This window comes from Microbacterium sp. Y-01 (assembly GCF_003856715.1).
Classification (GTDB): domain Bacteria; phylum Actinomycetota; class Actinomycetes; order Actinomycetales; family Microbacteriaceae; genus Microbacterium; species Microbacterium algeriense.
The window spans coordinates 2,832,422-2,942,426 of sequence record NZ_CP024170.1 but is presented as its reverse complement, the minus strand read 5'-3'; the positions used below and the strand labels follow the sequence as shown (position 1 = coordinate 2,942,426).

Below are 110,005 nucleotides of genomic sequence, written 5' to 3'. Positions count from 1 at the left end.
GATGCGGTCTGTGCGGTGGGCCCCGTGGGGCTCGAACCCACGACCCGCGGATTAAAAGTCCGATGCTCTGCCAACTGAGCTAGAGGCCCCTCCGGCAAGTCTAGTGCGCACGACGAGGGGCCGTCGGCGACAGCGTCGCGGACGGCCCCTCTTCCTTCCCGAGTCCCTCCTCCTGGCCCCGGGAAGGGCGCCGGCCGGGTGTCCTCCCACCCGACCGTGCCGGCTCAGGAGGCCGGCGGCATCAGCACCGAGTCGATGAGGTACACGGTGGCGTTCGCGGTCTGGACTCCGCCGCAGATCACCTTGGCGTCGTTGACCATCCAGTCGTCGCCGCTGCCGGTGACCTCGAGGTCGGCGCCCTGAACCGTGGTGTGCATACCGGCGATGTCAGCGGGCTCGATCTGGCCGGGGACCACGTGGTAGGTGAGGATCGAGCTGAGCGTCGCGCTGTCGGTCTTGAGCGCCTCGATGGTGGCGGGGTCGATCTTCGCGAAGGCGTCGTCCACGGGGGCGAACACGGTGAACTCGTCGCCGTTGAGCGTGTCGACGAGGTTCACGTCGGGGTTGAGCTGTCCGCTCACGGCCGAGACCAGGGTGGTGAGCATCGGGTTGTTCGATGCGGCGACGGCCACGGGGTCCTGGGACATGCCCTGGATCGATCCGGCGCCGTCCGGGACCTCTTCGGCGTAGGCCGCGCAGCCGGGGCCGACGAGGTTGGCCGCCGGGTCCATCTCCATGGGCGTCGACTCCGACGTCTCGGGGGCCTTCGGCTCTGACGACTCCTCCGTGGTGCTGCCGCTGCCCATGGAACAGGCGGAGAGCAGGAACGCGCTCGCAAGGCCCAGGGTGACTGCTGCGGTGACCTTCTTCTTGGTGCTGAACATGTCGAGCTCCTTCAGACTGCGCCACGGCCTCTCCGTGGCGTCGAGGGCTGTTCGGAACGCCTCCGGGATCGGATGGGACGAATTCGAGAAAAAGTTCTCGAGGCCGCCGATCCAATCCGAAACGCCCGGCGGAGCGAACAGGTCCCGACAGAAGTGGGGATCTCATGGACCTGATCATCATCGGCCTGCTCGGCGGGCTCATCACCGGCATCTCGCCGTGCATCCTGCCCGTGCTGCCCGTGATCTTCCTCACGGGAGGAGCACAGTCGGCGAGGTACGAGGACGAGATGGTGCCGGCGAAGCGGAGCAGGCCGTATCTCGTGATCGCGGGACTGGTGCTGAGCTTCACGCTCGTCACGCTCGGCGGCTCGCTGCTGCTGGGCCTGCTGAACCTGCCGCAGGACATCATCCGCTGGGTGGGCATCGCGGTGCTCGTCATCATCGGCGTCGGCCTCATCGTGCCCCGGTTCCAGCACATCCTCGAGCGTCCGTTCCAACGGTTCGGTCAGCGCGAGGTCAAGAACCGGGGGAGCGGCTTCGGCGTCGGCCTCGCCCTGGGTGCGGTGTTCGTCCCGTGCGCCGGTCCTGTCCTCGCGGCGATAATCGTCGCCGGATCCACGGGGCAGATCGGCATCGGCACGGTGCTGCTGACCGTCTCCTTCGCGATCGGCGTCGCGGTGCCGCTTCTGGTCTTCGCGCTCGCGGGGCGCAGCGTCGTCGAGCGGATCCGCTCCTTCCGGTCCAAGGAGCGGGGGCTGCGCATCGCGGCCGGCGTCGCGATGATCGCGCTCGCGGTCGGCCTCGTCTTCAACGTGCCGCAGATGCTGCAGCGGCTGCTCCCGGACTACACGGCGCCCCTGCAGGAGCAGATCGCCGATTCCGAGCAGGTGCAGGACGCCCTCGACCTCGGTGGACTGGTCAACGAGGAGAACAAGGATCTCGACAAGTGCACCAACGGTGCGGAGGAGCTCGAATCGTGCGGCACCGCCCCCTCGATCAAGGGCATCCAGGATTGGCTGAACACCCCCGACGGCCAGGCCCTTGACCTGAAGGATCTGCGCGGTCAGGTCGTGCTGATCGACTTCTGGGCCTATTCGTGCATCAACTGCCAGCGGTCGATCCCGCACGTCGTCGCCTGGGATGAGGCGTACCGCGACGCGGGCCTGCAGGTGATCGGCATCCACTCGCCGGAGTACGCGTTCGAGAAGAATCCCGGCAACGTGGCGGCGGGGACCCGCGACTTCGGGATCGAGTATCCGGTCGCGCTCGACAACAACCTGTCGACCTGGACCAACTACCGCAATCGGTACTGGCCCGCCCATTACCTGATCGACGCCGAGGGGACCGTGCGTCACATCTCCTTCGGCGAGGGCAACTATGCCGCGACCGAGGCCATGATCCGGGAACTGCTGCAGGACGCGGACCCGTCGGTCACGCTTCCCGCGGCGACGGATGTGCAGGATGACACCCTCGATGCGGGCTCGACGACGAGGGAGACCTTCCTCGGCTCGTCCAAGGACGTGAACTACGGCGGAGGCGGGGAGTACCGCCAGGGCACGAACGCGTACAGCTTCCCGAAGGATCAGCCGGCGGACAGCTTCGCGCTGGACGGGGACTGGCGGATCGAGACGCAGTTCGCGACCCCCGAGGGCGGCGACGGGCAGATCAGGCTCGACTATCACGCCGCCGAGGTGCGCATCGTGGTCGCGGGCTCCGGCGACATCGTGGTCAGACGGGACGACGGGACCGAGGACACCATCGCGATCGACGGGACGCCACGCTCGTACGAGCTGGTCAAGAAGGACGCCGTCGCCGAGGGCACGCTCACGCTCGATGTGCCCGCCGGCATCGAGGTCTATTCCTTCACGTTCGGGTGATGTCTGCACGTGATCGGGGAGGAGATGCGGCATGCTGGTGGAGATGGTCATCGATGGGTTCGACGTTCCGGAGGACGGAGCGACACAGGATGCTGTCGCCGACCTCCTCGTCCGCGTCGCCTCCGGTGATCAGGCTGCCTTCGCGGCCCTCTACGACACCCTCTCCTCCCGTGTGTTCGGCCTCATCCTCCGGGTGCTGGTCAATCGCTCCCAGAGCGAGGAGGTGCTCCAGGAGGTCTTCCTGGAGATCTGGCAATCCGCTTCGCGCTTCGCTCCGAACAGAGGACAGGGACGGGCGTGGATCATGACGATCGCTCACCGCCGGGCCGTCGATCGGGTGCGAGCATCGCAGTCGAGCGCCGACCGGGACGTGCGAGCGGGCTTCAAGGACCTCGGCGTCGCGCATGACAGCGTCGCGGAGCAGGTCGAGCTGGAGATCGAGGGAGGCAAGGTCGTGGAAGCACTTTCCGGGCTTCCCGAGCCCCAGCGCGAAGCTCTCGTCCTCGCCTACTACGGCGGTTACAGTCAGAACGAGATCGCGGCCCTCGTGGGGGCGCCGCTGGGGACGATCAAGACACGGATGCGAGACGGGCTGACCCGGCTGCGCACGGCGATGGGGGTGACGGCATGAACGAGAAGGACTTCGCGGAGCTCGCGGCAGGTGCCGCGCTGCACTCGCTCTCCGCAGACGACGAGCAGCGGTATCGCGAAGCGCTCGCCGCGCACCCCGAGTGGCGCGCCCGGGTCGAGGACGATGCCGCCACCGCCGCGCTGCTCGCCGACCCGGTCGAGCCGGTCGCGCCGCCCGCTGGCATCCGCGCCGCGCTGCTCGCGCAGATCGCCGCCACGCCTCAATCCGGGGCCGTGGATGCCGGTGCGACGCCGGCCGCCATCGGGGCCTCCCCGGCGGAGGCCACCGTGGCGGGCGGTTCCGAAGGGGACGCCTCCCCGCAGCGCACACCGCGCCGCTGGAGCCGGACCGTCTTCGCGCTGGCGGCGTGCCTCGCCGTCCTCGTCGGTGTCGGGATCGGTGCCGTCGCCCTGAACCAGCAGCTGAATCCTCCGGCGAGCGTGGTCGCCCTGCAGGAGATCGAGTCGGCTCCGGACGCGGAACAGGCGACCGTCGCTCTCGACGACGGCGGCACGGCGACCGCCCACTGGTCGGCATCCACGGGGAAGGCCGTGCTGGTCGCGGACGGGCTGCCGTCGCCGCAGGAGGGCAAGACCTACGAGCTGTGGTTCGTGCGCGGCGACGCCCCCGTCTCGGCGGGCGTGTTCGACGTGGACGGCGGAGACGCCACAGCGCTCCTCGCGGGGGAGATGCAGGCCGGAGACGCGATCGCGGTGACGGTCGAGCAGGACGGCGGGTCGCCGACCGGTCAGCCCACCTCCGACCCGGTCGTCGTCATCCCCACGGCCTGACACCGCTGATCGCGCGTACCCTGGAGGGATGCCCGAGCAGCACCACCGGCCCGTCCGTCGCCCGACGAGTTCCTTCGACAACATCGTCGGCGCCCACGATCCCGCCGAGGAGACGCGCATCGCGCACGCCACGGCATCGGCCCTGCTGACCCGCGTCCGCGCGGACGAGAGCGGGGCGAGCGCAGAGCGGCTGGTCGCCTTCACCGCCGAGCACGGGATCGACGAGATCGCGGAGCTGTGGTCGAAGGCTCCCTCGCGCACGCTGCCGGGATCCCTGTGGCGCCTGTACGTGCTGCAGCTCGCCATCCACGCCGATCCGCACACCGCGGCGCTGCTCTACGACCGCGGACGCCTCGAGCTGTCCTCCGCGGACGCCGTCATCGCGGGAGCCCCGGTGCCTGCCAGCCCCGACGAGCTCGTCGCGCTCATCGACACGATCCTGCGGGGGGCGTTCCGCGGCGACTTCGCGGTCGCCCTGGACCGCGCCGCCGCGTTCTGCCGGGTGCAGGCCTCGGGAGCGACCCACACCGCGGACGACTACGAGCCGACCGAGCCGTCGCGGGCCAGCGAGCTGACGACCAGGGCGCTCCGACTGAGCAGCTACGGTCAGGATCTCGCCGCGGCCGCTGTGCTGTCGCGCATGGAGGCGCTGTCCTGAGCGGCGAGAAGGTGACGGGCGACGTACCTTGAGCCTCGTTGGCGTGCCGTCCCTGGCCCCGTACGTCGTACCTCGTATCGAGCCCGCGTGGACCGCTCACGTGATTGGCTCGTCGTCGTCGTCGTCGCGGCGCCGAGGATGCCCGGGGGTATGAGAAGACCGGGCCGCAAGAACGCCTCTCGGCGGAAGGCCGCTCGCAGCGGCGAAAAATGGAGCCCGGGGTTATGCGGCCCGGCCACTCCATTGTAACGCGATGATGCCGAGGGTATTCCCGGCCCTCTAGGCTCGGATCATGACCCGGCGCTTTGCCCTGATGCTCGATCCCGTCGCCGCCGATGAGCAGCGATCCGACTACGCGGACACCTTCACGCAGGTCGATGCCGCCGCCCCCGCGCTCAGCGTCGGCGAGCTGAGCACACAGCGCGGAGACGGCGTGTTCGAGTCGATCGGCGTGGTGGACGGACACGCGCAGGAGGTGGTCCCGCACCTGGAGCGGCTCGCGCACTCCGCCCGGCTGTGCGACCTCCCGGTGCCGAACCTCGCCCAATGGCGTCAGGCGATCGACCAGGCGGCCGCTCAGCTCGACGCGGGCGAGTCGGTCATCAAGCTCATCCTCAGCCGCGGAGTCGAGCACGGACCCGCTCCGACGGCCTGGGTGACCGCTGCACCGGCATCCGACTTCTCGCGGGTGCGCAGCGAGGGTGTGCGCGTCGTCACGCTCGACCGCGGATACGACCTCGGCGCGGCGGAACGGGCGCCGTGGCTGCTGCTCGGCGCGAAGACCCTGTCGTACGCGGTGAACATGGCCGCCCTGCGCGAGGCGCACCGGCGCGGAGCCGATGACGCGATCTTCCTGTCCAGCGACGGCTTCGTGCTGGAGGCGCCGACGGCGTCGCTCATCCTTCGGTTCGGCGACCGCTTCGTCACGCCGGCCCCGAACGGCGGCATCCTGCACGGCACGACGCAGCTCAGCGTCTACGAGCACCTCTCCGACCAGGGGTTCGAGGTCGGCTACGACCGCATCCCGGCCACGGATCTCCCGCAGGCGGATGCCGCGTGGCTGGTCTCGAGCGTCCGCCTCGCCGCCCCCATCACGGCGGTCGACGGCGTCTCCCTTCCGGTCGACACGGCCCTCACCGCCGCCCTGAACCGCTACCTCCTCTCTCCCCGCGACTGACCCCCGCCCTCGCCCCCGCTCCCGCCCCTACCCTCGCCCCGGCACAACTTCGGAGATCCACGACGACACGCCGTGGACCAAGGCGCAACCTCGGCGGGTCGGCTCGGCGCTCCGAAGTTGTGCGGGTGAGCGGGGCTTCGTCCGAGGGCACAGGAGAGGCGGTCAGCGACGGCTTCGAAGGGAGCCGACGATCGCTCGCTCCACGAGGTCCCAGTCGTAGACGACCATGGCGTAGTCGAAGCGCAAGGTGCTGTAGCCCCAGGCGGCAGCATTCGCGTCACGCACCAGATCCTTGTGCCGATGCGAGGGCGAGTCGTGACCTTCTCTTCCGTCTGTTTCGACGATGAGCCAGCCGTCGATGAGGAGGTCGACGCGTCCGGTGCCGGTGATCCACATCTGTGTGCGTACGTCCCAGCCAAACGGGCGGAGCCGCAGTCGCAGGAGAGACTCGAGTCCGCTGTCCGACGTGTCGCGCGAGAACTCGACCAGGTCCCTGCCTCTGCTGTTCAGAACCATTCGCAGCCATCGGAGGCCGCGTGCATCGATCAGCTTCAGCCGGCGCGCGGACTCGAGGGCGACGAAGAACCGCTCGGTGCCGCGGCAACGGAAGATCTGCAGGAGGATCCGTGGCACGGACGGTAAGCCGAATGCGGATTCCGACGGCGCATCGTCCCAGTGCACGACGCACGTGCAGGGTTCGTCGCCATGACGGTACTGATGACGGTCTCCGTGCATCCACACATGCAGCTGCGGCACGTCGAGAACCCAGATTCCGAGGTGCTCGGCCGCCGACTCGCATCCGAGCACGCCGCCGTGTGCCGCGGCGGCGACGACATCCGCGCACGCAGACGTGCTGGCGTAGACCCCGCGGCGGACGCGTGCGAGACCACCCTCGCGGACCAAGCGCTCGATCTCTCCTCGGCGCAGGCGTCTGCGCAGTGCGCCGTATCGCCACACCTGTTCACCGTCTGCAGAGCACATCGTTCGAGCATGCCCCGCCGGCACTCCCGGTGAGCTCCGCGGCTTCACGGCTGGTGGACGGTGCCTCCGGATACTAGGTCGGTGCAGAAAAGGTCACACCGAGCACAGCTTCGGAGATCGGAAGCGACACACCGGTCGACTTCGGCTACACCCCGGCGTTTCGGCGCGGATCTCCGAAGCTGTGCGCGGGCAGGCGCGGGTCTCCGAAGTTGTGCGCGGGCAGGCGCGGGTCTCCGAAGTTGTGCGGGGGCAGGCGCAGGTCTCCGAAGTTGTGCGCGGGCAGGCGCCGGTTCAGCCGAAGCGGCCGGAGACGTAGTCCTCGGTGGCCTGCACGGAGGGGGTGGTGAAGATGCTCGTGGTGTCGTCGTACTCGATGAGCTTGCCGGGCTTGCCGGTGCCGGCGATGTTGAAGAACGCCGTCTTGTCGGAGACTCGGGACGCCTGCTGCATGTTGTGCGTCACGATCACGATCGTGAACTCGTTCTTGAGCTCGCCGATCAGCTCCTCGATCGCGTAGGTCGAGATCGGGTCGAGCGCGGAGCAGGGCTCGTCCATCAACAGCACCTGCGGCGACACGGCGATCGCGCGCGCGATGCACAGACGCTGCTGCTGGCCACCGGAGAGGCCCGAGCCGGGCTTGTCGAGGCGGTCCTTGACCTCGTTCCACAGGTTCGCGCCGGTGAGCGACTTCTCGACGAGGGCGTCCTGATCGCTCTTCGACATCCGGCTGTTGTTGAGCTTCACACCCGCGAGGACGTTCTCCTTGATCGACATCGTGGGGAACGGGTTCGGCCGCTGGAACACCATGCCGACCTGACGGCGCACGAGCACCGGGTCGACGCCGGCGCCGTAGAGGTCTTTGCCGTCGAGCAGCACTTCGCCCTCGACGCGGGCGCCGGGGATGACCTCGTGCATGCGGTTGAGCGTGCGCAGGAACGTGGACTTGCCGCAACCGGAGGGGCCGATGAAGGCGGTAACGCTCCGCGGCTGGATGTCGAGGGAGACGCCCTCCACGGCGAGGAAGTCGCTGTAGTAGACGTTCAGGTCGTTGACTTCGATGCTCTTGGACACTGCAGATTCCTTGCTTGTCGGGTCGAGGGCTCAGCGGCCGGTCTTGGGGGCGAAGATCTTCGCGACGAGCCGCGCGATCAGGTTGAGCAGCATGACGATGATGATGAGCGTCAGCGCGGCCGCCCAGGCGCGTTCCACGTAGGCCTCGGCCGGGATCCCCTGGTACGCGTACTGCGAGTAGGTGAACACCGGGAGGGTCTGCATGCGCCCGCTGAAGAGGTTGTAGTTCATGGCGTCGGTGAATCCGGCGGTGAGCAGCAGGGGTGCTGTCTCGCCGATCACGCGGGAGATGGCGAGCATGACGCCCGTGGTGATGCCGGCGATAGAGGTGGGCAGGACCACCTTGACGATCGTGAGCCACTTGGGCACGCCGAGCGCGTAGGACGCCTCGCGCAGCTCATTCGGCACGAGCCGCAGCATCTCCTCGGTCGAGCGAACGACCACCGGGATCATGAGGACGGCCAGGGCCACCGAGCCGGCGATGCCCATGCGGACGCCCGGCCCGAAGATCAGGGCGAACACGGCGTAGGCGAACAGGCCGGCGACGATCGAGGGGATGCCGGTCATCACGTCGACGAGGAACGTGATGGTGCGGGCCATGCGTCCGCCCTGCCCGTATTCGACGAGGTAGACGGCGGTCATGAGTCCGATCGGGATCGAGATGACCGCAGCGGCGAGCGTGACCAGCAGCGTGCCGATGATGGCGTGGAGCGCACCGCCGCCCTCACCGAGCACACCGCGCATGGACGAGGAGAAGAACAGCCCGTCGAAGCGGGCGAGGCCGTTGGCGACCACCGTCACGGCGACCGACACCAGCGGCACCATCGCGATCGCGAACGCCGAGGTGACGATGCCCGTGATGAGACGGTCGAGCGCCTTGCGGGCGCCCTCGATGATGCGCGACATCACGTAGATGAGCACCAGGTAGATGACGGCGCCCAGCACGACGGACCCGGCGATGTTGAGGTCCGACCCGCTGGCGAGCGCCTCGAGCGCGAACGGCGTGAACCCGATGAGGAGGGAGAGGGCGAGCAGACCCCAGGGAGCCCAGCGGGGGAGGTGCCCGGAGTTGAGGGAGACGGGCGGGGCGGCGGCGCTCACCGTGCGCGTGGATTCCGGCGCAGTAACGGTCATGTCAGTTCGCTCCCGAGAATTCCTTGCGGCGGTTCACGAACCAGCGGGCGAGAGCGTTCACCGCGAACGTCACGACGAACAGGATCAGACCGGTCGCGATGAGGATGTTGATGTTGACCTGGTAGGCCTCGGGGAACGTCAGTGCGATGTTCGCCGCGATCGTGGAGGGGTTGGTGGAGGTGAGCAGCTCGAAGGTGACGGCCTTGCTCACCGAGAGGACCATGGCGACGGCCATGGTCTCGCCGAGCGCACGGCCGAGGCCCAGCATGGAAGCGGAGACGATGCCCGAGCGGCCGAAGGGGAGGACGGCCATCCGCACCATCTCCCAGCGGGTCGCCCCGAGGGCGAGAGCCGCCTCTTCGTGGAGGCGCGGCGTCTGCAGGAAGATCTCCCGGCAGATGGCCGTGATGATCGGGACGACCATCACGGCGAGCACCATGGCGGCGGTGAGGATCGTGCGTCCGGTGGGCGAGACCACGCCGTCAAAGAACGGGATCCACGAGGCGTTCTGGTTCAGCCAGGCGTAGATCGGCTGGACCGCCGGAGCGAGCACGAGGATGCCCCAGAGGCCGAACACGACCGAGGGGACGGCGGCCAGGAGGTCGACGATGTACCCGAGGCCCTGAGCCAGGCGACGCGGCGCGTAGTGCGTGATGAACAGGGCGACGCCGAGCGACAGCGGGACTGCGAGCAGCAGGGCGAGGAAGGCCGCCCAGACCGTGCCGAACAGGAGCGGGCCGACGTAGTCCCAGAAGTTCGTCTTGAGCAGGGAGGCGTCCTCGGCGGTCGCGGTGAACGCCGGGATCGACTGCACGATGAGGAAGATCGCGACCGCGGCCAGCGTGATCATGATCATCGAGCCTGCGGCGACCGCGGTGCCGGAGAACCAGAGATCGCCGGCACGCTTCTTCGCGACGATGCGCGTGGGCGCCGGCGAGGTCGTGGCTGTCATGGGAGCTGCTTCCTGCTCAGTGGAGATCGGGTGTCTGACGGGAGCAGACGGTCTCCGGGATGCCGTGGGGCATCCCGGAGACCGTCATCGACTCACTTGATGAGGTCGATCGCAGCCTGAGCCTGCTCGCGCAGGTCGTCCGAGATCGGGGCGCTGCCGGCGTTGGTCGCGGCGGCGTCCTGGCCCTCGGCGCTGATCGCGGTGGTGAAGAACGCCTTCGTCAGCGCGGCGATGTTCTCGTCCTCGTACTCGGCGCAGCCGATGAGGTAGCTGACGAGGAGCACCGGGTAGGCGCCGTCGGCCGTCGTGGTGCGGTCGATCGCGAAGGCGAGGTCGCCGTCGGTGCGGCCCTCTTCGATCGTGGACGCGTCGAGAGCGGCGGCGGCGCCTTCAGCGGAGTGCGGCACGAAGTTGTCGCCGACCTTGACGTTCACGGCCGAGAAGTCGGCAGCCTGCGAGGAGTCGATGTAGCCGATGAGGCCCTGTCCGCCCTTGACGGCGTTCGCGACACCCGAGGTCTTCTCCGCGGACTCGCCGCCGAGGTCTGCCGGCCACTCCTCGACGCTGCCCGCCGTCCAGACGTCACCCGCGGTCTGCGACAGGTAGTCGGTGAAGTTGCCGGTGGTGCCGGACTTGTCCGAGCGGTGCACCGGCGTGATGGCGAGGTCCGGCAGCGTGGCGTCGGGGTTGTCCTTGGCGATGGCCGGGTCGTTCCACTTGGCGATCTTGCCGGCGAAGATCGACGCGATGGTCTCGGCGTCGAGGTTCAGCTCGTCCACGCCGTCGAGCGAGAAGACGATGGCGATCGGGGAGACGTACGCGGGGACCTCGATCAGGTCCGAGCCGTCGACGCAGGCGCCGAAGCCGCCGGCCGAGATCTCGTCGGTCTTGAATGCACGGTCGGAACCGGCGAAGTTGACAGCGCCCTGCTGGAAGGACTCGCGGCCACCGCCGGAACCCTGCGGGTCGTACTCGACCTGGGCGTCGGGGTTGGTCTTCTGGAACTCCGCGGTCCACGCCTGGATGGCGACCTGCTGCGAGGAGGCGCCGGCGCCGACGAGCGAGCCGCTCACCGCGGCGGTGTCGGAGGTAGGAGCATCCGTGGAGCCGCTGCCGGCTTCGTTCGCGGCACAGCCGGCGAGGGCGAGAGCGGCGACGGCGCCGATGGCGCCGATTCGTGCGATTCGGGAGATCTTCACTGTGGATCCTTCGATCTTGGAGGGGTGGGGCCCGGTGCAGGGCACACAGTGACGCTAGGGGCGACGGTTAACGAGACTCTCCCGCGCAGGTGAACGGCAGGTGAACGACGGGCGACTCTCTGGGGAGCACCCGCGAGATTCCGCGCCCATCGCTGAGCCGCTCTGGGGCGCTGAGCCGCTCTGGGGCGCTGCGCCGCTCTGGGTCGCTGAGCCCCTCTGGGTCGCTGAGCCTGTCGAAGCGTCAGACCTTCGGGACGTGCGTCTCGATCGCGATGATCCCCGAGCCGGGGTTCGTGGCGGACAGGTGCACGACCGAGAACGCGGCCGGCTCCAGGTCGGCGGCGCTGCCCAGGTAGGAGCCGTGGATCGTGCCCGTCGCCAGCGCGATCTCGGAGAGCAGGCCGGGGAGCACGGGGCCGTGGCTGCACAGCACGGCGGGTTTTCCGGAGCGGATGCGCCGTCCGACGACGGAGCGGAGATCGGACTCGCCGTCCTCCCATGCGTCCTGGCTGATCTTGCCGGTCTCCACGGGCTTGCGCCGGAGAGCCTTGGCCAGCGGAGCGACCGTCTCGACGCAGCGCACGGCGTCGCTGGTCACGATGCGGCGCACGCCGAACGCGCGCAGCGGCCCGACGATCGACTTCGCCTGCTTCCTTCCGCGATCGGTGAGCGGGCGGGACGCGTCCGAGCGGTCCCATTCCGAGCGGGGGGTGGCCTTGGCGTGACGCAGTGCGATCACCGGGAAGGTCCGCAGCACGCCGTCGTCGACGAGGTTCGCGAAGAAGTCGAGGATCTCCAGGTCGACGGGATAGCTCAGCCGCGCCCGCGCCTTCTTCAGACTCACCCATTCGAGGGCGGCGATCTCTCGGTTCGGCACGAAGGTCGACTCGCGGATCGCGGCCTCCGTCGCCTCGGCCGCCCAGTAGTGCACGACCTTCTGCTTCTGCGAGGCGAGGTGATAGCGGCTCACCCCGACCGAGACGCCGAGCGACACTCGGATGCCGGTCTCCTCGTGCACCTCGCGCACGGCCGTCTCGGCGAGCATCTCGCCGGGGTCGACCTTGCCCTTGGGGAGAGTGATGTCGCGGTACTTCGTGCGGTGGATCAGCAGGATCCGCAGTTTGCCGTCGACCAGCCGCCAGACGACGGCCCCGGCGGCGTACACGGCCTTGTCCGTCCACTTCGCTTTCGTCACGGAGTCGGCGGGGAGCTGCAGCTGCCGCGTGTTCATCGAACCGCCCGCGCGCGGCGACGCCGCTGGATCAACCCCATGGTCTTGTCCTGCAGGTCGATCAGCGGCTTGCCGTCGGCATCGACGGCGTGGCGCGTCCAGACGCCTGCGGGGCCGAGGTGCCACGACGAGGTGCCGTCGTCCATCGCCAGGTCGAAGAACGTGCTGAGCTCCTTCAGATGCGCGGGGTCGGTGACGCGGACCAGGGCTTCGACGCGACGGTCGAGGTTGCGGTGCATCATGTCGGCGCTGCCGATGTACACCTGGGGATCTCCGCCGTTCTCGAAGGCGAAGATGCGCGAGTGCTCGAGGTAGCGCCCGAGGATGCTGCGCACCGTGATGTTCTCGCTGATGCCGTCGAGGTCGGTGCGGAGGCTGCAGATGCCGCGCACCCAGACGTCGACCTTCACTCCGGCGGCGCTGGCGCGGTACAGGGCGTCGATGATCTCCTCGTCCACCATCGAGTTCACCTTGATGCGGATGTGCGCGGGGATCCCGGCCTCCGCGTTCTTCCGCTCCGCGTCGATCTGACGGATGAGTCCCTTGCGGAGGTGCAGCGGGGCGACGAGGAGGCGCTTGAACTTCTTCTCGATCGCGTAGCCGCTGAGTTCGTTGAAGAGGCGCGTCAGATCCTTGCCGACCTGCGCGTCCGCGGTGAACAGGCCGAAGTCCTCGTAGATGCGGCTGGTCTTCGGGTTGTAGTTTCCGGTGCCGACGTGGGAGTAGTGACGGAGCATGCCGTCCTCCTCGCGGATCACGAGCGCGAGCTTGCAGTGGGTCTTCAGCCCGACCAGGCCGTAGACCACGTGCACGCCGGCCTTCTCCAGCTTGCGGGCCCAGACGATGTTGTTCGCCTCGTCGAACCGGGCCTTCACCTCGACCAGCGCCAGGACCTGCTTGCCGGCCTCTGCCGCGTCGATCAGCGCCTGCACGACCGGGCTGTCGCCCGAGGTGCGGTACAGGGTCTGCTTGATCGCGAGCACGTGCGGGTCGCGGGCGGCCTGCTCGAGGAACGCCTGCACGCTCGTGGTGAACGACTCGTACGGGTGATGCACGAGCACGTCGGACTTGCGGATCGCCTTGAAGATGTCGGCGCGGTTGCTCGATCCCGCCGGCTGGAACGCGACAGCGGTCGTCGGCAGATGGGGCGGGTACCGCAGGTCCGGCCGGTCGATGCGCGACAGATCGAAAAGGCCGCGGAGGTCGAGCGGCCCGGGGAGGCGGTAGACCTCCAGGTCGGTGATGTCGAGCTCGCGGACCAGGAGGTCCATGGTGACATCGTCCATGTCGTCGGTGATCTCGAGGCGGATCGGCGGACCGAACCGCCGACGCAGCAGCTCGGCCTCGAGCGCCTGGATGAGGTTCTCGCTCTCGTCCTCCTCGATCTCCACGTCTTCGTTGCGGGTGAGGCGGAACGCGTGGTGGTCGAGCACCTCCATGCCGGGGAACAGGTCGCCGAGGTGGTTGGCGATCAGCTCCTCCAGGCGCAGGAAGCGCTTGATCTCGCCGGTGGACGGCACCTCGACGAAGCGCGGCAGCATGGGCGGCACCTTGAGGCGTGCGAACTCCTGGCGACCGGTGCGGGCGTTGCGGATGCGGATCGCGAGGTTCAGCGACAGTCCGGAGATGTAGGGGAAGGGGTGTGCCGGGTCGACGGCCAGCGGCATCAGCACGGGGAAGACCTGGGCGCCGAAGTACTCGGACAGCGCGGCGCGCTCGTCGTCGGTGAGCTCCGACCAGTCGGTGATCTCGATGCCGGACTCGGCCAGCGCGGGACGCACGAGCGTGGTCCAGGCGTCCGCGTGGCGCAGCTGCAGGGCGTGGGCCTCGCGCGAGATGTCGGCGAGCGCGTCGACGGGGGAGCGGCCGATGTTGGTCGGCACGGCGAGCCCCGTCATGATGCGGCGCTTGAGTCCGGCGACGCGCACCATGAAGAACTCGTCGAGGTTGCTCGCGAAGATCGCCAAGAAGTTCGCCCGTTCGAGTTCCGGCAGCGACGGGTCCTCGGCGAGCTCCAGCACGCGCTGGTTGAACGCCAGCCAGCTCAGCTCCCGATCCAGGTAGCGATGGTCCGGGAGCAGGGAGTCGTGCGACTCGATGGCGTCGAAGTCGTCGTCTTCGGCGTCACCGAGACCGGCGTCGGCGAGTGCGGGATCGATCATGGGGTACATCTAAGCACCGTGAGGTGACGCCCGTGTGAACGGAGACGCTCGTCAGCCGGCTTCGACGAGGTTCTCGTCCTCGTTGACGTTGAACCGGTAGCCGACGTTGCGGACCGTGCCGATGATCTGCTCCTGGTCGCCGAGCTTCGCCCTGAGCCGCCGCACATGCACGTCGACGGTGCGGGTACCGCCGAAGTAGTCGTAGCCCCACACCTCGCTGAGCAGCTGTTCCCGCGTGAACACGCGCGCCGGGTGGGTGGCGAGGAAGTGCAGCAGCTGGAACTCCTTGTAGGTGAGGTCCAGAGGCCGCCCGCGCAGCTTTGCCGAGTACGACTGCTCGTCGATCGTGACGCCCGATGCCTGCACCCTCGCGGGCTCGGCCGCGTCGTCGCGACGGGCCAGGGCGAGCCGGAGCCTGGCGTCGATCTCCGCGGGGCCGGCGGTCACGAGCAGCACGTCGTCGATGCCCCAGTCTCCGGAGAGCGCGCTCATGCCGCCCTCGGTGACCACGAGCAGCAGCGGTGCGTCCTGACCGGTCGTGCGGAGCAGCCGGCACAGCGACTTCGCCGCGACCAGGTCGTGGCGGCCGTCGACGATCACGACGTCGTAGTCGGGGGCGTGGATGAGCTGCGCCGGCTCCGCCGGAATCTGACGCGACCGATGGCTCAGCAACTCGAGCGACGGCAGCACCTGCTCCGAGAGCGGAGCGTTGGTCAGAACCAGGACCTGGGCCACGCGCACTCCTCACCGACGTGGATCGACGTCGTGCCGCCATGTTACCGGGAGCGGATGCGCAACAATGGTGACATGACGGATCCAGCACTCGCACCGCGCAACGCGTTCGTCGGTGTGCTCGTCGTGTGGGCGACGGCCTTCGTCGCGACGGTCGCGATCGGCATCTTCGTTCCCGAGGAGTGGCGCGTGCCCTGGCTGCTTGTCGGCTTCGGCGGGGTGGTCCTGCTGTCGTTCGCGGTGCAGCTCTGGTACGGCCGGACACAGGGGTTCATCTTCCGGGTCGCGGGGAGCGTGACCGGCGCCCTGCTGCTGATGGGGATCATCTCGATCGGTTTCGGTCTGGCGGCGCTGATCCCGTCCTGACGGCGAGGCGGCGCGGTAAGGTGGAGCACATGGACCTCATGGCGCTCGAAATCTTCTTCATCGGCCTGCTGGGCCTCGCGAGCCTGGCTATCGTCTTCGTCTCGGCCGTGGTGCTGCGCAACCTCTTCCGCGGCCAGCGCTGATCCGATCGTGATCGAGCTGCCCACCGACCTCCCCGCCGATCTCGCCCCCTTCGCGTGGCTGATCGGCGTGTGGGAGGGCACCGGCGTCATCGACTACCCCGTGGGCGATGAGCGTCTCCAGGGAGAGTTCACGCACCGGGTCAGCTTCAGCCACGACGGCGGCCCCTTCCTGAACTACTCGGGGACGGCGACGTTCCTCGACGAGAACGGGGCTCCGGCTGTCGCGCTGCTCGCCGAGACCGGCTTCTGGCGTCTCGCGCGCCCGGCGACCGCGGCCGATGCCGGCCCGGCGCTGCTGCCTCCGACGGCTCCGCCGGTCACGCGCACGGTCGACGACGTCGAGGCGCTGCGAGCACCGAGCGGCGGATTCCCGATCGAGGTGTCGCTGGCTCACGCCGACGGCGCGCTCGAGCTGTACATCGGCGAGATCAACGGGCCGCGCATCGACATCGGCTCGGATGCCGTCGTGCGCAGCGCCGGCGCCAAAGTGCACACCGCCTCCTCGCGCATGTACGGGCTCGTCGAAGGGCACCTGCTGTGGGCGTGGGACATCGCCGCCCTCGGCACTCCGCTGCGCTCGCACGCGTCGGCGCGCCTGGCGAAGGTCTGACGTGTCCGGTTTCGCGGCGATCGCGGGCGCCGTCGCCGACGGCGAGCTGGTCGCGCACTTCGGGGATGCGTTCCGCGAGCAGCGCCGCCTCGCCGAAGGCTCGGCGCTGGCGCCGCTCGGTGACCGGACCGTGATCGAGGTCGCAGGGCCGGAGCGGCTGACGTGGCTCGATTCGATCACTTCCCAGGCCGTGGGGCATCTCGCTCCCGGCGCGAGCACCGAGCTCCTCGTGCTCGACCCCCAGGGCCGCGTCGAGCATGCGGCGGGGGTCCTCGACGACGGCTCCTCCACCTGGCTCATCGCCGATGCGGGGGATGCCGAAGCGCTCGCGAGCTGGCTCACGCGCATGAAGTTCCGCACGCAGGCCACGGTCGAGGTCCGTGCCGATCTCGTGCCGGTCGGCTTCGTCGACGGCGGAGGGGCGGCGGCTTCGGCATCGGCCGCCGCGTTCGCTCCGCACGGGATGCCGCTGGTCTGGGCCGATCCCTGGCAGCAGGTCAGCGCGGGCGGGCATCAGTACGCGGAGATCGCCGCTCATCCCGCAGCGGACTTCGCGTGGCGGGTCGCGATCCTCACGGAGGAGGCCGCCTCCGGTCTCGCCGCCTCGCTCGATCGCGAGGCGCTCGCCGGGCTCCTGGCTGCGGAGGCGCTGCGCGTCGCCGCCTGGCGTCCGCGCTGGGCGACGGAGGTCGACGAGCGCTCGCTGCCGCACGAGTCCGACTGGATCCGCAGCGCCGTCCACCTGAACAAGGGGTGCTACCGCGGACAGGAGACGGTCGCCAAGGTGCACAACCTCGGGCATCCGCCTCGCCGTCTCGCCGCGCTGCACCTCGACGGCAGCGACGCCGTCCTCCCCGATCCCGGAGCCGCCGTCTTCGCCGGCGACGACGAGGTCGGTCACCTGACCTCGGTCGCACGTCACCACGAGGACGGGCCGATCGCGCTGGCGATCCTGTCGCGACGTGCTCCGGTCGGCGACCTGGTGGTGCGGGCGGACGGCATCGACATCGCCGCCTCCCAGCAGGTGATCGTGCCCGCCGATGCGGGCGCGACGGCGGACGTCCCTCGGCTCACGCGCCTCTCGCGGCGCCCGTCCGCCCCCGATCCCCGCGATTCCGGCGTCGGCGCCTGACCTCAGGAGGGGAGCGGAGCCACCGCCGCCCAGGGCAGCGTGAGCTCGCCCAGGCGCCAGCGCGCCCGACCGCCCGTCACCGGCCACCCCTGATCGCGCAGGGCGCCCACCGCGGCGAGGAAGCGCTGCGTGGCGCCGAAGGTCGACAGCGGCGAGGCGCGGTCCCACTCGCGGTCGAGATCGACGAGCAGGGCGTGGATCCGCTCGCCCGGGACATTGCGGTGGATGAGCGCCTTCGGGAGACGCTCCGCGACGATGCTGGGCCGCTCCAGCTCGGCCAGGCGGAGGGAGATCGTGAACCGCTGCGGCTGCGCCCGGGCGTCGATGTCGATCCAGCTCGCGACGCGCCCGATCTCGTCGCACGTCCCCTCGAACAGGAGCCCGTCCGCCGCGAGGCGCGCCGTCATCCGGGCCCAGGCGTCAGGCACGTCCTGCTCGTCGTACTGCCGCAGCACGTTCATCGCGCGGATCACGGCAGCCCTCCGACCGTCCGGAAGCGGCACCTCGAACCCGCCGCGGGCGAACGACACAGGCAGGTCCGCCGCGAAGGGGGTGCGTCCCGCACGCACCTCCGCGAGCTGCGCCTCGGCCGTGGCGACCCGCGTCGGATCGATCTCGAGTCCGAGCACCTCGACGTCGTGACGCACCCGCACCAGACGGGCCGCCAGTTCGAAGGCGGTCACTCCGCTCGCGCCGTAGCCCAGGTCGACGACCAGGGGATCGGAGGCCCGGCGCAGGGCATCGCTCGCGGCGATGCACCGGTCGTTGCGGCGCAGCCGGTTCGTCCCCGTGGTGCCGCGGGTCGGCCGACCGAGGGGAGATGACGCCATGTCTCCATCCTCCCAGCATCCGCCGCGGTCTCCGCGGCCGGGTGGATAAACTGGCGGCATGACTGCGACGCGCACCCTCATCCTGCTCCGCCATGGCCGGAGCGAATGGAACGAACTGAACCTGTTCACCGGCTGGGTGGACGTCCGCCTCAACGCACAGGGCGAGAAGGAGGCCCGCCGCGGCGGCGAACTGCTCGCGGAGTCCGGCATCCTCCCCGATGTGCTGCACACCTCGCTGCTGAGCCGCGCCATCCAGACGGCGAACATCGCGCTCGACGCGGCCGACCGTCTGTGGATCCCCGTGACCCGGTCATGGCGCCTGAACGAGCGGCACTACGGAGCGCTGCAGGGCAAGGACAAGGCGCAGACGCTCGAGGAGTTCGGCCCCGAGCAGTTCCAGCTGTGGCGCCGCTCCTTCGACGTGCCGCCGCCCGTGCTGGACGACGACAGCGAGTTCAGCCAGGTGCACGACGTCCGCTACGCGCACATCGACGGCGAGGTTCCCCGCACCGAGTCGCTCAAGCTCGTCATCGACCGCCTGCTGCCGTACTGGGAGAGCGCGATCGTCCCCGACCTGGAGGCCGGCAAGACGGTTCTGGTCACGGCGCACGGCAACTCGCTGCGCGGTCTCGTGAAGCACCTCGAGGGCATCAGCGACGCCGACATCGCCGAACTCAACATCCCCACGGGCATCCCGCTGGTCTACGAGCTGGACGAGAACAACGTCCCCACCGGCCCCGGTCGCTACCTCGACCCCGAGGCCGCCGCTGCCGGTGCCGCGGCCGTCGCGGCGCAGGGCAAGAAGTAGCGCCCACACCCCGCTTTCACGCCGAAACCCCCTGCTGCAGACATCTGCAGCAGGGGGTTTCGACGTGAAAGCGGGGTCTCGCGACGAAGGTGTCAGGCGTGACCGAAGTGCGGGTGCTCCAGCCCCTGCTGCTCGACGGCGAGGGGGATGTCCTCCTCCTCGACCGCCCAGTCGCCCGTCGCCAGGTAGACGACCTTCTTCGCGACGGCGACGGCGTGGTCCGCGAAGCGCTCGTGGTAACGGCTGGCGAGCGTGGCGTCGACGGTCGCCGTGGCCTCGCCCTTCCAGTTGTCGCTGAGCACCTTCTCGAAGACGGTGGCGTGCAGCTCGTCGACGTCGTCGTCCGCATTGCGGATCGCATCGGCGAAGCGCAGGTCCTGCGTGCGCAGCAGCTCGGACAGTGTGCGGGCCACCTCGACGTCGAGCTCGCCCATCTTCACGAACGTGCCCTTGAGGCCCTTCGGGATGGCGCGCTCGGGGAAGCGGAGGCGGGCGAGCTGGGCGATGTGCTCCGACATGTCGCCCATGCGCTCGAGGGAGGCGCTCACGCGCAGCGCCGTGACGACGATGCGAAGGTCGCGGGCGACCGGCTGCTGGCGCGCGAGGATCTCGATGGCCTGCTCGTCGAGGGCGACGGCGAGTTCGTCGATCTTCGCGTCGTCGGCGATGACCTCTTCGGCGAGGGCCACGTCGCTGGTCGCGAAGGCGCGCGTGGCCTTGTCGATCGACACCGCGACGAGGTCGGCGATCTCGACGAGGCGGGACTGCAGGTCCTCGAGGGACTGGTGGAAGACTTCGCGCATGTTGGGGCGCAACCTTTCATTCGGATCTCGGCTGTGACGTCAGCGCGAGACGGCGGGTCGTCCGCACGAGAGCAGGTCTGTGCTCCCGCACAAGCCCGAAGCGATTGTCTGCTCCGAAGGTTAACGAACGGTGCCCAGCACGTGAATAGTACTTCTCGCGATGCCGCCGGGGCGCGGAAACCCGCCGGACGGACGGTGAACGCACTCTACGCTTAGGACATGACCTTGCCGCAGCTCGCGCTGTCTTCGCTCGCCATCGGGCTGGTGATCGGCGTCGGCGTCTCCCTGCTCGTGGTGTGGGCGTACCGGGCCAGGGCGCGCGTGCAGGAGGAGACGTCGCTGGCGATTCCGGCCGGCATCACCGATGTCCTGCGCAGCATGGACGACGCCGCGGCCGTCGTCGACACCTCAGGGCTGGTCCTGGCCACATCGCAGGCGGCGACCCGCTTCGGCATCGAGGTCGGCTCCACGATGGACAACCCCGAGCTGCGCCAGCTCGTCCGCGGCGTCCGGGAAGCCGGAGGCTCCGTGACGGAGTCGATGAGGATCACCCGCGGCGGTCTCAGCCTGGACCCGCGCCTGGTGTCGGCCAGGGCGAGCGTGATCGGCAGCCGCCTCGTCCTGCTGATCATCCGCGATGTCACCGAGCAGGAGCGGCTGGACCAGATGCGGCGGGACTTCGTCGCGAACACGAGCCACGAGCTGAAGACGCCGGTGGGTGCGGTGAGCCTGCTCGCCGAGGCGATCGAGTCCGCGGCGGACGATCCGGCGCAGGTGCGCATCTTCGCGGCGCGCATCTCCGCGGAGGCCGGCCGGCTCGGGCAGCTCACCGGCCGGATCATGAGCCTCTCCCGGCTCCAGGCCGAGGACGGCCTGACCACGGTCGGCCCGGTCGCGATCGACGAGGTGATCGCCTCCTCGATCGAGGCGCACGTCGTGCAGGCCGACTCCGCGGGCGTCGAGCTCGCCAGAGGCGGAGACCGCGGCGTCTGGGTGCGCGGTGACGCGCAGATCCTCATCGAGGCGGTGGGGAACCTGATCGCCAATGCGATCGTCTACTCGCCCCGTGGCTCGCGCGTCGGCGTCGGCGTCCGCGCCGAGGACGGCGTGGTCGAGATCGCGGTGTCGGATCAGGGCATCGGGATCGCCGAGGCGGATCGCGAGCGCATCTTCGAGCGCTTCTACCGCGCTGATGAGGCCCGCTCCCGGCGTACCGGCGGCACGGGACTCGGACTCTCGATCGTGAAGCACGCCACGCAGCGCCACGGGGGAGAGGTGCGGCTGTGGTCGCGTCCGGGGCGCGGCTCGACCTTCACGATCCGCCTCCCGCGGATAGACGCCCCGGACAGCCGTGACACCGGCAAGAAGAGCAAGAAGAAGCGCGCGCGCAAGGCCGAGAAGGCCGTCCCGTCCGCCCGCGCTCGAAACGGAGAGAGAGCATGACCCGTATCCTTCTCGTCGAAGACGAGCCCGACCTCGCCGACCCGCTGGCGTACCTGCTGCGTCGCGAGGGCTACGAGGTGGAGATCGCCGAGGACGGCCCTGGCGCGCTCGCGGCCTTCCGCGAGCGCGGCGCGGACATCGTGCTCCTCGACCTGATGCTCCCGGGGATGCCCGGCACCGAGGTGTGCCGTCAGATCCGCTCGACCTCCGCCGTGCCGATCATCATGCTCACGGCCAAGGACTCCGAGGTGGACATCGTCGTCGGTCTCGAGCTCGGCGCGGACGACTACATCACCAAGCCGTACTCCTCGCGCGAGCTGCTCGCCCGGATGCGGGCGGTGCTGCGCCGTGTCGTGCAGGCCGACAGCGAGCTCGACGAGCGGGTCCTGGAAGGCGGGCGCGTCTCGCTGGACATCGACCGGCACACCGTCTCGGTCGCGGGCACGCAGATCAACATGCCGCTCAAGGAGTTCGAGCTGCTGGAGGTGCTGATGCGCAACTCCGGCCGGGTCCTCACCCGCGGCCAGCTGATCGATCGCGTGTGGGGCAGCGACTACTTCGGCGACACCAAGACGCTCGACGTGCACATCAAGCGGATCCGCTCCCGGATCGAGGAGAACCCGAGCGAGCCGGTGATGCTGGTCACCGTCCGCGGCCTGGGGTATCGCTTCGAGGGCTGACGCCCGGACGTGGAAGAGGCCGGCACCCCGCGCGGGGTGCCGGCCTCTTCTCGTGGCTGCGGAAGCTCAGTTGGACGGCGCCGGTGCGGCGGTGTCCGTCGGCGTCGGCGTCGGCGACGGCTCCGGTGTGGACGCGGCCTCGGCCGGCACGAGGTCGGCGTAGTACGGGAGGGAGCCGTCGAGCACGGGCACCGCGGCCTTCACGCCCGTGGAGTCGCCGGACTGGAAGTGCATCTCGACGGTCGCGCCGGGCTTGGTGTCGAGGTCGATGATGCGCAGCGGCTCCTCATCGGCGCCGAGGCTGATCGTGTCGCCGGCGGGCACCGTGATCGTGAAGGGCTCGCTGCCCTTCAGGGCGATCGTCAGCGTCGCGCTGTCCTGCGTGGGGTTGACGATCGCGGCGATGAAGTTGCCGACCGCGCCGTCCTCCGTCGCGATGACGAGCGCGTTGCGGACGTCGATCGGACCGTCGGCGTCGGAGATGTTCACTCCGTCGGACGCGGCGTACTCGGTCTTCGTCGCCTGCGGCGTGATGAAGGTGCACCCGGTCGCGCCGAGCAGAACGATGGCGCTGAGGGCTGCAGACGCAACAAGGCGCGATTTCACGGGTCCTCCTGAGGTCCGGCGGGATATCCGCATCCATTCTATGGGTAAGTCGGAAGGGCCCCGGGGTCCAGGGAGCGCGAACCTTAGCGCATGTCGCCTGTGGTATCCTTGAGGTTGCCGAAAGGACACGTTTTTATGCTTTTTGAGGTTGGCGAGACCGTCGTCTATCCCCACCATGGCGCTGCGACCATCATCGAGGTCAAGGAGCGCATCATCAAGGGTGAGGCGAAGAAATATCTGAAGCTCAACGTCACCCAGGGTGATCTCATCATCGAGGTCCCCGCGGAGAACGTCGACCTGGTCGGCGTTCGCGACGTCATCGGCAAAGAGGGCCTCGACCATGTGTTCGAGGTGCTGCGGGCGCCCTTCACCGAGGAGCCCACGAACTGGTCGCGCCGGTACAAGGCGAACCTCGAGAAGCTCGCCTCCGGCGATGTGATCAAGGTGAGCGAGGTCGTCCGCGACCTGTGGCGCCGGGACCAGGACCGCGGACTCTCCGCCGGTGAGAAGCGGATGCTGGCGAAGGCTCGTCAGATCCTGATCTCCGAGCTCGCGCTCGCGGAGAAGACCGACGAGGACAAGGCGGGCGCACTGCTCGACGAGGTCCTCGCTTCCTGAGCTGATTCGACGAAAGGCGGGTGCTTCGGCATCCGCCTTTCGTCGTGTGCGCCGGTAACGTGATGCTGTGACCATCCTCCCCGTCCCGCAGACCGCGATCATCGTCGTCGCCGCCGGCTCCGGCACGCGTCTCGGCGCCGGTGCCCCGAAGGCGTTCGTCGGGCTCGACGCCCATTCCGTGCTGCGGCACGCGCTCGACGGCGTCTTCGCGGCGGCACCGGCGCAGGTCGTCGTGGTCGCCCCGCCCGGTTTCGAGGGCGATGCGGAGACCGAGCTGCGCGAGGCGGCCGGAGACCGGCGCGAACTCGGCCGTGTCGTCACGGGAGGAGCGACACGGCAGCAGTCGGTGGCGGCGGGGCTCGCGGCGCTCTGGGGCGACGTCGAGACCGTCCTGGTGCACGATGCCGCTCGCGCCCTCACCCCGCCGACGCAGATCGACGCCGTCGCCGCCGCGGTGACCCCGGAAGTGGGCGTCATCCCCGCGCTCCCGGTCGTCGACACCCTCAAGAAGGTGGCGGAGCAGACCGTGGTGGCGGCCGTCGACCGCTCGGAGCTCGCCGCGGCGCAGACGCCGCAGGGATTCCCGCGACCGCTGCTCGAAGCCGCGTACGCCGAGGCCCTCGCGTCCGGGAGCGAGTACACCGACGACGCCGCCCTGTTCGCGGCCTCCGGCCACCCGGTGCGTCGGATCCCCGGCTCGGAGCGCGCCTTCAAGATCACGACGCCGGACGACCTCGAGCGCGCCAGGCACCTGCTCGCGCCGGAGCGGCCGCGCCTCGGGGTACCGCGCGTCGGCATCGGCACCGATGTCCACGCGTTCGGGGGCGAGGGCGACCTCTGGCTCGCGGGCCTGGAGTGGCCGGGGGAGCAGCCGCTGTCCGGGCACTCCGACGGAGACGCCGTCGCACACGCCATCGTGGATGCACTCCTCGGGGCCGCGGGGCTCGGCGACATCGGGGAGCACTTCGGCACGGCCCACCCCGAGTACGCGGGCGCGCATGCCGAGGTCTTCCTGGCGCGCACGCGTGAACTCCTCGCCGCAGCGGGGTTCGCGATCGGCAACGTCTCGGTCCAGTTCCAGGGCAACCGGCCGAAGTTCAGCCCCCGGCGGGCGGAGGCGCAGTCCCGCCTCGCAGAGATCCTCGGGGCGCCGGTCTCCATCACTGCCACGACCACCGACGGCCTCGGCTTCCCCGGTCGGTCGGAGGGCATCGCCGTCACCGCGGTCGCGATCGTCTTCCCGGCCTGACGCGATAGCGTGAAGACGACCCGAGCGGGGCGCGTGCAGGCGCGGTCCGCAGGACGGAAGGAGCCGGAGTGAAGATCCTCATCATCGGTGCGAGCGGGCACGTCGGCCGCGCGGCCGCGTCGGCGCTCGACGGGCACGAGATCGTCGCCGCCTCGCGGAGCGGGCAGCCGTCGGTGGACGTGACCGACCCCCGCTCCATCGAGCGCCTGTTCGACCAGGTCGGCGAGGTCGATGCCGTGATCGCCGCCGTCGGGAGCGTGCCGTTCGCCCCGCTCTCCGAGCTCGGCCGCGACGACTACGAGGCCGCGCTGCGGGGCAAGGTGCTCTCGCAGCTCGACATCGTCCGCATCGGAACGCCCTTCGTCCGTGACGGGGGCTCCTTCACGCTCACCTCCGGCGTCCTCGCGCGCGAGCCGATCGCCACCGGGGCGGCGGCGTCCCTCGCCAACGGCGCTCTCGAAGCATTCGTGCTCGGCGCGGCACCGGAGCTGCCCCGCGGCATCCGCATCAACGCCGTCAGCCCCTCGGTGCTCGAGGACGCACCCTCGTATCACTCGTCCTTCCTCGGCTTCGTGCCGGTCTCGTCGTACCGGGTCGGGATGGCGTACGCCAAGAGCGTCCTCGGGGTGCAGACCGGCGAGGTCCTGCCCGTCGACTGACGCGGATCGCGCCGACATGACGCCGCGCGGCGCGCCCAGACTCGCGGAGACCGCGCCCGGTAGTCTTGAGCGGTGACCCTCCGCCTCTACGACACCCGCGCACAGCAGCTGCGCGACTTCGTGCCTCTCGACCCCGAGAACATCACGATGTACGTGTGCGGACCCACGGTGCAGTCCGGACCCCACATCGGGCACGTCCGGGCGGCCCTGAGCTTCGATCTGCTGCGGCGCTGGCTGGAACTGCGCCACGGTCGGGTCACCTTCGTGCGCAACGTGACCGACATCGACGACAAGGTGCTCGCCAACGCGACGGACACCGAGCCCTGGTGGGCGCTCGCCTACCGGATGGAGCAGGAGTTCACCGCGGCGTACAGTGCTGTCGGCATCCTCGCCCCGACGTACGAGCCGCGCGCCACCGCATCCGTCCCGCAGATGCAGGAGCTCATCGCGCAGTTGATCGAGCGCGGTCACGCGTACCCTGCGCCGGACGGCTCCGGCGACGTGTACTTCGACGTGCGCTCCTGGCCCGACTACGGATCGCTCACACACCAGTCCATCGACGCGATGGAGGCGGCGGCGGACGCCGACCCGCGCGGCAAGCGCAACCCGCAGGACTTCGCCCTCTGGAAGGGCGCCAAGCCCGAGGAGCCGGCGGATGCCACATGGGCCTCGCCGTGGGGGCCCGGTCGCCCCGGATGGCACATCGAGTGCTCCGCGATGTCGAAGCGCTATCTCGGCGCGGAGTTCGACATCCACGGCGGCGGCCTCGACCTGCGTTTCCCGCACCACGAGAACGAGCTCGCGCAGTCGACGGCGGCGGGCGACGGCTTCGCCCGGTACTGGGTGCACAACGGGCTCGTGACCGTCGACGGGCAGAAGATGTCCAAGTCGCTCGGCAACTTCACCCTCGCCGCCGACGTGCTCGAGGCCCACGACCCGCTGGTGGTGAGGTACGCGCTCGCCGCCGCCCACTACCGTTCCAGTCTCGACCTGAGCGAGTCGTCCTTCACGGAGGCCGAAGCCGCACTCGGACGCATCGACACGTTCCGACAGCGTGCCCACCGCACGATCAGCGGAGGCATCGGCTGGTTCGCCGGCCAGAGTCTTCCCGCGGCGTTCACCGCGGCGATGGACGACGACCTGGGGGTGCCGCAGGCACTCGCCGTGCTGCATGAGACGGTGCGGGCGGGGAACTCCGCCCTGGATGCCGGCGAGACGGATGCGGCGCACGACGCGTTCCGCGCGGTCACGGCGATGACCGCCGTGCTCGGACTCACCGGCTCCTCCGCCGGGAACGACGCATCCGCGTCCGGCGCGGCGATCGCGCTGGACGCCCTGGTGCAGACGATGATCACCCAGCGCGCGCAGGCGCGCGCCGACAAGGACTGGGCGGCGGCCGATCGCATCCGAGACGCGATCGCCGCCGCAGGAATCACGCTGGAGGACACTCCGGCCGGAACTCATTGGAGTATCGATGGCTAAGCCACAGCGCCCCGGCGCGAGCAACGGCAAGAAGAAGGGCCCCACCAAGGGCACGGGCGGACTCGGGCGCAAGGCGCTCGAGGGACGGGGGCCGACCCCGAAGGCGGAGGACCGCGCCTGGCACCCCGCCGGCAAGCGGAAGGCCGCTGCGGAGCGGTACGCCGCGTCCGGAGGCAAGGGCAAGCCGGGCCAGCGGCAGACGTCGGGCGGCAACCCCAACCGCTCCGCCAGGGCGAAGGACAACACCACGGACACCGAGACGGTGACGGGGCGCAACTCGGTGCTCGAGGCCCTGCGTGCCAAGATCCCCGCGACCGCGTTCTACATCGCGCAGCGCGTGGAGATGGACGACCGCGTCAAGGAGATGCTCTCGATCGCCACGCACCGCGGTATCCCGGTGCTCGAGGTGACTCGTCAGGAGCTCGACCGCATGGCCGGCTTCGACGGCGTGCACCAGGGCGTCGCCATCAAGGTGCCGCCCTACGAGTACGCGCACCCGCAGGATCTGCTGGAACAGGTCATCGACAAGGGTGAGGTCCCGCTGTTCGTGGCGCTCGACGGCGTCACCGACCCGCGCAACCTCGGCGCCATCATCCGCTCGACGGCCGCGTTCGGCGGGCACGGGATCATCCTGCCGCAGCGCCGTTCCGCCGGCGTGAACTCCGCAGCGTGGAAGACGAGCGCGGGAGCCGCCGCGCGGGTCCCGGTCGCGCTCGCCACCAACCTCACCACACAGCTCAAGGAGTTCAAGAAGCAGGGGGTGTTCGTCCTCGGCCTCGACGGCGACGGCGACGTCTCGCTGCCCGAGCTCGAGCTCGCGGACCGCCCTGTCGTGATCGTGGTCGGCTCGGAGGGCAAGGGCCTTTCGCGTCTGGTCACCGAGACCTGCGATCAGATCGTCTCGATCCCGATCTCCGCATCCACGGAGTCCCTCAATGCCGGGATCGCCACGTCCGTCGCGCTGTACCAGGTGTCGACGGTCCGCTCCGCGAAGAAGTAGACCCCACGGAAGGAAGAGGCAGCATGGCTCAGATCATCGTTCTGGGAGGAACCGGGTACGCCGGTCGTCACATCGTCGCGGAGGCGGTGAGTCGCGGGCACGGCGTGGTCGCGATCTCGCGCTCCGCCCCTTCCGATCCGGTGGCGGGAGCCGCGTACGTGCAGGGCTCTGCGCTCGAGCCGGAGACCCTCGCGAGCGCGTTCGCCGGTGCTGACGCCGTGGTCTCCGCGCTGTCTCCCCGCGGCGACATGACCGACCGCGCGCTGGAGGCCCTGGCGAACGTGATCGGTCTCCTCGACGGCACGCAGACCCGGCTGGGAGTGGTCGGTGGCGCCGGGGGAAGCCTCGTCGCCCCCGGCGGACCGCGCCTGTTCGATCAGGACTTCCCCGAGGAGTACAAACACGAGGCTCAGGTCGGCATCGACTCCCTCGCCCTCCTGGAGCAGACGGACGGCGGCCTCGACTGGTTCTTCATCCACCCGGCCGAGGTCTTCGGACCCTGGGCCGAGGGTGAGCGCACCGGGAACTACCGCGACGGCGGCGACGTGCTGGTCCGCGACGCCGATGGCAAGTCCTTCATCTCGGGCGCCGATTTCGCGGTCGCCGTGGTCGATGAGATCGAGCAGGGCAATCACCACCGCGGCCGCTTCACCGTCGGCTACTGACCCGCCCCGCCCCGCGCCCCGCGCCCCCCGCCCCCGCCCCCGGCCCCCGCGCCGGCGCGCCGGCGCCGAGTGCACGGCTTCGCGTCGAGTGCACGGCTTGTCGGCGCGCGGAACCCATGCACTCGGCGGCAGCCCGTGCATTCGGCGCCGCGGAGTCAGACGAGATCGCGCCAGTCGATCTCCTCGTCGTCGTCGGCGACGGGTGTGGTGCCGGTGATGACGGGCAGGCTCATGGTCTCGGTCGGAGGGCCCATGATCGTCGCCTCGTCGCGACGGTGGCGGAGCACCTCGTTGATGTAGCTGGTCAGCACCTCGGCCAGCGGTACGGACCGGCCCTGCGCCTGTGACAGGTACCACCGGTGCTCGAGCACCTGGTGGAAGACCTCGGCCGGTTCGAGCTTGGCGCGCAGCTCGTAGGGGATCGCGCGCACGACGGGCTCGAACACGCGCGTCAGCCACTCGTGCGCGTACATCTCCTCGTCCGCCCACTGCTTGGTCGACCGGGCGCGGAACTCGTCCAGGTCGTTGAGGAGCCGCCTGGCCTGGTTCTCCTCGACGTCGAGGCCCGTGAGGCGGATGAGGCGCCGCTGGTGGTGTCCGGCATCCACGACCTTCGGCTGGATCTCGACCAGGGTGCCGTCCGCGGTGGTCGACATGGACATCTCGTCGATGTCGAATCCCAGGGCGTTGAGGCGCTCGACGCGCTCCGTGATCCGCCAGGTCTCGGCGGAGGAGAAGGACTCCTGGGCCGTGAGCTCCGCCCACAGCGAGCGGTACGACGAGACGATGCCGTCCGCGATGGCGACGGCGTCCACTCCGTGCTCGAGTCGTCCGCCGGCGGCGAGGTCCATGATCTCCCCGGCGATGTTCGTCCGGGCGAGGTCCAGGTCGTAGGCGCGCTGTCCGTCGGTCAGGCCCTCCTCGTGCAGCTCGCCGGTCTCTGCGTCGACGAGATACGCGGCGAAGGCGCCCGCGTCGCGGCGGAAGAGCGTGTTGGACAGGGACACGTCGCCCCAATAGAACCCGACGTTGTGCAGGCGCACGAGCAGCAGAGCGAGCGCGTCCACGAGCCGGGTCGCGGTGTCGGGGCGCAGCACGCGGGTGAACAGGGCGCGATAGGGCATCGAGAAGCGCAGGTGCGAGGTCACCAGGGCTGCGGGTAGGGGAGTTCCGGCGGCGTCGGTGCGACCGGCGATCACGGCGACGCGATCGACGCAGGGCACGGCCAGGCGTGCGAGATTGCCGAGCATGTCGTACTCGCGCTGCGCCATCTCCGCCGTCGTCTCCTTGACCGCGACCACGCGACCGGAGAGATCCGCGAAGCGCACGAGGTGACGGGAGAGCCCCTTGGGCAGCGAGACGATGTGCTCGGAGGGCCATTTGCCCAGCGGCGTCGACCAGGGCAGGCCCAGCAGCCCAGGGTCGACCGTGCTCGCGGTGATCCGCAGCGAGTTCTGCATGACGCTCCTGGAAGGCGGGAGGGAAAGCAGACGCGGCGCGGGCGACCGAAGTCAGCCCGCGCCGCGTCTGGTGTTCCGATCAGACGGAGACGACCGGCTTGTCGTTCAGGCGGTCGCCGGACTCGATGTCGAACGCGTGCACGTGACCCGCGTTGGCGGCGAGCGTGACGGTCTCACCCGCGTTGGGGTGGCTGCGGCCGTCGACGCGAGCGACCAGGTCGGTGCGCTTGCCGTTGATCTCGGTGTGTCCGTAGAGGTAGCCGTCGGCGCCGAGCTCCTCGACGAGGTCCACGACGACCGAGAGGCCCTGACCGTCGGCCGGGCCGACCGTGATGTCCTCGGGGCGCACGCCGACCGTGACCTGCGAGCCGTTGGCGCGGCCGACGGTGTCGCGGTCGAGCGGGACGATCTCGCTGCCGAACTTCACGCCGCCGTCGGCGAGGTCCGCCGCGAACAGGTTCATGGCGGGCGAGCCGATGAAGCCGGCGACGAACACGTTGTTCGGCTTCTCGTACAGGTCGCGCGGCGAGCCGACCTGCTGGAGCAGGCCATCCTTGAGCACGGCGATGCGGTCGCCCATGGTGAGCGCCTCAGTCTGGTCGTGCGTGACGTAGACCGTGGTGACGCCGAGACGACGCTGCAGCGACGCGATCTGCGTACGGGTCTGCACGCGGAGCTTGGCGTCGAGGTTCGACAGCGGCTCGTCCATGAGGAACACCTGCGGCTGGCGGACGATGGCGCGACCCATGGCGACGCGCTGACGCTGACCACCCGAGAGGGCCTTCGGCTTGCGCGTCAGGTACTGCTCGAGGTCGAGGAGCTTCGCGGCCTCGAGGACACGGGCGGCGCGCTCCTCCTTGCCGACACCGGCGATCTTGAGCGCGAAGCCCATGTTCTCGGCGACGGTCATGTGCGGGTACAGCGCGTAGTTCTGGAAGACCATCGCGATGTCGCGGTCCTTCGGCGGCACGTCGGTGACGTCGCGGTCGCCGATCAGGATGCGGCCGGCGTTGACCTCTTCGAGGCCGGCGAGCATGCGGAGCGACGTGGACTTACCGCAACCGGAAGGACCGACGAGGACGAGGAACTCGCCGTCTCCGACCTCGAGGTTGAGCTTGTCGACGGCCGGACGGGTTCCGCCCGGGTAGAGGCGCGTGGCCTCGTCGAAAGTCACAGATGCCATTGCGGTTTCTCCTTCACCGGCAGGTACGTGCCGGACGATCCGTAGTGATAGAGCAGCGGGGTGACCCACTGTGACCCATCATTGGGTCGGGATCAGTATGACATGAACAGCGGTACCTGGGTATTTCTCAGCCTCACTGGCTAGCATCGAACTCGGCCGCGCGCCTGCGGCGATCGTCGCGGGGCGGCGGTCGGGGCCAACCCGGACCCCCCTGAGACTCACAAGAGGAACGATGTCGAGCGACGAAACGCCGAACGTCCCCACGCCTCGCAATTCTCGCGAGGCCGTGCGGGAGAAGGCTCAGAAGGTGCATGCCCAGCAGTCGAGGGCGCGCATCATGAGACGCATCATCATCGGTGCGGTGGCGATCGTCGCCGTGGGCGCGATCGGCACCGCGGTGACGCTGGCGGTGTCGGCCCAGGTGTCGAAGCCGCGTCTCACGCCGACGGGCATGGAGGCCGATGGCGTCGTCGTCACCGACATCTCCGCCGTCGCCGGATCCGACCAGATGCCCTCCACGCCCACCCCGGACGCGAGCGGCACAGGGGAGACGGCAGAGCCGACGCCGGAGCCCACCTCGTCGGAGACGGTCGACATCCACGTGTACGTCGACTACCTCTCACCGGACGCCGGGAAGTTCGAGCGCGCCAACGCCCGCCAGTTCGCCGGGTGGATCAGCGAGGGCGCCGTCACCGTGAGCTACCACCCGGTCGCGCTGCTGACCGCCAGCTCGAACGGCACGAAGTACTCGCTGCGCTCGGCTGCGGCCGCCGCATGCGTCGCGACCCACTCGCCGGACCAGTTCTACGCGTTCAACCACGATCTGCTCGACGACCAGCCCGAGGTGGGCAGCGACGGCTTCTCCGATGAGGAGCTCGCGAACCTCGCCGGCGCCGTCGGAGTGGACAACGGCAAGGCTGTGCGCTCGTGCATCGAGGACGGCGACTTCGTCTCCTGGGCGAAGGACGCCACGACTCGCGCTCTCGACGGGCCGCTCGCCGGTTCCGACGATCTGAAGCTGAGCTCGGCCCCCATGATCGTCGCCAACGGCGAAGCCTACGTCGGGGCGCTCGACGACCCGGCCGAGTTCTCGCAGTTCGTGCTCAGCGTGGCCAGCGACGCGTCGCGCGCCACCGCCTCGCCGACGCCCACCGCGTCGAGCACGCCCGCCTCCTAGGTCGGAGGAGGGTCGACGCCATCGCTAAGCTGGTGGCGTCCGCCGACTTGGCGCAATTGGTAGCGCACCGTACTTGTAATACGGGGGTTACGGGTTCGAGTCCCGTAGTCGGCTCAAAAAAGACCAGGTCAAACCAAAGAAAATCGCCCCGAATCCGGACCGGATTCGGGGCGAATCGTTGTTTAGTCGTGGTTTTCAGGTGAACAGGTTCGCCAGAACAAGTCCGGCTGCGGGCCCGCGGTGCACCTCGTCGGCGTAGTGCATCCGGGTGGTGCGCTCGTCCTCGTGGCCGAGCTGCTCCTTCGCTGCTTCGATGCCGAGCTCGTCGCGGACCACGGTTGCCACAGTCTTTCGGAAGCTCTTCGGCGTGGTGCCCTTCCAAGGCGTGTCTCGCAGTGCTTCGCGCCACGTCGTCCGGTAGTTGTTCGGATGCTGGAAGGTGCCCACGCTCGATGCGAAGACAAACGCGGAGTACGACGCGACGCGGCGACGCATCAGCATGTCGACGACGTGGTCGGGAAGCTCGAGCTCGCGATACCCGGCGTCCGACTTCGTGAACTCCTGGACGAAGAACTTCCCGTCGCGGTCCTGCGCGATCGTGCGGCGGATCGTGGCGAGCTTGGCGTCCAGGTCCAGTTGGTCCCACTGCAGAGCCAGCAGCTCGCCGGTGCGGATGCCGGTGCCGATGATCATGTCGGTCGTGTCCAGCAGCTCGCTCGCGCGCGGTCGGCGACGGCGGCGGTCGTCCGCCGGCCGCGGCTCCGTGCCGGCGTCCCACTCCTCGAAGCGTGCCCGCATCGCGCGCACGACCTCGACGTTGGGCGCTGCGCGCTTCACGGTCCGCTTCGCCTTCTCGGGCGCCGGGACGTCCGTCATCGGATTGGGCCGCACCGCTCCGTGACGGGCGGCGAGCGTGAACATACCTCGCAGCACGACGTGCGCAGTCGTCGCCGTGCCCGCGCCCGAGGATCGGGTGAGTGACGTGACGAAGCGGTCGAGTCGTGGCACGGTGACCTCGGCGAGGCGGACCGAGCCGAGGCCCGGAGTGATGTGCTTCTCGATCGCGTTCTTGTAGATCCGGATCGACCCCTCGGCCAGCCGAGTCTTCGTGTCGAGCCATGCGGCAGCAAGATCGCTGACGAGCGAGTCCGGGGTGAGGAGGTCGCTCGCCGGCGCTAGGCGCTTCTTCAACGCCTTCACGAGATTGCGCTCGGCATCCGCGCCCGTGCGGCCGTTGCGCTGCATGAGGCGGGTGACGCCATCGGAGTCGCGATAGTAGGCGATCGCCGTCGGCTTGCCCTTCACTGTCGTGCGGCGAATGCGCCCCCATGTCTCGAGTTCGAGCGGAGGCCTAGGCATAGCGGCTGATCCGTCCCTGCCGGATCATCCGCATGTAGACGCGCATGATCTTCTCGGTGACGTTGAGCTCGAGCGCGACGACGGCGGGGTCATCGGTGATGCCCGACAGCTCCTCGATGCGCCGAGGACGGATCAAGCGGCGTGCCGCGATCCGGTCCGCGCGCTCCTCTTGCAGGTCGTCAGTGCCGACGTCGTGATGCTCGAAGTGCACGATCTCGTGGGCGATGGCACAGCGCTCAGTCGCCGCGTGACGCCCCGGAACCGTCTGATGTCGCACAGGACGCGCCCGAAGCGATCCCCGGCGAGACCGGTCCCGCAGGGGTCGCCGGCCTTCCTGGCCCGGCGGGTCCGCGAGGCCCTGGCCCCACCGCTCAGCAGGTACTCGACGGCATCGCCTCGTGTTTCACGGCCGGCACCTGCACCGCACCGCGCGGAGAACCCGGACCGGAAGGCAAGCCAGGAGCCGACTCGGTCACCCCAGGTCCCATCGGTCCAGCCGGTTCCGCCGGGGTCTCCGGTCCTGCGGGGCCAGCTGGACCGCCGGGGCCCGAGGGCGCCCCTGGACCCGCCGGTCACGTTGGCCCGATCGGCCCCGCCGGGCCCACCTGCCCCGAGGGATATGCCCTCGACGAGGTGACGCTCACGGTGACGGACCCCGACACCCTCCTCCCGTACCAGCAGCAGGCGCTTGTCTGCACCCCGACCGCCCCAGGAGGCACGCCATGAGCACGCCAACCGAAACGCCGAACGTCGTCGTCCAGAACCCCAACGTCCGCAAGGTCGCCGGAATCTTCCTCGGCGCCGTCGGCATCGCCCTCGGCACCGTCGTGGTCGTCGACGGTGCCGCGCCCGCGTTCGACCTGACCGAGTACACCGGCCCGATCACGGCCGGCTACCTCTACCTGTCCAGCCTGTTCGGCCTGGCCGTCACGGTGCCGAACGTGCCGAGCACGACTCGACCCGCGCTGCGCCGCGACCTCCGCTGAGCCACGACTAGAAGACCCCCACCCAGCCTGCGGGCTGAGTGGGGGTCTTCGTCATTCGAGCGTGTGGCACTCCGCCTTCGGCTAACATGCGAGCATGGCGCGAAAGCACTACGAAAACGAAGTCGTCCGGTTGGCCGATCTTGCCGTGACCTCGGACACTATCGAAGGTGTCACGTTCAGAGACTGCCTCGTTCTCGGTCCGGCGATTGTGATTCCCATGAGCGAGACTTCGATCACGAATGGCGTCTTTACGGGTGATCCGGAGGCGCTGTTCTGGGAGTTGAACCCGGCGAGGGAGCTTGTCATCGGAGCGATCGGTCTGGTGTCTTGCGAGTTCGACGGTTGCCGATTCGAGCGCGTTGGATTCGCTGGAGGCGTTGACGTGCTTCACGCGCTCGGAGGGGCTGAACGTGCTGACCCTTGAGTCCCGCCCGACGAGTGGAGGCATTCGGGGAAAGAACGCCCGTCTTGCATCGGCGAGCGATATCGGTTTCACCCGTACCCGCGTAGGAGTGAAGACAGAGCCGAATCGTGGACGCAAGGCGTACAATGCACTTGTGAGCGACGTGCGGCGAGGAGGGGAATCTCGCGGTAACACAGAGGCGCGAATCGACTTCCTCGTCGAGAGCGCTCCTGAGTGGAGCCTTGAACTCGGCCTGCCCGCATTGTCTCAAGCCGCTGCCGACCATGCGCTCAAGATCCTGTCTTTTATCAGTCAGGCGCGCAGAGATGCTGAGCTTCGCATCTTCCCCTCGGAGCAGGCGGGGCTAACCATCCAAAAGCGCGGAGCTACTGAGACAAGGATCCTCGAGGTGAACCCCGGCGAGATCACCGGGGCTATCCACGACAAGAAGCTACACGTCCACCATCATTACCTGCTTGAGAGCGATCGAGCGGCCGCAGCTTTCCTTATGGCCGCATGACATCCGGCCTTGAGGAAGGCGAAGAGCTCGTCGACGACCCGAAAGAGATTTGGTACCGTCACGCGTTCCCTGACGCCGTCGAGGACCGTGACGAGCTCGGGGCTGTGGCTTTCAGGCTCCACCCTACAAACGATCACGGAAAGCTCTCTGGCGTGCGGTCCTCAAAACAAACCGCACAAGGGGCGTTTGACGAGCGGTTGATTACGAAACCGAGAACCAAGGGCACTTGGGGGGTGTCGATCGCGGAGCTCACCAGCGTTTTCCTGCGGTGTATCGACGACTCTGCGGTTCCCTCATCGACGCCTCGCCCTGTGGGTCACGCTTACGTGGATATGCGCACAGTGGCTTCGGACCGGATGAAGGACCTTCGCCAGGAGCTCGCGGACTTCGCGAATGATCGCGGACGGCTCGCGCCTCTCGACTAGGTCTCGTCGACGAGCTGCACGCCGTTGCCCCATACCCAACAGCGGAAGGTCTGGTCGCCGGCGCGGAACTCGATTCCGGCGGCGAGGGGCGTGGAGCGCATCACTTTCGCGTCGACGCGCACCGCTTCGGGCCGAACCGAACCCACGCGCGCACGGCGGCGGGCCGCGGGTAGATAGTGACGGGCTGCTCGCGCACGTCGAGCTCGCGGTCGGTGAGCGACTGCAGCGGGCCGTGCTTCGCGGCCTCGAGGATTGATCGGGCCTGCGACTGCTTGTCGCGGTACGCGGAGAGCGTCGCCCCAGGGTTCCCCATAGCCGGTGTGTTCCTTCCTCCGGCCGAGAGGTTCGAGTGTACGTGGTTCCGGCGACACCATCGAATGTGTAACTTGATGTTGCACTTAAGTGTCACGCGGTGTTACACTTAGATGGTCGGGCAAGGCGCCCGGCAGGAGGGAGGAACCGGTGGAAATCATCGGCATCCTCACCGTTCTGATCAACATGATCACCGCGGTAATCCTCTGGCAGACCGCGAAACGGAACCGACGCCGCGAATGGCAGAGGAAGGCCCCGAGATAGAACAAGTATCTCGGGGCCGACTCCCTCCACCATACCGAAGGGTATCGAGATGGAACCTGTGACCTGGATCATCAGCATCGCCGCCTTCGCGCTGAGCGTCGCGGCCCTCGTCATCGCGATCCGAGGAGCTCGCCGTGACCGTGACCGCTGACCCCGCCGAGCGCATCCGCGAGGCCGTCGCACAGCTCGAGAAGTGGCGCACCGAACGCGACGCCGCGATCCGCGCTGCAGCGGCCGGAGAGCCGGCGCTGAGCCCAACCGAGATCGCACGCGCGTCCGGCCTCTCGCGAATGCAGGTGTACCGCATCCTCGGGCAGTGAGCGCGAGCGAACGTCAGTGGTGGGGAGAGGATCGGAACCGTGACGCCTGAACGACTCCTCGCCTTCGAAGCTGCCCATCTGATGCCGTTCGGCCCGATGAAGAATGATGCCATCCGTCGCGAGCTGGGCATCACTCCCACCAGATATTTCGTGCTGCTGGCTCGCGCTGCAACTTCGCTTGAGGGGGTCAAAGCGGATGCGGTCACGGCTCGACGCGTCCGCGATCGGGCTGCTCTGCGAGCCAGCGTGCGGACTCGCAGAACGGCGGCTTGACCCGTGTCGAGCTTCGGCGGGTCCATGGTTTAGTCGTGGTTTTGCGCGCGTACTTGCCTGTACATGGTTGTACCGAGTCCGTGGATTCCCGCGGGAAGTTCACCGAAGTACACCTATAGACACGGCATCTTTCAAACGGGGGTTACGGGTTCGAGTCCCGTAGTCGGCTCCGCACAGCAACGCCCGCCATCCCTGTTCTTCGGGATGGCGGGCGTTCTTCATGAGGGGCGCACGACGGCTGCGCCCCGCTCGACACAACGCATGCCGGAGTATCGCACTAGAGAGTGATATGTTACTCCGGGCGCAGGTGACCGACTCCCCGCCACGGTCACCTGCGCTTGCCCCTCTTCGGCGGGCGCCTCGAGAATCTCCCGAAAGGCGACGCATGAGCAGCCTCCCCGGCAGGATCACGCGGACGGCGTACGAGCGTGAGAAGCGCTCGCTGCAGGTCGAGCTGCTCAAACTCCAGGCTGACATCCGGCGCTCTGCCGATCGCCTGCTGGTGCTCGTCGAAGGCCGCGCCGGCGCGGGCAGGGGAGGGGCGATCAGGGCGTTCACGGAGCACCTCAACCCTCGCGGCGCTCGCACGGTCGCGCTGGACAAGCCGACGGACCAGGAGCGGACCCAGTGGTACTTCCAGCGCCACGTCGCGCACCTGCCCTCCGGCGGCGAGATCGTCTTCATGAACCGTTCCTGGTACAACCGCGCCGGCGTGGAGCCGGTCATGGGGTACTGCTCGGCCTCGGAGCACGAGGAGTTCCTGCAGACGGCTCCGGAGTTCGAGCACATGCTCGTGGGGTGCGGCATCCGGATGGTCAAGCTGTGGTTCGCAATCGACGAGGCCGAGCAGACCAGGAGGTTCGACCGTCGTGCGGGAGACGCCCTGGGGCAGTGGAAGCTGAGTGGGACCCGGATCGCGGGCGCCGACCGATGGCAGGACTTCGTGAGAGCGGAGGAGACCATGTTCGCGCGCACCCACACCTCCTTCGCACCGTGGACCGTGATCGCGGCGGAGGACAAGTGGCGGGCCAGGCTCGAGGCGATCAGAGTCGTTCTCGCCCGCTTCGACTATCCGGGAAAGGATCCCCTGGTCGCGCACGCGCCGGACCCGCAGCTCGTGAGCCCGCCGCCCCGCACCCCCGACCGGGAGGACGCGCCGGTCTGACCCCCGCGGCGCTGCAACATCACGTCATGCGGGAATGCGGTCGGCATCGGCGGCGGTTGTCCTCGACATGACCCGCATCGGCAACAGTGATCTCGACGTCCTCCCTCTGGCCCTCGGGGGCAACGTGTTCGGCTGGACGGCCGACCGCGATGCGTCCTTCGCGGTCCTCGACGCGTTCGTGGACGGAGGCGGCGACTTCATCGACACCGCCGACTCCTACAGCTCCTGGGTCCCGGGCAACGAGGGCGGTGAGAGCGAGACGATCATCGGCGGATGGCTGGCCTCCCGCAAGCCCTCCGGCGTCGTCGTCGCCACCAAGGTGAGCCAGCATCCGCTGTTCTCCGGACTCTCCGCAGACAACGTGCGCAAAGCCGCAGAGGCTTCGCTCCGCCGTCTGGGCGTCGACGAGATCGACCTCTACTACGCCCACTTCGACGACGCGAGCGTGCCCCTGGAGGAGACGGTCGCCGCCTTCGGCCGACTCGTCGACGACGGCCTGGTGCGGCACATCGGCGTCTCGAACTACTCGGCGTCGCGCATTCGCGAGTGGATCGACATCGCCCAGCGCATCGGCGCACCGCTGCCGGTCGCCATCCAGCCCCACTACAACCTCGTGCACCGCAACGACGTCGAGGAGACCATCATCCCCATCGCCGAGGAGTTCGACCTGGGTCTCGTTCCGTACTTCGCGTTGGCGAGCGGGTTCCTCACCGGGAAGTACCGCTCGACGGATGCCGAGGGGCAGAGCTCGCCCCGCGCGCAGGGCGCCGCGAAGTACGCGACGGCCGCCGGGCTGCGCATCATCGACACGCTCGAGGAGATCGGCGCGAAGCATGACGCCTCGATCGCGGCGACGGCCCTCGCCTGGCTGCGGGCCCAGCCGACGGTGGTGGCGCCGATCGCCAGCGCGCGGACCGCCGACCAGGTGCCCGACCTGCTCGCCGGCGCCCGCCTCGAACTCTCCACGCAAGAGGTCCGGCTGCTCGACCGCGTCTCGGAATGGACGCCCGCGCAGGCATGAGCGCTCGGGGCTAGTCGCCGACGAGTCCGAGCCGATGCGCCACGATCACCGCGTGGATGCGGTCACGCGCGCCGAGCTTCGCCAGCACCCGTCCCACGTGTGTCTTCACCGTGGACTCTCCCACGAACAGCCGCTGCGCGATCTCGGCATTGGTCAGTCCGTGGCCGATCGCCAGGAAGACATCCCGTTCGCGGTCGGTGAGCGAGTCGACGGCCGCCCGTTCCGCAGCGACCGTCGGATCGGGGGCCGCCGATGGCGCATCGAGCCGCGAGCCGACGTGCTCCATCAGCATCCGGGTCACTCGCGGTGACAGGGCGGCATCGCCGCGGTGCACGGCCCGGACGGCGGAGATCATCTCGTGGCGCTGCGCATCCTTCAACAGGAATCCGCTCGCCCCGGCACGGATCGCGCCGAACGCGTATTCATCCAGGTCGAACGTCGTCAGGACCAGCACTCGGGTCTGCGGATGGGCGCGCACGATCTCCTGCGTGGCCGCGATGCCGTCGAGCTCCGGCATCCGCACGTCCATGAGCACCAGGTCGGGTGCCAGGGCCGCACTCTGCGCGATCGCCGCCCTGCCGTCCCCGGCCTCGCCGACGACGACGATGTCCTCCTCAGCCTCCAGCACCATCCGGAAGCCGAGCCGGATCAGCTCCTGGTCGTCCACCAGGAGCACTCTGATCTCGGGTGTCATCCTGTCTCCTCCGTCGTCTCGATCCGCGGGTCCGCGGGGCGCCCGTCGACGGGCAGCACGGCGTGCAGCATCCATCGTCCTCCGTCGACGGCCTCGGAGCGGACGGTGCCGTGCACGTGCATCGCGCGCTCCGCGAGACCCCGCACCCCGAATCCGCCCGATCCGGCCCCGCCCGAGACGCCGTCGTTCACGATCTCGATCGTCACCGTGTCCGGCGCATAGTCCAGGCGCACCGTGACGGCACTCGCGGTCGGCGCGTGCCGCATGGCGTTGGTGACGCCCTCCTGCACGATCCGACCGATCGCGTGAGCGACCGCCGGCGCGACCTCGGCCTGCCCGGCCACGGTGAGGGTCACCGGGAAGCCGGCGCGCTGGGCGGCTTCGACCGTGTCCGCGGGCAGCACGGGGTGCACCGGTGCCAGCGGCAGCGGCGAGTCGTCGTCGCGCAGCACGCCGAGCATCGAGCGCATCTCGGTGAGCGCGGCGCGTGCGGTCTCGGCGGCGGCCGTCGCGGCTCTCCGAGCCTGGACGCTGTCGGGCGTCGCGGCCGCACCCTCTGAGAGCGCGACGACCACGGTGAGCGAGTGCGAGACGATGTCGTGCATCTCGCGCGCGATGCGGGCGCGTTCGGCGGCGGCGGCGAGCTGCGCCTGCTGGTCGCGCTCGACCAGCAGCTGCCGCGAGCGATCGATGACCGCCGCGATGTAGCGCTTGCGCCCACCGACGTTGACGCCGATGAGCGTGCCGATCAAGCCGAGGACGATGTCCGGAAGCACGGTGTTGAGCGCGTCCTGCAGGTCGATCATCCCCCGCAGGGTCAGCATGAGCGCGATGCCCACCAGCCAGGTCGCGCCGATGCCGAAGCACCTCCAGGCCGCGCGGGAGGAGCTGTACACGGCGAGTCCGTAGGAGGCGAACAGCAGCAGGGGGCTTCCGCCCTGCAACCCGACGAGCAGCGCGAGCGTGCCCAGGACCATCGCCGCGAGGAAGGGCAGGAGGGGCACGCGACGTCGCCACAGCAGCGTCGCGCAGGAGGCGACGATGATGACGGTCGCCAGGACGTTGAGGCCGATCGACACCGGCTCGGGGATGGCCGGGTCGTTCACGCGGGCAGCCGGCGCGAGAGACAGCAGCAGGCAGATCAGGGCCAGGAGGACGTCGGCGAAGACAGGGTGCCGCGCCCAGAACCGCCGGAGGACCCCCGGCGCACGCGGAAGCCGCAGCTCCTCGTCCTCGCGGATCGAGTCGCTGCGGCTGCGCGTTCTGCTCACGTCGCCGACTCTACGCGTCGCGCGAGCGCAGCACGCCCCAGGCGACGAGGGCGCCGCCGACCACCCAGCATCCGAGGGTCAGGAAGGCGACAGGCGCGTCGAGCGCCGCGGTCTCGCTCGGCATGATCGCGCTCTGGGCCGCTGCGACAGGCAGGTACGCGGACGCATCCACGACCCATGCCCACGCCTCGCCGGCCATCGAGAAGAAGCTCGCGACGATGGGCAGCACGAACAGGACGCCGACCGTGGCCGCGATGGCTCCGGCGCCGGAGCGCAGGATGAACCCGAAGGAGACGCCGATCAGCGCGAACACCGCCATCGACAGGGACGACACCAGGATCGGCAGCAGCGACGCGGACGGGTCCGACCAGTCGATGCTCTGATCCCGCGACGCGACCACGAGGGAGACCGCGACGGCCGCGACCGTGAAGATGACGACCGACGACAGGAACAGGAACAGGGCCAGCACGACCGACTTCGCCGCCAGCACCGAGCCGCGCACCGGGTTGGCGGTGAGCGTCGACCGGATCATGCCGGTCGAGTACTCGCCGGTGACCGAGATCGCGCCGATGATGCCGGCGAGGAGCATCGTGAACTGGATCGGCATCACGACGGCCTGGATCGGATCGAAGCCGGGAGCTTCGATCGCCTGCGCGATGAGCACGGCGATCCCGATCGTGAGGGCCGCGGCGATCCCGATCGACCACCAGGTCGAACGAAGGGTGGCGAGCTTGATCCACTCGCTGCGCAAGGCGCGGAAGAAGGTCAGTCGCCGACCGGTGTCGACGCTCGTCCGCGTGGGAGCGGGAGCCTGGGCCGTGGTCATGAGAGCTCCTTCGTGCGGTACTCGACGGAGTCGCCGGTGAGAGCGAGATACGCGTCCTCCAGCGAGCCGGTGGTCGGGGTGAGTTCGTGCAGCGGGATGCCGCGCTCGGCGGCGAGGTCTCCGATGCGGGCGGCCGGCAGCCCCACCACATCGAGGAGATCGGGCGCGGAGCTCACGATCTCGACGTCCGGTCCGCCGACGGCGGCAGCCAGGTCGGCGGGTCGGGGCGTGCGCACCCGGACGGTGTTCCGCGTCCAGGAGCGGACGAGGTCCGCCAGCGGAGCGTCGGCGAGCACGCGCCCGCGGCCCATCACGATGACGTGGTCGGCGGTCTGCGCCATCTCGCTCATCAGATGGCTGGAGAGCAGCACCGTGCGCCCCTCGGAGGCGGCATGCCGCACGAACTGCCGCACCCAGCGCACGCCCTCGGGGTCGAGCCCGTTGACCGGCTCGTCGAGGATCAGGGTGTGCGGGTCGCCCAGCAGCGCGGAGGCGATGCCGAGTCGCTGCCCCATCCCGAGGGAGAACTTGCCCGCGCGCTTGCGGGCGACGGATCCGATCCCGGCAAGATCGATCACCTCGTCGACGCGGGACGCCGGGATGCCGTGGGTCGCCGCCATCGCGCGGAGGTGGTTGCGGGCGGAGCGTCCGGTGTGCACCGCCTTCGCGTCCAGCAGCACGCCGACCTCGGTCAGCGGCGCGCGCAGCTTGCGGTACTCGCGGCCGGCCACGGCGGCACGACCGGAGGTGGGGCGGTCGAGCCCGACGATCAGGCGCATCGTGGTGGACTTGCCGGCCCCGTTCGGGCCGAGGAAGCCGGTGACGGTGCCCGGCTTGACGGTGAACGACACGTCATCGACGGCCGTCTTGTCTCCGAACCTCTTCGTGAGGCCTTCTGCTGTGATCATGCCCTCAACGCTACGGACCGCTCCGCACGGGCGCGTCCTCCCCAGGTACACATCTCACGATCCGGTGTCCTCCCCGCGACGGACCCTGCCGGTGTCAGTCCCGCGGCCTGGCGCTCACTCGATCCGCCATCTCGTCGGAGGCGATGATGGCCTCGTCGATGATCTCCCGCGAGCCGGGTGCGGTGAGCCAGTCGTGGCTGAGCGAGGCGGGCACGAGCAGCGGCATCCGGTCGTGCAGCTCGGCGAGGTGGGCCGGGGCGGGGCGCATCACGATCGAGTAGCAGGTGTACCACTCGCCGTCGGCGGTGCGACCGCGCTGCGTGACGGCCGCCATGCCGAACAGGGTGCCGTCGTCGACGATGAACTCGTTCCACTGCCGAGAGGGCTTCTGCATCTCGTACCAGCTCGTCGCCGGCACGATGCCGCGGGTGCGGGCTCCACCGGGACGGTCCTGCAGGCGCTCGGAGCGGGTGTTGATCGACGGGAACTTCGCCGGCTCGCCGTTCACGAGGAAACCCCACCACGCCGGCTCCAGGGTCGGCTGGGTGTCGGGCTGCACGATCAGAGGATTCAGGTTGCGCAGGTTCTTGCCGGTGGGGCGCACGGTCTCACCCGCGTTCTCCTGCGCCCAGGTGCGCAGACCCTCCAGCACCGCATCATCGGCGGCGGCGAGGAGATCTGCATCGGTGAACCGGGGATCGAGGCCGTAACTCGCGCACATGCCGCCAGCGTAGCCCCCGGCCCGGACATCGCGGTGCGGGACGGAACGAGCACCTCGGATAGGGTCGACAGGTGACAGTCACCCGACGCCTTCCCGCCCCCGTGGCTCTGGGCGGGGCCGTCGCGATCGGCGTCATGACGGCGATCCAGGCACGCATCAACGGTGTCCTGGGCGTCCGCGTCGACGACGGTGTGTTCGCCGGCCTGCTCTCCTTCTCCGTCGGCCTGGTCGCCCTGTCCGTCGTGATCGCCTGCCTTCCCTCCGCCCGCCGCGGAGTGGCTCGGCTGTGGACGGGCATCCGCGGACACACGATCCCGTTCTGGATGCTGCTGGGCGGCGCGTGCGGCGCGCTCACGGTGTCGACGCAAGGGGTCACGGCTGGTGTGCTGGGTGTCTCGCTGTTCTCGGTGGGCGTCGTGGCGGGGCAGACCGTGCACGGACTCGTCCTCGACCGGATCGGGTTCGGCCCGGCCGGCGTGGTGGCGGTCACGCCCGGGCGCGTGCTCGGCGGAGTGCTCGCGCTCGCCGCGGTCGGGATCTCGCTGTCCGGCGACGTCCTCGCCTCCGCCCCGCTGTGGATGCTGCTGCTGCCGTTCGCGGCCGGCGTCGGCATCGCGTGGCAGGCGGCGACCAACGGGCGACTCGCGCAGCGAGTGCAGTCGCCGCTCGCCGCGACGTTGATGAGCTTCGTGGCCGGCACCCTGGTGCTCGCGCTCGCGACCGGGGTGAGCATCGCCCTCCGCGGGGCGCCGTCCGCGCTCCCCGTCGAGCCGTGGCTCTATGTCGGCGGTTTCCTGGGCGCGGCCTACATCCTCCTCGGCGCGCTGATCGTCGCTCAGACCGGGGTCCTGCTGATGGGGCTGGGATCGGTCCTCGGCCAGCTCGTGACCTCGGTCGTCATCGACCTGCTCTGGCCTGCTGCCGCCGGTCCCGCTCTCTGGCAGGTGATCGCGATGGTGCTCGTCGCCGTGGCGTCGGTGCTCGTCGCGCTGCCGTGGCGACGCCGGCGCTGACGCTACCGGCCTTCGGGCGCCTCGTCCTGCTTCGCCTTCTTCTTGCCCTTCTTCGCGCCCGGCTTCGGCATCCGGGTGAGGAGCTTGCGCGCATCGACGGGCTTGCGCCGTCCCGGCTTCCGCCCGGCGGGCTTGGCGCCCACGTAGAGCCAGCCCAGCAGCTCCTCGTTCTTGTCGAGCCCGTGCGCCTTGGCGACGGCCTTGGCGCGCGTGTAGTGGCCGGTGCGCCAGATGACGCCCCACCCGGCCTCGTCCAGGAGCAGGCTGAGCGTGTGCGCGACGCCCGAGGCGACGGCCTCCTGCTCCCACCGCGGCACCTTGTCGCTCTTGCGATAGCTGGCCACGACCGCGATCAGCAGCGGCGCGCGCAGCGGCTTGGACGACGGCGACGCGTCCCCCTGCGCCTTGGCGATGGCGGCCCCGAGCGCCTCGCGGTCCGTCCCGCGCAGCTCGATCAGGCGCCAGGGGCGGAGAGAGGAGTGGTCGGCGACGCGCGCCGCCGCCGACACCAGTGGAAGCAGCTCCTCGCGCGTGGGAGCGGTGTCTTCGACCTTCGACCAGGACTGCCTCGCCCGGACCGCGTCGAGGGCGCTCACGACGCGTCGGGGGTGAAGTTCAGTGCGATCGAGTTCATGCAGTAGCGGTCGCCGGTGGGCGTGCCGAAGCCGTCGGGGAAGACGTGCCCCAGGTGCGAGCCGCAGTTGGCGCAGCGCACCTCGGTGCGCACCATGCCGAGGCTCGTGTCCTCGATCAGCTCGACCGCGTCAGGGCGGATGGACTCGTAGAAGCTCGGCCATCCGCAGCCGGAGTCGAACTTGGTCCCGCTCTTGAACAGCTCGGCGTTGCAGGCGCCGCACGTGTAGAGGCCGGCGCGCTCCTCGTCGAGCAGCTCGCCCGTCCACGCCCGCTCGGTCGCGGCCTGACGCAGCACGGCGTACTGCTCCTCACCGAGCTCCTTGCGCCATTCGTCTTCGGTCTTGTCCACGCTGTACGACATTCATCCTCCTGAGTCGCCTCCATTCTCCCCCCTGCGGCGGCTGTCGGGGTGCGTCGGGTCAGAATGGACGGATGACCGATGCCGTGCAGGAGCGTTACGCCCGCTTCGCCCGCGAGGAGTCGCCGGGGCGGAGTGCGCTGTACACGGAGTGGGCGGCGGGAGTCGCGGCGGACGAGCCGATCCGCCGGGTGCTGCTGCGGATCCCCGAGACGAGACGACAGCCGCCGCTCGTGTTCGCCGTGACGAGGATGCTCGGCGCCGGCCTGGGCGACTACCCGCAGTGGCGTCGCTTCGTGCTCCAGCACGCCGAAGAGGTGGTCGCCGAGTGCGGGCGCCGGTCGCTGCAGACCAATGAACCGCTCCGTCTCGCTCCACTGCTTCCCGTCCTGTCCGAGATCGACGGGCCGATCGCGCTGCTCGAGATCGGGGCGGCGGCGGGGCTCTGCCTGTACCCCGACCGGTACTCGTACCTGTTCCGCGGTGAGGACGACACGGTCCTCGGCACCCTGGATCCCGTGTACGGCAGGTCCGAGGTGGTGCTCGACAGCCGGGTGAGCGGGCGGCTCCCTGCGCTGCGCCTCCCGGACGTGGTGTGGCGGGCCGGAATCGATCTCGCACCCCTCGACGCGGGCTCCGAGCACGACCGGCGATGGCTGCGTGCGCTGGTGTGGCCGGGGGAGACCGGGCGCGCCGAGCGCATCGACGCCGCGCTCCGGATCGCGGCCGCCGATCCGCCGCTGCTGGTCGAGGGAGACGCCGGCGATCGGCTCGAGGCGGTCGCCGCGCTCGCCCCCGCCGACGCCACGCTCGTCGTGACGACGCCGGGAGTGCTCGTGCACATCCCTCGCGCGGCGCGGAAGGTGCTCGTGGAGCGGATCTCCGCGCTCGACGCCCGGTGGATCACGATCGATCCGCCAGGGCTGCTCGACGTGTGGGAGCCCGCCGTCGACGACTCGTGGCCCGGTTTCGTCGTGGCGCTCGACGGACGCGTGCGCGCCGCAGCGGATCCGCTCGGGCGATGGTGGGAGTGGCGCGCGGTTCCCGCGGCGGATGCGTCCTAGCCTGGATCCATGCTCGGAGACCTGACGGAGCGCGATCGTGCGATCCTCGCCCTGGAGACGGCGTGGCCACGACACGGCGGCGCCAAGGAAGAGGTCATCCGTGCGCAGCTCGGGATGAGCGCCGCGCGCTACTACCAGCTCCTGGCGCGGCTCATCGACTCGGACGCCGCCCTCGAATACGACCCCATGCTCGTGCGTCGCCTCCGCCGGATCCGCGATTCGCGGGCGCTGCGCCGCTCGGCACGCACTCCCGGATTCGTCGGCTGACGGCGGTCGGCCGGGGCTCGCGGCGGCACGCTCACCCCGGCGGAACGGATTGCCAGGAACATGCCGCTAGCATCGAGGGGTGTCCAAGCCCTCCCGCGATCGCTTCGATGACGTTCCCCGTTCCTCCGGACGGGTGGGGGCGCACCGCGCAGAAGCACCGGGGATGAACGGCTGGGTCGTGCTGCTGTGGTCGTTCGTCGCCGCGCTGGTGCTCATCATCGCCGGCATCTTCGGCTCCCTCGTCGTCATGGGGCGCATCTCGCTGTTCCCCGATGCGGGACAGAGTGCGGCCCCGACCCCGGTCGAGACCGGCGTCGTCGACACGAGCATCACGGTGATGATCCTCAACGGGACGCCGGACGAGGGGCTCGCCACCCAGATGCGCGACACCCTCGTGACCGAGGGCTGGTCGGCGGATGACGTGTTCGCTGGCGACAGCTCGAGCCAGGATTTCGCCACCACGACCGTCTTCTACGTCGACGCCGGTGACGAGCTCGCCGCGAGGGGACTGGCCGACGTGCTCGGAGGAGCGGCCGTGCAGCAGAGCGACTACTACCCGGGCGAGACCGAGGACGGGCGCAAGCAGTTCACGGTCGTGATCGGTCTGGATCGATCCTCCTCCGCGCCCGAGACGCCCGAGGACGCGCCCGCCTCCTGAGGCCCGGATCGACCCCGCGTCGGCGGCTTGCACTCGAAGGTGTCGAGTGCCAGAATGGCGTTAGCACTCTCTTACTCTGAGTGCTAAACCCAACGTCTACGTCCAGGAGGGACGAAAAAACTCATGGCAAAGATCATTGCTTTCGATGAGGAGGCCCGCCGCGGCCTCGAGCGCGGCCTCAACATCCTCGCCGACGCGGTCAAGGTGACCCTCGGCCCGCGCGGCCGCAACGTCGTCCTCGAGAAGAAGTGGGGCGCCCCCACGATCACGAACGACGGTGTCTCCATCGCCAAGGAGATCGAGCTGGACGACCCGTACGAGAAGATCGGCGCGGAGCTCGTCAAGGAGGTCGCCAAGAAGACCGACGACGTCGCCGGTGACGGCACCACGACCGCCACGGTCCTCGCTCAGGCCCTGGTCCGCGAGGGTCTGCGCAACGTCGCAGCCGGCGCCGACCCGATCTCGCTGAAGCGCGGCATCGAGAAGGCCGTCGCGGCGATCACCGAGGAGCTGCTCGCCAGCGCCAAGGAGATCGACTCGAAGGAGCAGATCGCGGCCACCGCGTCCATCTCCGCCGCAGACCCGGCCATCGGCGAGCTCATCGCCGAGGCGATCGACAAAGTCGGCAAGGAGGGCGTCGTCACCGTTGAGGAGTCGCAGACGTTCGGCACCGAGCTCGAGCTCACCGAGGGCATGCGCTTCGACAAGGGCTACCTGAACCCGTACTTCGTGACGGACCCGGAGCGCCAGGAAGCGGTCTTCGAGGACCCGTACATCCTCATCGCGAACCAGAAGGTCTCCAACATCAAGGACCTCCTGCCCATCGTCGACAAGGTGATCCAGGACGGCAAGGAGCTCGTCATCATCGCCGAGGACGTCGAGGGCGAGGCTCTCGCGACGCTCGTGCTGAACAAGCTCAAGGGCATCTTCAAGTCGGTCGCCGTCAAGGCTCCCGGCTTCGGCGACCGTCGCAAGGCGCAGCTGCAGGACATCGCGATCCTCACGGGTGGCCAGGTCATCACCGAAGAGGTGGGCCTCAAGCTGGAGAACGCCACGCTCGACCTGCTGGGCCGTGCGCGCAAGGTCATCGTCACCAAGGACGAGACCACGATCGTCGAGGGTGCCGGTGAGGCCGACCAGATCGAGGGGCGCGTCACGCAGATCCGTCGCGAGATCGAGAACACCGACAGCGACTACGACCGCGAGAAGCTCCAGGAGCGCCTCGCGAAGCTCGCCGGTGGCGTCGCGGTCATCAAGGCCGGGGCTGCGACCGAGGTCGAGCTCAAGGAGCGCAAGCACCGCATCGAGGACGCCGTCCGCAACGCGAAGGCAGCCGTCGAGGAGGGCATCGTCCCCGGTGGTGGCGTCGCGCTGATCCAGTCCGGCACCAAGGCGCTCGACGGCCTCACGCTGTCGGGTGACGAGGCGACGGGTGCGAACATCGTCCGCGTCGCCATCGAGGCGCCGCTGAAGCAGATCGCCCTGAACGCCGGCCTCGAGCCGGGTGTCGTCGCGAACAAGGTCGCCGAGCTCCCCGCGGGCCAGGGCCTCAACGCCGCGTCGGGCGAGTACGTCGACATGTTCGGCGCCGGCATCATCGACCCGGCCAAGGTGACGCGCTCCGCGCTGCAGAACGCCGCGTCGATCGCCGCGCTGTTCCTCACCACCGAGGCTGTCGTCGCCGACAAGCCCGAGAAGAGCGCCGCTCCGGTCGGCGACCCCTCGGGCGGCATGGACTTCTGACCCTTCCACAGGATCGGAGACCCACGTCTCACACACAGAACGCCCCCGGCTTCGGCCGGGGGCGTTCTGCGTCGGTCAGCGGAATAGGCTGGCGGAGTACTGATCGGCCTCCGCGTACTGCGACGCCGCGGCCCCGAGGGAGGAGCCGATCGCATCGAGCACCTGCTCGACATGCAGCTGGGCGCCCTGCCACTGCTCGGCGCAGCCCTGGAACGCGTGGGACGCGGTGCCCATCCACGACGACTGCAGCTCGCGCAGCTGGGCCATGAGCGTGGCCGACTCGCTCTGCAGGCGCGCGATCGTGGCGCGTGTCGCGCTGTGCGCGGCGTGGACGGCTTCGGTGTCGACGGTGAAGACGGTCATGGGAACTCCTTCTGTTCGGGTTCCGACGTTAGGCGGGCCGCGGGGGCGGGAGCGCTCATCCCCGGCCGGACCGCGGCCGCTGTGAGCAACCGCGGCGGACGGGAAGCCGTGCAGGAGCGTCAGCTCAGGTCGAGGCGGTCCAGCGGCTGCGTGTCCTCGAGCAGATGCGCCGGGGTGGCGCGGGCGGGTGCCAGCGGCAGGATGACCGTGAAGGTCGCGCCGCCGCCCGGTGTCTCCGAGACGTCGACCCCGCCGTGCAGGGCCTTCATGATCGACGCCACGATCGCCAGGCCCAGCCCGGAACCGCCGGTCTCCCGGGCGCGCGAGGTGTCGGCGCGCCAGAACCGCTCGAAGATCTGCTCGCGGATCTGCGGGGGGATGCCCTCACCGTGGTCGACGATCGAGATGCTCCCGGTGCCGCGGACACGATCGGAGTCCACGACGATCTCGATCGGGCCGTCCTCGGGAGAGAAGCGGCGGGCGTTGCCCAGCAGGTTGGTGACGACCTGGCGCACCTTGTTCTCCTCGCCGAGCACGATCGGCGGCGTGCGCACCGGGATGTCCGGCACCTCGCTGAAGTCGATGGCGGGGGGCTGCTCCGGCTGCCGCGGCCGCCGCCGGAGTCGCGACAGCGCGGTGCGCGACAGGCCGCGCGGGGGCGGTGGCTGCTGCGGGTGCGCTTGCGGCTCTTCGCGCAGCGGGATCGGGGCCATGGCCTCGACGGTGCGATCGATCACGGTCACGGTCCGGCCGGGCGCCGCGGCGCGCAGGTCGAGGGCGGCATCGCGCGCGATGGGACGCAGGTCGAGCGGCTCGATCTCCGGTTCGCGCTCCTCGTCCAGGCGAGCGAGGGCGAGCAGGTCCTCGACGAGGACGCCCATGCGGATGGCCTCCTTCTCGATGCGCTCCATCGCCCTGGCGGTGTCCTCCTCGCCCTTGATGGCTCCCATCCGGTACAGCTCGGCGTATCCGCGTACGCTCACCAGGGGGGTGCGCAGCTCGTGGCTCGCATCGCCGATGAAGCGGCGCATGTGCTGCACGGTGCGATCGCGCTGAGCCAGCGAGCGGTCGACGCGGTCGAGCATCGTGTTGATGGCGGTGTTGAGGCGCCCGACCTCGGTCGTGGGCTCGAGGTCGGTCATGCGCTGCCGGAAGTCGCCGGCCGCGATCGACATGGCCGTCGCCTCCACCTGGCCGAGGCGCCGGAATGTGAGGGTGACGAGCCCGCGGGTGAGCAGCGCCGCGACGAGGATGGTGATGAGCGCGATCGTGATGTAGATGCCGAAGTACTGGCTGATGATGCGGTCAACGCCGGTCAGGGGCAGCGCGACCATCTGGATGCGCAGTCCTCCGCCGGGGGAGGCGAGGGTCGCGACGGCCGCGCGGTACGCGGAGCCGTCCGGACCGGTCAGGTCGAACGGGGTCTCCGCCGCGGACTGGGCCTTCTGCAGCGAGTAGGTGGGCGGGAACTCCGGACCCGACTCGGGAGAGACGCCGGTCGAGGCCTGCAGCTCCCCTTCCGCGTCGTAGATCGCGAAGGCGAAGTCGCGCGGCTGCTCATCGCGCGCCATGTAGATGGTGTCGCCCTCGACGTCCATGGTCTCGAAGTACCGGTCGACGAGGTCGGTGGAGACCAGGGCCGGCAGCTGCGAGTCGATGTTCCCCACCAGGGCGGAGCGCAGGATCGGCACCGTCCCGATCCCCGCGACCAGGAGGCCGAGGGCGAGCACGGCGACCGTGACGCCGGTGACCTTCGCGCGCAGGCTGATCCGTCGCCACCAGGTGGTGACCGCATCGGGCTTGTGCGCCATGCGTGTCCTCCCTGCCGCGGCGGTCGCGCCGCGGGGCGGCGCCGACGATGATCAGCCGGTCGTCAGACCGACTTGCCGACCTTGAGCATGTAGCCGAAGCCGCGCTTGGTCTGGATCAGCGATTCGTCCGTGTGCGGATCGATCTTGCGTCGGAGGTACGAGATGTAGCTCTCCACGATGCCCGCGTCGCCGTTGAAGTCGTATTCCCAGACGTGGTCGAGGATCTGCGCCTTCGACAGCACGCGGTTCGGGTTGAGCATCAGGTAGCGCAGCAACTTGAACTCGGTCGGGCTGAGCTCGATCGGCTCCTTGCCGACGTACACGTCGTGCGTGTCCTGATCCATCGACAGCTCGCCGGCACGGATGATCGACTCCTCGTCGGCCTGCATCGTCCGACGCAGGATCGCCTGGGCGCGCGCGACGATCTCGTCGAGGCTGAAGGGCTTCGTGACGTAGTCGTCGCCGCCGGCGTTCAGGCCCTCGATCTTGTCCTCGGTGCCGTCCTTGGCGGTCAGGAACAGGATGGGGGCGGTGAACCCGGCGCCGCGGAGGCGCTTGGTCACGCTGAACCCGTTCATGTCGGGCAGCATGACGTCGAGGATGATCAGGTCGGGCTCCTCCTCGAGGACGGCCGAGATCGTCGCGGCGCCGTTGGCGACAGTCTTCACCTGGAATCCGGCGAAGCTGAGACCCGTGGAGAGCAGGTCGCGGATGTTGGGTTCGTCGTCGACGACCAGGATGCGCGGAGCAGTCATGTCCCCATTATGGTGACTCCGGCCATGGGGATGCTGACTATTGTGCGGAACGGCGTCGACTCGAGGATCCGCCCGCGGTCGGATGCGACACACAGGCGGACCCGGAAGGATCGAGGTATGAGCTTGCACGAGGACGCCGCCGCCGCCCCCGGGATCGCCGCCACTCGGGACGACGTGCCCGAGGTCGAGCGGATCGCCTACCACCGGCTGGCGCACCTGCGGCCGCGATATCGCTGGTGGCGCATGCTGCTGACCGGGCTCGTCGGCATCGCTCTCTATGTCGCGATCCTGCTGATCGTGATCGTGCCGCTGGTGATCGTTTCGATGGTCGTCCCCGGCTGGGCCGTCGAGTCGCAGGTCCTCCTCACGACCACGCAGTTCTTCGATCTCGACCGGCCCTGGCTGCTGGTCGCGCTGGTGCTGCCGCTGATCCTGATGATCCCGGCCCTGCTGCTGGCCTCGCGCATCGTCGAGGGGCGCGGGGTCGGGCTGCTGTCGTCGGTGACCGGACGCCTGCGCAGGGGATGGCTCGGGAAGAGCCTGATGCTGGCGGTCGCGGTGTTCGTCGTGTACTTCGCCGTGGTGCTGGGCTGGTCGGCGCTGAGCGGCGATGCCGTGGTGGCGGACTTCTCCCATCCAGGGCTGTGGAGCATGGTGCTTCTCGTGCTGCTGCTGATCCCGTTCCAGGCCGCAGCGGAAGAGTACGTGTTCCGCGGGTACCTGATGCAGCTGGTCGGCAGCTGGCTGCGTCATCCCGCCTTCGCCATCCTCCTGCCCGTCCCGATCTTCGTGCTCGGTCACGGCTACGACGTCTGGGGTGCGGCGAGCGTCGGCATGTTCGCGATCGTCGCCGCCTGGCTGACCTGGCGCACGGGCGGCCTCGAGGCGGCGATCTCGCTGCACATCGTCAACAACGTGCTGATCTTCCTGCTCGGCTCCGTCGCCCTGGTCGACGCGAATGCGAGCTCCGGAACGGCGGTCGATCTGGTGGCATCGGCACTGGCCATGGTCGTCTACGCGCTCCTCGCCGACCGCTGGGCGGCGAGACTCGGGATCGCACGGACGGCGCAGGTCACGGCACCCACGGCCGCAGCGGACGGGACCCATCACCTGGGGCCCGTCCTGCACGGCAGCGCCGCGCGAGCGTGATCCTGCGGTTCAGGCGGCGATCGCGTCCGAGTCCATGATCGTGTAGCTGTATCCCTGCTCGGCGAGGAAGCGCTGGCGGTTCTGGGCGTAATCCTGATCGATCGTGTCGCGGGCGACGAGGGTGTAGAAGCTCGCGGTGTGCCCGGACTGCTTGGGGCGCAGCAGGCGACCGAGGCGCTGGGCCTCCTCCTGGCGCGAGCCGAACGATCCCGACACCTGGATCGCGACCGACGCCTCCGGCAGGTCGATCGAGAAGTTCGCGACCTTGGACACCACGAGCAGCGAGATGTCGCCCTCCCGGAACGCGCGGTACAGCTCCTCGCGCTCGTCGACCGGGGTCGCACCGGTGATCTGCGGGGCGTTCAGCGCCTCGGACAGCGATTCGAGCTGGTCGAGGTACTGTCCGATCACCAGGATGCGCTCACCCTCGTGCTTCGCGATCAGCTCCCGCACGGCGTCGACCTTCGCCGGTGCGGAGGCGGCGAGCCGATAGCGCTCGTCGTCGGTCGCGGCGGCGTACTCCAGGCGGTCGCTCGGCGGCAGGTCGACCCGTACCTCGTAGCAGGCGGCGGGGGAGATGAAGCCCTGCGCCTCGATCTGCTTCCAGGGGGCGTCGAAGCGCTTGGGGCCGATCAGGCTGAACACGTCGCCCTCCCGACCGTCTTCACGCACGAGGGTGGCGGTGAGGCCGATCCGTCGCCGCGCCTGCAGGTCGGCGGTGAGCTTGAACACGGGGGCGGGGAGCAGGTGGACCTCGTCGTACACGATGAGGCCCCAGTCGAGGGCGTCCAGCAGCGCGAGGTGCGCGTACTCGCCCTTCCGCTTGGCGGTCAGGATCTGGTAGGTGGCGATGGTGACCGGCTTGACCTCCTTGGCCTGCCCGGAGTACTCGCCGATCTCCTCGGGGGTCAGGCTGGTGCGCTTGAGCAGCTCGTCGCGCCACTGCCGTGCGGACACCGTGTTCGTCACGAGGATCAGGGTCGTGGTCTTGGTCGCGGCCATCGCACCGGCGCCGACGATCGTCTTGCCGGCGCCGCACGGGAGCACCACGACGCCGGAGCCGTCCTTCGCGAAGGCGTCGACGGCGTCCTGCTGGTACGGGCGGATGTGCCAGCCGTCCTCGGCGAGCTCGATCTCGTGCGGCGTGCCCGGCGTGTAGCCGGCGAGGTCCTCGGCGGGCCAGCCGATCTTCAGCAGCTCCTGCTTGATCTGCCCCCGCGCCCAGGCGTCGACGACGAACGCGTCAGGGCTGGGGTGACCGATCAGCAGGGGCTGGATGCGCTTGTTGTTCGCCACCTGTGCCAGCACGGCGGGATCGGAGGAGCGCAGGATCAGGGTGCCCTCGTCGTCGCGCTCGATCACCAGGCGCCCGTAGCGGTTGACGGTCTCACGAAGATCCACGGCCACCGACGGCGGGACCGGGAACCGCGACCACCGGTCGAGGGTCTCGAGCATGTCCTCGGCCGTGTGCCCGGCAGCGCGGGCGTTCCACAGTCCGAGGCGGGTGATCCGGTACGTGTGGATGTGCTCGGGCGCGCGCTCCAGCTCGGCGAAGATCGCGAGCTCGTGACGGGCGCTCTCCGCGTCGGCGTGGGCGACTTCGAGCAGCACGGTGCGATCGCTCTGGACGATCAAGGGGCCATCAGACATAGCTGACCAGTTTACCGGTCGTGCGGGCACGCGGCCCTACGGCGCGACGATCGTGGCTGTGAGGATGCTCGACACCGGCAGCGTGCGCTCCACGTCCGCGGCGCGATCCCGCCCGCGGAGCCGTCCGCCGCCCATTCCTGTCGCCTCGAGGAGCAGCTCCCGCGTCGAGCCGTCCGGCATGCCGACGGTGACGCGGAGCACGGACTTCGCGCGGACGGCGGCCTCGAGTTCGCGGTCGAGCCAGGCGGCGTCGGCGTCCGGCCCCTGGTGCGAGCGGAGTCGCGCGATCAGGGGAGCGAGGTCGTCGGCGTGCGCATCCGGCGCTGTGGTCGGCGCGGCGTGGCGCTCGCGGACCAGGAGCTCTCCGTCCGGGCCGACGAGGGTCGCCGGGTAGCGGGCATCCGTCAGCGCCCAGTACACAGTGTCCCGTCCGACCCGCGTGGTGAGCGAGCCGACGTGCGCGGTGAGCGCGAGCGGACGCAGCGACTGGTCGACGGCCATCGCCTCGATCAGGTGCGGATCGGCGCTCTCGATGCGGGTGCGTCCCGTCTCGTCGTCGGTCGAGACGCGGACCAGCCCGTGCCGCTGCCCGGTCTGGCCGATCAGGTAGCTCAGGGGCTGGGGGATGCCGGTGAGGGAGATCCCGCCCAGGAACTCGAGGATGGACTGCTCGGTCTCGCCGCTGCCGAAGGCGCGGGCGACGGACTCGGTCGTGAAGCGGTAGGAGGACGCCTGCGCCGCGGATTCGCGGGCCGCGATCGTGCGCAGGCGGACGTCGAGGGCCGGGGCCAGCGGCCCGGGAGCGATCGCCGTCAGGTCGTTCTGCAGGAAGATGCGGTCGACCTCGGCGGGCAGCAGCTCGGCGAGGGCTGCGGCGTCCGCGGCCCCTCCCCGGCGCAGACCGACGGCCCAGGCGGGCTCCGAACCGTCTTCGGCCATCAGACCCAGCAGTCGTGCCGACTCCTCGAGCGCGACGGCGCGCGATGCCCATGACGGATCCCACGGATGGGCGCAGGCCCAGGATCGCGGGGGGATCCAGCCGCCGTCGTCCGAGCGGACACCGCGCGGCAGGCCGTCCCGGAAGGCCGTGACCAGGACCGTCCAGCGCTCGATCGCGGACGTCCGGAGCCATTCCTCCGCGACCTGCGTGGTGCGCAGCCGCCGGTCCGTCGCCGCGGCGAGACCCGCCTGCAGCGCGATCGCGGCGAGGGGATCGACGACCTCCGCAGGGATGCCCGCCTCTGCGAGCTGCCGCTTCTCGCCGGCGCTGACCCCGCCGCCGGTGAGGAGTGCGAACGGGCTCTCGCGTGCGATGAGCAGCAGGTCGGCCAGGAGCGCGACGGTGGTGAAGGCGCGCTCCGCCGCGTGCGCCGCGGCGGTCTCGCCCGAGGTCGGCTGCGGCGCGACCGCTCCGGGTTCCGGTACCTCGCGCCCCGCGACCGCCGCGGCGACCGGCGGGTAGACGGTTCCGTCGGGGCGGAGCAGGGCGAGGGCGGTCAGGGCGGCACGCTCGTCGTCGGCGGTGCCGCCGGTCGCGGCGGCGAGCAGGGCCCTCGCCTCCGCCAACGTGAGGGTGGGAAGGACGCGGCCCAGCGACACCGGATCGAGCAGCGCTTCGGCGGCGTCGAAGAAGTCCTGCCACGGCACGTCCGGTCGCACACCGCGCGCGGCGAGCAGACGACGGAGGTCGTCATCGTTCGCCTCCGCCAGCCAGTCCGCCAACGGTCGCGCGTGAGTGCTCATGGCCGGTGCCTCAGGACCGCGAAGACGCGCGACCCTTCCGGATGAAGCTCATGGTCAGCAGCACGATGATCATCACGAACGCCAGGGGGAGCCCCCAGTACGGCACGGCGGCGATGAGAGGCCAGACCCCTTCGCCGAACGCGGCCTGATCCATCCCCAGTGCCGTCCCGATGATGATGGCGAAGAAGCACAGCACGGCGGCGGCGGCGATTCCGAGCGCGGTGAACGCGAGGATACGATCCAGCCGGCGGATGGGAACCTCCGGTTCCGAATTCTGCGTGCTCATCCACGTCAGCCTACTCGTACTGCGGGCTTCGGTTCGGTGCGGCCCACGACCGGTAGGCTGGAGGCACGCGCACATGCGCGTCCATCGTTCTGCATATCGATCCAGCGAGGTTCTCCCATGCCCACCGGCAAGGTCAGGTTCTACGACGAAGACAAGGGTTTCGGCTTCATCGCCAGCGATGACGGCCAGGACGTCTTCCTGCACGCCTCCGCGATGCCCGCAGGCACCGCGGTCAAGGCGGGTGCGCGCGTGGAGTTCGGCGTGGCTGACGGCAAGCGCGGCCTCCAGGCGCTGTCGGTGCGCGTGCTCGAGGCGCCGCCCAGCCTCTCCAAGGCCAAGCGCAAGTCGGCCGACGACATGGCGATCATCGTCGAGGACCTCGTGAAGCTCCTCGACGGCATCGGCGGCGACCTCCGTCGCGGGCGCTACCCCTCCTCCGGACACGGTCGCAAGATCGCGGCCGTCCTGCGCAAGGTCGCTGATGACCTCGAAGCCTGACGCCGACCCGCGCCTCCTCGAGGCGCACGACCTCGCGCTGGAAGCCCTGCGCGAGATCACTCCCGCGTCCACGATCGGACCGGCGGCGGGCTACCTCCCGGAAGAGGACGGCTCGGTGTCGCTGCGGTTCGAGAATCGGCTCGCCGGCTACCCGGGGTGGTACTGGACCGTGACCGTGGCGCGCGTCGACGACGCGGAACCCACCGTGCTCGAGGTGGAGCTGCTCCCCGGCGACGGCGCGCTGCTCGCACCGGAGTGGGTGCCGTGGGCCGAGCGCCTCGCCGAGTACCGCGCCCACCAGGCCGAGCTGGCCGAAGCGGCAGCGGCGGCCGAGGGCGATGAGGCGAACGCGGACGACGACGACCTGGACGACGACGACGACCTCGACGACGACGACCTCGACGATGACGAAGAGGACGGCGACGCGGACATCCTGCACGCCGGGGACCTCGACGGCGTCGACATCGATGAGCTCGACGAGGCCGACGCCGACGAACTCGACGACGCGGACGAGAGCGAAGACGACGAGGCGGAAGACGACGACGCCGACGCCCGCGCGGCGGACGTCGGCGACGAGGAGGAGTGACCTCGGGGGCTCAGCCCGCCAGGTTCTCCAGGACGTGGTCGATCGAGCGCGTCAGCTGACGCACGTCCTCCGGCTCGATGGAGACGAAGGTCGCGACGCGGAGCTGGTTGCGGCCGAGCTTGCGGTACGGCTCGGTGTCGACGATGCCGTTCGCGCGCAGGATCTTCGCGATCGCGGTCGCATCGATGCTGTCGTCGAAGTCGATCGTCACGACGACGGGGGAGCGGTCGGCGGCGTCCGCGACGAACGGCGTCGCGACGGCGGAGGCCTCAGCCCAGTCGTACAGGACGGATGAGGACTCGGCGGTCCTCGCCGCCGCCCAGGACAGACCGCCGTTGTCGAGGATCCATCGGAGCTGACTGTCGAGCAGGTGCAGGGTCGTCAGCGCCGGGGTGTTGAGGGTCTGGTTGAGCCGCGAGTTGTCGACCGCGTTCTTCAGGCTCAGGAACTCGGGGATGTAGCGTCCGGACGCGGCGATGCGCTCGATGCGCTCGATCGCGGCAGGGGACACCGCCGCGAACCACAGCCCGCCGTCGGACCCGAGGTTCTTCTGCGGCGCGAAGTAGTAGACGTCGGCCTGCGTCGCGTCGAAGTCGATGCCGCCGGCGGCGCTCGTGGCGTCGATGACCGTGAGGGCGCCGTCCGCGTCGACCCGTCGGACGGGCGCCGCGACACCGGTCGAGGTCTCGTTGTGCGGCCAGGCGTAGACGTCGACGCCCGGCACGACCTCTACGGCGGTCGCCGATCCCGGCTCCGCCTTGCGCACATCGGGAGCCTCCAGCCAGGGGGCTCCGGCCGCGGCCGCGAACTTGCCGCCGAACTCCCCGAAGACGAGGTTCTGGCTGCGACGCTCGATCAGGCCGAAGGCAGCGGCATCCCAGAACGCGGTGGAGCCGCCGTTGCCGAGGACGATCTCATACCCCTCCGGGATCCGGAACAGGGCGGCGAGCTGCTCGCGCACGCTGCCGACCAGGTTCTTCACCGGGGCCTGGCGGTGCGAGGTGCCGAGGATCGACGCCCCCGAGGAGACCAGCGCCTCGAGCTGCGCCGGGCGCACCTTCGAGGGGCCGCAGCCGAAGCGGCCGTCAGCGGGCAGGAGGTCACGGGGAATCTCGATCGCCATGGGTCGATTCTAGAGGGCCGCCGCGAGGTCGCCGGACGGGGTGACGATCCGATGTCCGCCCGGGAATGTAGGCTTGCCTAAGAACCTCGGAGGGCCTGCACATGACCGATCTGATCGACACCACGGAGATGTATCTCCGCACCATCCTCGAACTCGAGGAGGAGAACATCGTCCCGCTGCGCGCGCGCATCTCGGAGCGGCTCGGTCACTCGGGTCCGACCGTCTCGCAGACCGTCGGACGCATGGAGCGCGACGGTCTCGTCATCGTCTCGGAGGACCGCACGCTCGAGCTCACCGACGCCGGACGCCGCAAGGCCGTCGACGTCATGCGCAAGCACCGGCTCGCCGAGCGCCTGCTCTCCGACGTGATCGGGCTGGACTGGGCGTTCGTGCACGAGGAGGCCTGCCGCTGGGAGCACGTCATGAGCGAGCAGGTGGAGCGCCGCCTGGTCGAGCTTCTCGGACACCCCACCGAATCCCCGTACGGCAACCCGATCCCCGGTCTCGATCAGCTCGGCGACATGCCGGCGCGCACCTTCGACGAGGGTGTGATCGGTCTCGTCCAGCGGCTGAATGCGGCGGGCGAACCGGTCGAGGGAACCGTGCGCCGACTGGCGGAGCCGGCCCAGGTCGACCCCGAGCTCCTGGAGCAGCTGCGCGACGCCGGCGTCGTCCCCGGCGCCCGCGGCGACTTCCGCTTCAGCGAGGGATACGTCCTCATCCAGATGGAGGGCAAGGACGACGGACTGGAGCTCCCGGTCGAGCTCGCCTCGCACATCTTCCTGGTGGGCGAGCCGGCCTGACGAACGCCGGCATCGGCCTCCCCGAGGATTGTCAGGTTCCCAGGGTGACATGATCGTTATCTTCCGGTAACCTCGGACAGGTCGTCAGCGAAGAAGCCCGTTGACGGTGAACCGCGAAGATCGCCTTTCAGGCTCGTCGTCTTCGGCAGGAACGCACGAACTACCCGAGATACACCCGTGCCCCGAGAGCAGAGTGTCGACGAGCCGGCGCTACCCGAAAGCGCAGGGGCCGAGGAGGACCACGTTTTGGCCGCAGACATCGAATCGCCCGCGAAGAAGACATCTGAAGATCGAGTGCCCGCCCGGACCAAGGGTGCGCGCGCGGGTGTTCGCAAGGCCGTCAAGCCGCTCCGCTCCATCGCCATCTTCGGTGCCGTCGGCGCCCTCGTCGCCGGCATCGCCCTTCCCGCCTTCGCCTCGTCCAAGCCGACGGAAGCCGCCACCACGACGTTGCAGCAGCTCGCGGCCGTCGATGCGCAGTCCCTCGTCGTCGCCTCCCAGGCCACGGCCGCTCCGCTGAGCCGAGGCACCTTCAGCGCCACGACGCCCGAGGAGATCGAGAAGAAGAAGGCCGAGGAGGCTGCGGCCGCCCGCGCCGCAGCGGCCGCCGCGACCGCTTCCGCATCCTCGTCCACGCAGTTCAACTCCGCCGGCTACGCCCTGACCTCTCCCGGTTCGGGCGAGGTGCGCTATCCGCTGCCGATGGGCTCCTGGAACGTCAGCCGCACGGTGGGCGGTGGCCACAACGGAGCCGACATGCTCGCTCCGGCCGGCACCCCGATCTACGCGGCCGCCGGTGGCGTGGTCCGCGCCTCGGCCGAGAGCATCGGCGGATACGGCGTCTGCGTCATGCTCGACAGCGTGGTCGGCGGTCAGCGCGTGCAGACCACCTACGGTCACATGCTGTACGGATCGCGCCAGGTGCAGGTCGGTCAGACCGTCGCCGCCGGGCAGCTGATCGGCTACGTCGGCAGCACCGGACGCTCCACCGCGAACCACCTCCACTTCGAGGTCTGGATCAACGGCGGACTCGTCGAGCCCATGTCGTGGCTCTCGGTCAACGCCGGCTGATCCGCGGACACGCCTTCCTCCATTCACCCTCCGTTCGCCCCGCATGCAGCGGAATGGGTTAGCCTGAACCCGTTGTCGTACAGGCGGGAGAGGCTGATGGAGCGAATACCGAGCATCCGAACCATGGATGCCCTCGGTCGTCACGTCCTTCTGCATAGCCTGCGGGGAAGCCACGGCGCTGCCGTGCGCGAAAGGCGCTGTCTCTAGACGGCGCCTTTTTTCGTCCTCGCGATCGCTCTGCCTCCTGCACGACCTCGTGTGAGTCGAGAGTGCCGGGAAGCCGTCCCGGCGGATCGAGAGGATGACGAATGCGCACACTGGTCCTGAATGCCGGATACGAGCCGCTCGCGATCGTGTCGTTCAAACGAGCCCTGGTGCTCGTCATGAACGACAAGGCGACCGTGATCGAACGCGTGGAGGACGATCCCGTCTGGGGCTCCCACGGCGTCTACGATCGTCCGGCCGTCATCATCCTCGCCCGGTACGTCCGGGTGCCGACGAGCAGACGCGTCCCGGTCACCCGGCGTGGCGTGCTCCGGCGGGACAACCACCGCTGCGGTTACTGCGGCAAGGCGGCCTCCACGATCGACCACATCCTGCCGCGTTCGCGCGGGGGAGCCGACTCCTGGGAGAACCTCGTGGCCTGCTGCCTGCGCTGCAACAACGTCAAGAGCGACCGCACCCCGCAGGAGATGCGCTGGCAGCTTCGCATCACCCCGCGTCCGCCGCACGGCACCGCCTGGACGGTGCGCGGCACGGAGCGCAGCGATCCCCGGTGGGAGCCGTACCTCGCACTGGCCGCATGAGGCCTGTGCGCTACGGGCTGCGTGCCCCCGGTCCCGTAGACTGGGGGCACGCCCTCGTAGCTCAGCAGGATAGAGCAGCCCTCTCCTAAAGGGCAGGTCGCAGGTTCGAATCCTGTCGAGGGCACCTCGATCCGGTGCGGTGCTCAGTCCTCACCCTTGCGCCACAGCTTCGACGGCCACCAGATGGCCTTGCCGATGTCGTAGGTCAGCGCGGGGACGAGCAGCGAACGCACCACGAAGGTGTCGAGCAGCACGCCGAACGCGACGATGAACGCGAGCTGTACGAGGAACAGGATCGGGATCACCGAGAGCGCGGCGAAGGTCGCCGCGAGGACGAGCCCGGCCGAGGTGATCACGCCGCCCGTGATCGACAGCCCGCGGAGGATGCCCTCGCGCGTGCCGTGCGCCTTCGACTCCTCCCGCACCCTGGTCATCAGGAAGATGTTGTAGTCGATGCCGAGCGCGACGAGGAACACGAACCCGAAGAGCGGGACGGCGGGATCGGCGCCCGGGAAGTCGAAGATCCCGTTGAACACCAGGGCCGAGACGCCCAGCGCGGTACCGAACGAGAGCACCGTCGTGAGGATCAGCAGCACCGGTGCGAGGATCGAGCGCAGCAGCAGCATCAGGATCAGCATGATGACGACGAGGATGACCGGGATGATGAGGGTGCGGTCGTGGATCGACGCATCGTTCGTGTCCACGGATGTCGCGGTCACCCCGCCCACCAGCGCGTCGATGTCGTCGAGGTCGCTGCGGAGCTCGCGGACGGTCGAGGCGGCTTCCTCGGAGTCTGCCGCGTCCGTGAGTGTTCCCTGCAGCAGCACCTCGCCGTCGACCGTGGTCGGCTCGGGAGCCGGAGTGCCCGGAGCGCCGATCGGGGCGATGCCGTCCTCCGTCACCGGGGCCGTACCGCTCGGGGAGTCGGCAGCAGTGACGGAGACGCCGTCGACGCCGTCGTTCGCGAGCAGGACGTCAGCGGCGTCCTGCAGCCGATCCTCGTCGACGACCACGTACACGGGGCTGCCGGATCCGCCGGGGAAGTGCTCGCCGAGCGCCACCTGGCCGTCGCGGGCCTCGGACGCGCCGAGCACCAGGTCGGACTGCGGCACCCCGTCGGCCCGGAGCTGGGTGATGCCGGCGGCCCCCACGAGGAGGACGATCGTGGTCACGATCCAGATCACCCGCGGGCGTCGCTTGATGAGTCCGGCCAGTCGCGCCCAGAGGCCCGTGGTGCGCATGCCGTGCTCGGCGGCGACGACCTCGGGCTCGAACCGGGGGCGCCGCGGCCAGAACACCGCGCGCCCGAACAGCAGCAGCAGCGAGGGCAGCAGCGTCAGTGCCGACAGCATCGCGAACACGATCCCGATGGCCGCTACCGGTCCCAGCGTGCTGTTGGACTTGAGGTCGCTGAGCAGCAGGCACAGCAGACCGGCGATCACGGTTCCGCCGGAGGCGACGATGGGCTCGACGGAGCCCTTCCACGCGGCGAGGAGAGCGGTGCCCTTGTCCTGCGCGACCCGCAGCTCCTCGCGGAAGCGAGCGACGAGGAGCAGCGCGTAGTCCGTCGCCGCTCCGATCACGAGGATGAAGAGGATGCCCTGCGTCTGGCCGCTGAGCAGCAGCACCTCGAACTTCGCCAGCCACCACACCACGAGGAGCGCGACGCAGAGCGCGAACAGGCTCGTCGACAGCACCACCAGCGGCAGTAGGAGCGAGCGGTAGACCAGCACGAGGATCACGAGGACCGCCAGCAGGGCGACTCCGAGGAGGAGACCGTCGATGCCCGCGAACCCGGCCACGAGGTCGGCGCTGAGCCCGGCCGGTCCGGTGATGTAGACGGTCACGCCGTCGGGCATGCCGGAGCGCAGCTCCTCTCCGAGAGCGGAGACCGTGTCCGCGAGCTCGGCGTCGCTGTCGATCGGGATGAAGGCCTGCACGGCACGTCCGTCCTCGGAGGGGAGCGCGGGCGAGACATCGTCGGTCACCCCCTCGACGTCGGGGGCGCCGGCGACAGCGTCGGAGATCGCATCCAGCTCGGTCGCGCTGAGCTCGTCGTCGGAGGTGAACACGGCGATCGCCGGAATCGCGTCGCTGTCGTTGAACTCGCCCAGCAGCGCCTGCACCTTCGTCGCATCCGCGGACTCGGGCAGGTACGTCGTCTGATCGTTGGAGGAGACCTCGTCCACCTTGCCGAACAGCGGTCCGCCGAACGAGGCCCCGGCCAGCCACACGAGGATCAGCGCCACCGGGATGAGGACGCGCACCCACGAGTGGCGTCGCGAACGCTCCCTGGTCGGCAGGGTCGGCGGCAGATCGGGGCGGGACATCGGGGTTCCTTCCGGAGGGCGGGTGCGCGTGGTCAGGAGACCCACGCCAGGATGAGGATCATGGTCGCGAGGAACCCCGCGACGTAGTTGAGGGCGATGAAGCGGCGCCACGCGCGGTTCGTCGTCGCCGAGGTCGCGTCCGTCACGTTCCACCACGGGGCGGCGTTGACGAGATACGGAAGCGCGAGGACCGCGGCCAGCGGTCCCGGCCACGGCGTCAGCAGCATCGCGGCTCCCGCGACCACCCAGAGGACGAGCGCCAGGCGCACGGTCGCCCGCGCGCCGATGACCGTCGCGATCGAGGAGATCCCCGCCTCGCGGTCGGGCCCGATGTCCTGCACGGCTCCGAAGGCGTGCGCGGCCATGCCCCAGAGGAAGAACGCGCTCAGGGTGAGCACGACCGCGGGTGTGACGGGAGCGCCGGCCAGCGCGAGTCCGACGATCGCGGGGCTCACGAAGTGGGTGCTCGAGGTGAGCGAGTCGAGGAACGGCCGTTCTTTGAACCGCAGGACCGGCGCGGAGTAGGCGATGACGGCGAAGACGCTCACGGCGAGCCAGATCCATGACGCCTGGTTCCCCACGGCCACGAGGTAGACGAGGAACGGGATGTTGGTCAGCGCAGCAGCCCACAGCGTCGCACGGTGGAGGCGCGGAGACAGGAGCGCGCCTTCAATGCCGCCCTTGCGCGGGTTCGCGAGGTCGGAGGCGTAGTCGAACACGTCGTTGATCCCGTACATCGCCAGGTTGTAAGGGATGAGGAAGTACACCGCTCCGATCACGAGCGTGAGGTCGACCTCGCGCGTCGTGAGGAGGTAGGCGGCGGCGAAGGGGAAGGCGGTGTTGATCCAGCTGATCGGCCGAGAGGAGAGCACGATCTGGGCGATCGCGCCGCCCACGCCTGCGCGGCCGGAGGGGTGGGCGCTCATGCCCCGCCCTCCTCGCGGTCGATCGACGGCTCGCGGCGCGAGCGACGCGAGCGCAGTGCGGTCCACAGCGCGGGCAGCAGCAGCACTCCGGCGAGCGGATAGGCGAAGTCCTCGATCGGCGCGAGCCCGATGTGCACGCCGGCGAGCTGTCCTGGCGCGTAGTGGAAGAGCCCTGCGGCGATCATGACGGTGTCGAACACCGCGGTGAGCAGCAGCAGCGTGAGCGCGGTGAGGCCCAGAGCCGCCGCATGCGGACGCCGACGCGTGATGAGCACCGCGCCGAGACCGCCGAGAGCGGCGACGGCGAGGAACGCGGTCGACAGGGAGAGGTAGCTCATCGTCCGGCTCCCGTCCCGGCCGATCGCCCGCGTCGGTGTTCGAGGATCCGGGCGGCGCCGGAGTAGATCACCATCGTGCACACGACGAGGAAGACCAGGAACACCGGCTCCTCGATCGGCAGCTCGGGCGCGAGCAGCAGACCGGTGGCGATCACGCCCTCTCCTCGGAAGAAGATCCCGTTGACGATGCCGGCGGCATCCCAGAGCAGGAAGAAGATGAACCCGACAGCCGTCACGATCGCCGCGGATACGGCGTCGCGCCAGAAGAACAGCCGGAACCGCCAGTCGAGCAGGAGCATGCACCCGAGCGAGACGAGCAGAGCGGCGAGGTAGATCGCGCCCATCATCGCGCCGCCTCGCCGGCGACCGGCTCGTCGAGCGGACCGGGGGAGTGGTCGCCGCGTACGCGCTTCAGCACGAGCTCGGCGCTGATCAGGCACATCGGGACCCCGACGCCCGGCGCGGTCGTGGCTCCGGCGTAGAACAGGCCCTGCACTCGGCGGGAGGCGTTCTGGGCGCGGAACATCGCGCTCTGCGACAGGATGTGCGCAGGGCCGAGCATGCCACCGCGCCAGGAGCGGTAGTCCGCGTGGAAGTCCGCTGGGCCCTTCGTCTCCCGTACGACGATCCGCTCGCGCAGGTCCGGAATCCCGGCCCATGCGGCGATCTGGTCGATCGCGGCATCGGCGGCCTCCTCCACGCGCGGAGAGCCCGAGCCGTCAGGCCCGCCGCCGCCGAGGTCGACGTCCGCGGGCACGGGGATCAGCACGAAGAGGTTCTCGTGGTCGGCCGGGGCGACGTCCGGATCGGTGGCGCTCGGTCGGCAGACGTAGATCGACGCCGGCGCGGGCACCGAGGGCGACGGACCGAAGATCGCGTCGAAGTTCGCGTCCCAGTCGTCCGTGAAGAACAGCGAGTGGTGCGGAAGCTGGGGGAGGGCGCCGCGAACGCCCAGCATCACCAGGACGCCGCCGGGGCCACTGGTCCGCCGAGCCCACCACGACTCGGGGTAGGACTGCAGCGAGCGGGGCAGCAGGGCGGTCTCGGTGTGGTGCAGGTCGGCGGCGGACACCACGATGTCCGCGCTCTCGACGTGGGTGTGCCCCGCCTCGTCCCGCCAGCCGACCCCGGTCGCGTGAGGGGCGCCGCCGATGTCCTGGGTGCGGATGCCGGTGACATCGGCGCCTGTCACGATCCGGACTCCCGCCTCGCGGGCGAGTCCTTCGATCCGCGCCACCACGCGCCAGAAGCCGCCCTGCGGGTAGCTGACGCCCTGGTCGAGGTCGAGTGCGCTCATCAGGTGGTACATCGCCGGGGCGCTGCGCGGGTCCGTGCCGAGGAAGACCGCGGGGTATCCGAGGATCTGACGGATGGCCGGATGCCGGAAGCGCCGGGCGGCGAAGGCCTGCAGACGCGTGCCCAGCAGGGCCGCCAACCGCGGCAGCGCGCGCAGCACGTCCGGAGCGGCGAGAGAGCGCAGCCGGGTGAAGGGGTTGTAGAGGAAGTACCTCTGCGCCATCGTCCCGGCGTGCTGCGCGGAGTCGAGGTACGCGTCGAGAGCCCCCGTCGAGCCGGGCTCCAGGGTCTCGAAGAGGCGGGTGACCGCGTCCCGACCCGCCGGCACCGTCACCGGTCCGTCCGCGGCATCCGAGGAGTCGGGGGAGCGGAAGACCCGGTACCCGGGATCGAGGCGCACGAGGTCGAGCTGCTCGGCGGTCGAGGTTCCCATCATCGCGAAGAAGTGGTCGAAGACCTCGGGCATCAGGTACCACGACGGACCCGAGTCGAACCGGAATCCGTCGCGCTCGATCGTGCCGGCGCGTCCGCCGACGCGGTCGTTCTTCTCCAGCACGACCACGTCGTGGCCCTCTTTCGCGAGCAGCCCCGCCGTCGCGAGACCGGCGACACCGGCGCCGATCACCACCACGCGGCTCATCGGTCCCGCTCCAGCGCGGTGACAAGGAGCGCGCGGGAGGCGAGCGCCGCCTTGACCGGATCCGGCACGCGGACGCGGCGTCGATAGAGCTCTTCGACCGGTGTTCTCGCGACGCGTCGGGTCAGGGCGGCGAACAGGGCGAGCGCACTGCGCACCGCCGCGCGGGCGTCCCTGGGCAGCAGCGGGATCGCCGCGCGGGCATCCTCGAGCTGCTGCGTGATCGTCTCGACCCACGCGTCGCGCTCGGCGTCCGTCAGCCGCTCGGTCCCGCCGAGGTATCCGCGGTGCAGGCGATCCGTGTCGTCGGCGAGGTCGCGCAGGAAGTTCACGTTCTGGAAGGCGGCGCCGAGCCGGCTGGCACCGTGCCGGAGCGTCTCGAGCTGCTCGGGCGTGCGCTCGACCCCGCGCAGGAACACCTGCAGGCACATCAGGCCGACGACCTCAGCGGAGCCGTGCACATAGGTCGCGTGCGCGTCCGCGTCGTAGGCGGCGAACCCGGAGTCCGTGGCGATGTCGGCCCGCATCGAGGCGAAGAAGGGGCCGGTGAGGTCCTCGCCGATCCCGCACTCGCGGGCCGTGCGCGCGAATGCATGCAGGATCAGGTCGCTGCTGTAGCCGGTGCGCATGGATCGATGGGTCTCGGCGATGTACGACTCGAGAGCGGCGGACTGTGCTCCGGCATCGAGCCCGGCCTCCGCGGCGACCCCGTCGACGATCTCGTCGGCGATGCGCACCATCGCGTAGATGTTGCGGACATGCTGGCGATGCCGCGCGCCGAGCAGGCGTGTGGCGAGTCCGAAGGAGGTCGAGTAGGTGCGGATCACGTCGGTCGTGGCGATCTCCGCCGTCCGGTTGAAGCGCTGGAGGGCGGCCCGGTCCGGGCCGTCGGCAGGGGCGTTCATTCGCTGCGGCCCTCGATGCGCGAGGCGAGCTGGAGGATGGTGTGCGCGACGGCCGGAGGCAGGGTGCCGTCCGCCTCCGCTTCGGCGAGGACGGTCGAGGCCGCGGCGAGCTGCTCCTGCACCAGGCCGCGGACGAAGTCCTCGGCGCCGCACTCGCGCAGCCGATCCCGCATGTCAGTGGCCTCCGAGGGCGTCAGGTCGGCGGTGCCGAAGCGGAGCTCGATGCTCGGCCAGTGCCCGGTCATCCTGGCGTACGCGACGATGGCCGTCTCCTTCCCCTCGCGGAGGTCGGAGAACGGGTCCTTGCCGTGCCTGTCGGCGTCGCCGAACACCGAGAGCAGGTCGTCCTGCAACTGGTAGGCGAGGCCGAGGTGGCCGCCGATCGCCGCGAGGTGCTCCTCCGCCGCGGGTGCGGCTCCGGCCAGCACGGCGGCGGCGCGCAGGGGGAGCACGAAGGAGTAGGTCGCGGTCTTGTGGGCGCTGGTCGCGAGGATGGTCCGCAGATCGGGCGTGATCACTCCATCGCTCAAGGCGACGTCGGCGTGCTCGCCGGCGACGGTCTCCAGGATGGTGTGCTCCAGCAGGGCGAGCAGTCGGTCGCGGGTGTCGGTGCTCGCGTCGACACGGGCGAAGCCGATGGTCGCCGAGGTCAGCAACAGGTCGCCGAGCAGGATCGCGCTGGATCGCGCCCAGTGCAGGACGGGCTCGGAGGGGTCGACCCCGTGCCGCTGCGCGAGCGTTCCGATCAGGTTCGGCCGGCGGCGGCGGAGGAGGTCGCCGTCGATCACGTCGTCGTGCAGGAGGAAGGCGAAGTGCAGCATCTCGACGTCGACGGCGATGCCGATCGCGCGCTGCGTCTCGTCCTTCGAGAGGCCGTGCGGAGACAGCGCGCGCAGCAGGTCGAGCAGCAGCCGCGGCCGCAGGAGCTTGCCGCCGGTGGCGTGTTCGGCCGCGGTCTGCCACAGGGCGACGAAGTCGGTCCCGTAGCGCTCGGCCGCGGCGGCGCGCTCGGCGAACCGCAGACGCAGAGCCTCCTCGATCCGCGTGCCGAGATCCTCGACCGTCGCCGTTGCGGACACCGGTCAGACCTCGCCGAGCCGATGCAGCTGGGGCAGCTGCTCCACGAGCCAGGGGCTGAACGCGAACGGCGCCGAGGCGACGGCCTCGATGAAGGCCTCGATCTCGACCCACGCCCATTCGGCCACCTCGTCGGGGTCGGCGGACGGCTCGTCATCGACCACGGCGATGTGCACGGGGCAGATCTCGTTCTCCACGATGCCGCTCGCATCGACGGCGCGGTACCGGTAGTCGGGGAGCACGAGTCGGACGGCGCTCAGGCGAAGGCCCAGCTCGTCCGCGGCGCGGCGGCGCACGGCGTCGAGCATCTCCTCGTCGGGTCGGGGGTGGCCGCAGAAGCTGTTGGTCCACACCCCCGGCCACGTGCGCTTGGAGAGGGCGCGGCGCGTGACGAGCAGTCGTCCGTTCCGGTCGAGCACGTAGCACGAGAAGGCGAGGTGCAGGGGGGTGTCGGTGGTGTGGACCTCGCTCTTCGGCAGGACGCCGACAGCGGTCCCGTCTTCGGCGAGGAGCGTCACGTCGTCCATGGCGTCCTCTCGACCTCTTTAGCTAACCAAGTGAATAATCAACTTAGCATGAAACTGTTCGTGTGTAACATGATCGCATGGACAGCGCGCGCGGCACCACCCCGGTCCCCGGTGCGCCTGCACACGACGGCCTCAGCCACGCCGCGATCTACGACGTCGAGGCCAGCGATCCGCGTAGTACCCTCGTCGATCGCACCGGCGTCCCTCCGGAGGACCTGCGTCAGATCGCCCTGCTGATGGAGGCGCTCGGCAATCTGCGCGATGCCGAGCAGCGCCTCTCCCAGGCCTCGCGCCGCTACATGCAGCTGAACGAGACAGACATGCGGGCGCTGCACTACCTGATCGTCTGCGCGAACCGCGAGCTGGTCGCGACGCCGAGCGGCATCGCCGGACACCTCGGGGTGTCGACGGCGGCGACCACGAAGCTCCTCGACCGGCTGGAGCGCGGCGGGCACATCCAGCGCTCGCCGCACCCCACGGACCGGAGGGCGCTGGCGATCACGATCACGCCCGAGACCAGGCACGCGGCGATGGAGACGGTGGGGCGGCAGCAGGCCAAGCGCTTCTACGCGGCGGCGCGACTGACGCCGGCCGAACGCGACGTCGTGATCCGATTCCTCGAGGACATGACCGAGGAGATCACGCTGCGCGACGAGCCGTGGCTGCCGAAAGCGGAGGAATAGGACTCCTCCGTCCGGCCCGCCGGGCGGTCAGTGTGCGGCGCGGTACGCCTCGAGAACCGACGCGGGAATACGACCGCGCTCCGAGAGGCTGTAGCCGTTCTCATTCGCCCAGGTGCGGATCGCGGCGACCTCGGGATTGCGCGCCGGACGCTTGCGCGAGGAAGAAGTGCGGGAAGCGCTCGACCCCCGCGACGCGGCGGAGGACCCGGCGCGCCGACCTGCGGAGATATACGGCTCGAGCGCCTTTCGCAATTCCTCGGCGTGGTCCGCATTCAGGTCGATCTCATAAGACGCGCCGTTGAGCGAGAAATGCACCGTCTCGCCTTCGCCGACCTCCAGGACGCTGCCATCGATGTCGTCGACCAGCTGGTGCACAATTCGTCTCGCCATGAAAGGGACTTTACCCGCCGAGTGGAAAGCGGACAACCGCGCATTTCGGCGCGTGTCATCATTCGATGTCCGGTGGGCGATCAGGGCAGGAGCCCGGCCCTGCGGGCGCGGGTCACGGCGGCGTGGCGCGTCGAGGCGTCGAGCTTGGACATCGCCGTCCCCAGATAGGCCTTCACGGTCCCTTCGCGGAGTCCGAGCTGAGACGCGATCTCGGCGTTGGTCGACCCCAGAGCGGCGCAGGCCAGCACGTCGGTCTCCCGCGGAGAGAGGTGCACGGTGGGGATCGCGCCCGTCGTCGCCGGCACCGCGTCTCCCGCGAGCGTGAGCAGACGGCGCTCGACCTGCGCGATACGGGCACGGATGTCGGCGTCGTCCACGGAGGCGGCGATGCTGCGGAGCTCCGCGAAACTCTCGCGCAGCTCCTCGCGCTGCGGTGGCGCGACCGCATCGCTCGCCGGTGCGGCCTGCAGCCGACGCTGCACCTCGTCGCGGATGCGGAGCTCGTCCGCGACCGACTGGGCCACCTGCATCGCGGGCGCCGTCGTGATCCCGCCGATCTGCTCCTCGTTCCACGCCCCCGCGTAGAGCACACCGCGCGATCGGCCCTGTACGACGATCGGCAGCGCGAGCAGGGTGCGCAACCCCTCGCCGAGCACGAACACGTCGTAGTCGTGCGTGATCTGCTGCGACGACCCGTAGTCGCTGGTCATCCGCGGGCGGAGCTCGATCATCGCGCGACCGCCGAGTCCGCGCTCGGGGCGGACCCGCAGACCGTCCAGAGAGCGGGTGCGCGCGCCCACGATGCTGGTCACGCTCACGACGCCCTCTTCGATGAGACCGCCGAAGGCGACGGGGAAACGCGTACGCCTGGCCAGCTCGCGCACCGCGTTGGCGACGAGCTCGGCCTCGGATTCGAGGGTGACCGTTGCGCTCAAGACGATTACCTACTTCCGGGGGTGACGACGCCGTTCCCCGTTTCGTAGCGTCGACCCTACCACTCGCGCGATCGGCTCGTGCGAGGACCCTGACATGTGGCAAGGAGGCCCCATGAGCGACCAGACGCACGCAGCACCGGACGGCGGGATCGATTACATCGCCGTCGAGCAGTCTCCGCGATTCCTCGCATTGAAACGCAAGCAGAGATCCTTCATCTTCCCTCTCGCGGCTTTCTTCCTCATCTGGTATTTCGTCTATGTGCTGCTCGCGGCCTTCGCGACCGACTTCATGGGACAGCGGGTCTGGGGCGATATCACTGTCGGTCTGCTCTTCGGGCTCGGGCAGTTCGTCACGACATTCGCGATCACCATGGCGTACGTGTCTTTCGCGAATAGGAAACTCGACCCGCTCTCCGCCGAGATCCGCGAAGACCTCGAGAAGGCGCAGGCGCAGGCATGAGCGTCATTCGCACCGCGACGGAGGCCGTCGAACTCGAGATCAATCCGGTCCTCAACATCTCCATATTCCTGGCATTCGTGGCCGTGACGCTGTTCATCGTCATCCGCGCGAGCCGCAACAACAAGACCGCCGCCGACTACTACGCGGCCGGACGCTCCTTCACCGGTCCGCAGAACGGCTTCGCCATCGCGGGCGACTACCTCTCCGCGGCCTCGTTCCTGGGCATCTGCGGCGCCATCGCGATCAACGGCTATGACGGATTCCTCTACTCGATCGGGTTCCTCGTCGCCTGGCTCGTCGCCTTGCTGCTGGTGGCCGAGCTGATGCGCAACACCGGGAAGTTCACGATGGCCGACGTGCTGTCGTTCCGGCTCAAGCAGCGTCCCGTGCGGATGGCGGCGGCCATCACCACCCTCGCGGTGTGCTTCTTCTACCTGCTGGCGCAGATGGCGGGAGCGGGAGGGCTGGTGTCTCTGCTCCTGGGCATCGACGGTCGTCTCGGCCAGTCGATCGTGATCGCCGTGGTGGGCGTGCTGATGATCGTGTACGTGCTGATCGGCGGCATGAAGGGCACCACCTGGGTGCAGATCGTCAAGGCGTTCCTCCTGATCGGCGGCGCGCTGGCGATGACGATCTGGGTCCTCGCGATCAACGGCTTCAGCCTGAACACGCTTCTGGAGGCGGCGGTCGCGAACTCCGACAAGGGCGATGCGGTGCTCAAGCCCGGTCTGCAGTACGGCGCGAACCCCTGGGACTTCCTCTCGCTCGGGATGGCGCTCGTGCTGGGCACGGCGGGACTGCCGCACGTCCTGATGCGCTTCTACACGGTGCCGACCGCCAAGGAGGCCCGTCGCTCCGTCGTGTGGGCCATCTGGCTCATCGGCGGCTTCTACCTGCTGACCCTCGTGCTCGGCTACGGGGCCGGGGCGCTCGTGGGCGCCGACGTCATCGCGGCGGCGCCCGGCGGCGTCAACTCCGCCGCGCCGCTCCTGGCGCTCGAGCTGGGCGGCCCGGTGCTCCTCGGCTTCATCTCCGCTGTCGCGTTCGCGACGATCCTGGCGGTCGTCGCCGGGCTGACCATCACGGCGGCTGCTTCGTTCGCGCATGACATCTACGCCAACGTGATCCAGAAGGGCAGGAAGGACGCGGCGGGCAAGCCGGTCGAGGCCGATCCGAACGGTGAGGTCCGCGTGGCGCGACGCACGGTCATCGTGATCGGCATCCTCGCGATCATCGGCGGGATCGGCGCTCAGGGGCAGAACATCGCGTTCCTCGTCGCGCTCGCCTTCGCGGTCGCCGCGTCGGCGAACCTCCCCACGATCCTGTACTCGCTGTTCTGGCGGCGGTTCACCACCCGCGGCGCGGTCTGGAGCATGTACGGAGGCCTGGGATCCGCCATCCTGCTGATCATCCTGTCCCCGGTGTTCTCCGGTACGCCGACCTCGATGATCCCGGGGATCGACATCGCCGTCTGGCCGTTGAACAATCCGGGCATCGTCTCGATCCCGCTCGGCTTCCTGCTCGGCTGGCTCGGCACGATCACGAGCACGCGCAAGGAGTCGCCGCAGCTGGCCGCCGAGATGGAGGTGCGCTCGCTGACCGGTTTCGGTGCCGAGAAGGCCGTGGATCACTGACGGCGATCCACCGGTCCTGACGCGGACCGACGGGGACCCGGCGGCCTACACGCCGGGTCCCCGTCGCCTGTCGTCCGGTCAGCCGGCTTCGAGGTCGAGGAGGAATCGCTTGCGCTCCGGGTGCGCGCCGTACTGGCCGATGCTGCCGTCGGAGCGGACCACGCGATGCACGGGCACGATGATCGAGAACGGGGTCAGGCGACAGGCCGTGCCGACGGCGCGCGCGGCACCGGGATGCCCCGCGAGCACAGCGACCTCGCCGTAGCTCATGGTCTCGCCCCAGTCGATCGTGCAGATCGTCTGCAGCGCGGTGAGCGCGAACCCGTCCGCCAGGCGCCAGTCGAGGCGGACGTGCTCGTCGAAGCGGACCGGCTCGCCGTCGAAATAGCGGTCGAGGAGCTCGGTGAGCTCGTCGGCGGCTCCGGGGTCGTGCTCCGGGATCGCGCGCAGCTGGCGCGACACCCCTTCGAGGAGCCAGGGCACGCTCGGGTCGTGGGACTCGGAGAGATCGAAGCGGACGATGCCCTCGTGGGAGAAGACCGCGAGAGCATCGCCGAAAGGCGTCGGGGCGAAGTCGTATCGGAAGGTCATGCCCCCATCCTGACCGGCCCCCGCGTGTGCGCCGCACCGCGGGTCCGTCGACGGTGGAGAACGTCGGCTCAGCCGGATCGATGCAGAACGAGTGCCGATCGCCCGCGGACAGGCGGGAATTCGGCGGAAACCCGCCCGGGTTACGCGTGCGGACGCGGTCGCGCGCCTAGGGTGTCAGTGTGTGGCGACGTGAAGAGAAGTCTGCGGGTGACACAGCGGCGGACGCTGCTGTGTCGCTCGGCGATCTGCACGATTCCACGACCGGTGTGGAGATCGCACACGCGGCGGAGGCCGAGCGCACCCGGCTGCGCGCGGAGGCGGCGGACCTGGGCGGCCCCTCGCCGCTGACCAGCTTCCGCGACCGCCCGGAATCCGGCATCGACATCTCCAAGGCGCACCCCGGCAGCCTGCCGCAGTTCATCACGGGCAAGTCGACGCTGCTGTCGAACCTGTTCCGCGACGAGGTCGGGCTGCGCACGGCGCGGCTCGCAGCCGAGCGCATCACGGCCAAGAACACCGAGCTGCGCACGGTCCGAGGGATCGAAGCCGTCCACCTCGCCGTCGGCGTCGCCCGATGGCGGATCGGGGGAGCGGACTTCGCGGCTCCGGTGCTGCTGCGCCCGCTGGCGATCCGTCGTCATCACTCGGATTTCGAGCTCAAGCTCCAGGGGGCCTTCGAGGTCAACCCCGAACTCGTCCGCATCGCCCGCGATCACTTCGGGCTCTCGATCGACGCCGCGGCGCTCGCCGCCCTCGCGTACGACGGCGGGATCTTCAAGCCGCAGCCGGTGATCGACAGCCTGCGCGCCATGACGCGTGCGATCGACACGTTCTCCGTCGAGCCGCGACTGGTGGTGTCGACGTTCGCCGATGTGTCCGGCGGGATGTCCCGCGACGGCGGCAGCCTCGACCATCAGCTCTTGAACGCGCTCGGGGGACACGCCGGTGACCGCGAGCAGGTCACCGCGCCCCGGGCGACCCCGCACCACGTCGGTCCGGATGACCGCGCACCGGCGTCGGACAACCTGCTCCTCGATGCGGACGCCGAGCAGGAGGCCGTGCTCGCCCGGATCGCCGCAGGACACTCCCTCACCGTGGCGACGCTGCCGGGCACCGGGGGAACCCAGACCGTGATCAACGCCCTCGGGGAGCTGGTCCGCGGGGGCAAGCGCGTGCTCGTCGTCTCCGCTCGTCGCTCCACGCTGGACGGGGTGCGGCACCGCCTCGCCGGGATCGGCCTCGACAGCCTCGCGGTCTCGCCGGCGAGCGTCCGCCGCGACCTGGTCAGGGCGATCGGAAGGAACGAGAAGGCGACCGCGCCCAAGGTCAGCGAGGTCGACGATGCGCTCGTGCGACTGCGCACGGTGCTCCGCGACTACCGGCGGGCGCTGACGGCCCCGGTGGCGGGGCTCAACGCCTCCGTCCTGGATGCGACCCGTCAGCTCACGCGCCTCGCCTCGCTTCCCGTGCCGCCGTCGACCACCGCCCGCCTCGGCACGGATGCGCTGCGCCGGCTCGCAGCGGACCGCACCGAGGCCGCGGAGGCGCTCGCCCAGGCCGCGCGCCTCGGCGAGTTCCGCTTCGGCCCGAACGACTCGCCCTGGTACGGCGTGACCTTCGCCAGCACCGAGGCTGCCCGCGCCGCCCACGAGCTGGCCGGCCGTCTGCACTCCTCGAGCGTGCCGACGCTCCTCGAGCGCGGCTACGAGCTGATCGCCCAGACCCACATGCGTCCGTTCGCGACCATCGACGAGCTCGGCGAGTACCTGCGACTGCTGCAGGGGATCCGCGACTCCCTCGACCGGTTCAGCCCGACCGTGTTCGAGCGTCCGCTCGGCGAGCTCATCCAGGCGCACGGCTCGCGTCGCGATGCGCCTGGTCTGTCCGGAGCGAACCGTCGCCGGCTGCGGCGTCTCGCTAAGGAGTACGTGCGCCCCGGCGTCCACGTCACCGAGATGCACGAGGCGCTGCTGCGCATCCAGGCCCAGCGCACGCAGTGGCAGCGCTTCGTCGAGGCCGGTGTCGCCCCGGAGATCCCGCTCGGCCTCGCCGACGTGTCGTCCGCGTGGCAGAGGGTCGAGGCGGAGCTCGCCGAGCTCGACGCCGCACTGGGACGCCGCGAGCCCCTGGCCTCGCTGCCGGTGGCCCGACTGGTGCGCACGCTCGCCGGCCTCGCCGCCAAGTCCGACGTCTTCGAGAACCTGGTCGAGCGCGCGCAGCTGCGGGACCGACTCGCTCTGCTGGGTCTGGGCCCTCTGCTGGCCGATCTGTCGGTGCGCCACGTCTCCGAGTCCCAGGTGGGGGAGGAGCTGGAGTTCGCGTGGTGGCAGTCGCTGCTGGAGCGCGCGCTGCAGGACGATCGGGCCCTCCTCGGGGCGAACACCGCCGTCGTCGACCGTCTGGAGCGGGACTTCCGGCTCGTGGACGAGGCCCACGCGGCGATGGCCGGTCCGTTGCTGGCGTGGCAGCTCGCCAACCAGTGGCGCATCGCGATCGTCGATGAGCCGGAGCAGTCGCAGAACCTGCGACGGGCGCTGACGCAGCAGGCCACGAGCACCGCGCAGATCGTGAGCGCCGCGCCGACCCTGGTCGACGCGCTCGCGCCCGTGTGGATCTCTTCGCCGTACCTGGTGCCGGAGATCCCGGACTCCGTGGAGTTCGACGCCGTGCTTCTCGTCGATGCCGCGGCGATCAACCTCGCCGAGGCGGCCCCCTCGATTCGGCGCGCGCGTCAGATCGTCGCGTTCGGCGACCCGGTCACGCAGCGCCCGACGCCCTTCCACCTCGCCGTGGATCCCGACGAGTCCTGGGAGCCGGAGGTTCCCTTCGACGACGTCTCGGCATTCGAGCGGCTGTCCGAACTGCTGCCGGTGATGACCCTGACGCGCAGCTACCGCGCGGGAGGGGAAGACCTCGCCGAGCTGATCAACGACGCCTTCTACGGTGGAGAGATCGTCTCGCTGCCGTGGGCCGGTTCCTACCTCGGGCGCGGCAGCCTCACGGTCGACTACGTCGAGGGCGGGACGGGAACCCCCGACCCGATCTCGGGCGCGGTCGAGAGCCCGGATGCCGAGGTCGCCAGGGTCGTGACCCTCGTCGTCGAGCATGCCGTGCACCGGCCTGCCGAGTCCCTCATGGTCGTCACCGCGAGCGCGCGGCACGCGGAGCGCGTCCGCGCAGCGGTCACCGCGGCCTTCGCGGGACGCTCCGACGTGGCGGACTTCGTCGGCCGGGATACGGCCGAGCCGTTCGCCGTCCTGACGCTCGAGGAGTCCGTGGCGGAGAGCCGCGACCGGGTGATCTTCTCGCTCGGATTCGGCCTCACGAAGCACGGGCGCGTGCTGAGCGACTTCGGCGACCTGTCCACCCCCGACGGGGAGCGGCTGCTCACGGTCGGGATGACGCGCGCGCGTCGGTCGATGGTCATCGTCTCCTCGATCCGCCCCTCCTCGTTCGACGACGGACGCCTCGAGCACGGAGCGGCGACGCTCATGTCGATCCTCGGCGGTCTCGCCGCGCGCGGCAGGGACGCCAGGCTCGAGGACCTCGCCGATCCGCTCACCCTCGCCCTGGCCCGCGAGCTGCGACGCCTCGGTGCCTCCGTCGACGTCGACTACCGTGGGCTGCTTCCCCTGGTGGCGCAGCACGGCGGCAAAGCCGTGGTCATCGAATCCGATCCGGAGACGCGGGGCGAGTCGCTGCGCGAGACGCTGCGGCTGCGCCCGCACGTGCTCCGGCGCCTGGGCTGGCACTATGTGCGCGTGCACGCCTTCGATCTGTACAGCGACCCGGTCACGGTCGCGAGCCGCATCGCCGCTGTCCTCGGCATCTCCGACTCCGCGCCGCGCGCGGAGAACGACACGCAGCCGATCGATCTCGGCGACGCGGGATGACCGACGAGCCGGACGGCTCCGCACCGCGTCAGCGCGTCGTGCGCATCGCGGGTTCGCGGCGAGCCCGGCTGACCCCGGTTCCCGGGAGCGATCCCGCGCCCGAGGCGAAGACCGACGACGCACCGCCGCCGGCTCGTCCGAAGGGCGCGAAGGGACCGAACGACGATCAGCTCCGGCAGGACGTGCCGCCGCACTACTGAGGAAGCCGTGGGCCGAGGTGCGCCCGGAAAGCGAGACGCACGGCCCTCCGGGGAGGACCGTGCGTTTGGATGTGCGAGAGGCGTCAGGCGCCGCGCTGCACCTTGAGCAGGTCGCGGATCTCGACGAGCAGCTCGGCCTCGGTCGCCGCTGCCGGCTCCTCCTCCGGCTCCTCGGCGGGCGTGCCCTTGCGTGCCTCGACGTGCGCCTTGAACGTGTTCATCGGCAGGACGAACACGAAGTAGACGACCGCGGCGACCGCGAGGAAGCTGATGATCGCGGAGATCAGGTCGCCGATCGGGAACGTGACGGTCTCGCCGTAGATGTTCGGGACCTGGATGCCGAACTGCCCGGCGGCGTCCGCCTTCAGGAAGAGGGCGATGAGCGGGTTGATGATGCTGTTGACGACGGCCGTGACGATGGCGGTGAACGCGGTGCCGATGACGACCGCGACGGCCAGATCGATGACGTTCCCGCGGAGCAGGAAGTCCTTGAAACCTTTGAGCATGGAAACCCCCAGTCGGATGGGCCTCAGTTCGAGGCGGGAGTCGACGCAGCGGCCGGTTTGGCGCTCGTCGTCGATTCCGACTTCGATGATGCCGAAGCATCCTTCGAACCCCCGGATTTGGCGCGCGAGTCCGTGCGATAGAAGCCCGAGCCGTTGAACGTCACGCCGATCGAGCCGTACTGCTTGCGCAGCGCGCCGCCGCACTCGGGGCACACCGTGAGCGCGTCATCCGAGAAGCTCTGCACGGCGTCGAACTGGTGCCCGCACGAGGTGCAGGCATAGGCGTAGGTGGGCATGGAGGTCCTTGCGGGTCAGCGTCGCCGAGGCGACAGGGTGAGCGTCTGCGACGGGGTGACGATGCCGTTCACCGGCTGGTCGTGCACCTCTCGCGGAAGTTCGTCGAGTACCTCGGAATCATAGATGACGGCGTAGACGGGAGGGCACTTCTCCATCGATCCGATGGTCTTGTCGAAGTAGCCGCGCCCCCAGCCCATGCGCATTCCGGTGCGGTCGACGGCGGCCGCCGGCACGATCATCAGGTCGACGTCGTTGACCGCGATCGGGCCGAGCACCTCGCCCGTCGGCTCCGGCAGGCCGAACAGGCCCTCCGCCACCTCGTCGTCGTCCGTGGCCACGGCCCAGTCCAGCAGGCCGTCCGCGCGCGTGACGGGAAGGAGCACGCGGATGCCCCGGCGCACCGCCCTGGTCACGAACTCCCGCGTCCCGGGTTCGGTGGTCGTGGACAGGAAGCAGGAGATGGACCGCGCTCCGAGTTCGTCGATCAGCGCGTCGAGGCGTTCGCCGATCGCGGCGGCCGCGGCTTCGCGCTGCGGATCGGAGAGGAGCTGGCGTCGCTCGCGCAGCTCGGCGCGCAGCGCACGCTTGGCGTGTTCGACGTCGTTCGACATGGCTCCGAGTCTAGGGCGACGGTCACCGCTAGGCTGGGAGGATGGCTGACCACAAGATCAAAGCCGTCATTCCCGCGGCAGGACTGGGGACGCGATTCCTCCCCGCGACGAAGGCGATGCCGAAAGAGATGCTCCCCGTCGTCGACAAGCCGGCGATCCAGTACGTCGTCGAAGAGGCGGCCGACGCCGGCATCGAGGACATCCTGGTCATCATCGGCCGGAACAAGAACGCAATCTCCAACCACTTCGACTCGGTTCCCGAGCTCGAGGTGAAGCTGATGGAGAAGGGCGACACCGGTCGCCTGGAGCGGGTCATGAAGTCCAGCGACCTCGCGGACATCCACTTCGTGCGTCAGGGCGAGCCGAAGGGACTCGGTCACGCGGTGCTGCGCGCACGGACCCACGTCGGCGACAGCTCCTTCGCCGTCCTCCTCGGCGATGACCTCATCGACGAGCGCGACCCGCTGCTGACCGACATGATCGCCGAGCACGAGCGCACCGGCGCCGCCGTCGTCGCACTGATGGAGGTCGACCCCGACAGCATCCACATGTACGGCGCCGCTGCCGTCGAGCCGCTCGAGGGCTCCGACGCGGTCCGGGTCACGGGCCTCGTGGAGAAGCCCGCCAAGGAGGACGCGCCCTCCAACCTCGCGATCATCGGTCGCTACGTCCTTCCGGCATCCGTGTTCGACATCCTCGAGCGCACCGAGCCGGGCAAGGGCGGCGAGATCCAGCTGACCGATGCGCTGCAGGAGCTCGCGACCGACCCCGACGGCCCCGGCGTCGTCGGCGTCGTCTTCGGAGGCCGCCGCTACGACACGGGAGACCGGGTCGACTACATCAAGGCGATCGTGCAGCTGGCCTCGGACCGGGATGACCTCGGCCCGGAGCTGCGGCCCTGGCTCAAGGAGTTCGCGGAACGCCTCTAGGCGACTCCGCGGGCGTCGGTGCGGCATGGATTCGACGGCAGGAATGCGACACGGACCCATCGAACTGCGGCTGGTCCGTGCGAAGGACGCCCGAGCACTGCAGCACGAGCTGCTGTCGAATCGCTCCTGGCTGCAGCCGTGGGAGGCGACGGTCCCGTACGGGTCGGTCTCGTTCGACATGCGGCTGAGCATCCGACGTCTCCTGCAGCAGTATCGCGACGGCTCCGGTTACCCGTTCGTCATGGAGTACGACGGCGAGATCGCCGGGCAGCTCAACGTGTGGGGTGTCTCGCGCGGTTCGCTGTGCTCGGCGACGATCGGGTACTGGGTGAGCGAGCGGTTCGCCGGCAAGGGCATCACGCCGACGGCCGTGGCGCTCGCGACCGACGCCTGCTTCACGGAGTACGGACTGCATCGGATGGAGATCTGCATCCGCCCGGAGAACGCTGCGAGCCTCCGCATCGTCCAGAAGCTCGGCTTCCGGTATGAGGGGCTGCGTCGTCGGTACATCCATATCGACGGCGACTGGCGCGACCACTACGCGTTCGCTTTGACGCGAGAGGATGTGCCGCAGGGCGTGCTCGCGCGCTGGCTGAACGGCCAGGTGCCGCCCGAGGCCGCGACCGTCCCGCCGTCGGACCGCATCTCGCACTGAACGGCGGGGTCGCCGGTCGGATCCGGAAGGACTCGCGGCGACACGCGTCGCTCTGCACGGCCGCGCACCCCTGCACCCCTTAGCGTTGTCGATATGGACGGGCCGGTGCTGAGCGGGGGAGTGATCGTCCTCGTCGCTGTGCTCCTCTGGATGCTGTACCTGCTGCCTTCCTGGCGCGGACGATTCCAGTACAACGCGGCCGAGCGCAACGCCGTGCGGCTGAATCAGGCGCTGCGCGTCCTCGCCGAGACGAGCGAGACTCCGGCCGAGGTGCGCATCGAACTCAATGCCCGCACCGCTCTGGCGCAGCAGAAGCTCGCGAAGCGCGTGCAGTCCGAACGGGAGGCCGCCGAGCTCGAAGCGCTGCGTGAAGAGCTCGCCGCGACCAGGGCCGATCCGGTGATCCGTCGTGCCCGCGCCCGTCGACGTGTCCGCGCCGCGGCCACCACGACACTCGTCCTCGGGCTCGCGCTCGCCGGACTCGGCGTCTGGCAGCTGCTCGCCGCGTCGTCTTCCGTGCTGCTGTGGATCGGCGGCGCGCTGGTGGTGCTCGCCGGGGTCACCCTGCAGCGGATGGCCGCGGTCGCCCGACGTGTCGCGCGCGCCACCCACACCGTCGCCGTCCCGGCGGCGCCGCGCGTCGCTCCGGAGCTGCACGATCAGGGGCCCGCGACGTGGACCCCGAGGCCGCTTCCTGAGCCGCTCGTGTCGGTGGCCGGGTCGCGCGCTCAGGCGGCGCAGGCGCAGATCGATGCGCAGGAGCAGCGCCGCAAGGCGGCACGGGTCGCCGCACTTCGGGAGCGCGCGGAGCAGATGGCACCGCCCGCACCGGCGCAGCTGCCCGCCGCATCATCCCCCTACGCCCGGATGGGCTTCGTCGACGACGCCGAGATCGAGGCGCACGTGCGCGAACTCCTCTCCCGTCGCGCCGCGGGATGACCCTCCGCGGCGCGAGCGGCGTTTCGATCGTGATAACGTAGAACTCGTTCACGGGCCTATGGCGCAGTTGGTAGCGCGCCTCGTTCGCATCGAGGAGGTCAGGGGTTCGAATCCCCTTAGGTCCACCGTGAAGAGGGCCGGTCGGACATGAGAGATCATGTCCGACCGGCCCTCTCTCTTTCCCCTCCGGCCAGGCGAACCGGTGCAACCCGGGCCGCCCCTCCGCCACTCAGAGCGTGGGAAGCGCCCGCAGCAGTTCCTGCGTGTAGGGGTGCGCGGGCGCACGGAAGATCTGCTCGGCATCTCCGTGCTCGACGACGACGCCGTCCTTCATGACGAGCACGCGGTCGCTGAGGTGATGGATCACCCCGAGGTCGTGCGAGATGAACAGGTAGCTGAGCCCGTACTCGTCCTGCAGGTCCACGAGCAGATCGAGCACCTGCGCCTGCACGGAGACGTCGAGCGCCGACACCGCCTCGTCGAGCACGATGATCTCGGGGGAGGTCGCCAGCGCCCTGGCGATCGCGATGCGCTGACGCTGGCCGCCGGAGAGGCGCAGCGGGAAGCGCTCGCGGACGGACGCGGGCAGGGCCACCTGGGCGAGCAGATCGATGACGCGCTGCTCGCGCTGCCGTCGCGTCAGCCCGGCATCGGCGGGGATGGCATCGAGGAGGATGCGCTCGGTGTTCCACCGCGGATCGAAGGAGCTCAGCGGATCCTGATACACGACGCCGATCCGTCGGCGTCGCGGTCGCCGGCGGGACTCGGAGACGGCGGACCACGGGGATCCGAGCAGCAGCACCTCGCCCTCGTCGGCGTGCTCGAGCGCGAGAGCGATGCGTGCGGTCGTGCTCTTTCCCGAGCCGGACTCGCCGACGAGCCCGAGCGTCTCTCCGCGGTGCAGTGTGAACGACACGTCGTCGACCGCGGTGCTCAGCCTGCCGTCGGGGGAGACGAATCGCTTCACGAGGCCTCGGGCCTCCAGCACCGGCTCCCCGTCCACTCCCGATGAGGGCCGGGCGATGTGCAGGTTCGGGACGGTCCGCTCCTGCGGGGCGAGGCGCTCGCCGCGGGTGTGTCCGCTGGGGACGGCATCGACCAGGCTCTGCGTGTACGCGTGTCGCGGGGCTCCGAGCACCTGCGCGGCTGCGCCCTGTTCGACCACTTCGCCCTCGCGCATCACGAGGATGTCGTCCGCGAGCTGCGCGACGACGGACAGGTCGTGGCTGATGAGGATGATGGATGCGCCGCGCGCCTTCGCGTCTTCCAGCAGCGAGAGCACCTGCGCCTGCACGGTCACGTCGAGGGCGGTCGTGGGCTCATCCGCGATGATGACCTCGGGGTCGAGGGCGATCGCGGAGGCGATCAGAGCGCGCTGCCGCAGCCCACCGGACAGCTCACCCGGTCGCTGCCGCGCGCGGAGTTCGGGCTGCGGCACGTCGACGCTCGCGAGCAGCTCGATCGCCTTCCGTCGGCGAACGGACCGATCACGCCAGCCGTGCAGGCGCAGCGCCTCCTCGATCTCCCGACCCACGGGGCGCAGCGGGTCGAGCGAGACGAGCGCGTCCTGCTGGATGAAGCCGATGCGCTTGCCGCGGATCCCTCGCCACGACCTCGCCGTCTGGGCGGTGAGGTCGGCATCGCCGAGGGAGAGCTCCTCCGCCTCGACGATCGCGCCCGCGCCGGTCAGTCCCGCCAGTGTCCGGGCGGTGACGCTCTTGCCCGAACCGGATTCGCCGACGATCGCGACGCATCGCCCGGCGGACAGCGTGAACGACACGTCGCGCACGATGCTCCTGGTCTCGCCGTCTCGCGTGAAGCCCACGTGCAGATTCCGTACGGTGAGACGCTCCCGCGGGCTCCCGCTCGCCGGAGACGATGCCGTGGTGAGTTCGGCGACGCTCATGTCACCTGCCCTTCTCGAGACTGTTCTGGATATGGGTGCCGATCGTGGTCGCGGTGAGCGCGAGCACGAGGATGACCAGGCCGGGGATGAAGGTCAGCCACGGCGCCTGCAGGATGCTGGCGCGTCCGGCATCGAGTAGCGCTCCCCACTCGGACGAGGGCGGAGCGACGCCGAGACCGAGGAACGACAGTCCGGAGGCCCACACGATCGACTGTCCGATCGCCATCGTGAACACGGCCACGAGCGGCCGGATCGCGTTCGGGAGCACATGCCGCCCGAGGATGCGCCACCAGCCGTGACCGAGCGCGCGGGCGGCCTCGACGTAGCCGGCGTTCTTCGCCGAGAGGATCTGGCCGCGGACCATGCGGGCGTATCCGGGTGCGGTGCTGACGCCGACCGCGACGACCTGCGTCCAGGGCGACGGACCGAGGATCGACACGAGCAGGAGGGCGAGCAGCAGGCTCGGGAAGGCGAACGCGACTTCGATGATCCGGTTGACGATCGACGCTGTGACGCGATCCGCGAGCGCCGCGACGGAGCCGAGGACCAGGGCAGCCATGAGCGCGATCCCGGCGGCTCCGATGCCGATCAGCAGCGACTCCCGCGTTCCGTGGACGATGCGGCTGTAGAGATCGCGCCCGGCCTCGTCGGTGCCGAACCAGTGCGTGAGCGAGGGCGACTGGAGCGCATCGGCGAAGTTCTGCGCGGTCGGGTCATCCGTGGCGAGCACTCCGGGTGCGATGGCGGCGAGGGCGAACAGCGCGGCGAAGACGATCGCCGTGATCAGCGACCAGCTCACGCGACGGCGACGCCGCGTCGGGCTCGTGCGCTCGTGATGCGCGGGCTTCCGGGGGAGTGCGGTGGTCATGACGTCTTCAGCCTCGGGTCGATGAGCGTGTACACGAGGTCGACCAGCAGGTTGGTGACGACGTAGAGGACGGCGACGAGCACCACGATGCCGGTCACGACGGGAAGATCCTGCGCCCCGACCGCGGAGACCAGGGTCTTGCCGATTCCCGGCCGGGAGTAGATCTGCTCGACGATCACGGCGCCGGAGACGGTGGCGCCGAGGGCCCACCCGGTGAGGGTGACCGCGGGGATCGATCCATGTCTCAGCACATGACGGAGCCGGATGCCGAGGTCGCCCATGCCGCGCATGCGGGCGCTGAGCACGAACGGCTGATCGAGCGCTCGCTCGTACTCCGCCCGCACGGACTGACCCATGAACCCCGCTAGCGGGATCGCCAGTGTCAGCGCCGGAAGCACGATGCCGTTGACTCCGCTGCCGCCCATGACGGGGAACCAGCGCAGGGTCAGCCCGAAGAACAGGAGGAGCAGGATGCCCAGCCAGTACGGCGGGAGCGCAGCGGTCACGGTGTCGACGGCCGAACCCAGTGCACGCACCCGCGGTCCTCGCCCCGCCGTGAGCGTGACCCAGACGATCATCAGCACCCAGGCGAGGAGGATGCCGGTGAGGGTCAGCACCAGCGTCGAACCGAGCTGCTCGCCGATCAGGTCCCACACGGGGCGGAACTGCTGGTACGAGGTGCCGAGATCACCGCGGAGGAGTCCTCCGATGTAGTCCAGGTACTGGACGAGCACGGGATGATCGAGACCGTAGGCGTCGACGATCGGGGCGAGCTCGTCCGGTGTGCGCTCCTGAGCCTGTCCCGTGCGGATGTTCAGGATCGCGGTGGCGCGGTCGCCCGGCAGCGCCATCTGCGCGAGGAAGGCGGCGGTGGCCGCACCCCAGAGCACGACGACCGCGCCCACGACGTTCGACGCCAGGCGACGGAACCGTCGCGGGGAGCGGCGGGGAGCGACCGGCCGAACGGAGGTGATCCGGTCGGCCGGCCGCGCCTCACTCGACGAAGTAGGCGTCATAGAACGTGGGTCCTCCCTGTGCGTGCTCCTGCCAGACTCCCCGGAGGCGCGGGTTGACGCCGAGCGTGCTCAGACGGTCGTACAGTCCGAACGAGAGCGCGTGCTCGGCGATGTACTCCTGGGCCTGGCCGTACAGGGCGTTCTGCGCGTCGACATCCGACTCGGAGTTGGCGGCCAGGATCAGGGACTCGAGCTCGGGGCTGTCGTAGAAGGCGCTGTTCGAGTAGTTCGGGTTGTCCTCGGTGCTCGGACGCCAGTTGATGTAGAGGATCCCCGCATTCACCGAGGTCCAGTAGCCCGCCGAGATGTCGTAGGAGTCGGGGCCGCTGTAGGTTCCCGCCCAGGTCTCGGACGGCGGCACGGGGATCAGGTCGACCTTGAACCCGGTCGCCTTCGCCTGCTCCTGCACGGCCTGGAAGATCGAGGCTCCGTCGGCGTTGATGATGGTGCCGGCGTTGTAGGGGAACACGACCTCGAGGGTCTTGCCCTCCTTCGTCCGGTAGCCGTCGCCGTCGCGGTCGGTCCAGCCGGCCTCGTCCAGGAGACGGTTCGCCTCGTCGATGTCCTCGGCGTACCAGTCGGCGGCCTTCTGGCTGTATCCGGGCGTCGCCTGACTGACCCCGCCGTTGCCTTCGAAGGGGATCACGCCGTGGCCGATCGTGTCCACGATGCTCTCGCGATCGAGGCTGAAGATGAAGGCCTTGCGCACACTCTCGTCGTCGAACGGCGCACGGGTCGTGTTGAACGAGATCTGCTGGGGCCGGCCCGGCGTCACGTACTTGTGCAGCTCGTACTGCTCGCCGTCCAGCCCGTCCCACTCGATCGCGGGGATGTCGTAGATCGCATCCGCCTCGCCGGAGCGCAGGGCCGACACCCGTGTGACGCCGTCGGCGACGAACCGCCAGTCGACCTTCTCGACGTACGCCGGCCCGGTGTGCTCGGCGTTCTCCGGCCACGACGTGTACTCGTCGTTGCGGACGAGCACCACATTCTCGCCGCGGTTCCACTCCTGCACGACGAAGGCCCCCGATCCGATCGGCTGCTCGCAGTTCTCCTCGTCGGTGCGGGTCTCCAGCGCCTGCTGCGACTGGATGCCGAAGTAGCCCTGCGTCAGGTTCTCGATGAAACGCGGGTACGGGCGGGACAGATGGATGGCGACGGTGAGGTCGTCGACGGCCTCGGCGGACTCGTAGTAGCCGCCGAGCCAGACGGCCGCTGTGCTGTTGCCTCCGGCCACCCAGTAGTCGAAGTTGTACGCCACGGCCTCGGCGTCCACGGGGGTGCCGTCGGTGAACTCGACGCCGTCCTTGAGCGTGAGCGTGTACGTGAGGCCGTCTTCGCTGACCGTCCAGTCCTCCGCCAGCCACGGGACGGCCTCGCCGTCTTCCGTCAGTGAGAACAGGTTGTCCAGGAACTGGTAGGAGATGTACGCCTGCTCGATCCATCCGCCGAAGAGGCACTGCGGCTCCTGCTGGTGCGCGTACACGATCGTGCCCCCGTCGACGCGCTCGGCGTCGGCGGACGGCACGGTGACCGATCCGCTGTTGCAGGCGGACAGCGCGAGGGCGAGAGCGGCCGCGGCGGCGGTCGTCGCCAGCGTGCGGCGGGTCCTGGGTGCGTTCATGAGGCGTCGGGTGCCTTTCATCGGAGAGACGGTGCTGGAGCGATCCTCCCGAGCACGACATCCGCGCACACCCCGCCCGTCACGCGGGGCAGTCGGACGTCACATCGCGTCATCCGGCCTCACGCAGCGACATGCGATGCCCCGGTCGGCGTCGTCCGCGCCAGGATCGTCTGCGGCACGCACGTGCCGACGAAAGGAGCGCCGCCGCATGACGGATCCCAAGAGACTCATCCTGAATCTGTTCGAGATGAACTGCGTCAGCCACATCACCCACGGCCTGTGGCGGCTCCCCGGCAATCGGCGCACGGAGTTCAACGACATCGAGTACTGGACCGATCTGGCACGGCAGCTCGAGGCCGGCGGCTTCGACGCGGTCTTCCTCGCGGACGTGGTCGGCGCGTACGACGTGTTCCGCGGAGGACCGGAGACCGCGATCCGCGAAGGCCTGCAGATCCCCAGCAACGACCCCCTCTTGGTGGTGCCGGCGATGGCCGCGGTCACGGAGCATCTCGGATTCGGCATCACGTTCTCGACGACGTACGAGCCGCCGTTCTCCTTCGCTCGGCGGATGTCGACGCTCGACCATCTCACGAAGGGGCGCGTGGGATGGAACATCGTCACGTCGTACCTGCCGAACGCGGCGCGCAACTTCGGCCTCGACGGCGAGATCGACCACGACACCCGCTACGAGATCGCCGAGGAGTACCTCGACGTGCTCTACAAGCTCTGGGAGGGATCGTGGGACGATGACGCGATCGTCGAGGACCGTGAGCAGGGCGTCTACGCGGATCCGGAGAAGATCCGCTACATCAACCACCGTGGCCCGCGATACTCGGTGGCCGGCCCGCACCTCTCCTCCCCGTCGCGACAGCGCACGCCGTTCCTGATCCAGGCGACGCAGTCGTCGCGCGGCATCGAATTCGCCGGCCGCCACGCGGAGCTGATCTTCACCGGAGGGCGCTCGTTCGAGCAGGTCAGCGGCACGATCGCGAGAATCCGCGACGAGCTCGAGCGGCAGGGGCGCGCTCGGGACGACATCAAGTTCGTGGTCGGGGCCACGGTCATCGTCGCGGCGACGAGGAAGGAAGCCGAGGCGAAGCTCGCCGAGTACGACCGCTACGCGAGCATCGACGGAGTGCTCGCGCACGCGAGTCTGCCGTTCGATCCGACAGCCCACCCGGGCGACATCACCCTGGGGGAGGCTCTGCGTCGCGAGGGGCGCGGCGACGATCTCGCGGCCGCCTTCCTCCCACAGGAGAAGACCATCGCGGAGTTCCTGTCCACGATGAGCGGCTTCCACCGGCAGCCGTTCATGGCCGTCGGCTCGCCTGCGGACGTCGCCGACGAGATCGAGAGCTGGCTGGACGAGCACGACATCGACGGCATCAACCTCGTGCAGTACCACTCACCCGACACGGCGAGCGACTTCATCGAGTTCGCCGTGCCCGAACTGCGGCGCCGCGGTCGGCTCCGCGAGGCCTACACGCCGGGGGAGACCCTGCGCGAGCGTGTGCACGGTGCGGGCTCCCGCGTGGCGGAGACCCACCCCGCCGCGCGCTTCCGCGGCGGACGCGCGCTCGACGTGGCGGTGGAGTCGGAGCGCCTGCAGCCGGTGTGACGGCGCGGTGGCATCGGTCGACACGGAGCCGGGCCGACGCGGGGCCTCATCCGCGGGAGGCCAGTCCGGCGAGCAGTTCGAGCACACAGAGCGCTGCGAGGCGCACCGTGCGGGCGTCAGCGGTGTCGGCGGTGGCATCGACCTCGGCCAGGTCGGCGCTCACGACGCGTCGGTCCGCAGCCACGGCGCGGGTGAGCGCGCGCAGCTCCCACGCCTGCAGGCCGCCGGGAACGCTCGCCGGGCAGCCGGGCGCGACCGACCGGTCGCAGACGTCGACGTCGATATCGAGATGGATGCGCGCGTCGGCTCCCGCGCCGGCGACCTCCAGGGACTCGGCGACCACGTCGTCGACACCGCGGCGGCGGAGCTCGTCGAGGGTGACCACGCGGATGCCCCACTCGTTCGCGCGTCGCGCGTAGGCGGCCGAGTTCGCGAAGTCGGCGATCCCGATCTGCACGATCCTCGTCGGATCGATCCTCGCGGTCGGCACGGACGACGCGGCAGGGGTGTCCTGCACGAGGCGACGGACGGGCGTGCCGTTGGAGATCCCGTCCCGGAGGTCGAAGTGCGCGTCGAAGGTGATCAGGCCGGTCGCCTCGGCGCCCAGAGCGACCGGGTAGGTGAGCGAGTTGTCGCCGCCGAGCGCGATCACGAGCTGTGCGGCCGCCGCGATCTCGCGGACGCGGGAGATCACCCTCGCCTCGCCCGCTGAGCCGTCCGGATCCGCCACGTCGCCCGCGTCCGCGATGCGCAGCACGTCGTCGAGCTCGACCGCGGGCGGACCCATCACCGTGGTGCCGTAGCGGGGGAGAGCCCCGCGGATCGCCGCGGGAGTCGCGTGCGCGCCGGTCGGCGAGAGCGAGGTGCGCCAGGTCGGGACGCCGAGCAGCACGGCATCGGCCGTTCCTGCGAACGCGGGCCACGAGCCGGCGCGGGGCCAGAGCGGGTCGTGACTGAGGTGAGCGGCCGAGACCATGTCAGACTCCCGGGATCAGGGCGTGGGCGATCGTGAAGATGACGAGGCCGGCGAGCGCGCCGACGAAGGTGCCGTTCAGGCGGATGTACTGCAGATCGCGGCCGACCATCAGCTCGATCTTCTCCGTCGTCTCGGCCGGGTCCCAGCGCTCGACGGTGTCGGTGATGATCGAGGCGATGTCGTGACGGTAGCGGTCGACGAGGAAGACCGCTGCATCCGACACCCAGGTGTCCACGCGCTGCTGCAGCGCGGTATCCGTGGTCAGGCGCTCCCCGACCTCCTGCAGCGCCTGGACGGCGCGGCGGCGCAGCCCGCTCTCCGGGTCGGCGAGAGCGGTCAGCAGTCCGTTCTTCGCCGTGTTCCACGCCTCGGCGGCGAGGGCGCCGACGCGCGGGCTGTCGAACAGCGACGCCTTGGCGCTCTCGAGCTTCGCCCTGGTCGCCGGGTCGTTCTGCAGATTGTCGGCCAGCCGTTCGAGGTAGCCGTCGATCGCCAGCCGGGCGGGATGGCGGGGGTCCGCCTGGACGGCGTGGATGAACTTGATCGCCTCGTTGTAGACGGTGTCGTCGACCAGGCGGTGCGCGAGCTTCGGCACCCAGCCGGGCAGACGCCGCGAGACGAGCCCGGTAAACGAGGCGGCGTTGGCTTCGAGCCAGCGGCCGATGCTGTCCACGGCGAGGTCGACGGCGCCGTGGTGCGCGTCGGCCTCGACGATCTTCTCGAGCCACGCTCCCGCGGGAGGGCCCCATTCCGGGGCGACCAGGTGCTCTCGCGCGAGGTCGGTGATGAGGTCGCGGACGTCGTCATCGCTCAGCGCGTTGAGCACCGCGGTCGCGATCGTCGCGCCCTCCGCCCCGACCCGTTCGGCGTGCGGGGCCTCGCGCAGCCATTCGCCTGCGCGGAGGGAGATCCGCGTGCTGGCGAGCTTGGTGCGGACGACGTCGGCGGCGAGGAAGTTCGTCTCGACGAACTCGCCGAGTGTGCGGCCGATCTCGTCCTTGCGGTTGGGGATGATCGCGGTGTGCGGGATGGGCAGCCCGAGCGGACGGCGGAACAGGGCGGTGACCGCGAACCAGTCGGCGAGGGCACCCACCATGCCGCCCTCGGCGGCGGCTCTGACGTATCCGAGCCATCCGATCCGCTGCTGGAACGCGAAGGCGATCACGAACACGACGGCCATGAACACCAGCGCTCCGAGCGCGACGGCCTTCATGCGCCGGAGCGCGCGCAGGCGCTCCTGGTCGGCGGGTGAGAGCTGCGTCATCGGCGTTCGCGGCATGAGGTCATCCTTTCACGAGGCGAGTAGCCTCAAGGGGTGATCGAAGACATCAAGAAGCGTGCCCTGCACCGCACCAGCATCCTCGAGGGGCAGATGCGCGGCGTCGCGCGGATGATCGAGAACGAGGAATACTGCATGGACATCATCACGCAGTCCCGGGCGATCCAGCGGTCCCTCGAGTCGCTGAACCGGCTGCTGCTGGAGAACCACCTGCGCACGCACGTCACCCACATGTTCGACGAGGGCGGCGAGGAGCGCGACAAGGCCGTCCTGGAACTCCTCAAGGCGTTCGACTTCGACCGCAAGTAGAACACGACGCAGCGCCCCGACGCGGACGTCGAGGCGCTGCCGGCGGCGGTGCGGATCACCTGCCGCCGTCGAACACCTCGTCCTCCATCGCGTCGTAGCCCTCGGCCTGCGGGTCACCGTGCGAGCCACCCGAGATCGCATACTCCTCCTCGGGCGAGAGCACCAGCCGGTGCCGGAAGAAGAGCCCGAAGCCGAGCAGGATCACCACGTAGACGATCGCGATGGCGATGATCGCCGGACCGAAGGTCGGGTTCAGCAGGAAGCCGACGAAGATGAGCGCCGCGATCACCAGCGCGACGGCCGCACCAGGGATGCCCCAGGGGCTGCGGTAGGGGCGGTCGACGTCCGGGTACTTCTTCCGCAGGATCATGAACGAGATCAGCTGGAGCCCGTAGGCGAGCACCGCACCCCAGACGGCGATGTTCAGCACGATCGCGCCGGCCACTGACCCGGCGCCCTCGGCGTCGACGGCCGCCAGCACATCGAGGACGATGAGGGCGACGAAGCCGATGGCCGCGCCGATGACGAGCGCCACCCACGGCGTCTGTCGCTTGCCGGTGAGGGAGAGGAACCGCGGGTAGTAGCCGGCGCGGGAGAGCGAGTACATGTTGCGGCCGTAGGCGAACATGATGCCCTGCAGCGAGGCGAGCAGACCGATCAGGGCGAACAGCGCCAGCACCGCGGCGAGCTGGTCGCCGACGATCGCGCGGAACCCGTCGAGCAGCGGCTCGCCGGCGGTTCCGGTCGCCTCGGCACCGATCACGCCGGTGTTCAGGAAGAGGACGAGCAGGCCCGTGACGATGAGCGTGCCTCGCGCCCAGAAGCCCGCCTTCGGGATGTCGCGCGTCGGGTTGTGCGACTCCTCGGCGGCCAGCGGAAGCTCCTCGATCCCCAGGAAGAACCACATCGCGAACGGCAGGGCGAACAGGATGGGCAGCACGCCGTGCGGCAGGAACTCCGTCTGACCGGGGTCGGGGGCGATGTCCCACAGCGCATCCCAGCTGAACGCACCGGAGAAGATCGCCATGACGGAGAAGACGAGGATGATCCCGATCGAGATGATCGACACGATGATCGCGAACCGGAAGGAGATCGCCGCGCCCGCGGAGTTCAGGGCGATGAACACGATGTAGAGGATGAGGTACCAGAGCCATCCCGGCAGCTCGAGTCCGAGCAGCTCACTGGTGATGCCGTTCGCATACGACGCCGAGAAGTAGACGATCACCGCCGTGGTCGCGACGTATTCGATCGTCTCGGCGGCTCCGGTGACCAGGCCGCCCCAGGGTCCCATGGCGGATCGGGCGAACGAGTACGCGCCGCCGGTGTGCGGCATCATGGCCGCCATCTCCCCGATCGCGAAGATCATGCCGTAGTACATGAGCACGAGGATCACGAAGGCGATGAGCATGCCGCCGAAGCCCGCGAAGTCGATGCCGAAGTTCCAGCCGGAGAAGTCGCCGGAGATGACGGCGGCGACCGCGAGACCCCACAGCCCCCAGACACCGGCCGACCGCTTCAGCGTCCGTTTCTCGAAATACTCGCTCCCGGCACGTGTATAGGTCGCTCCAGCGACCTTGCGGGATTCACTGCTCTGCTCAGACATCCGCTCTCCGTTCCCACGCTCGCAGGCGCCGGGTGCACCTTGGGCATGATTGTGACAGCCAATGGTGGTTTCGTCTACCTTTAAACGTCCTGGTGATCTACTCTGATGGCGAAGCCGGTCGGCCGATCGCTTCACCACGACGACGGGAGCGAGACGATGGCGGGAAACCTGAGCATCGAGCAACTGGATGCCGGCATCGCCGCCGGCGAGATCGACACGGTGATCGTGGCCTTCGCCGATGCGCAGGGACGACTGGTCGGCAAGCGCGTCTCCGCGCGGCTGTTCCAGGAGGACATCCTGCATCACGGCGCCGAGGCGTGCGACTACCTGCTGTCGGTCGATGTCGACATGAACACGGTCGACGGCTACGCGATGTCCGGGTGGGACCGCGGGTACGGCGACATGGTGCTGCGTCCCGACGTGGCCACGCTGCGCCGGATCCCCTGGCTGGCGGGAACGGCTCTGGTGATCGCCGACCTCGTGTGGGGCAACGGCGAACCGGTCGGTCCCTCGCCCCGGGCGATCCTGGACCGCCAGCGCGACCGACTCGCCGAGCGCGGCTGGACGGCGTTCTCCGGAACCGAGCTCGAGTTCATCGTCTTCGACAACACCTACCGCGACGCCTGGGCCCGCAAGTACGAGGGGCTCACTCCGGCGACCGACTACAACGTCGACTACAACCTGCTTGCCTCCACCCGCCTCGAGCCCCTGCTGCGCGACATCCGCAACAGCATGGACGGCGCGGGGCTGTACTGCGAGGGCGTGAAGGGCGAGTGCAACCTCGGGCAGCAGGAGATCGCGTTCCGCTACGCCGAGGTCCGCGAGACCGCCGACCAGCACGCGCTGTACAAGAACGGCGCGAAGGAGATCGCGGAGCAGCACGGTCAGGCGCTCACCTTCATGGCCAAGTTCAACGAGCGCGAGGGCAACAGCTGCCACATCCACCTCTCCCTGCGCGACGCGGACGGCACCCCGGTGATGGCCGGAGACGGCGAGCACGGATTCAGTCCCGTCATGGAGCACTGGATCGCCGGCATCCTCGCCACGCTGCGCGAGTTCACCCTCCTGTACGCGCCCAACATCAACTCGTACAAGCGGTTCGCCAAGGGCAGCTTCGCCCCGACGGGGGTGGCCTGGGGCATCGACAACCGCACCTGCGCGCTGCGGGTGATCGGATCGGGCTCGGGGCTGCGAGTCGAGAACCGGGTGCCGGGGGGAGACGTGAATCCGTACCTCGGGATCTCGGCCATCATCGCCGGCGGCCTGTACGGCATCGAGAACGAGCTCCCCCTGCCCGAGCGCTTCACCGGCAACGCGTACGAGTCCGGAGTCGAGCACCTGCCGACGACCCTGCGCGAGGCCGCGCAGCTGTTCAGCGCCTCGACCATCGCGCGGGAGGCGTTCGGCGATGACGTGGTGGACCACTACCTGAACCAGGCGCGCATCGAGGTCGAGGCCTACGACGCCGCCGTCACCGACTGGGAGCGCATCCGTGGTTTCGAACGGCTCTGACCCCGCGCCGCTGATCGGCGTCACGACCTACCTCGAGCGGGCGCAGCAGGGGGTGTGGGACGTGCGCGCCGCGTTCCTGCCCGAGCAGTACCTGACCGGTGTCACGGCAACCGGCGGCATCGCCCTGCTGCTGCCCCCACAGGACCCGGACGCGGCGGATGCCGCCATCGCCGGGCTGGACGGACTGATCCTCTCCGGGGGCGCCGACGTCGCGCCGGAGCTCTACGGCGCGCAGCGGCATCCGCTGACGGACCCCGCCCGTGCCGATCGCGATGCGTGGGAGCTGGCGCTGTTCCGGGCGGCGGAGCGGCGCCGGATGCCGGTGCTCGCGATCTGCCGTGGTCTGCAGCTGGTGAACGTGGCCCGCGGCGGGACGCTGCAGCAGCACCTGCCCGAATCGCTCGGCACCGAGCGCTACCGCCTCGGCGGCGGTGTCTTCGCCGAGAACGACATCGAGGTCGCCGAGGACACCGCGCTCGCCGAGGTGCTCGGCGCGGGGGAGGTGCGCGTGCACAGCTACCACCATCAGGGCATCGATCGGCTCGGGGAGGGGCTGGTCCCCGCCGCGCGTTCCGAGGACGGACTGGTGCAGGCGTTCGTCGACACCGCTGCCGGGCACGTGGTCGGCATCCAATGGCATCCGGAGGAGAACGCCGAGGATCGGCGCCTCTTCGCGGATCTCGTCTCACAGGCTCGTGCGTACGCCGCACAGCGGAAGGAAGGCGCCCGATGAGTGCGTTCACCGTCATCAACCCGTCCACGGGACGCGCGATCCGCGAGGTCGCCAGGGCCGGCGTCGCCGAGACCGACGCCGCGATCGCGCGTGCCGTCGCCGCCCAGCGCCGGTGGGCGGCGCTCGCCCCGGTCGCGCGGGCCGATGCGCTCCGCGCGTTCGCGCGTGCCGTCCGCGACGCCGCCGAGGAACTGGCGCAGCTGGAGGTGCTCAACTCCGGGCATCCGATCGGTTCCGCCCGCTGGGAGGCCGGGCACGTCGCCCAGGTGCTGAACTACTACTCCGCCGACCCGGAACGCCTGTCCGGCCGGCAGATCCCGGTGGCCGGCGGACTCGACGTCACCTTCCACGACCCGTACGGCGTGGTCGGCGTCATCGTGCCCTGGAACTTCCCGATGACGATCGCCTCGTGGGCCTTCGCACCGGCGCTCGCCGCGGGCAACGCCGTCGTGCTGAAGCCCGCCGAGCTGACCCCGCTCACCGCCCTCCGTCTCGGGGAGCTCGCCCGCGAAGCAGGACTCCCGGAGGGGCTGTTCGAAGTCGTCACGGGCTCCGGATCCGTCGTGGGCCAGCGTCTGGTCGAGCACCCGGACGTGCGCAAGGTGGTCTTCACCGGATCGACGGAGGTCGGTGTCGAGGTCGCGGCGGGATGCGCGCGCGCCCTCAAGCCCGTCACGCTCGAACTCGGTGGCAAGAGCGCGAACATCGTCTTCGAGGACGCGGATCTCGAGCGCGCGGCGGCCGGAGTTCCCGGATCGGTGTTCGACAACGCCGGGCAGGACTGCTGCGCCCGCAGCCGTCTGCTCGTGCAGCGCTCGGTGTACGACCGGTTCCTCGAACTGCTCGAACCGGCCGTCGCCGCCTGGCGCGTCGGAGACCCCGCGGCGGACGACACCGACATGGGGCCGCTCATCTCGGCGGGCCACCGCGACACCGTCGCCTCGTTCCTCGACGGCGCCGACGTCGCCTTCCGCGGCACGGCGCCCGAGGGGGACGGATTCTGGTTCGCCCCGGCCGTGGTGCTCGCCGACCCGGCGGATCGGATCGCGCAGCAGGAGGTGTTCGGGCCCGTCGTCGCGGTGATGCCCTTCGATGACGAAGCCGATGCGATCCGTCTGGCCAACGACACGATCTACGGCCTCGCCGGCTCCGTGTGGACGGAGAACCTGGGACGCGCCGTCCGCGTCGCGCGGGGCGTGCGCAGCGGGGTGCTCTCGGTGAACTCCCACTCCTCGGTGCGCTACGCCACGCCCTTCGGCGGCATGAAGGCGTCCGGCCTCGGGCGCGAGCTCGGCCCGGACGCCGCCGAGCACTTCACCGAGACCAAGAACGTCTTCTTCGCGACAGACGACCTCTGATCGCGTCGACCCACCCATCCGGAACGGAGAACTCCATGACCATCGACCTGACCCAGCGGCTTCACGACCGCGTCGCCATCATCACCGGCGGCGCGAGCGGTATCGGCTTCGCGACCGCGAAGCGGTTCGCCGCGGAGGGCGCCTTCGTCGTGATCGCCGACGTCGATCCCGTGACCGGCGAGGCGGCTGCCGCCGAGGTGGGCGGCGCTTTCCGACCGGTCGACGTCGCCGACGAGGCCAGGGTGAACGCCCTGTTCGACGGCGTCGCCGCGGAGTTCGGGCGGATCGATATCGCCTTCAACAATGCGGGCATCTCGCCGGCCGACGACGACTCGATCGAGACCACGGAGCTCCCGGCCTGGGACCGGGTGCAGGACGTGAACCTCAAGAGCGTGTACCTGTGCAGCCGCGCGGCGCTGCGGCACATGGTCCCCGCCGGACGCGGCTCGATCATCAACACCGCGTCCTTCGTCGCCCTGCTGGGCTCGGCCACCTCGCAGATCAGCTACACCGCGTCCAAGGGCGGCGTGCTGGCGATGTCGCGCGAGCTCGGGGTGCAGTTCGCCCGACAGGGGGTGCGCGTGAACGCCCTGTGTCCTGGACCGGTGAACACCCCGCTGCTGCAGGAGCTGTTCGCGAAGGACCCGGAGCGGGCGCAGCGACGCCTCGTGCACGTGCCGATGGGGCGATTCGCCGAGCCGGAGGAGCTCGCGGCCGCGGTCGCCTTCCTGGCCTCCGACGACTCCTCGTTCATCACCGCCAGCGCGTTCGTCGTCGACGGCGGCATCACCAACGCCTACGTCACGCCGCTGTGAGCGCCCCCCACCTCGCTGTGACAGGGTGAAGGCATGAGCGAGCACTCCTCCGACGGCGACCTCGTCGAGGTGCGGAAGGCGGTCTATCGGCCGCTGCGGCGCGGCAACGCCCTCGAGGACGCGGTGGCCCGCCTCGTGCAGACGATCCGGCTCGGCGTGGTCGCCCCGGGGGAGTCGCTGCCTCCGGAGCGCGAGCTGGCGGCGTCGTTCGGTGTCAGCAGGGACACGGTGCGCGAGGCGATCCGCGAACTCGCCGACACCGGCTACCTGCTGCCGCGACGGGGGCGGTACGGCGGGACGTTCGTGGCCGACCCGCTGCCGCATCCGTCGGTGTCCGGTACCGTCACCGCAGAAGAGCTGGACGACGTGCTCGGCCTGCGCCGGGTGCTCGAGAGCGGCTCGGCGAGGGCAGCAGCGAGCCGGACGCTCGACGCCGCCACCCGCGCCGATCTGTGGGCACGGCACGAAGCCGCGCTGCCGGCGGGGCCCGAGGAGTACCGGCGTCTCGACACGCTGCTGCATCTGGCGATCGCGGAGGCCGCCGGCATCCCCTCGCTCGTCGCGCTGGTCGCCGAGAACAGGGCCGACGTCAACGCCTGGCTCGACACGTTCCCGCTGATGCCCCGCAACATCCAGCACTCGGGGAGCAGCACGAGAGCATCGTGTCGGCGATCCTGGCTGGGCGCCCGGATGCGGCGGAGGCGGCCATGCGCGACCACCTCGCCGGATCGGAGGCGCTGCTGCGCGGGTTCCTGATCTGACGCGGTCGGGTGGGCAGGCCCAGGGTCAGCGCGCGGCCACCTCGTCCGCCACGCTCAGCGCATCGTCGAGCACGCCGAGTCCGCGCACCAGCTCGTCCTCGCTGATCACCAGCGGCGGTGCGATGTGCGTGCGGTTGAAGTGCGTGAACGGCCAGACCCCGGCCTTCTTGGCAGCCGCCGCGAACGCACCCATCGGTGCGGCATCCGCTCCGGCGGCGTTGAACGGCACCAGGGGCTCGCGTGTCTCCTGGTCGCGCACGAGTTCGACGGCCCAGAACAGCCCGAGACCGCGCACGTCGCCGACGCTCGGGTGCTTCTCGGCCCAGCCGCGCACGGTCGGCTCGACGATGCGGGTGCCGAGGTCGCGGACGCGCTCCAGGATGCCGTCACGACGGAACACCTCGAACGTGGCGACGCCGGCCGCGCAGGCGAGCGGGTGGCCGGAGTAGGTGAGTCCTCCCGCGAACGGCATGGTGTCGAAGGCGCTCGCGATGCGGTCGGAGATCACCACGCCCCCGAGCGGCACGTAGCCGGAGTTCACGCCCTTCGCGAAGGTGATGAGGTCGGGACGCGCATCGAACGCGTCGATGCCGAACCACTCGCCGAGCCGGCCGAAGCCGACCATGACCTCGTCGGCGATGTACACGATGCCGTAGCGGTCGCACAGCTCGCGAACGCCCTGCAGGTAGCCGGGCGGCGGAACGAGCACGCCGTTGGTGCCCACGACCGTCTCGATGATGATCGCCGCGATCGTCTGCGGGCCCTCGAGCTGGATCGTCTGCTCCAGATGCGCCAGTGCCCGCTCCGCCTCCTGCTCCGGGGTCTCGGCATGGAACGGCGAGCGGTACAGGTACGGTCCGAAGAAGCGCACCGCACCGGAGTCGACCGTGTCGTTCGCCCAGCGGCGCGGGTCGCCGGTCAGCGAGATCGCCGTCGAGGTGGAGCCGTGGTAGCTGCGGTACATCGACAGCACTTTGCGTCGACCGGTGAACTGGCGGGCCATGCGCACGGCGTACTCGTTGGCCTCGGCGCCGCCGTTAGTGAAGAAGACCTTCTCGAGTCCCTCCGGCGCGACCTCCGCGATCAGCCGGGCGAGCTCGCCGCGCACATCGTTCGCGATGGACGGCTGGATCGTCGGGAGGCGCCCCGCCTGCTGCTGGATCGCCGCGACCAGAGCCGGATGCTGATGCCCGAGGTTCAGGTTCACCAACTGGCTGGAGAAGTCGAGGTAGGCGTTGCCCTGGTAGTCCCAGAAGGTCGATCCCTCGCCCGCGGCGACGGGCAGCGGGTCGATCAGGGCCTGCGCGCTCCAGGAGTGGAACACGTGTTCGCGGTCGTCCGCACGCACCTGCGCTTCGGCCTCCGGGGCGGGGAGCGGGTGGGAGACGCCGTGGCGGTCGGTGTAGTTCGTCATGTCGTGTCCGCTCAGTGGTTGCTCGGGAACCCGAGGTCGATCTGGGAGGGGGTGTGGTCCGGCCACCGGGTGGTGACGACCTTGGAGCGCGTGTAGAAGTGCACGGACTCGGGGCCGTAGATGTGGGAGTCGCCGAACAGCGAGTCCTTCCAGCCGCCGAAGGAGTAGGCGCCGATCGGCACGGGGATCGGCACGTTGACGCCGACCATGCCGACCTCGATGTCGAACTCGTACTGCCGGGCCGTGCCCCCGTCGCGCGTGAAGATCGCGGTGCCGTTGCCGTAGGCGTTGGCGTTCACGAGGGCGACCGCGTCGGCGTAGGTGTCGACGCGGACGACCGACAGCACCGGGCCGAAGATCTCGTCGTCGTAGACCCTCATACCCGGGGCGACCCGGTCGATCAGGCTGACGCCCAGGAAGAAGCCCTCCGAGTCGAACTGCTTCTGCGTGCCGTCGACGACGACCTTCGCGCCCTCGGCCTCGGCGCCCGTCACGTAGGAGGCGACTTTGTCGCGGTGCTCGCGGGTGATGAGCGGACCCATCTCGCTCGCGGCATCCGTGCCCGCGCCGATCGTGAGGCCGTCGATGCGGTCGGCGATCGCGGCGACGAGGTCGTCGGCGACGTCGCCCACCGCGACCAGCACCGAGACGGCCATGCAGCGCTCGCCGGCGGAGCCGTAGGCGGCGGAGACCGCGGCGTCGGCTGCCGCGTCGATGTCGGCGTCGGGCATCACGACCATGTGGTTCTTCGCGCCGCCGAGGGCCTGCACGCGCTTGCCGGCAGCCGAGGCGCGCTGGTAGATCGAACGGGCGATCGGCGTCGAGCCGACGAAGCTGACGGCGTCGACCCTGGAGGAGTCGAGGATCGTGTCGACGGCCTCCTTGTCGCCGTTGACGACATTGAGGACGCCATCGGGCAGACCGGCCTCCTGGAACAGCTTCGCGAGCCAGATCGCCGCCGAAGGGTCCTTCTCGCTCGGCTTGAGCACGACCGTGTTGCCGCACGCGATCGCCGAGGCCACCATCCACAAAGGCACCATCACGGGGAAGTTGAACGGGGTGATCGCCGCGACCACGCCTACCGGCTGCTTGACGGAGTGCACGTCGACGCCGCGGGAGACCTGCTCGCTGCGCTCGCCCTTGAGCAGGTGCACGAGTCCGGCGGCGAACTCGACGTTCTCGATCCCGCGCGACACCTCGCCGGCGGCATCCGAGAGCACCTTGCCGTGCTCGGAGGTCACGATCGCGGCGAGCTCGGGCGTGCGCTCCTTGAGCAGCTGACGCAGTCGGAAGAACACGTCGGCGCGCTTGATCAGGCTCGTCTCCCGCCAGCCGGGAAGCGCGGCTGCTGCGGCGGCGATCGCGGACTCCACCTCGGCGGCCGAGGCGAAGGCGACGTGCTTGGAGACCTGACCGGTGGCGGGGTCGAAGACCTGGCCGGTGCGGGACGCTTCGGCGGTCTCCACGCCGTTGATGATGTGCGGGACGGTGTCCACGATGCTCCTCCGACTGCTTATGTCTGATCATCCGAACACTCTGACCGAGTGCGGATAGGCTGATTCTCCTCAATGCTCACAGAGATCGGGAGGGCGCGAGAGTGTCAGAACGTCGGGAGTTCGCTCCGTATCGGACAGATCGTCCGGAATCGCGGGACGGCTCGCTGCTGACGGTCGACGACGTGCTGGCGCTCGCCGCGCTGCAGGACGGAGCGCCGGAGGTCGTCGTCGGCGGAGAGGCCCTGGCGGCCCGCGTGAGGTGGGTGCACGTCTCCGACAGCGCCGGCGTCGCTCGGCTGCTCGACGGTGGCGAGCTCCTGCTCACCACAGGAGCGGCCTGGCCCACCGACGAGACCGCGCTGCGCGCCTTCGTCGCCGACCTCGAGAGGGTGGGCGCGGCCGGCATCGTGATCGAGCTCGGCGCGCGTCATCCGCAGGTGCCCCCCGCCATCGTCGAAGGATGCGCGGATGCGGGGCTCGCGCTGATCGCCCTGGCGCGGGAGGTGAAGTTCGTCGCCGTGACCGAAGCGGTGCATCGGGCTCTCATCCGTGCGCAGACCGAGGCGCTGCACGAACGGCAGCAGCTGCACGAGCTGTTCACGGCGCTGAGCCTGCGCGGCGCGCCCGCGGACGTGATCGTCGCGGAGACCGCGCGCGCTCTCGGGTCTCCGGTCGTGCTGGAGAACCTCGCGCACGAGGTCATCGCCGTCGAGGGGCTGCGGATGCCGGTCGCCGAGGTCCTGCGCAGCGTCCGCGCGTCGGAAGCCGACGGGGAGCGGGTTCCGGTGCAGGCGCGGGGCGTGCGCTGGGGAACGTTGGTGGCGCTGGCCGGACCGGTCCATCCGGCCGGTCGGCAGACCGTGCTGGAGCAGGGTGCCACCGCACTCGCCTTCGGACGGCTGGCCGACGGGGATGAGGCATGGTCCCTGCTGGCACAGCGCACCCTGATCGACGATCTCCTGGGAGCCCGATTCGCCCGTGCCGACGACATGGCCGCCCGCTTGCAGGGACTCGGGTTCGAGCTCGTGGGACGCCGCTGTCACGGCGTCGTGCTCCGCGCCCCCGCGACGGTCGAGGAGCTCAGGGGGCGAGCCGCCGGCGAGGGCCTCGCCGTCGTCGCGGGGCGCCGCGGCGACGAGGTGGTGCTGCTGCTCTCCCCGGCCCCTGACACTCCGCTGTCGGACGAGACGGTGCACCGGATCCTCGGCGACGGGGGATCCGCGTTCATCGGACCGGGCGCCGACGGCGTGGTCGAGCTCCTGACGTCGGTCCGTGCTGCCCTTGACCTCGCGGACAGCGCGCGCGGCGCCGGGGGTCCCCGGGTGCGCAGGGTGGACGACAGGCCGCTCGAGCGCCTGGTCACCGCCTTGCGCGACGACCACCGGCTGCACGCCCACAGCGAGCGGATGCTGGCGCCGCTGGTCCGGCACGACCGCGAGCGTCGGGGCGACCTGCTGGATGTGCTCAGCGCGCTCGTGAGTCATCCGGGCAACAGGTCGGCCGCTGCGGCCTCGAGCCACCTGTCACGCTCCGTGTTCTACCAGCGGCTGACGCTGATCAGCGACCTGCTCGACGCGGATCTCGACGACGGGGAGACCCTCGCCGCGCTGCATCTCGCCCTACTCGCCCGCAGTCGGACCGCCGCCTCCGATCGCTGAGCGCGGAGCACGGCGGGCGCTCGGCCTCACGTCGCGATCGGTCCGAGCCAGGCGCTCGCCGCCGTGGAGTGCGCGGATTCGGGGTCGGACGGGTGGAACGCCCCCGCCAGGACGTCGCGGTACAGCCGGGACAGCTCGTTCGCCGAGAAGTACGAGCCGCCGCCCGCGACCAGCATCGCCTCGTCGACGACGTGCTTGGCCGTCGTGATCGCCCGGTGCTTCAGCCCGGACAGCTGCGGGAACCAGCGGGGCCCGTGGTCGACGAGGTCGTCCACGTCGCGGGCGAGCGCGGCGATCTGCGGCGGCAGGGCGTCGTAGGCGATGGCCATGTCGGCGATGCGCCAGCGGATGTCCGGGTCCTGGCTGTAGGCGAGTCCCGTCTTCTTCGAGTGCCGCTTCTGCGCGGTCGTCACGGAGAGCTCCAGAGCACGGCGCGCGATGCCGGTGTAGACGGCGGCGAGCAGGATCTCGAACACCGAGAAGATCCCGAAGACGATCGGATCGGGGCTGGGGCCGGGATCGATGCGTCGCACCACGTGGGCCGCATCGGCCACGGCGCCGTTCAGGCGCGTGGTCCGGCTCTGGGTGCCCCGCATGCCGAGGGTGTCCCAGTCGTCGGAGGTGGTGACGGCGTCGGTCCGCTCGACGAACGCGAAGACGAGCTTCGGGGCGTCGGGGCTCGTGGTGTCCAGCCCGTGCAGCCCGAGTCCGGTCCAGACCGGGGCGAGCGAGGTGAAGATCTTGGTGCCGGTGAACGCGTACCCGCCGTCGCCGTCGGGAACCGCCGCGGTATCGCTGCCGAAGAGCACGAGGTCGTTTCCGCCCTCGCTGATCCCGAAGGCGTACACCTCCCCGGCGACCGCGCCGTCCTGCACGAACTCCAGTCCGGGCACGCCGCGGTCGGAGAAGACCTTCGCCACCCCGGTCCAGACCAGGTGCATGTTGACCGCCAGGGCCGTGGCGGGAGCGGCTCCGGCGAGACGCTGCTGCAGGATCGCAGCCTCCGCGAGTCCGAGTCCCGCCCCTCCGCGCTCCTTCGGCACGAGGATCGACAGGTAGCCGGCGGCGCGCAGCTCGTCGAGGTCCTGCTGAGGGAAGGTGTTCTCCCTGTCGTGGATCGGCGCGCGCTCGCGGATCCGCTCGAGGAGGTCGTCAGGAAGGAATGCTGCGGGATCGAATGTCATGCCAGTGCCTCCAGAAGCTGACGGATGGATTCCTCCGGGCAGTCGCGGTGCAGGGAGTGGCCCGCACCCTCGACGACCGACATGGTGATCCGCGGGTTCGCGGCGAGGACGTCATCGGCGAGGTCGCCGGTGAAGATGCTGTAGACATCGGGGTCCGCCCCGATCACGTGCGTCGGGACGGCGAGCCGTGCAGCGTCGGCGCGCACATCCCACGGGTGGTTCTGCGCGCTGGTCTGCTCGATGGCCCAGGCGCTCGCGCGCCGGACGGCATCGACCTTGAGCTCCTGGTCCTGGGGATGCCAGTGCGGATGCTCCTGCTGCACGGTCTCGAGACGGGGATCGGCGAAGGCGCGCTCCTGGCTGCGGCGGACGATCGCGGCATCCCTGCCGTCGACGTGGATCGCCGGGTCGAGCAGCACGAGCCGGCGCGTCCAGTCGGGAGAGGACGCGGCCGCGACCGTGCCGGCCGCGCCGCCGAGGGAGTGGCCGATCACGGCGTCCCAGACTCCGCCGCCCTCGGGGGCCGTCGCGGCGAGGTCGGATCCGTAGGCGGCGACGGTGTAGTCGAGGGACCGCGGGGCGTCGCCGTGACCGCGGAGGTCGACGGCCGTCGCGTGCCATCCCGCCGCGGCGAGGGCGTCGCCGATCCGCCACATCAGCGCGGCCGAGGAACCCAGCCCGTGCACGAGGAGTGCGCGCCGAGGCGCGGAGGCCGAACCCCAGGAGAGACGGGGGAGGGTGAGCGGTGCCGGCATGGCACCAGCCTACGACCGGGGTCCGCCGAGGGGGACGAGCGGCGGCAGGTCGGCGGCGATCGTCAGGACCCGCTCCGCGGCCGCATGTCCGGCGGAGAGACGGTCGCTCAGGTCGGCGCCGTCGAGGGTCGCTGCGAGGAAGCCGGAGGCGAAGGCGTCTCCCGCTCCGACCGGCTCGACGACCTCGACCACCGGAGCCGGGACGAACACCGGGTCTGCGTCGCCGTCGAAGGCGGTCGCTCCGATGTCGCCGTCCTTGACGACCAGCAGAGCGCAGTGCGGAAGGAAGGCGCGGATCTCGGCGGGGGTCGCCGTCCCCCAGATGCGCTCGGCCTCGTCGCGTCCGACGAAGGCGATGTCGGCGGCATCCGCCAGGCGGGCGAGCGTGGCAGCGGCCTCCTCAGCACCCCAGAGCGCGCGGCGGTCGTTCACGTCGAAGGACACGGTGGCACCGGCGGCGCGGGCGTCGTCGTACAGGCGGTCGACCATCGCCAGGCACGAGGGGGAGAGCGCGGGGGTGATCCCGGTGGTGTGCACGATGCGCACCCCATCGAGCTGCTCCGGGCGGAGGAAGCCCGGCTCCATGCGGGAGGCGGCCGAGCCGCGGCGGTAGTAGAAGACGGACGAGGACTCGATGCCGGGGTCCTTGAACATGACTCCGGTGGGGGATTCGGCATCCCGCTCCACCCACAGCTCGACTCCTCGACGCTCGAGCTCGGCGGAGAGCCGCGCGCCGAGCGGATCGGCTCCGAGACGGGATGCCCAGACGGCGCGGTGCCCAGCGGCGGCGAGGCCGACGGCGACGTTCGCCTCGGCGCCCGCGTGCGTGATGGTCGCGGTGTCGGCCTCGGCGAGGCCGGCGCCGGTCGGGGTGATCAGTGCCATCGACTCGCCGACGCACACGATCGCGGGTGCGGACGAGGAGGCGGGGACGGGGGTGCTCATGAAGGGGTGACCGCCAGGGGCTCGGTGTCGGGATGGGGACTGGCGTCGCGGTGACGCAGATCGGGGAACGAACGGACGAAGACGACAGCCACGACGAGCCCGATGCCAGCGAAGACGGTCGCCGCGAGGTACGCGCCGCGCCAGTCGCCGACGTCCACCAGGAACCCGGCCACGGCGGAGCCGGCGGCGGCGCCGATGAGCTGGCCCGTGCCCGCCCAGCCGAACGCCTCGGCGGTCTCGCTGAACTTGACGCTGGCGGTCGTGATGGCGAACAGGACGGCGAGGGCGGGGGCGACGCCGATGCCCGCGAGGATCAGCGTGCCGCCGAGCCAGTACACGTCGAGCATCACCATCGTCAGGGCCAGGCCGACCGTGACGATGAGCAGACGGCGCGCCATCGCCCAGGGGCCGATCGGGATGTGACCGAACGCGAGGCCGCCCGCCAGGCTTCCGGCGGAGAACACGGCGAGGACGAGTCCGGCGGCGAGGCTGCCGTGCTCGAACGTCGCGACGACGCCGACCTCCACGGCGGAGCACGCGCCGATGAGGAGGAATCCGATCACGGTGGCCAGGAGCACGGGCGGCTTCAGGACGACTTTGCCCAGCGCGTTGCGACTGCGGGGGATGCGGACGCGGCCCACCTCAGGGGAGAGGATGAACCAGGCGCCGCCGCCGACGAGCACGATCGCCACGAGCAGCAGACCCTCCGTCGTGCCGATCTGCGTGGAGACGAGGGTGATGACGACGGGAGCCAGGACCCAGATGATCTCCTGCAGCGAGGCGTCGAGGGAGAACAGCGGCGTGAGCTGCCCGGAGTTCACGAGCTTGGGGTAGATCGTGCGGACGGCGGCCTGGACGGGCGGCGTGGAGAGTCCGGCGATCATCCCCAGCGCCATGTACCCGGGGACGGACAGCGGGAGCACGGCGAGGCCGAGCACCGCGACGGCGCACACCGAGAGTGTGAGGGTGAGGACCCGGCGCATGCCCCAGGCCCCCATCCAGCGACTCGTGATGGGGCCGGCGATCGCCTGCCCCACGCTGGTCGCGGCGAGGACGAGTCCGGCGGAGCCGTAGGAGCCGGTCTGCTGCTCGACGTGCAGCAGGATCGCCAGCGACATCATGCCGTTGGGGAAGCGCGCGGTCAGCTGAGCTGCGATCATGCGCGCCACGCCGGGCGTGCGAAGAAGATCCCGATATCCCGCCACCAGACCACGGTACCGGGCGGCGACCCGGCGGTCGAAGCCGGGCCGGACGCGACACGCCCACGACACGCCGAAGGACGAATTCCACAGGAATCCGAATGTCCGACCTGCGACGTAGCCTCCGACCTGTGGATGGATCTCTCCCAGGGGGTTCCCAGCCGCGATTTCCCGCGGTTCGCGAGGCCCCGTATCGGGGTCGGACCTGTGGAAGAAACGGTGGAGAACCTGTGTTGTATCAGTGGAGAACCGGTGGATAACTACACGGATGTAACTACTACCCCTTGTGGTCACTCCCAATGTCGGTCCCCATATGTAGTATTGAAGTCCCGGCGGGGGGCCTGCCGGAAAACAGCCTGATGAGAAGCGGGCCAGAGATTTGAGGGGCAACGAGAAGATGTCGATCACCGTCTACACCAAGCCGTCCTGCGTCCAGTGCAACGCGACCTACCGCGCCCTGGATGCCAAGGGCATCGAGTACGAGATCCACGACCTTTCGGAGGACCCGACGGCCCTCGAGCAGGTCAAGGCGCTCGGCTACATGCAGGCGCCCGTCGTCGTCACCGACGAGGACCACTGGTCGGGCTTCCGTCCCGACAAGATCGACGAGCTCGCGTCCCGCCTGGCGTAGATCCTTCGGCGTCGCTCAGGCCCTTCGACAGGCTCAGGAACCCAAGCCCTTCGACAAGCTCAGGAACCCAAGCCCTTCGACAAGCTCAGGAACCCAAGCCCTTCGACAAGCTCAGGAACCCAAGGAGAGAGCTATGACCGCCGTCGCGACCGCAGCGCCGCTCCTGGTCTACTTCTCGAGCGTCTCGGGGAACACCGCGCGCTTCATCGAGAAGCTCGGGCTCCCCGCCCGACGGATTCCCCTGCACCGGGGCGAAGAGGACCTCGTCGTCGATGAGCCCTTCGTCCTGGTCACTCCCACCTACGGCGGGGGTGCGGGGCGTGGTGTCGAGAAGGGCGCCGTTCCCAAACAGGTGATCCGGTTCCTCAACGACGAGCGCAACCGGCGCCACATCCGCGGAGTGATCTCCGCGGGCAACACCAACTTCGGCGATGCGTTCTGCCTCGCCGGTGACATCATCAGCCGCAAGTGCCACGTGCCTCACTTGTATCGGCTCGAGATCTTCGGCACACAGGACGATGTGGCTCGCGTGAGCGACGGATTGGAACGACGGTGGGTACCACAGTTGCAGGACAAGACGCAGTGACCGAGACGGCGGCATTCAAGGCGAACCCCGCCTACGAGGGCCTCGACTATCACGCGCTCAACGCGATGCTGAACCTGTACGACGCGAACGGGAAGATCCAGTTCGACGCCGACAAGCGCGCCGCGCGGGAGTACTTCCTGCAGCACGTGAACCAGAACACGGTGTTCTTCCACTCGCTCCAGGAGCGCCTGGACTACCTCGTGGAGAAGGAGTACTACGAGGGCGCTGTCATCGAGAAGTACTCGATGGACTTCATCCAGAAGCTCAACGACCTCGCCTACTCGAAGAAGTTCCGCTTCGAGACGTTCCTCGGCGCGTTCAAGTACTACACGAGCTACACGCTGAAGACCTTCGACGGCAAGCGCTACCTCGAGCGCTTCGAGGACCGCGTCGTGATGACGGCCCTCGGTCTCGCGGACGGCGACGAGAAGCTCGCCGTCGCCCTCGTCGAGGAGATCATCTCCGGCCGCTTCCAGCCGGCCACCCCGACGTTCCTCAACGCCGGCAAGGCGCAGCGCGGCGAGCTCGTCAGCTGCTTCCTGCTCCGCATCGAGGACAACATGGAGTCGATCGCCCGCGGCATCAACTCCGCCCTCCAGCTCTCCAAGCGCGGCGGCGGCGTCGCTCTGCTGCTGTCGAACATCCGCGAGTCGGGTGCGCCGATCAAGCAGATCGAGAACCAGTCCTCGGGCATCATCCCCGTGATGAAGCTCCTGGAAGACAGCTTCAGCTACGCCAACCAGCTCGGTGCCCGT

112 protein-coding genes, 4 tRNA genes and 1 pseudogene (1 of these 117 only partly in view) are annotated in these 110,005 nt (G+C 69.8%); 58 read left to right on the top strand and 59 right to left on the bottom strand.

The window, feature by feature from the left end; all coding sequences use genetic code 11:
• Positions 1–16: 16 nt before the first annotated feature.
• Both CSX12_RS14050 and CSX12_RS14045 read right to left on the bottom strand, forming a co-directional pair.
• Positions 17–89 (bottom strand) — tRNA-Lys (locus CSX12_RS14050).
• Positions 90–224: 135 nt separating this feature from the next.
• Positions 225–884, bottom strand: a complete 660-nt coding sequence (locus CSX12_RS14045) for a fasciclin domain-containing protein (RefSeq protein ID WP_017201440.1) — start codon at positions 882–884, stop codon at positions 225–227.
• 164 nt (positions 885–1,048) lie between these two features.
• Here CSX12_RS14045 and CSX12_RS14040 point away from each other — a divergent pair, with 164 nt between their 5' ends.
• The 5 genes from CSX12_RS14040 (at position 1,049) to CSX12_RS14020 (ending at position 6,018) form a co-directional block, all read left to right on the top strand.
• Positions 1,049–2,761, top strand: a complete 1,713-nt coding sequence (locus tag CSX12_RS14040; protein ID WP_124896196.1) for a cytochrome c biogenesis protein DipZ — start codon at positions 1,049–1,051, stop codon at positions 2,759–2,761.
• A 31-nt stretch (positions 2,762–2,792) separates the two neighbouring features.
• Positions 2,793–3,392 (top strand): ECF RNA polymerase sigma factor SigK, encoded by a 600-nt coding sequence (sigK, locus tag CSX12_RS14035; protein WP_017201438.1) that lies wholly within the window; start codon positions 2,793–2,795, stop codon positions 3,390–3,392.
• Positions 3,389–4,183: an anti-sigma factor gene (locus tag CSX12_RS14030; protein ID WP_124896195.1), complete on the top strand. Its 795-nt coding sequence runs from the start codon at positions 3,389–3,391 to the stop codon at positions 4,181–4,183. The genes sigK and CSX12_RS14030 overlap by 4 nt, the downstream gene beginning before the upstream one ends.
• 28 nt (positions 4,184–4,211) lie before the next feature.
• Entirely contained in the window at positions 4,212–4,841 is a 630-nt protein-coding gene (locus CSX12_RS14025; protein ID WP_124896194.1) for a DNA-directed RNA polymerase subunit beta, read from the top strand.
• 292 nt (positions 4,842–5,133) lie between these two features.
• Positions 5,134–6,018, top strand: coding sequence for an aminodeoxychorismate lyase (locus tag CSX12_RS14020; protein ID WP_124896193.1), 885 nt, complete (start codon positions 5,134–5,136; stop codon positions 6,016–6,018).
• Between the two features lie 162 nt (positions 6,019–6,180).
• Here the strand turns inward: CSX12_RS14020 and CSX12_RS14015 are convergent, their stop codons facing one another.
• From CSX12_RS14015 to CSX12_RS13980, 8 genes are all read right to left on the bottom strand, one after another.
• Positions 6,181–6,999, bottom strand: a complete 819-nt coding sequence (locus CSX12_RS14015) for an endonuclease domain-containing protein (protein WP_241160469.1) — start codon at positions 6,997–6,999, stop codon at positions 6,181–6,183.
• Positions 7,000–7,290: 291 nt separating this feature from the next.
• Positions 7,291–8,070, bottom strand: coding sequence for a phosphate ABC transporter ATP-binding protein PstB (gene pstB / locus CSX12_RS14010; protein WP_017201433.1), 780 nt, complete (start codon positions 8,068–8,070; stop codon positions 7,291–7,293).
• A gap of 30 nt (positions 8,071–8,100) precedes the next feature.
• Complete coding sequence (gene pstA, locus CSX12_RS14005; protein WP_124896192.1) at positions 8,101–9,204, bottom strand: phosphate ABC transporter permease PstA; 1,104 nt, start codon at positions 9,202–9,204, stop codon at positions 8,101–8,103.
• A gap of 1 nt (position 9,205) precedes the next feature.
• Positions 9,206–10,156, bottom strand: a complete 951-nt coding sequence (gene pstC / locus CSX12_RS14000; protein WP_017201431.1) for a phosphate ABC transporter permease subunit PstC — start codon at positions 10,154–10,156, stop codon at positions 9,206–9,208.
• Between the two features lie 92 nt (positions 10,157–10,248).
• Positions 10,249–11,355, bottom strand: a complete 1,107-nt coding sequence (pstS, locus tag CSX12_RS13995; protein ID WP_017201430.1) for a phosphate ABC transporter substrate-binding protein PstS — start codon at positions 11,353–11,355, stop codon at positions 10,249–10,251.
• 241 nt (positions 11,356–11,596) lie between these two features.
• On the bottom strand, positions 11,597–12,586 hold the full coding sequence (locus tag CSX12_RS13990; protein ID WP_017201429.1) for an NUDIX hydrolase: 990 nt from the start codon (positions 12,584–12,586) through the stop codon (positions 11,597–11,599).
• Positions 12,583–14,748 carry an RNA degradosome polyphosphate kinase gene (locus CSX12_RS13985; RefSeq protein ID WP_017201428.1) on the bottom strand — a complete coding sequence of 722 codons (2,166 nt, stop codon included), beginning with the start codon at positions 14,746–14,748 and terminating at the stop codon, positions 12,583–12,585. The genes CSX12_RS13990 and CSX12_RS13985 overlap by 4 nt, the downstream gene beginning before the upstream one ends.
• Positions 14,749–14,799: 51 nt before the next feature.
• Positions 14,800–15,483: a response regulator transcription factor gene (locus tag CSX12_RS13980; RefSeq protein WP_017201427.1), complete on the bottom strand. Its 684-nt coding sequence runs from the start codon at positions 15,481–15,483 to the stop codon at positions 14,800–14,802.
• Positions 15,484–15,555: 72 nt separating this feature from the next.
• On the opposite strand from CSX12_RS13980, the gene CSX12_RS13975 reads away from it, so the two are divergent.
• The 3 genes from CSX12_RS13975 (at position 15,556) to CSX12_RS13965 (ending at position 17,731) form a co-directional block, all read left to right on the top strand.
• Complete coding sequence (locus CSX12_RS13975) at positions 15,556–15,846, top strand: hypothetical protein (RefSeq protein ID WP_026049618.1); 291 nt, start codon at positions 15,556–15,558, stop codon at positions 15,844–15,846.
• A gap of 150 nt (positions 15,847–15,996) precedes the next feature.
• Positions 15,997–16,599 (top strand): FABP family protein, encoded by a 603-nt coding sequence (locus CSX12_RS13970; RefSeq protein WP_124896191.1) that lies wholly within the window; start codon positions 15,997–15,999, stop codon positions 16,597–16,599.
• A 1-nt stretch (position 16,600) separates the two neighbouring features.
• Positions 16,601–17,731: a folate-binding protein YgfZ gene (locus tag CSX12_RS13965; protein WP_124896190.1), complete on the top strand. Its 1,131-nt coding sequence runs from the start codon at positions 16,601–16,603 to the stop codon at positions 17,729–17,731.
• 2 nt (positions 17,732–17,733) lie between these two features.
• Here CSX12_RS13965 and CSX12_RS13960 read toward each other — a convergent pair whose 3' ends face one another.
• A complete protein-coding gene (locus CSX12_RS13960) occupies positions 17,734–18,561 on the bottom strand; it encodes a class I SAM-dependent methyltransferase (RefSeq protein ID WP_124896189.1) in 828 nt (275 codons plus the stop codon).
• Between the two features lie 58 nt (positions 18,562–18,619).
• Here CSX12_RS13960 and CSX12_RS13955 point away from each other — a divergent pair, with 58 nt between their 5' ends.
• A complete protein-coding gene (locus CSX12_RS13955; RefSeq protein WP_017201421.1) occupies positions 18,620–19,369 on the top strand; it encodes a phosphoglyceromutase in 750 nt (249 codons plus the stop codon).
• 92 nt (positions 19,370–19,461) lie between these two features.
• Here the strand turns inward: CSX12_RS13955 and phoU are convergent, their stop codons facing one another.
• Complete coding sequence (gene phoU / locus CSX12_RS13950; protein WP_017201420.1) at positions 19,462–20,172, bottom strand: phosphate signaling complex protein PhoU; 711 nt, start codon at positions 20,170–20,172, stop codon at positions 19,462–19,464.
• Between the two features lie 219 nt (positions 20,173–20,391).
• Between phoU and CSX12_RS13945 the strand changes: the two genes are divergently transcribed.
• Positions 20,392–21,615, top strand: coding sequence for an ATP-binding protein (locus tag CSX12_RS13945; RefSeq protein WP_124896188.1), 1,224 nt, complete (start codon positions 20,392–20,394; stop codon positions 21,613–21,615).
• Positions 21,612–22,295: a response regulator transcription factor gene (locus tag CSX12_RS13940; protein WP_017201418.1), complete on the top strand. Its 684-nt coding sequence runs from the start codon at positions 21,612–21,614 to the stop codon at positions 22,293–22,295. Before CSX12_RS13945 ends, CSX12_RS13940 begins: the two co-directional genes overlap by 4 nt.
• 66 nt (positions 22,296–22,361) lie before the next feature.
• Here CSX12_RS13940 and CSX12_RS13935 read toward each other — a convergent pair whose 3' ends face one another.
• Positions 22,362–22,901: a DNA modification methylase gene (locus CSX12_RS13935; protein WP_124896187.1), complete on the bottom strand. Its 540-nt coding sequence runs from the start codon at positions 22,899–22,901 to the stop codon at positions 22,362–22,364.
• A 135-nt stretch (positions 22,902–23,036) separates the two neighbouring features.
• Here CSX12_RS13935 and CSX12_RS13930 point away from each other — a divergent pair, with 135 nt between their 5' ends.
• From CSX12_RS13930 to CSX12_RS13905, 6 genes are all read left to right on the top strand, one after another.
• Positions 23,037–23,519, top strand: a complete 483-nt coding sequence (locus tag CSX12_RS13930) for a CarD family transcriptional regulator (RefSeq protein ID WP_017201416.1) — start codon at positions 23,037–23,039, stop codon at positions 23,517–23,519.
• 67 nt (positions 23,520–23,586) lie between these two features.
• Positions 23,587–24,768, top strand: a complete 1,182-nt coding sequence (gene ispD / locus CSX12_RS13925; RefSeq protein ID WP_124896186.1) for a 2-C-methyl-D-erythritol 4-phosphate cytidylyltransferase — start codon at positions 23,587–23,589, stop codon at positions 24,766–24,768.
• A gap of 68 nt (positions 24,769–24,836) precedes the next feature.
• Complete coding sequence (locus tag CSX12_RS13920; RefSeq protein ID WP_124896185.1) at positions 24,837–25,427, top strand: short chain dehydrogenase; 591 nt, start codon at positions 24,837–24,839, stop codon at positions 25,425–25,427.
• A gap of 72 nt (positions 25,428–25,499) precedes the next feature.
• Positions 25,500–26,909: a cysteine--tRNA ligase gene (gene cysS, locus CSX12_RS13915; RefSeq protein ID WP_124896184.1), complete on the top strand. Its 1,410-nt coding sequence runs from the start codon at positions 25,500–25,502 to the stop codon at positions 26,907–26,909.
• Positions 26,902–27,909: a 23S rRNA (guanosine(2251)-2'-O)-methyltransferase RlmB gene (gene rlmB, locus CSX12_RS13910; protein WP_017201412.1), complete on the top strand. Its 1,008-nt coding sequence runs from the start codon at positions 26,902–26,904 to the stop codon at positions 27,907–27,909. Before cysS ends, rlmB begins: the two co-directional genes overlap by 8 nt.
• A 23-nt stretch (positions 27,910–27,932) precedes the next feature.
• Positions 27,933–28,574, top strand: a complete 642-nt coding sequence (locus tag CSX12_RS13905) for an NAD(P)H-binding protein (RefSeq protein ID WP_124896183.1) — start codon at positions 27,933–27,935, stop codon at positions 28,572–28,574.
• Positions 28,575–28,729: 155 nt separating this feature from the next.
• Here CSX12_RS13905 and CSX12_RS13900 read toward each other — a convergent pair whose 3' ends face one another.
• Together CSX12_RS13900 and ugpC are read right to left on the bottom strand one after the other, a co-directional pair.
• Positions 28,730–30,034 carry a DUF4032 domain-containing protein gene (locus CSX12_RS13900; RefSeq protein ID WP_124896182.1) on the bottom strand — a complete coding sequence of 435 codons (1,305 nt, stop codon included), beginning with the start codon at positions 30,032–30,034 and terminating at the stop codon, positions 28,730–28,732.
• 79 nt (positions 30,035–30,113) lie between these two features.
• Positions 30,114–31,217, bottom strand: coding sequence for a sn-glycerol-3-phosphate ABC transporter ATP-binding protein UgpC (gene ugpC, locus CSX12_RS13895; protein ID WP_017201409.1), 1,104 nt, complete (start codon positions 31,215–31,217; stop codon positions 30,114–30,116).
• 232 nt (positions 31,218–31,449) lie between these two features.
• Between ugpC and CSX12_RS13890 the strand changes: the two genes are divergently transcribed.
• Positions 31,450–32,394 carry a thioredoxin domain-containing protein gene (locus CSX12_RS13890; RefSeq protein ID WP_124896181.1) on the top strand — a complete coding sequence of 315 codons (945 nt, stop codon included), beginning with the start codon at positions 31,450–31,452 and terminating at the stop codon, positions 32,392–32,394.
• A gap of 41 nt (positions 32,395–32,435) precedes the next feature.
• Positions 32,436–32,508 (top strand) — tRNA-Thr (locus tag CSX12_RS13885).
• A gap of 81 nt (positions 32,509–32,589) precedes the next feature.
• Here CSX12_RS13885 and CSX12_RS13880 read toward each other — a convergent pair.
• Both CSX12_RS13880 and CSX12_RS18740 read right to left on the bottom strand, forming a co-directional pair.
• On the bottom strand, positions 32,590–33,753 hold the full coding sequence (locus CSX12_RS13880) for a site-specific integrase (protein ID WP_124896180.1): 1,164 nt from the start codon (positions 33,751–33,753) through the stop codon (positions 32,590–32,592).
• Complete coding sequence (locus tag CSX12_RS18740) at positions 33,746–34,030, bottom strand: hypothetical protein (protein ID WP_124896179.1); 285 nt, start codon at positions 34,028–34,030, stop codon at positions 33,746–33,748. Before CSX12_RS18740 ends, CSX12_RS13880 begins: the two co-directional genes overlap by 8 nt.
• Positions 34,031–34,475: 445 nt before the next feature.
• Between CSX12_RS18740 and CSX12_RS13870 the strand changes: the two genes are divergently transcribed.
• The 4 genes from CSX12_RS13870 to CSX12_RS13855 all read left to right on the top strand — a co-directional run bounded on the left by CSX12_RS13870 (position 34,476) and on the right by CSX12_RS13855 (position 36,087).
• Positions 34,476–34,739 carry a hypothetical protein gene (locus CSX12_RS13870; protein WP_124896178.1) on the top strand — a complete coding sequence of 88 codons (264 nt, stop codon included), beginning with the start codon at positions 34,476–34,478 and terminating at the stop codon, positions 34,737–34,739.
• Between the two features lie 94 nt (positions 34,740–34,833).
• Positions 34,834–35,163 carry a hypothetical protein gene (locus tag CSX12_RS13865; protein ID WP_124896177.1) on the top strand — a complete coding sequence of 110 codons (330 nt, stop codon included), beginning with the start codon at positions 34,834–34,836 and terminating at the stop codon, positions 35,161–35,163.
• A gap of 133 nt (positions 35,164–35,296) precedes the next feature.
• Positions 35,297–35,662: a hypothetical protein gene (locus CSX12_RS13860; RefSeq protein WP_124896176.1), complete on the top strand. Its 366-nt coding sequence runs from the start codon at positions 35,297–35,299 to the stop codon at positions 35,660–35,662.
• Complete coding sequence (locus tag CSX12_RS13855; RefSeq protein ID WP_124896175.1) at positions 35,659–36,087, top strand: hypothetical protein; 429 nt, start codon at positions 35,659–35,661, stop codon at positions 36,085–36,087. Before CSX12_RS13860 ends, CSX12_RS13855 begins: the two co-directional genes overlap by 4 nt.
• Before the next feature lie 100 nt (positions 36,088–36,187).
• Here CSX12_RS13855 and CSX12_RS13850 read toward each other — a convergent pair whose 3' ends face one another.
• Complete coding sequence (locus CSX12_RS13850; protein WP_241160468.1) at positions 36,188–36,400, bottom strand: hypothetical protein; 213 nt, start codon at positions 36,398–36,400, stop codon at positions 36,188–36,190.
• A 397-nt stretch (positions 36,401–36,797) separates the two neighbouring features.
• On the opposite strand from CSX12_RS13850, the gene CSX12_RS13845 reads away from it, so the two are divergent.
• The 3 genes from CSX12_RS13845 (at position 36,798) to CSX12_RS13830 (ending at position 39,442) form a co-directional block, all read left to right on the top strand.
• On the top strand, positions 36,798–36,983 hold the full coding sequence (locus CSX12_RS13845; RefSeq protein WP_124896174.1) for a hypothetical protein: 186 nt from the start codon (positions 36,798–36,800) through the stop codon (positions 36,981–36,983).
• Positions 36,984–37,641: 658 nt separating this feature from the next.
• Positions 37,642–38,421 carry a polyphosphate kinase 2 gene (gene ppk2 / locus CSX12_RS13835; protein WP_124896172.1) on the top strand — a complete coding sequence of 260 codons (780 nt, stop codon included), beginning with the start codon at positions 37,642–37,644 and terminating at the stop codon, positions 38,419–38,421.
• A 67-nt stretch (positions 38,422–38,488) separates the two neighbouring features.
• Positions 38,489–39,442, top strand: a complete 954-nt coding sequence (locus tag CSX12_RS13830; RefSeq protein WP_124896171.1) for an aldo/keto reductase — start codon at positions 38,489–38,491, stop codon at positions 39,440–39,442.
• 10 nt (positions 39,443–39,452) lie between these two features.
• Here CSX12_RS13830 and CSX12_RS13825 read toward each other — a convergent pair whose 3' ends face one another.
• From CSX12_RS13825 to CSX12_RS13805, 5 genes are all read right to left on the bottom strand, one after another.
• A complete protein-coding gene (locus tag CSX12_RS13825; RefSeq protein WP_017201402.1) occupies positions 39,453–40,136 on the bottom strand; it encodes a response regulator transcription factor in 684 nt (227 codons plus the stop codon).
• Positions 40,133–41,407 (bottom strand): sensor histidine kinase, encoded by a 1,275-nt coding sequence (locus CSX12_RS13820; RefSeq protein WP_017201401.1) that lies wholly within the window; start codon positions 41,405–41,407, stop codon positions 40,133–40,135. The genes CSX12_RS13825 and CSX12_RS13820 overlap by 4 nt, the downstream gene beginning before the upstream one ends.
• A 10-nt stretch (positions 41,408–41,417) precedes the next feature.
• Positions 41,418–42,233: an ABC transporter permease gene (locus CSX12_RS13815; protein WP_017201400.1), complete on the bottom strand. Its 816-nt coding sequence runs from the start codon at positions 42,231–42,233 to the stop codon at positions 41,418–41,420.
• The gene (locus CSX12_RS13810; RefSeq protein WP_017201399.1) at positions 42,230–43,141 is read right to left on the bottom strand and encodes an ATP-binding cassette domain-containing protein; all 912 of its coding nucleotides are present in this window, start codon (positions 43,139–43,141) and stop codon (positions 42,230–42,232) included. Before CSX12_RS13810 ends, CSX12_RS13815 begins: the two co-directional genes overlap by 4 nt.
• A gap of 94 nt (positions 43,142–43,235) precedes the next feature.
• Positions 43,236–43,862, bottom strand: a complete 627-nt coding sequence (locus CSX12_RS13805; RefSeq protein ID WP_124896170.1) for an SOS response-associated peptidase family protein — start codon at positions 43,860–43,862, stop codon at positions 43,236–43,238.
• A gap of 101 nt (positions 43,863–43,963) precedes the next feature.
• Between CSX12_RS13805 and CSX12_RS13800 the strand changes: the two genes are divergently transcribed.
• Entirely contained in the window at positions 43,964–44,875 is a 912-nt protein-coding gene (locus CSX12_RS13800) for a DMT family transporter (protein WP_124896923.1), read from the top strand.
• A gap of 2 nt (positions 44,876–44,877) precedes the next feature.
• Here the strand turns inward: CSX12_RS13800 and CSX12_RS13795 are convergent, their stop codons facing one another.
• Together CSX12_RS13795 and msrB are read right to left on the bottom strand one after the other, a co-directional pair.
• Positions 44,878–45,471, bottom strand: a complete 594-nt coding sequence (locus CSX12_RS13795) for a nitroreductase family protein (protein WP_124896169.1) — start codon at positions 45,469–45,471, stop codon at positions 44,878–44,880.
• Positions 45,468–45,872 carry a peptide-methionine (R)-S-oxide reductase MsrB gene (gene msrB / locus CSX12_RS13790; protein ID WP_017201395.1) on the bottom strand — a complete coding sequence of 135 codons (405 nt, stop codon included), beginning with the start codon at positions 45,870–45,872 and terminating at the stop codon, positions 45,468–45,470. The genes CSX12_RS13795 and msrB overlap by 4 nt, the downstream gene beginning before the upstream one ends.
• 71 nt (positions 45,873–45,943) lie before the next feature.
• On the opposite strand from msrB, the gene CSX12_RS13785 reads away from it, so the two are divergent.
• The 4 genes from CSX12_RS13785 to groL all read left to right on the top strand — a co-directional run bounded on the left by CSX12_RS13785 (position 45,944) and on the right by groL (position 49,601).
• A complete protein-coding gene (locus CSX12_RS13785) occupies positions 45,944–46,933 on the top strand; it encodes a DUF2332 domain-containing protein (protein ID WP_124896168.1) in 990 nt (329 codons plus the stop codon).
• Between the two features lie 9 nt (positions 46,934–46,942).
• The gene (locus CSX12_RS13780; RefSeq protein WP_017201393.1) at positions 46,943–47,200 is read left to right on the top strand and encodes a DUF3263 domain-containing protein; all 258 of its coding nucleotides are present in this window, start codon (positions 46,943–46,945) and stop codon (positions 47,198–47,200) included.
• 79 nt (positions 47,201–47,279) lie between these two features.
• Complete coding sequence (locus CSX12_RS13775) at positions 47,280–47,858, top strand: LytR C-terminal domain-containing protein (protein WP_225855752.1); 579 nt, start codon at positions 47,280–47,282, stop codon at positions 47,856–47,858.
• Between the two features lie 123 nt (positions 47,859–47,981).
• Entirely contained in the window at positions 47,982–49,601 is a 1,620-nt protein-coding gene (gene groL / locus CSX12_RS13770; RefSeq protein WP_017201391.1) for a chaperonin GroEL, read from the top strand.
• A 75-nt stretch (positions 49,602–49,676) separates the two neighbouring features.
• Here groL and CSX12_RS13765 read toward each other — a convergent pair whose 3' ends face one another.
• The 3 genes from CSX12_RS13765 to CSX12_RS13755 all read right to left on the bottom strand — a co-directional run bounded on the left by CSX12_RS13765 (position 49,677) and on the right by CSX12_RS13755 (position 52,530).
• Positions 49,677–49,964 (bottom strand): WXG100 family type VII secretion target, encoded by a 288-nt coding sequence (locus CSX12_RS13765; RefSeq protein ID WP_017201390.1) that lies wholly within the window; start codon positions 49,962–49,964, stop codon positions 49,677–49,679.
• Between the two features lie 119 nt (positions 49,965–50,083).
• On the bottom strand, positions 50,084–51,775 hold the full coding sequence (locus tag CSX12_RS13760) for an ATP-binding protein (protein ID WP_124896167.1): 1,692 nt from the start codon (positions 51,773–51,775) through the stop codon (positions 50,084–50,086).
• 62 nt (positions 51,776–51,837) lie between these two features.
• Complete coding sequence (locus CSX12_RS13755) at positions 51,838–52,530, bottom strand: response regulator transcription factor (RefSeq protein WP_124896166.1); 693 nt, start codon at positions 52,528–52,530, stop codon at positions 51,838–51,840.
• Between the two features lie 117 nt (positions 52,531–52,647).
• On the opposite strand from CSX12_RS13755, the gene CSX12_RS13750 reads away from it, so the two are divergent.
• Positions 52,648–53,679 carry a type II CAAX endopeptidase family protein gene (locus CSX12_RS13750; RefSeq protein WP_124896165.1) on the top strand — a complete coding sequence of 344 codons (1,032 nt, stop codon included), beginning with the start codon at positions 52,648–52,650 and terminating at the stop codon, positions 53,677–53,679.
• Positions 53,680–53,688: 9 nt separating this feature from the next.
• On the opposite strand, the gene CSX12_RS13745 is transcribed toward CSX12_RS13750, so the two are convergent.
• The 3 genes from CSX12_RS13745 to CSX12_RS13735 are packed head-to-tail and all read right to left on the bottom strand — an operon-like array spanning position 53,689 to position 57,358.
• A complete protein-coding gene (locus CSX12_RS13745; RefSeq protein WP_124896164.1) occupies positions 53,689–55,329 on the bottom strand; it encodes a DNA repair helicase XPB in 1,641 nt (546 codons plus the stop codon).
• Positions 55,330–55,365: 36 nt separating this feature from the next.
• The gene (locus CSX12_RS13740) at positions 55,366–57,072 is read right to left on the bottom strand and encodes a helicase-associated domain-containing protein (protein WP_124896163.1); all 1,707 of its coding nucleotides are present in this window, start codon (positions 57,070–57,072) and stop codon (positions 55,366–55,368) included.
• 10 nt (positions 57,073–57,082) lie between these two features.
• Complete coding sequence (locus tag CSX12_RS13735; RefSeq protein ID WP_124896162.1) at positions 57,083–57,358, bottom strand: multidrug ABC transporter ATPase; 276 nt, start codon at positions 57,356–57,358, stop codon at positions 57,083–57,085.
• A gap of 117 nt (positions 57,359–57,475) precedes the next feature.
• Here CSX12_RS13735 and CSX12_RS13730 point away from each other — a divergent pair, with 117 nt between their 5' ends.
• Together CSX12_RS13730 and CSX12_RS13725 are read left to right on the top strand one after the other, a co-directional pair.
• Positions 57,476–57,856 carry a cold shock domain-containing protein gene (locus CSX12_RS13730; RefSeq protein ID WP_017201385.1) on the top strand — a complete coding sequence of 127 codons (381 nt, stop codon included), beginning with the start codon at positions 57,476–57,478 and terminating at the stop codon, positions 57,854–57,856.
• Positions 57,840–58,442, top strand: a complete 603-nt coding sequence (locus tag CSX12_RS13725) for a DUF3027 domain-containing protein (RefSeq protein WP_124896161.1) — start codon at positions 57,840–57,842, stop codon at positions 58,440–58,442. Before CSX12_RS13730 ends, CSX12_RS13725 begins: the two co-directional genes overlap by 17 nt.
• A 10-nt stretch (positions 58,443–58,452) precedes the next feature.
• Here the strand turns inward: CSX12_RS13725 and serC are convergent, their stop codons facing one another.
• The gene (gene serC, locus CSX12_RS13720; protein ID WP_124896160.1) at positions 58,453–59,565 is read right to left on the bottom strand and encodes a phosphoserine transaminase; all 1,113 of its coding nucleotides are present in this window, start codon (positions 59,563–59,565) and stop codon (positions 58,453–58,455) included.
• A gap of 101 nt (positions 59,566–59,666) precedes the next feature.
• On the opposite strand from serC, the gene CSX12_RS13715 reads away from it, so the two are divergent.
• The 4 genes from CSX12_RS13715 (at position 59,667) to CSX12_RS13700 (ending at position 62,369) form a co-directional block, all read left to right on the top strand.
• On the top strand, positions 59,667–60,368 hold the full coding sequence (locus CSX12_RS13715; protein WP_017201382.1) for a metal-dependent transcriptional regulator: 702 nt from the start codon (positions 59,667–59,669) through the stop codon (positions 60,366–60,368).
• Between the two features lie 294 nt (positions 60,369–60,662).
• Complete coding sequence (locus tag CSX12_RS13710; RefSeq protein WP_051000773.1) at positions 60,663–61,439, top strand: M23 family metallopeptidase; 777 nt, start codon at positions 60,663–60,665, stop codon at positions 61,437–61,439.
• 308 nt (positions 61,440–61,747) lie between these two features.
• Complete coding sequence (locus CSX12_RS13705) at positions 61,748–62,245, top strand: HNH endonuclease (protein ID WP_017201380.1); 498 nt, start codon at positions 61,748–61,750, stop codon at positions 62,243–62,245.
• Between the two features lie 50 nt (positions 62,246–62,295).
• Positions 62,296–62,369 (top strand) — tRNA-Arg (locus CSX12_RS13700).
• Positions 62,370–62,388: 19 nt separating this feature from the next.
• Here the strand turns inward: CSX12_RS13700 and CSX12_RS13695 are convergent.
• From CSX12_RS13695 to idi, 8 genes are read right to left on the bottom strand one after another with little or no spacing between them, the layout of a single operon-like run.
• Positions 62,389–64,575: an MMPL family transporter gene (locus CSX12_RS13695; RefSeq protein WP_124896159.1), complete on the bottom strand. Its 2,187-nt coding sequence runs from the start codon at positions 64,573–64,575 to the stop codon at positions 62,389–62,391.
• 32 nt (positions 64,576–64,607) lie between these two features.
• The gene (locus tag CSX12_RS13690) at positions 64,608–65,501 is read right to left on the bottom strand and encodes a prenyltransferase (RefSeq protein WP_124896158.1); all 894 of its coding nucleotides are present in this window, start codon (positions 65,499–65,501) and stop codon (positions 64,608–64,610) included.
• A complete protein-coding gene (locus CSX12_RS13685; protein ID WP_017201377.1) occupies positions 65,498–65,839 on the bottom strand; it encodes a lycopene cyclase domain-containing protein in 342 nt (113 codons plus the stop codon). The genes CSX12_RS13690 and CSX12_RS13685 overlap by 4 nt, the downstream gene beginning before the upstream one ends.
• Positions 65,836–66,183 carry a lycopene cyclase domain-containing protein gene (locus CSX12_RS13680; RefSeq protein ID WP_124896922.1) on the bottom strand — a complete coding sequence of 116 codons (348 nt, stop codon included), beginning with the start codon at positions 66,181–66,183 and terminating at the stop codon, positions 65,836–65,838. Before CSX12_RS13680 ends, CSX12_RS13685 begins: the two co-directional genes overlap by 4 nt.
• Positions 66,183–67,775: a phytoene desaturase family protein gene (crtI, locus tag CSX12_RS13675; RefSeq protein WP_124896157.1), complete on the bottom strand. Its 1,593-nt coding sequence runs from the start codon at positions 67,773–67,775 to the stop codon at positions 66,183–66,185. Before crtI ends, CSX12_RS13680 begins: the two co-directional genes overlap by 1 nt.
• On the bottom strand, positions 67,772–68,677 hold the full coding sequence (locus CSX12_RS13670) for a squalene/phytoene synthase family protein (RefSeq protein ID WP_124896156.1): 906 nt from the start codon (positions 68,675–68,677) through the stop codon (positions 67,772–67,774). The genes crtI and CSX12_RS13670 overlap by 4 nt, the downstream gene beginning before the upstream one ends.
• Positions 68,674–69,756, bottom strand: a complete 1,083-nt coding sequence (locus CSX12_RS13665) for a polyprenyl synthetase family protein (protein WP_124896155.1) — start codon at positions 69,754–69,756, stop codon at positions 68,674–68,676. The genes CSX12_RS13670 and CSX12_RS13665 overlap by 4 nt, the downstream gene beginning before the upstream one ends.
• Positions 69,757–69,759: 3 nt before the next feature.
• Entirely contained in the window at positions 69,760–70,281 is a 522-nt protein-coding gene (gene idi / locus CSX12_RS13660; RefSeq protein ID WP_017201372.1) for an isopentenyl-diphosphate Delta-isomerase, read from the bottom strand.
• Positions 70,282–70,358: 77 nt separating this feature from the next.
• On the opposite strand from idi, the gene CSX12_RS13655 reads away from it, so the two are divergent.
• Complete coding sequence (locus tag CSX12_RS13655; RefSeq protein ID WP_017201371.1) at positions 70,359–70,964, top strand: MarR family transcriptional regulator; 606 nt, start codon at positions 70,359–70,361, stop codon at positions 70,962–70,964.
• Positions 70,965–70,991: 27 nt separating this feature from the next.
• Here the strand turns inward: CSX12_RS13655 and CSX12_RS13650 are convergent, their stop codons facing one another.
• Both CSX12_RS13650 and CSX12_RS13645 read right to left on the bottom strand, forming a co-directional pair.
• Positions 70,992–71,354, bottom strand: coding sequence for an Lsr2 family protein (locus tag CSX12_RS13650; RefSeq protein WP_124896154.1), 363 nt, complete (start codon positions 71,352–71,354; stop codon positions 70,992–70,994).
• Positions 71,355–71,434: 80 nt separating this feature from the next.
• On the bottom strand, positions 71,435–72,289 hold the full coding sequence (locus CSX12_RS13645; protein ID WP_017201369.1) for a LuxR C-terminal-related transcriptional regulator: 855 nt from the start codon (positions 72,287–72,289) through the stop codon (positions 71,435–71,437).
• A 112-nt stretch (positions 72,290–72,401) separates the two neighbouring features.
• Here CSX12_RS13645 and CSX12_RS13640 point away from each other — a divergent pair, with 112 nt between their 5' ends.
• Entirely contained in the window at positions 72,402–72,749 is a 348-nt protein-coding gene (locus CSX12_RS13640) for a DUF485 domain-containing protein (protein ID WP_017201368.1), read from the top strand.
• On the top strand, positions 72,746–74,383 hold the full coding sequence (locus tag CSX12_RS13635) for a cation acetate symporter (protein WP_124896153.1): 1,638 nt from the start codon (positions 72,746–72,748) through the stop codon (positions 74,381–74,383). Before CSX12_RS13640 ends, CSX12_RS13635 begins: the two co-directional genes overlap by 4 nt.
• 78 nt (positions 74,384–74,461) lie before the next feature.
• On the opposite strand, the gene CSX12_RS13630 is transcribed toward CSX12_RS13635, so the two are convergent.
• Positions 74,462–74,974: a methylated-DNA--[protein]-cysteine S-methyltransferase gene (locus CSX12_RS13630; RefSeq protein WP_124896152.1), complete on the bottom strand. Its 513-nt coding sequence runs from the start codon at positions 74,972–74,974 to the stop codon at positions 74,462–74,464.
• A 230-nt stretch (positions 74,975–75,204) separates the two neighbouring features.
• Here CSX12_RS13630 and CSX12_RS13625 point away from each other — a divergent pair, with 230 nt between their 5' ends.
• Together CSX12_RS13625 and CSX12_RS13620 are read left to right on the top strand one after the other, a co-directional pair.
• Positions 75,205–78,867: an ATP-binding protein gene (locus CSX12_RS13625; RefSeq protein ID WP_124896921.1), complete on the top strand. Its 3,663-nt coding sequence runs from the start codon at positions 75,205–75,207 to the stop codon at positions 78,865–78,867.
• Positions 78,864–79,067 carry a hypothetical protein gene (locus tag CSX12_RS13620; protein ID WP_017202732.1) on the top strand — a complete coding sequence of 68 codons (204 nt, stop codon included), beginning with the start codon at positions 78,864–78,866 and terminating at the stop codon, positions 79,065–79,067. Before CSX12_RS13625 ends, CSX12_RS13620 begins: the two co-directional genes overlap by 4 nt.
• 83 nt (positions 79,068–79,150) lie before the next feature.
• Here the strand turns inward: CSX12_RS13620 and mscL are convergent, their stop codons facing one another.
• Genes mscL through CSX12_RS13605 form a run of 3 tightly spaced genes read right to left on the bottom strand, consistent with a single transcriptional unit; the run spans position 79,151 to position 80,481 of the window.
• Positions 79,151–79,573, bottom strand: a complete 423-nt coding sequence (gene mscL / locus CSX12_RS13615; RefSeq protein WP_017202731.1) for a large conductance mechanosensitive channel protein MscL — start codon at positions 79,571–79,573, stop codon at positions 79,151–79,153.
• Between the two features lie 23 nt (positions 79,574–79,596).
• Positions 79,597–79,869 carry an FmdB family zinc ribbon protein gene (locus CSX12_RS13610; RefSeq protein WP_017202730.1) on the bottom strand — a complete coding sequence of 91 codons (273 nt, stop codon included), beginning with the start codon at positions 79,867–79,869 and terminating at the stop codon, positions 79,597–79,599.
• Between the two features lie 15 nt (positions 79,870–79,884).
• On the bottom strand, positions 79,885–80,481 hold the full coding sequence (locus CSX12_RS13605; RefSeq protein WP_124896151.1) for a 5-formyltetrahydrofolate cyclo-ligase: 597 nt from the start codon (positions 80,479–80,481) through the stop codon (positions 79,885–79,887).
• Between the two features lie 41 nt (positions 80,482–80,522).
• Here CSX12_RS13605 and galU point away from each other — a divergent pair, with 41 nt between their 5' ends.
• The 4 genes from galU (at position 80,523) to CSX12_RS13585 (ending at position 83,129) form a co-directional block, all read left to right on the top strand.
• Positions 80,523–81,410, top strand: a complete 888-nt coding sequence (gene galU / locus CSX12_RS13600) for a UTP--glucose-1-phosphate uridylyltransferase GalU (RefSeq protein WP_017202728.1) — start codon at positions 80,523–80,525, stop codon at positions 81,408–81,410.
• Between the two features lie 43 nt (positions 81,411–81,453).
• The gene (locus CSX12_RS13595) at positions 81,454–82,065 is read left to right on the top strand and encodes a GNAT family protein (RefSeq protein WP_017202727.1); all 612 of its coding nucleotides are present in this window, start codon (positions 81,454–81,456) and stop codon (positions 82,063–82,065) included.
• Between the two features lie 93 nt (positions 82,066–82,158).
• Positions 82,159–83,004, top strand: a complete 846-nt coding sequence (locus CSX12_RS13590; protein ID WP_124896150.1) for a hypothetical protein — start codon at positions 82,159–82,161, stop codon at positions 83,002–83,004.
• A 52-nt stretch (positions 83,005–83,056) separates the two neighbouring features.
• Positions 83,057–83,129, top strand: a tRNA-Ala gene (locus tag CSX12_RS13585).
• A gap of 104 nt (positions 83,130–83,233) precedes the next feature.
• On the opposite strand, the gene CSX12_RS13580 is transcribed toward CSX12_RS13585, so the two are convergent.
• Genes CSX12_RS13580 through CSX12_RS13565 form a run of 4 tightly spaced genes read right to left on the bottom strand, consistent with a single transcriptional unit; the run spans position 83,234 to position 88,418 of the window.
• On the bottom strand, positions 83,234–84,910 hold the full coding sequence (locus CSX12_RS13580; RefSeq protein ID WP_164479591.1) for an ABC transporter ATP-binding protein: 1,677 nt from the start codon (positions 84,908–84,910) through the stop codon (positions 83,234–83,236).
• A gap of 1 nt (position 84,911) precedes the next feature.
• A complete protein-coding gene (locus CSX12_RS13575) occupies positions 84,912–85,778 on the bottom strand; it encodes an ABC transporter permease (protein WP_124896149.1) in 867 nt (288 codons plus the stop codon).
• Entirely contained in the window at positions 85,775–86,794 is a 1,020-nt protein-coding gene (locus CSX12_RS13570) for an ABC transporter permease (RefSeq protein ID WP_164479590.1), read from the bottom strand. The genes CSX12_RS13575 and CSX12_RS13570 overlap by 4 nt, the downstream gene beginning before the upstream one ends.
• The gene (locus CSX12_RS13565; RefSeq protein ID WP_124896148.1) at positions 86,772–88,418 is read right to left on the bottom strand and encodes an ABC transporter substrate-binding protein; all 1,647 of its coding nucleotides are present in this window, start codon (positions 88,416–88,418) and stop codon (positions 86,772–86,774) included. Before CSX12_RS13565 ends, CSX12_RS13570 begins: the two co-directional genes overlap by 23 nt.
• 208 nt (positions 88,419–88,626) lie before the next feature.
• Between CSX12_RS13565 and CSX12_RS13560 the strand changes: the two genes are divergently transcribed.
• On the top strand, positions 88,627–90,036 hold the full coding sequence (locus CSX12_RS13560) for an LLM class flavin-dependent oxidoreductase (RefSeq protein WP_124896147.1): 1,410 nt from the start codon (positions 88,627–88,629) through the stop codon (positions 90,034–90,036).
• Positions 90,037–90,082: 46 nt separating this feature from the next.
• Here CSX12_RS13560 and CSX12_RS13555 read toward each other — a convergent pair whose 3' ends face one another.
• Positions 90,083–91,012, bottom strand: coding sequence for an agmatinase family protein (locus tag CSX12_RS13555; RefSeq protein ID WP_124896146.1), 930 nt, complete (start codon positions 91,010–91,012; stop codon positions 90,083–90,085).
• Between the two features lies 1 nt (position 91,013).
• Complete coding sequence (locus CSX12_RS13550; RefSeq protein ID WP_017202672.1) at positions 91,014–92,291, bottom strand: DUF445 family protein; 1,278 nt, start codon at positions 92,289–92,291, stop codon at positions 91,014–91,016.
• Positions 92,292–92,327: 36 nt separating this feature from the next.
• Here CSX12_RS13550 and CSX12_RS13545 point away from each other — a divergent pair, with 36 nt between their 5' ends.
• Entirely contained in the window at positions 92,328–92,600 is a 273-nt protein-coding gene (locus CSX12_RS13545) for a metal-sensitive transcriptional regulator (RefSeq protein WP_017202671.1), read from the top strand.
• A 55-nt stretch (positions 92,601–92,655) separates the two neighbouring features.
• Here the strand turns inward: CSX12_RS13545 and CSX12_RS13540 are convergent, their stop codons facing one another.
• On the bottom strand, positions 92,656–94,203 hold the full coding sequence (locus CSX12_RS13540; RefSeq protein ID WP_017202670.1) for an amino acid permease: 1,548 nt from the start codon (positions 94,201–94,203) through the stop codon (positions 92,656–92,658).
• 105 nt (positions 94,204–94,308) lie between these two features.
• On the opposite strand from CSX12_RS13540, the gene CSX12_RS13535 reads away from it, so the two are divergent.
• The 5 genes and pseudogenes from CSX12_RS13535 (at position 94,309) to CSX12_RS13515 (ending at position 99,382) form a co-directional block, all read left to right on the top strand.
• Entirely contained in the window at positions 94,309–95,715 is a 1,407-nt protein-coding gene (locus CSX12_RS13535) for a glutamine synthetase family protein (protein WP_124896145.1), read from the top strand.
• Positions 95,696–96,448 carry a gamma-glutamyl-gamma-aminobutyrate hydrolase family protein gene (locus CSX12_RS13530; protein WP_164479589.1) on the top strand — a complete coding sequence of 251 codons (753 nt, stop codon included), beginning with the start codon at positions 95,696–95,698 and terminating at the stop codon, positions 96,446–96,448. Before CSX12_RS13535 ends, CSX12_RS13530 begins: the two co-directional genes overlap by 20 nt.
• Complete coding sequence (locus CSX12_RS13525; RefSeq protein WP_124896144.1) at positions 96,445–97,806, top strand: aldehyde dehydrogenase family protein; 1,362 nt, start codon at positions 96,445–96,447, stop codon at positions 97,804–97,806. The genes CSX12_RS13530 and CSX12_RS13525 overlap by 4 nt, the downstream gene beginning before the upstream one ends.
• A gap of 35 nt (positions 97,807–97,841) precedes the next feature.
• A complete protein-coding gene (locus tag CSX12_RS13520; protein WP_124896143.1) occupies positions 97,842–98,621 on the top strand; it encodes a 3-oxoacyl-ACP reductase in 780 nt (259 codons plus the stop codon).
• A 33-nt stretch (positions 98,622–98,654) separates the two neighbouring features.
• Positions 98,655–99,382, top strand: a pseudogene (locus CSX12_RS13515) (GntR family transcriptional regulator).
• Between the two features lie 25 nt (positions 99,383–99,407).
• Here the strand turns inward: CSX12_RS13515 and CSX12_RS13510 are convergent.
• Positions 99,408–100,796 carry an aspartate aminotransferase family protein gene (locus tag CSX12_RS13510; protein ID WP_124896142.1) on the bottom strand — a complete coding sequence of 463 codons (1,389 nt, stop codon included), beginning with the start codon at positions 100,794–100,796 and terminating at the stop codon, positions 99,408–99,410.
• 11 nt (positions 100,797–100,807) lie between these two features.
• Complete coding sequence (locus CSX12_RS13505) at positions 100,808–102,292, bottom strand: CoA-acylating methylmalonate-semialdehyde dehydrogenase (protein WP_124896141.1); 1,485 nt, start codon at positions 102,290–102,292, stop codon at positions 100,808–100,810.
• 101 nt (positions 102,293–102,393) lie between these two features.
• Between CSX12_RS13505 and CSX12_RS13500 the strand changes: the two genes are divergently transcribed.
• A complete protein-coding gene (locus tag CSX12_RS13500; RefSeq protein WP_241160467.1) occupies positions 102,394–103,950 on the top strand; it encodes a PucR family transcriptional regulator ligand-binding domain-containing protein in 1,557 nt (518 codons plus the stop codon).
• Between the two features lie 26 nt (positions 103,951–103,976).
• Here the strand turns inward: CSX12_RS13500 and CSX12_RS13495 are convergent, their stop codons facing one another.
• From CSX12_RS13495 to CSX12_RS13480, 4 genes are read right to left on the bottom strand one after another with little or no spacing between them, the layout of a single operon-like run.
• The gene (locus tag CSX12_RS13495) at positions 103,977–105,134 is read right to left on the bottom strand and encodes an acyl-CoA dehydrogenase family protein (protein ID WP_017202660.1); all 1,158 of its coding nucleotides are present in this window, start codon (positions 105,132–105,134) and stop codon (positions 103,977–103,979) included.
• Entirely contained in the window at positions 105,131–105,889 is a 759-nt protein-coding gene (locus tag CSX12_RS13490; protein WP_124896140.1) for an alpha/beta hydrolase, read from the bottom strand. Before CSX12_RS13490 ends, CSX12_RS13495 begins: the two co-directional genes overlap by 4 nt.
• A gap of 9 nt (positions 105,890–105,898) precedes the next feature.
• Positions 105,899–106,834: a sugar kinase gene (locus CSX12_RS13485; RefSeq protein ID WP_124896139.1), complete on the bottom strand. Its 936-nt coding sequence runs from the start codon at positions 106,832–106,834 to the stop codon at positions 105,899–105,901.
• A complete protein-coding gene (locus CSX12_RS13480; RefSeq protein ID WP_017202657.1) occupies positions 106,831–107,994 on the bottom strand; it encodes an MFS transporter in 1,164 nt (387 codons plus the stop codon). The genes CSX12_RS13485 and CSX12_RS13480 overlap by 4 nt, the downstream gene beginning before the upstream one ends.
• A 436-nt stretch (positions 107,995–108,430) precedes the next feature.
• Here CSX12_RS13480 and nrdH point away from each other — a divergent pair, with 436 nt between their 5' ends.
• The 3 genes from nrdH to nrdE form a co-directional block, all read left to right on the top strand.
• The gene (gene nrdH / locus CSX12_RS13475) at positions 108,431–108,664 is read left to right on the top strand and encodes a glutaredoxin-like protein NrdH (RefSeq protein ID WP_017202656.1); all 234 of its coding nucleotides are present in this window, start codon (positions 108,431–108,433) and stop codon (positions 108,662–108,664) included.
• A gap of 133 nt (positions 108,665–108,797) precedes the next feature.
• Positions 108,798–109,250 carry a class Ib ribonucleoside-diphosphate reductase assembly flavoprotein NrdI gene (gene nrdI / locus CSX12_RS13470; protein ID WP_017202655.1) on the top strand — a complete coding sequence of 151 codons (453 nt, stop codon included), beginning with the start codon at positions 108,798–108,800 and terminating at the stop codon, positions 109,248–109,250.
• Positions 109,247–110,005, top strand: the 5' portion of a protein-coding gene (nrdE, locus tag CSX12_RS13465; RefSeq protein ID WP_124896138.1) for a class 1b ribonucleoside-diphosphate reductase subunit alpha. Its footprint extends 1,386 nt past the window's final position; 759 of the gene's 2,145 nt are visible here — the first part of the coding sequence; the start codon lies at positions 109,247–109,249; the stop codon falls past the right edge of the window. The genes nrdI and nrdE overlap by 4 nt, the downstream gene beginning before the upstream one ends.

Bases quoted from the DNA above. Each gene is read 5' to 3' on its own strand.
- CSX12_RS13570 (WP_164479590.1), bottom strand. From the start codon at position 86,794: ATGACGCCTACTTCGTCGAGTGAGGCGCGGCCGGCCGACCGGATCACC.
- CSX12_RS13480 (WP_017202657.1), bottom strand. From the start codon at position 107,994: ATGATCGCAGCTCAGCTGACCGCGCGCTTCCCCAACGGCATGATGTCG.
- CSX12_RS14045 (WP_017201440.1), bottom strand. From the start codon at position 884: ATGTTCAGCACCAAGAAGAAGGTCACCGCAGCAGTCACCCTGGGCCTT.
- CSX12_RS13905 (WP_124896183.1), top strand. From the start codon at position 27,933: ATGGCTCAGATCATCGTTCTGGGAGGAACCGGGTACGCCGGTCGTCAC.
- CSX12_RS13805 (WP_124896170.1), bottom strand. From the start codon at position 43,862: ATGTGCGCGAGTTACGGCCTCGATCCCCGGTTCACCGATGCAGATCTC.
- CSX12_RS13725 (WP_124896161.1), top strand. From the start codon at position 57,840: ATGACCTCGAAGCCTGACGCCGACCCGCGCCTCCTCGAGGCGCACGAC.
- CSX12_RS13550 (WP_017202672.1), bottom strand. From the start codon at position 92,291: ATGCCGCGAACGCCGATGACGCAGCTCTCACCCGCCGACCAGGAGCGC.
- CSX12_RS13745 (WP_124896164.1), bottom strand. From the start codon at position 55,329: ATGTCTGATGGCCCCTTGATCGTCCAGAGCGATCGCACCGTGCTGCTC.
- groL (WP_017201391.1), top strand. From the start codon at position 47,982: ATGGCAAAGATCATTGCTTTCGATGAGGAGGCCCGCCGCGGCCTCGAG.
- CSX12_RS13870 (WP_124896178.1), top strand. From the start codon at position 34,476: ATGAGCACGCCAACCGAAACGCCGAACGTCGTCGTCCAGAACCCCAAC.
- msrB (WP_017201395.1), bottom strand. From the start codon at position 45,872: ATGTCGTACAGCGTGGACAAGACCGAAGACGAATGGCGCAAGGAGCTC.
- ppk2 (WP_124896172.1), top strand. From the start codon at position 37,642: ATGAGCAGCCTCCCCGGCAGGATCACGCGGACGGCGTACGAGCGTGAG.
- phoU (WP_017201420.1), bottom strand. From the start codon at position 20,172: ATGCGCGAAGTCTTCCACCAGTCCCTCGAGGACCTGCAGTCCCGCCTC.
- CSX12_RS13760 (WP_124896167.1), bottom strand. From the start codon at position 51,775: ATGGCGCACAAGCCCGATGCGGTCACCACCTGGTGGCGACGGATCAGC.
- CSX12_RS13485 (WP_124896139.1), bottom strand. From the start codon at position 106,834: ATGAGCACCCCCGTCCCCGCCTCCTCGTCCGCACCCGCGATCGTGTGC.
- CSX12_RS13555 (WP_124896146.1), bottom strand. From the start codon at position 91,012: ATGGTCTCGGCCGCTCACCTCAGTCACGACCCGCTCTGGCCCCGCGCC.
- CSX12_RS13930 (WP_017201416.1), top strand. From the start codon at position 23,037: ATGCTTTTTGAGGTTGGCGAGACCGTCGTCTATCCCCACCATGGCGCT.
- CSX12_RS13575 (WP_124896149.1), bottom strand. From the start codon at position 85,778: ATGACCACCGCACTCCCCCGGAAGCCCGCGCATCACGAGCGCACGAGC.
- CSX12_RS13830 (WP_124896171.1), top strand. From the start codon at position 38,489: ATGACCCGCATCGGCAACAGTGATCTCGACGTCCTCCCTCTGGCCCTC.
- CSX12_RS13855 (WP_124896175.1), top strand. From the start codon at position 35,659: ATGACATCCGGCCTTGAGGAAGGCGAAGAGCTCGTCGACGACCCGAAA.
- CSX12_RS13815 (WP_017201400.1), bottom strand. From the start codon at position 42,233: ATGACCACGGCCCAGGCTCCCGCTCCCACGCGGACGAGCGTCGACACC.
- CSX12_RS13750 (WP_124896165.1), top strand. From the start codon at position 52,648: ATGAGCTTGCACGAGGACGCCGCCGCCGCCCCCGGGATCGCCGCCACT.
- CSX12_RS13810 (WP_017201399.1), bottom strand. From the start codon at position 43,141: ATGATCACAGCAGAAGGCCTCACGAAGAGGTTCGGAGACAAGACGGCC.
- CSX12_RS14040 (WP_124896196.1), top strand. From the start codon at position 1,049: ATGGACCTGATCATCATCGGCCTGCTCGGCGGGCTCATCACCGGCATC.
- pstA (WP_124896192.1), bottom strand. From the start codon at position 9,204: ATGACCGTTACTGCGCCGGAATCCACGCGCACGGTGAGCGCCGCCGCC.
- CSX12_RS13705 (WP_017201380.1), top strand. From the start codon at position 61,748: ATGCGCACACTGGTCCTGAATGCCGGATACGAGCCGCTCGCGATCGTG.
- CSX12_RS13565 (WP_124896148.1), bottom strand. From the start codon at position 88,418: ATGAACGCACCCAGGACCCGCCGCACGCTGGCGACGACCGCCGCCGCG.
- CSX12_RS14025 (WP_124896194.1), top strand. From the start codon at position 4,212: ATGCCCGAGCAGCACCACCGGCCCGTCCGTCGCCCGACGAGTTCCTTC.
- CSX12_RS13495 (WP_017202660.1), bottom strand. From the start codon at position 105,134: ATGACATTCGATCCCGCAGCATTCCTTCCTGACGACCTCCTCGAGCGG.
- CSX12_RS13940 (WP_017201418.1), top strand. From the start codon at position 21,612: ATGACCCGTATCCTTCTCGTCGAAGACGAGCCCGACCTCGCCGACCCG.
- galU (WP_017202728.1), top strand. From the start codon at position 80,523: ATGGCTGACCACAAGATCAAAGCCGTCATTCCCGCGGCAGGACTGGGG.
- CSX12_RS13865 (WP_124896177.1), top strand. From the start codon at position 34,834: ATGGCGCGAAAGCACTACGAAAACGAAGTCGTCCGGTTGGCCGATCTT.
- CSX12_RS13650 (WP_124896154.1), bottom strand. From the start codon at position 71,354: ATGGCGAGACGAATTGTGCACCAGCTGGTCGACGACATCGATGGCAGC.
- CSX12_RS13620 (WP_017202732.1), top strand. From the start codon at position 78,864: ATGACCGACGAGCCGGACGGCTCCGCACCGCGTCAGCGCGTCGTGCGC.
- CSX12_RS13735 (WP_124896162.1), bottom strand. From the start codon at position 57,358: ATGAGCACGCAGAATTCGGAACCGGAGGTTCCCATCCGCCGGCTGGAT.
- CSX12_RS14020 (WP_124896193.1), top strand. From the start codon at position 5,134: ATGACCCGGCGCTTTGCCCTGATGCTCGATCCCGTCGCCGCCGATGAG.
- CSX12_RS13985 (WP_017201428.1), bottom strand. From the start codon at position 14,748: ATGATCGATCCCGCACTCGCCGACGCCGGTCTCGGTGACGCCGAAGAC.
- CSX12_RS13690 (WP_124896158.1), bottom strand. From the start codon at position 65,501: ATGAGCGCCCACCCCTCCGGCCGCGCAGGCGTGGGCGGCGCGATCGCC.
- CSX12_RS13490 (WP_124896140.1), bottom strand. From the start codon at position 105,889: ATGCCGGCACCGCTCACCCTCCCCCGTCTCTCCTGGGGTTCGGCCTCC.
- CSX12_RS13540 (WP_017202670.1), bottom strand. From the start codon at position 94,203: ATGTCTGAGCAGAGCAGTGAATCCCGCAAGGTCGCTGGAGCGACCTAT.
- CSX12_RS13890 (WP_124896181.1), top strand. From the start codon at position 31,450: ATGTCGAGCGACGAAACGCCGAACGTCCCCACGCCTCGCAATTCTCGC.
- nrdI (WP_017202655.1), top strand. From the start codon at position 108,798: ATGACCGCCGTCGCGACCGCAGCGCCGCTCCTGGTCTACTTCTCGAGC.
- CSX12_RS13880 (WP_124896180.1), bottom strand. From the start codon at position 33,753: ATGCCTAGGCCTCCGCTCGAACTCGAGACATGGGGGCGCATTCGCCGC.
- serC (WP_124896160.1), bottom strand. From the start codon at position 59,565: ATGGCGATCGAGATTCCCCGTGACCTCCTGCCCGCTGACGGCCGCTTC.
- pstC (WP_017201431.1), bottom strand. From the start codon at position 10,156: ATGACAGCCACGACCTCGCCGGCGCCCACGCGCATCGTCGCGAAGAAG.
- CSX12_RS13580 (WP_164479591.1), bottom strand. From the start codon at position 84,910: ATGAGCGTCGCCGAACTCACCACGGCATCGTCTCCGGCGAGCGGGAGC.
- CSX12_RS13680 (WP_124896922.1), bottom strand. From the start codon at position 66,183: ATGGGCGCGATCTACCTCGCCGCTCTGCTCGTCTCGCTCGGGTGCATG.
- crtI (WP_124896157.1), bottom strand. From the start codon at position 67,775: ATGAGCCGCGTGGTGGTGATCGGCGCCGGTGTCGCCGGTCTCGCGACG.
- CSX12_RS13640 (WP_017201368.1), top strand. From the start codon at position 72,402: ATGAGCGACCAGACGCACGCAGCACCGGACGGCGGGATCGATTACATC.
- CSX12_RS13755 (WP_124896166.1), bottom strand. From the start codon at position 52,530: ATGACTGCTCCGCGCATCCTGGTCGTCGACGACGAACCCAACATCCGC.
- CSX12_RS13975 (WP_026049618.1), top strand. From the start codon at position 15,556: ATGACGGATCCAGCACTCGCACCGCGCAACGCGTTCGTCGGTGTGCTC.
- idi (WP_017201372.1), bottom strand. From the start codon at position 70,281: ATGGACGACGTGACGCTCCTCGCCGAAGACGGGACCGCTGTCGGCGTC.
- CSX12_RS14015 (WP_241160469.1), bottom strand. From the start codon at position 6,999: ATGTGCTCTGCAGACGGTGAACAGGTGTGGCGATACGGCGCACTGCGC.
- CSX12_RS14030 (WP_124896195.1), top strand. From the start codon at position 3,389: ATGAACGAGAAGGACTTCGCGGAGCTCGCGGCAGGTGCCGCGCTGCAC.
- CSX12_RS13825 (WP_017201402.1), bottom strand. From the start codon at position 40,136: ATGACACCCGAGATCAGAGTGCTCCTGGTGGACGACCAGGAGCTGATC.
- CSX12_RS13715 (WP_017201382.1), top strand. From the start codon at position 59,667: ATGACCGATCTGATCGACACCACGGAGATGTATCTCCGCACCATCCTC.
- CSX12_RS13670 (WP_124896156.1), bottom strand. From the start codon at position 68,677: ATGAACGCCCCTGCCGACGGCCCGGACCGGGCCGCCCTCCAGCGCTTC.
- CSX12_RS13590 (WP_124896150.1), top strand. From the start codon at position 82,159: ATGGACGGGCCGGTGCTGAGCGGGGGAGTGATCGTCCTCGTCGCTGTG.
- CSX12_RS13695 (WP_124896159.1), bottom strand. From the start codon at position 64,575: ATGTCCCGCCCCGATCTGCCGCCGACCCTGCCGACCAGGGAGCGTTCG.
- CSX12_RS13525 (WP_124896144.1), top strand. From the start codon at position 96,445: ATGAGTGCGTTCACCGTCATCAACCCGTCCACGGGACGCGCGATCCGC.
- CSX12_RS13850 (WP_241160468.1), bottom strand. From the start codon at position 36,400: ATGGGGAACCCTGGGGCGACGCTCTCCGCGTACCGCGACAAGCAGTCG.
- CSX12_RS13520 (WP_124896143.1), top strand. From the start codon at position 97,842: ATGACCATCGACCTGACCCAGCGGCTTCACGACCGCGTCGCCATCATC.
- ugpC (WP_017201409.1), bottom strand. From the start codon at position 31,217: ATGGCATCTGTGACTTTCGACGAGGCCACGCGCCTCTACCCGGGCGGA.
- CSX12_RS13780 (WP_017201393.1), top strand. From the start codon at position 46,943: ATGCTCGGAGACCTGACGGAGCGCGATCGTGCGATCCTCGCCCTGGAG.
- mscL (WP_017202731.1), bottom strand. From the start codon at position 79,573: ATGCTCAAAGGTTTCAAGGACTTCCTGCTCCGCGGGAACGTCATCGAT.
- rlmB (WP_017201412.1), top strand. From the start codon at position 26,902: ATGGCTAAGCCACAGCGCCCCGGCGCGAGCAACGGCAAGAAGAAGGGC.
- CSX12_RS13960 (WP_124896189.1), bottom strand. From the start codon at position 18,561: ATGGCGTCATCTCCCCTCGGTCGGCCGACCCGCGGCACCACGGGGACG.
- CSX12_RS13900 (WP_124896182.1), bottom strand. From the start codon at position 30,034: ATGCAGAACTCGCTGCGGATCACCGCGAGCACGGTCGACCCTGGGCTG.
- nrdH (WP_017202656.1), top strand. From the start codon at position 108,431: ATGTCGATCACCGTCTACACCAAGCCGTCCTGCGTCCAGTGCAACGCG.
- CSX12_RS13605 (WP_124896151.1), bottom strand. From the start codon at position 80,481: ATGTCGAACGACGTCGAACACGCCAAGCGTGCGCTGCGCGCCGAGCTG.
- CSX12_RS13740 (WP_124896163.1), bottom strand. From the start codon at position 57,072: ATGAGCACTCACGCGCGACCGTTGGCGGACTGGCTGGCGGAGGCGAAC.
- CSX12_RS13595 (WP_017202727.1), top strand. From the start codon at position 81,454: ATGCGACACGGACCCATCGAACTGCGGCTGGTCCGTGCGAAGGACGCC.
- CSX12_RS13685 (WP_017201377.1), bottom strand. From the start codon at position 65,839: ATGAGCTACCTCTCCCTGTCGACCGCGTTCCTCGCCGTCGCCGCTCTC.
- CSX12_RS13655 (WP_017201371.1), top strand. From the start codon at position 70,359: ATGGACAGCGCGCGCGGCACCACCCCGGTCCCCGGTGCGCCTGCACAC.
- CSX12_RS13535 (WP_124896145.1), top strand. From the start codon at position 94,309: ATGGCGAAGCCGGTCGGCCGATCGCTTCACCACGACGACGGGAGCGAG.
- sigK (WP_017201438.1), top strand. From the start codon at position 2,793: ATGCTGGTGGAGATGGTCATCGATGGGTTCGACGTTCCGGAGGACGGA.
- CSX12_RS13630 (WP_124896152.1), bottom strand. From the start codon at position 74,974: ATGACCTTCCGATACGACTTCGCCCCGACGCCTTTCGGCGATGCTCTC.
- CSX12_RS13610 (WP_017202730.1), bottom strand. From the start codon at position 79,869: ATGCCCACCTACGCCTATGCCTGCACCTCGTGCGGGCACCAGTTCGAC.
- CSX12_RS13955 (WP_017201421.1), top strand. From the start codon at position 18,620: ATGACTGCGACGCGCACCCTCATCCTGCTCCGCCATGGCCGGAGCGAA.
- CSX12_RS13765 (WP_017201390.1), bottom strand. From the start codon at position 49,964: ATGACCGTCTTCACCGTCGACACCGAAGCCGTCCACGCCGCGCACAGC.
- CSX12_RS13945 (WP_124896188.1), top strand. From the start codon at position 20,392: ATGACCTTGCCGCAGCTCGCGCTGTCTTCGCTCGCCATCGGGCTGGTG.
- CSX12_RS13990 (WP_017201429.1), bottom strand. From the start codon at position 12,586: ATGAACACGCGGCAGCTGCAGCTCCCCGCCGACTCCGTGACGAAAGCG.
- CSX12_RS13785 (WP_124896168.1), top strand. From the start codon at position 45,944: ATGACCGATGCCGTGCAGGAGCGTTACGCCCGCTTCGCCCGCGAGGAG.
- CSX12_RS13560 (WP_124896147.1), top strand. From the start codon at position 88,627: ATGACGGATCCCAAGAGACTCATCCTGAATCTGTTCGAGATGAACTGC.
- CSX12_RS13635 (WP_124896153.1), top strand. From the start codon at position 72,746: ATGAGCGTCATTCGCACCGCGACGGAGGCCGTCGAACTCGAGATCAAT.
- CSX12_RS13730 (WP_017201385.1), top strand. From the start codon at position 57,476: ATGCCCACCGGCAAGGTCAGGTTCTACGACGAAGACAAGGGTTTCGGC.
- CSX12_RS13510 (WP_124896142.1), bottom strand. From the start codon at position 100,796: ATGACGAACTACACCGACCGCCACGGCGTCTCCCACCCGCTCCCCGCC.